The organism is Clostridium sp. E02, assembly GCF_003833015.1.
GTDB lineage: Bacteria > Bacillota > Clostridia > Lachnospirales > Lachnospiraceae > Lacrimispora.
Genome location: NZ_RJLQ01000017.1, coordinates 1 through 115,343 on the forward strand (window position 1 = coordinate 1; position 115,343 = coordinate 115,343).

Here is a 115,343-nt window from a genome sequence, read left to right on the forward strand (position 1 = left end):
TTTACAAGCAGGTAACTGTAGTTTTATTAAAGTTACCCAAAAACTAATAGTACCTAGTTAAATCAAGCACCAGAAAACTGGTGCTTATGTTAAAACTTTTTCGGGACATTTTCAAAAACGGTTGACAATAGTTTTAAATTTTACATAAATTTGTTTCTGTGATATACTGTTCCTATTATAGAGACCATTTATCGGAGGAATCAGACAATGGCATTAGATGGAATAGTTATGGCAAATATTACAGCAGAAATGAAACTACGGCTGGAAGGTGGTAAAATAGCAAAAATCGCCCAGCCGGAAAAAGATGAACTGCTGTTTACAATTAAAAATCAGAAAAACACGTGGAGGCTATTAATATCTGCAAGTGCCAGTCTCCCCTTACTTTATTTTACGGAAAACAATAAGCAAAGTCCTTTGACTGCTCCAAATTTTTGTATGCTATTAAGAAAACATATTGGAAATGGAAGGATCACCCGGATCAGCCAGCCCGGTCTGGAGCGTATTATATGTATCGATGTGGAACACCTAGATGAATTAGGAGACAGAAGAACCAAGAAATTAAGAATAGAAATCATGGGAAAACATAGCAATATTATCTTCTGTAATGACGATGATATGATTCTAGACAGTATCAAACATATCTCGGCGCAGATCAGTTCTATCCGGGAGGTATTACCTGGTAGAGCTTATTTTATACCCAATACAGTCGAAAAAAAAGATCCATTGACGATTACGGAAGATGAATTTATAGATATTATCGGAGGAACTGCTTCTCCTATACAGAAAGCACTTTATTTAAAGATGACTGGAATCAGTCCCATTATAGCGCATGAGCTCTGTACGCTCGCGTCCCTTGATGGAGATCATTCTGCCAATGAATTAACTCGGTTGGAACTGGTTCATCTATATGGGATGTTTACTTTGATGATGGAAGATGTGAAAAAGGGGAATTTCACTCCTAATATTATCTTTAAAAACGAGGAACCAGTTGAATTTTCAGCATTGCCTTTAACCTGTTTCCAGGGAGATGGGTATGCCGCAAAGAGTTTTGATTCCATTAGTTCTCTTTTGGAATTTTATTATGCATCCAAAAACGCCATCACCCGAATTCGTCAGAAATCAGTGGATTTGCGCAAAATTGTTCAGATTGCATTGGATCGCAATTATAAAAAATACGACCTTCAAGAAAAACAGCTAAAAGATACAGAAAAAAAAGACAAGTTTAAAATATATGGAGAACTGCTAAATACGTATGGTTATGAATTAACTGGTGGCGAAAAGAAATTAACCTGTTTGAATTATTACACCAATGAAGATATTACAATCCCCCTCAATGATCAGTTATCGGCAAAAGAGAACGCACAGAAATACTTTGATAAATACAACAAATCAAAACGTACGTTTGAAGCTGTGACGGAGCAGCTTAAGGAAACCAAACAGGAAATCGACCATTTAGAATCGGTGAGTTCCTCTCTTGACATCGCACGGTTAGAAGAAGATCTGGTACAAATTAAGGAAGAATTAATGGAATACGGCTATGTAAAACATCGGCGTAGCGGAGATAAAAAGCCTAAAATCACAAGCAAACCGTTTCATTACCTCACGTCCGACGGATTTCATATCTATGTAGGAAAGAACAATTATCAGAATGAAGAACTGACCTTTAAGATGGCAAATGGCAATGACTGGTGGTTTCATGCCAAAGGGATGCCAGGTTCTCATGTCATTGTGAAATCAGAAGGGAAGGATCTATCGGATGCTGCCTATGAAGAAGCCGGTGCACTGGCCGCTTATTATTCCAAAGGCAGGGAAAATGACAAAGTTGAAGTTGATTATATTCAGAGAAAACAGATTAAAAAAGTAGCTGGCGCCGCACCCGGATTTGTTATTTACCATACTAATTTTTCTATGGTAGCGGAACCTAGTAATTCGTTAGAGGAAATCAAGTAGCAATTTACCGATCTATAAAAAAACAGATGCACGTAGGACGAATCCTATCTTCTGCATCTGTTTTTAAACAGTGACATTCCATAAAAAAGTTTAAAGTTCATCATAATTTATAAATGTTTTCCTCTCAGGAATTGTCGTAATCACCTCAATAAAATATTCTTCTGGAATAATCTTTCTGCTTCTACGTTTTGATGTGATGCTTTTGTACGCAGATTCTTCTGATATTTTTTTCTCCAGCATTCGAATTCTATATAATAAACGTTCTTTCAACCGTACTCTCACCTGTATTCCTTTATCAATTTGCGTGTTATTTATGTTCGTTTTTCAATCTGCTTTTTCTAATTACTGCATCTGGGATCTTTCGCTCGTACATAGTAACCGGGATGCTCTTCCCAACTGAATTAAGTGAGACTCTCTCCAATGTTTTTTGCAAACTCTTCACAAATTTTTCTTTCATTGTAGTACTCCTTTCTTTTTTCGAATTCGTATTTTTCTGCTTCATCATAATGCTCTATTTTATTATAGATTCCCCCAATTGTCCCCTCTGTTTAATCCTTGCTTTATAGGAAGTAACAGCACTACTTCTATAATTACTGGATAAACTAGCAGCTCTTTTAAGAAAGGAAACAAAAAAGCAACTACAACAAAAACCGTTAAAATAACAAACGAATATAGCTTCTTCTTAATAATCTCTTGTTGGCTGAAATATTCTATGTTAATGGTCCTTGGCACACAAAATAAAATGACAATTAAAGAGCAAATATAAATATAAGGGATATAAACCATACCAATCGGAACATACTCTCCTGCTAATAAAGATGTCCCCCATATCATAACCATACTGATTCCACAACCAATTCCTGTTTTGGCATGAATGCCACCTGCCTGTAGCCTCAAACTACAAAAAGCAACCAATACAACAAAAGTTTCAAACCCTTTTCCTATTAAAATTCCAATTAATTGGATCATTATGTATTTAAGAAGGTTGTCCAGCAATAACTCTATGCCGTATTGTATGATAGTATTTTCTTCTTGACTTTTGTGATTAATGCGACTCATCCAATTGCATAAAACAAACGAAATTTTAGTAATACTCATTTTTTCACCACCATTATCTTAATATTACCATAACTTTCCATTAAGAAATGTTTTTTTAATTTTCGTAGCAAATTTTATCTTAAGCGTAAAATATGTCTGATTTTTACACAATTTCCTTTACTTTCCAATTGGAACAAGGTAAAATAAAGGCATTGATTAAAGAGGTGATATACATGACATATTTTATCTATTCATTAACAGGAAGTCTCTGTAGCTATTTTTCATGTGTCAATTTACTACCAAACAAACTAATTTTCAAAAAGAAATTTTTAATTTTTCTATATATCTTTACGATCGCTTATTTTTTCAATCCAATTTTAGGGCAAGTCTGTTCTTTTATAATCAGTGGCGGATTATTGCTTTTAATTTTTTGGTTTACTAAATTTGATATTTTTAGTTTGTCTTGTTATTTGTTTGGTTATTTATATTCTATTACTTTTAACTATGTTGGTATGTGGCTTGCTGGTTATCTATTGAATATGAGTATGTCAGAATTACTTTCCCATAGCAACTTAACCATTATATTTTCTATTATCTACTGTATATTTTGCGGCATAACAACAAAATTACTTGGGTGGTTTATTCATGCAAAATTAAATATATCCAGGTACCTGAAAAACCGATACATGTTAAAAGCAATTTTTATTGACCTTTTTTTACTGGTTTTCTTTTTTGTGTTCAATTTTTCCTATGGCGAACGTTTGGGATATAACTATGGAGTCATTGCATTAAACGGGATTATGTTCCTTCTTTTATTTGTGATTACCTCTTATTTGATGTATTCCATTTATCAGATTACAGTGGGAGAACAAGCCTATAAGCATCGCATTATACAGTACGAGAATCTACAGTTATATACAGAACGTCTGGAGCATTCCTATCACACCATGCGCAAGTTTAAACACGATCACATCAATATACTAAGCACTATGTCAGGATTTATGTATGACAATGATATGAAAAGCTTAATGGAGTACTATGGAGAGAAGGTATTACCCCTCAGCCATTCATTTGCAGAGTCAGATACCAAATTGGGGGCATTGTCGAACATCAGAGATACTGCATTAAAGAGCCTGCTATCATCTAAATTTATATACGCTATGGAAATAGGGATTCAACTTGAGATCGAATTAACCGAAAACATCGAAAAGGTTCCTATGGATTCCTTGGATTTATCAAGGATTGTAGGTATCTTTATTGACAATGCCATCGAGGCTTCCCTTGAAACAGAAGAAAAAGATTTAAGGTTTTGTATGTTTTACCGCGAAAATAATTTATATCTAATCATTCGAAACACGTCATTACCCCCTGCGCTTCCCATCTCCCAATTGTGCACCCATGGCATCTCTACAAAAGGTGAAAACCGGGGCGTGGGACTATATAACGTATCTGCTCTATTAGAAAACTACCAGCAGACTGAGTGGAATACTACATACGAACAACCTTACTTCACGCAGGAATTAATTTTAGAAGAAGTTGTCTAAGAGGAGTAAGTATGATACACATTTATCTATGCGAAGACGACGAACAGCAATTATTACACTGGAAAGATATTATTACTAAATACTTGCTCATGAATGCGACCGAAACAAAATTATACTGCGCCATTGCATCACCAAAAGAGCTGCTAACCATTCGAAAGAAATCCGATACCATAGGACTTTATTTTTTGGATATTGATTTAAACGCAGCTATAAATGGAATCGAACTAGCACAGGAAATACGCAAATATGACCCGCGCGGTTATATTGTATTTGTTACCACTCACAGTGAGATGGCCCTTCTAACCTTTCGTTATAAAGTAGAAGCAATGGATTTTATTGTAAAAGGTGATCCAAAGACCTTACCGGAGCAATTCTGTTCTTGCATAAAAAATGCAGAGAACAACTATAGATCCCAATTAGAGTCCAGAAATCATCTTCTGTCTATAAAGATCGATAAGACATCTCTGGTACTGGATCAAAATGATATTGTTGCATTTTCAACTGGAAGTGGCTGTCACAAAGTTATTATCCATACGAAAAATGGCATTCGTCAGATCACTGGCTCATTAAAAGAAATAAAAGCCGGTTTAAATTCAGCGTTCTGCCAATGCAGCCGTTCTGCTATCGTCAATCTAAAACATGTTGTGAAATATTCCAGAAATGAATCTCTTTTGCTTATGGACAACAAAGAAACCTACCCCGTATCCGTCCGGATGGCAGGAAATGTACAGAAAGCCCTAGATAATCTATAATACATTCAAAAAAGACAGATGCGAAAGGTAATCCCCTTTTTCATCTGTCTTTTTATTTCGTACTATGTTACATTACTCTCCATAGGTTCCTTTGGATTTCACAAGCTTTGGACGATAATTTTCTGCAGTAAGTGCAGCCATAATTTTATTTTTATGATCTGTCCCAAACGCCTCTAGAGTAATTCTAAGTTCCACTGCCGAATTCCGGTTAATGGTGATAAACTGGTTGTGCTCCAAACGAATAACATTCCCCTGTTCCTTTGCAAGAAGTGCAGATACTTTCGCAAGCTCACCCGGTTTGTCTGGAAGAAGAATAGACACTGTAAAGATACGGTCTCTCTGAATCAATCCTAATTGAACAATTGAAGACATCGTAATCACATCCATATTCCCGCCACTTAAAATAGATACGATTTTCTTGTTATCCACTTTCATGTGTTTCAATGCGGCAACCGTTAAAAGACCTGAATTTTCTACAACCATTTTGTGATTCTCAACCATATCCAAAAAAGCAACAATTAGTTCAGAATCTTCGATTGTAATGATCTCATCCACATTCTCCTGGATGTAAGAAAACAGTTTATCCCCAGGACATTTAACAGCCGTTCCATCTGCAATGGTATTGACATCAGGAAGAGAAACCACCTTTCCCTGTCGGATAGACTCCTGCATGCAGTTTGCTCCCGCTGGTTCCACACCTATGACTTTAATTTTAGGATTCAGCATCTTCGCAAGTGTTGAGACACCGGTGCAAAGACCGCCTCCTCCAATTGGAACCAGAATGTAATCAATCGTAGGGAGTTCTTTTATAATCTCCATTGCAATGGTGCCCTGACCCGTTGCGATATCTAAGTCATTAAACGGATGAACAAAGGTAAGGCTTCGTTCCTCTGCCAACTGATACGCATAATTACACGCCTCGTCAAATACATCCCCTTTCAGAATTACCTCTGCTCCGTATCCTTTGGTTCGGTTCACCTTTATAAGTGGAGTTGTAGTCGGCATAACAATGGTTGCAGGAATTCCTGCCAGTTTAGCTGCGTATGCAACGCCCTGAGCATGATTTCCAGCAGAAGCAGTAATCAGCCCCTTTGCTTTTTCTTCTTCTGTAAGTGTACTAATCTTATAGTAAGCTCCTCTTACCTTATAGGCACCAGTATACTGCATATTTTCCGGTTTAAAGTATACTTTATTTCCAGTCTGTGTGGAAAAATACTCACTGTACACAAGCTTCGTTTCCAGAGTGACTTTACTTACGACTTCTGAAGCTTCTTCAAACTTATCCAATGTCAACATACTCTATACCTCCGTTTTATCTTCTACGTGAAACAATGCATCTACGAACTCTTTTGCATTGAACTTTTGCAAGTCATCAATTTTTTCTCCAATTCCTATATATTTAACTGGGATTCCTAATTCAGACTGAATTGCTACTGCAATTCCCCCTTTTGCAGTACCGTCAAGCTTTGTCAAAATTATTCCAGTAACGTCTGCTACCTCCATAAACTGCTTTGCCTGAACCAATGCATTCTGCCCCGTGGTTCCATCTAAAACCACCAAAGTTTCCCGATATGCATCTGGATATTCCTTATCAATAATCCGATTAATCTTTTTTAATTCTTCCATTAAATTCTTTTTGTTATGCAAACGTCCTGCCGTATCACAGATCAACAAGTCCGCATTCCTTGATTTAGCCGCAGCGACTGCATCGAATACCACAGCTGCAGGATCGGAACCTTCTTGTTGGGCAATAATATCCACTTTCGCTCGTATGGACCATTCGGTAAGCTGTTCAATTGCTGCTGCACGAAAGGTATCCGCTGCTGCAACAATCACTTTCTTTCCTTCATCCTTCATCTGACCCGCCAATTTTCCCACAGAAGTGGTTTTCCCTACTCCATTCACACCAATTACTAGAAGTACGGACTTACGGTTTTCAAATTCATATGCATTCTCTCCAAGATCCATCTGTTCAATGATGCTATCCATCAAGAGCTGCTTACACTCGGAAGGGTCTTTGATATTCTTTTCTTTGATCTTCTTTCTTAAATCTTCCACAATGGACATGGTTGTTTGAATCCCCAAATCGCCCATAATAAGAATTTCTTCGATTTCTTCATAAAATTCATCGTCGATTGCTGAAAAACCACTGAAAATGGAATCCACTCCTGAGATAATATTGTCTCTCGTCTTTTGCAATCCAGCTACCAGTTTTCCGAAAAATCCTTTTTTTTCTCCCATAGTCAGCCTCCTTTACTTTCTAAATCTTCTTCAATCAGGTTTACAGATACTAACGTTGAAACCCCTTTTTCCTGCATGGTAATCCCATACAGCCGGTCTGCAGTTATCATCGTTCCACGTCTGTGTGTAATTACGATAAACTGCGTATATTTCGTCAGCTTATGCAGGTAATTTGCAAAGCGGTCAACATTGGAATCATCAAGCGCAGCTTCTATCTCATCAAGAAGACAAAATGGAGATGGCTTTAAATTTTGAATGGCAAACAAAAGGGCGATGGCAGTTAACGCTTTTTCTCCACCAGAAAGCTGCATCATATTCTGGAGCTTTTTACCTGGTGGCTGGGAGATAATCTGAATCCCTGCTTCTAATATATCCTCGTCTTCAACAAGTTCCAGCGTCCCTCGTCCACCTCCGAAGAGTTCTTTAAACACCTGATCAAATTCCGCTTTTATTTCTCGGAATTTCTCATCAAACTGACGGCGCATTCCAGTATCTAGTTCTTCAATGATTTTTAAAAGAGTTCCTTCTGCAATCACTAGATCATCATGCTGGGACTTCATAAATTCATACCGCTGTGCTACTTCTTTATAATCCTCAATGGCATTAACATTGACGTTTCCTAACTTATGAATGTCTTCTTTTAAAGAAGCTATCATACGTTTGATGTCAGATAACGACGTCCACTCTTTCTTTCTAAGGGTTTCTGCCGTTGAAAAGGTTAATTCGTATTCGTTCCACATATAATTAACATGAGATTCCATTCGTTCATCTAATTTCTCATTTTGGCTTTGTAACCGAAACAACTCTTTATCAAGCAAACCGATTCGTCCAGTTCGTTCTTCTCTTTTTTGCAAAAGGTCTTTCTGCTGTTTGGTTTTCTCTTCTTTCTTAAATATCTTTTCTTGAAAAGACTGTTCCAGGGTAAGGACTTTTTCTTTTAATTCTTCCATTCGTTTTTTAACTTCTTGAATTTCATTCTGTTTGCCTTCTATCACCTGTTCCGAACTTTCAGTTCCATTCGATAGCCCAGATAATTCATCCTCTAGCTTTTTTATATCATCATTCACACGTTTTATGTTTTCTAACTCAAAATCATCCTTTTGTTTTAAAGTAGATGTAGCCAGCTGGATTTCTGAGTAATCGTTTAAAGACTTCTCTCTCTCACTCCTTGCCTGTAAAAGAATTTGATCCCATTCATCCAAATCTCCATTGGTAGCCAGACTTCGTTTCTCTAATTCTTCCGTAGAAACAATCAATTCTCTTCTGCTTACGTCTATCTCTTTGATCTGCAGTTCGAGCTGGGTGTTTTCTCGTTCGAGGTCTTCGTAAGATTCTATGATCTCCGCCTTTTTGTCCTCTATACGATGTAAATTTAGGTTTACCGTATTCTGTCTTAAATATAACTGCTGTTTTTCCTTTCGGTTCCGTTCTAGTTCTTCCTTGCTTTCTACAAGAAGACCCTCATTCAAGACCAGTTCTGTTCTGATTTGTTCCATTTCCTTTCGTACTCTGGTGCAGATATCTTCTAGTTCCTCTATTTCCCGCTTTCGTCCCAGAAGATTGCTGGTATTCTTAAATGCACCACCTGTCATGGACCCACCAGCACTTAAGAGTTCCCCTTCTAAAGTGACAATTCGTAAAGAATATTTGTATTTTTTTGCTAAAAATATAGCATGGTCTATGGTATCCACTACGACCACTCTTCCAAGGAGATAATTGATCAATCCTTCGTATTTCCCATCCGTCTCAACCAACGTATTTGCCAAACCGAGAACTCCCGGTTCATCCAATGCTTTATCCTGATGAAATTGGTTCTTACTTCCAATACTGGTAAGAGGAAGAAAGGTTGCACGTCCATAGCGGTTTTTCTTTAGATAATCGATTAGGCCCTTGGCTGTTTCCTCAGAATCTGTAACAATATTCTGTATGCTTCCACCAAGCGCTGTTTCAATGGCAATTTCATACTTTTTAGGAACTGTGATTAAATCCGCAACAACACCATGTATGCCACGTATCCTTCCCTTTGCTTCCATAACCCTGCGAATGCTGCCCCCATATCCCTCATATCGCTCCACAATGTTATGTAGAGACTCTAGCTTAGTGGAACTGGTGTGATACTCTTGATGTTTGTCATTTAATGTAATATTAAGCTGTTTGACTCCCTTTTCCAGTTCCTCCGTCCTGCTTTCGCTGGTCGCCTGTGACTCATCCCTTTTGGCTAGATCTCTTTCAATTTCATCTGATTCTCGTCTTAAGACAGTAATCTGTTCTTCTTGCTCGGACTCGTCACTTTTAAATTTTAACAATTTCTGACATACTTCAGAACGACGTACAGCCACCTGCTCAAGCATGGTCTCATAACGCTGCTGTTTGGCTTTCAGTGATGCTTTCTCATTTAGAAAATCAATAATTGTACCTTTTCCTTCTTCTATCTGCTGTTCTAAAAGGTGTATTTTTTCATCTTCTGCTGAAAGTACTTCCTCTGCTTTCTTTCGCCGTGCCATAGCTGCAGCTACAGAATCCGCAATTGCAGATCGCTCTTTCTCATAGTCCTTTGCTTGCTCTTTTTTCCGATCTATTTCAGAATGAATGGTCTGCACACGACCACTAATATGCTCTGCGTTCATCTGTTCGGCACGAATCTGCTCATTCAGTACGTTGATACGCCCTTCCAGATTTCCAGACTCCATATCATATCGATTCTTTTCATTCCGTTCTTCATTAATGGCTTCATCCAACTGAGTTAAATATGTATCCAGCGTCTCATACTGCGCTCTGATGGTTTCCGATGACTTTTTTGCATCTTCCAGATCTTTTTCAACGATGGTTTCTTTCTCTTTAAGTTCCTTCATTTGAATCCGAAGATTTTCTGATTCCATTAAAAACTGATTCACATCGTATTGTTTTAATTCTTCTTTTAATCGAAGGTATTCCCTGGCCGATTCCGATTGCCTGGCAAGAGGCTCCACTTGCTTTTCAAGCTCCGTCAAAATATCATTAACACGAACCAGATTTTGCTTCTCCCCTTCCAGCTTCTTTAGTGCAATCGCTTTTCTCCTTTTAAACTTTACAATTCCTGCCGCTTCATCAAATAATTCTCTTCGTTCCTCTGGTTTTCCACTTAAGATCTTATCGATCTGCCCCTGACCTATGATGGAATACCCTTCCTTACCAATCCCTGTATCGTAAAACAACTCATGAATATCCTTTAACCGGCAGGCACTTCCATTGATTCTGTACTCACTTTCCCCAGAACGGTACACTCTTCGGGAAACGGTCACCTGATCATATTCAATCGCTAGATGATGATCTGAGTTATCTAGTGTAATTGCCACATAGGCAAATCCCTGTGGCTTTCGTAATTCTGTTCCGGAAAAAATAACATCCTGCATACTGGAACTACGAAGTTGTTTCACCTTCTGTTCCCCAAGAACCCAGCGTACTGCATCTGCAACATTGCTTTTACCGCTGCCATTTGGTCCAACAATGCCGGTGATTCCATTGTGAAAGTCAAATAATATCTTATTAGCAAACGATTTAAAACCCTGTATCTCAATACTTTTCAAATACATATTTCACGCTGACAACCCTTAAATGGACTGCCCTTTCTTTTCCATATTTTTCAGCTTTAAAATTCCATGATATGCAGCAACCTGCTCCGCCGCCTTTTTTGTTCTTCCAGTCCCAGTGCCGATCACTTCACGACCAACCTTTACTTCTGTTTCAAACACCTTATTATGATCCGGACCTTCTTCCCTTATTAGTTCGTAGCTTAGCAGCTCGTCTGTTTTACTCTGAACAACCTCCTGCAAGATAGTCTTGCTATCATAAAAGAGCTGCTTGTGTTCCAGATCATTCATAATAAAATGCAGGATGAACTCTTTTGCATTAGCAAAACCACCGTCCAGATAAATAGCTCCTATTAGCGCTTCCATGGCATCCGATACAATGGAAGCCCTGCCTCTGCCTCCCGTTGCTTCCTCTCCTTTCCCTAAAAGCAAATAAGATCCAAGTTTTAAATCTTCGGCGCAATAAGCAAGTGTGGGTTCGCAGACAATACTTGCACGGATCTTTGTCAAATCTCCTTCTGGTTTGTCCGTATACTTATGATATAGACAGTCACTGGAAACAACTTCCAGTACAGCATCTCCTAAAAACTCCAGTCTTTCATTGCATTCTAATTTATTCAAACGATGTTCATTGGCATAGGAGCTATGTGTCATGGCCTGAACTAGTAAATGCCTGTCCGTAAACTGATAGCCAATCCTCTCTTCCAATTCTTTTACATTTTTACTCATCATTGATCCTCTTTTCATATTATGAAAGAAGGTGCCGCGACCAGACTTTTCCGTCTATAGCAGCACCCACATCTATTAATTTAAAGCATTCTTGATCTGTTCTACTGCATCACTGACACTGACAATATTTTCTGCCACTTCCGTGGGAATTTCAATATCAAATTCCTCTTCAATTCCCATAACAATCTGGAATACATCAAGTGAATCCGCTCCCAAATCATCCACAAATGTAGCGTTCATGTTGATCTCATCTGCCTCAATATTCAATACCTCTGCAATAATTTTCTGTAACTTTTCAAATTCCATTTCTTTTCCTTCCTCTCTCCTATTGTTGTTTCGCTTCACCAATTTTAAGACTCTCTCTTATCTTATCATTAATTCCCTGTTCATTGAAAGTTACGCATTGAAGAATTGCATTTTTCACTTCAATGGCCTTTGAATTTCCATGTGTCTTTACCACAAGTCCATTCAGTCCAAGGAGTGGTGCTCCTCCGTACTGAGAAGAATCAAATGATTTCAGCGTTTCCTTCAAAGCAGGTTTTACAAGGAGCGCTCCGATTTTACTCCGTAAACTTCCCATCATACCGCTTTTCACCTTATTAATTAAGGTTGCTCCCACACCTTCAAACAGTTTCAAAATCACATTGCCAACAAATGCTTCACATACAATCACATCTGCACCGCCATGGGGGATTTCCCTGGCTTCAATGCTCCCAGTAAAATTAATATCCTTGCATTCCTTTAACAGTGGAAAGGTTTCCTTAACCAGTGCATTTCCCTTCTCTTCCTCTGCTCCGATGTTAACAATCGCAACTCTCGGATTCTTGATCCCCGCAACATGTTCCATGTAAAGAGATCCCATTCGGGCAAACTGAACCAGGTGAGATGGTCTTGCGTCCACGTTGGCACCACAGTCAATTAATAGGGAGGCTCCCTTTTCTGTGGGAATAAGCGGAGCCAAGGGCGGTCTTTCCACCCCTTTGATGCGGCCAACGATTACCTGACCACCTACCAGAATTGCTCCAGAACTACCCGCGGATACAAATGCATCTGCTTCTTTGTGCTTCACCAGATTCATACCAACTACAATTGACGAATCTTTTTTCTTTCTTATTGCATTCACTGGTGACTCTTCTGTCTCGATTACCTCTGTGGCATTGACTATCTGTATCTGTTCTTTCTTGTATTCATGTTTTGAAAGTTCTTCAGATACAATAGATTCCTTCCCTACTAAGAGAACCTGAATCTCTTTGTTCGCATTCACTGCCGCTACGGCACCTGCAACCATTTGAATTGGTGCATAATCACCGCCCATGGCATCTACAGCTACTTTTATCATTGCGCTCCCCTTTCAAGTACTTCTTAAGATAATCTATTACATAATATACTAAATATTATTCTAGAAATCAACAATAAAATGAGAAAATTATAACGAGGAGCCTGCCGACCTGTAAGTCCTGTTTTTTTCTACTTTTTTCATCACAAAAACATAAGATATTCCAGTAAACAAAGCAGCACTTAACCATGCCAATGGATCACAGGCACAGGCAATTGGATAACTAAATAAACGTATAGCAAGAATAGCCGTAAACATTCTAGCGGCCAGTTCCACCACACCTCCCATCATAGGTAGGAACCCATATCCACAGCCTTGCATTGCATTACGGAAAATAAAGATAGTACCAAGTGGAATGTAAAAGGCTGCGCACATATAACTATATATCTTTGCCCAAGATAAAATTTCAGTTATATCTACATCTTTAGAGAAAAACAGTCTTAGTGCATACGGCAGCAACAGATACACGACAGTCGTGCATACAACTGCGTACACAATCTCTGTTAATATGGCAACACGCACGCCTCTTCGGATTCTGCCAATATCACCTTTTCCATAATTCTGGCCTACGTATGTTGCCATCGTCTGCCCCATCGCAATCATCCCCTGAATTACCATGCTCTGGAACTTATTGGCTGCCGTGTAGGAAGCTACGGCGATAGAACCGAACAAATTCACCGCAGACTGCATGATAATAGTCCCTGACGCTGTAATCGCAAATTGAAGCGCCATCGGTATTCCAATTGAAAGCTGAATTCTAGACTCATAACGATGTAGTTTCCAGTGCGATTTTAAAGGAGTTAAAACGGGTACTTTTTTCGTTATATATAGAATACAGAGAATGGCAGAAATTCCCTGGGAAACATTCGTTGCCCAAGCGGCACCTGCCACCCCAAGTTGAAAAACAATAATGAAAATCAAATCTAAAACAACGTTAAAACTAGCGGAAAAGACAAGAAACATAAGAGGAATCCTGCTGTTTCCAACCGAACGCAAATAGGATGAAAATAAGTTGTAAAATACGTTTGCTGCAATCCCCATACAGATAATTGATATATAAGTATACGCATCGGTCGTAATATTCGCCGGAGTATTCATCAATTTTAAGAGTGGACGCATAAAAGTCAGGCTGACTGTGGTCATAATCAACACGACAAACAAAGACAATAAGATTCCATTCGCTACAGACCTCTTTGTTCCTTCTTCATCTCTCGCCCCAAACCGCTGACTGGTAAGTACAGTAAACCCTGTACTCATCCCTTGCGAAAAACCGATTACCAGAAACATAATCGTCCCAGTAGAACCTACTGCTGCCAAAGCATCTGAACCCACAAATCGGCCTACAATAATAGTATCTACCATATTATATAGCTGTTGAAATATATTACCGATAAGAAGCGGAAGTGTGAATTTCAAAATAATTGGAAGTGGATTTCCCCTTGTCATATCGGTCTCCATAGTCATTCTCCTTTTGTAATCAAAATATTCTGTCTGACCATTTATTGTCTACATAAACGTTATTTTATCATGTTCCTATTCTATTGTCACGGTTCTTTTGAAAAAAAATTCAATAAAATACGGAATCGAAAAAGCAGGCAGAGAATCCACTAATATTCTCTGCCTGTCTACTATTTAGAAACAATTAGTTTTTATAAAACATCGCCTAATTTATTTGCCCAACCATTCATTCACCTGGTCTTCATGGTTGTTCATCCATTCTTTTGCAGATGCAAGAGGATCATCCCCATCTTCAATCGCACCCATTAAATCAGCCAGTACTTCATCTGAAAACTTGTAATTTTTAATGAATTTTGCAACTTCTGGCTGATCTTTTTCAAACCCTTTTCTGCTGTAGGCATGAATGCTTTCCGCATCCCCGTAAATCCCTTTCGGATCTTCCAGAACCTTTAAATCCCAGCGGGCAAACATCCAGTGAGGAGTCCAGCCAGTAACTACGATTGGTTCTTTCTTATCAATTGCTTTCTTTAAAGATGCAGTCATTGCAGGACCACTCCCATTTACCAGTTCATAATCTAGTCCATACTGTTCAATTGCTTTTTCAGTTGCATTCATAATCCCTGCACCTGAATCAATTCCGATGATCTTGCCAGCAAACATATCCTTGTTCTCGTTTAATTCTTCAATACTATTAATATCTACGTAAGAAGGTACAACAAGACCAATCCGTGCATTCGCATTCTCAACACCTAAATCAACAATATCATCCCCATATTTCTCTAAATACTCTCCGTGGGTAACTGGAAGCCAGGTATCTAGAAAAAGATCGGTGTTCCCACTTGCCAGCGAAGTAAACACAGGCGCTACATCGGCAAGAACAAGATCTACTTTATAGCCCATCTTCTCTTCCAAAATTGCTGCAGCCAGATTGCTCATCGCAATCCCCTCCGCCCAATTTACATAACCGATCGTTACTTCTTTCGAATCCGCCTTCTTATTCCCTCCAGAAGCACATCCAGTCACAAGACTTGTTGCCAATCCAATTGATAAAATTAATGATAAAATTTTCTTCATATAATGATCCTTTCTATTATCTATCTATATTTATTTATTTGCTACCAGTTTTAGTTTTTTTTGATCTTCCAACGCTTTGAGTCACTCGATCTAATATCATGGCAAGGATTACAACAGCCAATCCACCTTCAAAGCCTTCTCCGATTTTCATCTGAGAAATCCCCTTCAAGACAACATCTCCTAGTCCGCCGGAACCGATCATAGCAGAGATTACTACCATTGACAAAGACAGCATGATTGTCTGATTTAATCCAGCAAGAATCGTAGGCATAGCCAGGGGAATCTGCACTTTAAATAGCATCTGCTGTGGTGTCGCCCCAAATGACCGAGACGCTTCCACCACGTCTGCAGGTACCTGTCTGATCCCTAAACTAGTTAATCGCACAATCGGAGGCATAGCGAATATAATCGTTGCAAAAGCTCCCGGAACCGGTCCTAAATCAAAAAAGTACACCGCTGGAATCAAGTAGACAAATGCGGGCATGGTCTGCATGAAATCCAAAATTGGTCTCATGACTTTATTCAACCGATCACTTCTTGACATCCAAATTCCAAGGGGAATTCCGATTAACAAAGCAATTAATGTTGCTGTGGTCACCAACGCAAATGTCTTCATGGTCAATTCCCATAATTCAATACTTTTTATAACAAGACAACCAACGATTGAAAAGATTGCTGTTTTTCTGCCGGCTGTAAAATATGCAAGAACCCCTATTAAGATTAACATGATCACAAAAGGAATTCCGATATAAACAAATTGAAATCCATTAATGACTGCTTCAATCGCAGTCTTAATTCCCCCAAAAAATCCAGAGAGATTATTGGTTAACCAGTCAACCCCTTTTTCTACATATAAACCAATCGGTAATCTAATCATTTTGATCCTCCTCTCCCATGATTCCTGCAAGAACAGAAACCTTGAAGATAATACCCATTATCTTTTTTTCTTCATCCACCACAACAAGTGGATATTTGGAATTCATGAATAAAGGGATTAAGTCTTCGATTAAATCATCTGGAGAGACTTGGCATATATCCTTGTCTATAATTTCATCTAGATCATCTTTATTGGAATTGATTAAACCCAATGTATCCTCTATCTTTACAATTCCTTTTATTTTTCGCTGTTTATCCACGACAAATACACTTGATATATTGGAATCTCTCATCTTACGGATTGCAACACGGGCCCCGTCTTTGGAAGTTACAAGTGTATCTGTTGGTTTCATGATAGAACGTGCGGTTACTACTTTTACACGGTTTACTCCCTGTACAAACTCTCTTACATAATCATTGGCAGGATGCTTTAAGATATCTTCCGGTGTTCCAATCTGTACAATGACGCCATCTTTCATAATTGCAATCCTGTCTCCGATTTTTAAAGCTTCATCCAGATCATGCGTAATAAATATGATGGTTTTCTGCATTTTCGTTTGCAATGCCAATAATTCGTCCTGCATTTCCTTTCGAATCAAAGGATCCAATGCACTGAACGCTTCGTCCATAAGTAATATATCAGGATTGGTGGCCAAAGCTCTGGCCAGACCAACACGTTGCTGCATACCACCGCTCAGTTCTGCAGGCATGGATTGTTCATATCCCTTAAGTCCGACAAGATCCAACGCTTCTAATGCTTTTTTATTCCGTTCTTCTAACGACTCTCCTTGTATCTCAAGACCAAAAGCTACGTTTTCTTCAATGGTACGATGAGGCAGCAATGCGAAATTCTGAAAAACCATACCTATTTTTTTACGTCTTACTTCTCTTAAATTAGCTTTATCACATTCCATTATGTTCTGATCATCAATATATACGGAACCACTGGTGGGTTCTATCAGTCTGTTTAAGCATCTGATTAATGTGGACTTACCGCTTCCAGAAAGACCCATGACCACAAAAATCTCCCCTTCTTCTACCGCAAAGCTGGCATTATTTACACCAATTCCATGGTCAGTTTCTTTCAATATTTCTTTTTTAGACTGCCCTTTTTTCAGACGTTCTAATACTTTATGGGGTGATGACCCAAAAATTTTATAAAGATTTTTAACCTCTAATTTGGTCATATTTCTTTCATAATATAGCAAATACATTACGAAAATCTTTTTGCTATATCATTCTCCTTTCTTTGTTACTCTACTAAGTAAGTGTTGCCACAATCATATTCCTATATCCGCAGTAATTATTATACATTCAATGTTTGCATAAATTTAACGTCCCATTCCTAAAATTAAAAAATAAGGGAAATTTGGATTTGTAAAAGAATTTTAGACGATTGATCTCAAGCCGACTCAATCATTATAAGTTTAGTTATGTAAACGATTGTGAGAAAGCAACTTTATTAGAATTTGAAGTTGTCACTTTTAAAAATATAACATATGAATTCTTATATGTCAAGAAACTTCATGGTTTTTGTGGGTATTTATGGAATTTTATTAAGAATTCAAACGAAATGATAAGTGTAAAAACAATAAAATCCATTGCCATTCTGCGATGCTAAATGGCAATGGATTTTACCTTTTATTGTGTAACAATCCCTAATAAAGGGAGATCAACCTTTCACGGCTCCAGCCGTAAGACCATCTACAATTTGGTTGCTGAATATACTGTAGACAACAATCGTAGGTGCAATGGCAATGATAATAGCTGCAAACATCTGTACATAATTTGTTGAATATGGACCCACAAAGAATGTTAGAGTGACAGGTAATGTTTTCTTCCTGGCATCTGATATAAAAACCATAGCCAAAAGCAGTTCATTCCAGTTCCCAACAAAAGTCATAATTCCAGCTACATACATGCCCACTTTTGCAAGGGGAAGCGCTATCCTTCCAAAACAGCCATAGATCGAACATCCATCAATACAAGCTGCCTCAAACATTTCATTTGGCATACTCCGAAAAAAGCCAACCATAAGAAAAACTGTCATAGGAAGCGAAAACGTTATGTATGGTATGATCAACCCCAACAGGTGATTGGTTAACTGCCAGTCGGAAAAGCGAACAAACAAAGGGATTAACACACAGTGAACTGGAACCATCATACCGATAAGAAAATAATTCATAAGGATACGAAGGATCTTCCATCTCATTCTCGCAATGGCAAATGCAGCCATTGCACCGATAATCAAACTAATGATAAGTGCGCTTCCACATACGATTACCGAATTTAAAGTTGCAATTCCCAAATCACCTTTTGTCCACGCAAAAATATAATTACCCAACTGCAAGATCTTTGGAAGCGAAAACGGAGAAGTCATTACTTCCCGATTCGTCTTAAAAGACACGCTGAGCATCCACAGAAGGGGGAAAAGATAAATAACCGCCAGTAATACGAGCAGAACATAAATCAACGCCTCCACGACGGTCATGGATTTTCTTTGTTTTTTTACTATAGTTTTCATCCATTCACCTCCTAAGCTTCATATGTTTCAGTTTTTAACACCTTGCTGATCAGCAGTGTTACAACCAAACATAGTAGAAGCAGTACGATAGAAATTGCACTTGCATACCCATACTTATAATATTTAAATCCTTGCGTATAAAGATGAGAAGCCAATACTTCTGTCGCATGATTGGGTCCGCCCTGTGTCATGTTATAGATCAAATCAAAAAACTTTAAGGAACCAATACAATTGAGTGATAAAGTAGTTACCAGCATTGGACGGATTAAGGGCATAGTTATAAAACGGAATGCCTGCGTTTTAGATGCTCCGTCTATGTAGGATGCCTCGTAGACATCCTTCGATATTCCTGATATCTGCGCCATATATAACATCATATTTTGTCCTACATATTGCCAAAGAGCCACAAATCCGATTACCCACATTGGGAGTGGAATAAAACCTTTGGTGGAAAACAACCAGTTAGGTCCTTGTATTCCCATAAGGCTAAGTGGTTGATTGATTCCTATCTTGGGATTAAAAAGAAATGCCCATAACAACCCTAACGCTGCGGATGAAAGTACACAGGGTAAATAATAAATATTTTTAAAAAGATTTCTCCCTTTTTTTACATTCGTCAACATTACTGCCAGAAACAATCCGATTATTTGTTGTGTAACCGCAGAAAAAACCATAAAAAATATAGAATTCTTCAAAGCAATTTTCATCGTTGTATCGCTTGTAAATAAGTTTATGTAATTTTTAAATCCAACAAATTCTGGTTTCGTTAATCCTGTGTAATCACATAAGGAATAGTAGATAACCTGGATAATTGGAACAAATAAAATCAGTGTAAACAAAAGGAATGCCGGCGCAACAAATATAATTGCAGCTTTTTTATCTTCCAAGAGCTTATTCATAATGTCATCCTTTCCTCGCTATAAGGAAGGTATACGGTTGAATAAACCACCGTATACCTTCTCATTCTATCAATTATTTATTCCAGACATTCTTCTCGAAGTAATCTTGCACTTTCTGTAGTGCCTCCTCCGGAGTTGCATTCCCAAGGAAGATATCAACCATCGCATCATCGAAGGTATCTCCTGCTTCTACACTGGCCAGTGACTCGTTATAAAAGCCTAACGTTCCTGTCACATTCTTTAATATATCCCCAATGTATGCAAACTGTTTTGGCGCCTTATCATAATCAATCTCCACATTAGTTACCGGGATCTTGCCAGCAACTTCGGCCGTATATTTCTGAGAAGTTTCATCGGTAAACATCTTCATCAATGCGATGCATGCATCTTTGTTTTTTGTATTTGCACTCATAACAAGATTATCTGTTTTTACGATCATACGGTTGGGATCAGAACCTCCCTCGATCTTTGGAAACTGGAAAACACCACATTTGTCTTCAAATTCAGGATTGTTGCCATTGATCTGTGCAATCGCCCAGGAACCTTGTACAAGCATAGCCGCATCTCCATTGTAGAAATTAGCGGTTGCCTGATCATTGGAATCTCCAGCCGCAGAATCCTGGAAATACTTAGAAAGTTCTTGCAGCTTAGTCCCAGCATCAAGAAAACTTTTACTTGTCCAGTCCAGCGTTCCCGCATTTACTTGAGCCAGATTATCCGGACCACCTTCACGGTCACAAAGATAACCGGCAACCATAGATAAACACCATGCCGTTCCAGCTGAACATGAAATTGGTGTATAGCCTGCTTCCTTTATTTTTTTACAAGCTTCTATTAAATCTTCATAGGTCTTAGGAACTTCAACTCCCGCTTCTTTAAAGATATCTGTATTGTAAAAAACACAGGCAGATGCAAAGTTAGTCGGTACTGCCATAATCTTTCCATCGTATGTAATCCGTTCAAAAATACCGTCTGTGAAGCCATTGTACCATTCCGTCTCATCCTTTTTTAACATGTCTGTTAAATCGGCTGCTACACCAGCATCTACATATTGGGTTAGATTAGGACCAGGATTACAGATAAATACATCCGGTGTGTTACCTGATGCAACCAATGCATTTAACTTTGTATCGTATTCCTCCAAATTGGTCGTAACCACATTGCAATAATACTTTCCCTTATACGTTTCATTATAACGATCGATTACGTCTTTATATCCTTTGCTGATCAAATCTTCTGTTGCTTCGAGATTATCCCAGAACATCCAAGTAATCTGTTCCTCATCCCCAGTTGCTTTTACCTCAGCTGAGTTACCTTCTTCCTGACTTTTGTCAGATTTGTCTGTTGACCCCGTATCCGTAGATACACTACAGCCTGCTAATGACCCCACAACAAGACTGGCTGCTAAAAACCCAGAAAACATTTTTTTAAACATACCTATCCTCCTTAACAAACAATTACTTATTTGGTACTTATTTGATAGTTTCATCATAACAGCATCTTACAAAGTTTTCTTTATAATTATTGCCTCCATATTACTAATTATTGCTAATCTTTATATTTACACTCTTGAAAATTTTATATGTTATATCTATATTTTTTAAAATTAAATTATTATTTTTGTACTTATTTATATAAATTACCTTTTCGCTTTTACTTTCTATGAATTAACCTTGCAATTTATACCTCTATCTTTTATAATATTTATGAATCATTAGAGCAATTATTACTTATCAACTTGCAAGGAGTGAATCCGATGATCGAAAATCTGAGAGGTATTCATGAAACCGTCAATTACAAAGAGTATTCAAATATCAGATTATATGATAACACAGAAGCAGAGAACTATCCTGCACATTGGCATACTCCGCTGGAGATCATTATGCCCTTATCGAATGCATACTCAATCGTATGCAATACTCATAGATACGAATTAAGACCTGGTGATATTATGTTGATTTGCCCTGGAGTAATTCATGCTCTGGAAGCCCCCAAGTTTGGCCGTCGTATTATATTTCAGGCAGAGCTTCCTATGTTCCACGAGATCCGAGAGTTGGAATCCATTCTTACCTTATTAAATCCAACTTTTATTATCACTCCCGAATCATTTCCAGTGATCCACGAGCAGTTTAATCATAGCATGCTAGATATTTTGAAAGAATACAATAAGGATTTGCCACTGACAGAAACTATGATTTATTCCAAGCTATTAGAAATATTTGCTTTGATCGGCCGCAATCATACGGAACGTGCCAGCTCCATGGATTCAACCAATATAAATCAAAAAAAATATGCAGAAAAATTTATTTATATATGCAATTACATCAGCAGCCATTGCACAGAAGAACTGACCCTAGAAGAAGTTGCATCACTGGTTGGCTTCAGTAAATACCACTTTGCCCGACTTTTTAAGCAATTCGCCAACATTTCTTTTTATAAATACGTAAACAAAAAACGGATAGCCACTGCCGAAACGCTTTTAATTAACCATCAGCTTTCGATTACTGAGGTTGCCATGCGTTCCGGATTTTCTAGCCCATCCGCTTTTATTCGTATGTTTAAGATCATGAAATCCTGCACTCCAACAGAATTTCGTAAAATGTACATAGACAGCTAAACCATACCCATTATTCTTCCGGGCAAACCACCTCAAAAGGCTTTGCCGGAAGACCTGCTTCATTAAACAAATTCACTTCACAGTATCCTTCTTTTGCATATCGGATCGTAATTGGTTCCTTTGTAATCCCATCTAACCAAATAGATACTTTTGTATCGACCTCAAAAGTTTTGATTCTCTTTGGTTCTCCATTCTGCACAAACGTTAAACTTTTAATCTCATTCCCTTTTAGATACATACGGTTGCCTGCATGGGTAAAATACAGCGTAATATGATCTTTTTCCCGCTCTACCTTTGAAAATTCTGGCGATTCACAAAGAATATCTTCTCCATATATCATGCCTCTTGCCAGAAGAGCCAATCTTTCTCCTACTTCAATCTTTTGTTTCGGGTGAATGTCTTCATACATACCCAAATCCATGATTGAAACCATACCAGTCATAGGAACTTTTTTAGATACCACTTCCTGACTCTCTCTAACCGCTGGATAATCTGTCCCAAAAATATTCAGCCACTTTCCAAATGGTGCCAGCTGTACGAATAAAAACGGAAGTTCATCCTTCCATAGATCTCGCCAACACTGGATCAGAGCAGAAAATGTCTTATGGTATATATCTCCATGACCAGAGTCCGATTCGCCCTGGTACCACAATACTCCCTTAACCGGGAATGGCGCAATCGTCTTTAACATATGTTCATATAAGCCAGAAGGCCGATAATGATGATAAGGTCCAAGCGGCAGGGCTGGATCACCTGAAGTTTTTTCCATCCATCGCTCTTGATCTCGTTCGCTCATCCCATACATTAAAGCTCTGGTCGCAATCTGATGTTCATAGGAATCTTCAAATGCCCAAGCCTCCAAACTTTTGTTTTTTAATTCCACTGGATCTAGTGCGGAAACAGATTCCTGATACTCTTTCTCAAATACATTAAGAGGCTCTTGTTCCAGATAGGAGGGTGCCATCCATGCACATGCGGGAGTTCCACCCCAATTACAGCCAATGACCCCTACAGGGACAGATAGAACTGGTTGCAGGCACCTTGCGAAGGCATAGCCCGGTGCTGAAAACGTATCCCACTGGAAATCGTGTTCCATAAACCAGGTTCCTGAGTCTTCTAAATCCCTTACCTGACCATTGTAAGCAATTCTTTTTACATTAAACATATGAATATTCTCGTTACGATCCCATTGCTTTATCTCGTTAAAGTGAGAATCATATCGAAGAAAATATTCCATGTTGGATTGTCCTGCTGCGATAAAGATATCGCCAATGCTGATATCTTTAATGATTATTTCAGGTTCTTTCTCTTCTTCCAAGTAGATGGTAAGGACATTATGGATGGAGGCTTTCTGAGAAGGCAATTCCAAATAAAATTCTAAATCTTTCCCTCTTGTACTTATCTTCTCCCCGCAGAAACATACAGTCACTTGTTCCCCATCGTTTGTTTTTCCCCATATTTTGATTGGCTTCTCTCTTTGAAACATCATCCCATCTTGAAAAATTTCAGGCAATTCAATCCGTGCCATATAGATCCCTCCATTCACTCATGTTATTGGATCCATTATATCACAGATAATTTTTTGTAAAAACATAATAGTTGCTATGTCGTTTCTAATAATGGGAATTTTAAGTTATTTCTTTCTATTACAAATGTTGATCTGCATAATCCATATAACAATTCCAATCATACTCATCCATGTCATGACTCCCTGTTTTTAAATGATGTCCAATCTGCCCACTATGAAGAGGCTGCTCCGGCAACGGCTGGTCAGTCCTTCCTACCCCCGTCAAGCCGAAAAGTTCATATACAGGACTCGCCATTACACAAGATTCAAACTGACCTTCCGGGTCAGCCCAGTTATCAAAAGTTTTTGCAGATGTATATAAAAGTCTTGGTGCAATTAACCCAAGCAACATATGTTGATCAAACGGAAGCATCTCTTCCTTTTCCTTATATTTTTGATAATTTTCGCAGAACCAATAAGGGAAACGTTCGGTGATGTCTTTAATTGTTTCTCCTGATTTTCCTCTAGATAACGCATCTCCACTATTTCCAGCACAGCTGCTTACCGCCATTGCAAAACGTTCATCTTGTGCCGCACACCATAATGCCGTTTTTCCTCCTCTGGAATGGCCAACCACCGCCACTCTTTTTTCATCAATCATTGGATCTTTTTCAAAATAATCCATTACCCGGCTAGCTGCCCAAGCCCAAACGGTAATCGCCCCCCATGCATCCTTAGGTCTATTTTCAACATATTCTGGAAACAGCCTAGAAAACCCAGTAGTAAATCCTTCTTGATAATCTGGTGATATTTCCTGAGTACGAAAGGCAGCGCAAGCATACCCCCTGGAAATCAACGTCTCCACCGGATAAAAAGGGCTCAGGAAATGGCGGGCAGGATCGCTGTCCTTGATTCCCCTGTTGCAAACGGTTACAAAAGCTTTAACTGGCTTCTGTGCATTCGCCGGAATAAATACAACAAAACTAAAATGAAAGCTTCTTCCACGCCTTACCGCTTCAATCTCAACTGTTTTTCGAACAGTACGACCTTCCATTATATTTTTAGACACCCTGGAATCAGCCACTCTGATCCGTATTTCTACCTCATCCATATCCGGAAGACGTCCGTATTCTTCCTTTTGAAACAATTCTAATATTTCTGGTCTTCGTTTATTCAACCAAGATTTACTATCCGTTATCATCGTTCCATCCATACAGGTAAGAATAGACGGTATCTTTCTTTTGCTTTTAGAAATCATTGCAAAGTCCCCTCCTGTTTTATTTCCTATTAGATTTAATTTCACTTGGCGCATAACCAAATTGTTTTTTAAACACTTGAAAAAAATAGGCATAATCACGATACCCTAACATATGAGCAACCTCATTCACTCTATTTTGAGGGTTTTTAAGCAATGTTCTGGCATTATCCATTTTTACCATAGTTACATAATTGCTAAAACCCACTTTTGTTTCTTTTTTAAAACATTTACTAAAATAGGAGTTAGAAACCAGCAGTTCCTTACAAATCTTGTTCAGCGATATATGACGGTGAATATTTTTGTCAACATAATCAACCGCTTTGGAAATGGTACTAGAATAATATGATTTTTCCAAACGAATAGAATTGATCGTTCTCAACAAATCGTCCAATTCTTCCTTCTTGACAGAAGTCTCACTTTGGCATATACTTGACACTGTTTTACGCAAAGTTTCCTCTAACTCTTCTGTCATAATAGGCTTTAAAAGAAAGTCACTCACTCCATAGCGTATTGCTCTCTGAGCATAGGAAAAATCACTGAATCCAGATATAACTATAAATCTGGTAACTTGATTCTGCTGCCTTATTTTTTCAATAATGTCTAGGCCGTTAAATCCAGGCATCTGAATATCAATCATTACAATATCCGGTTTCTCTTTTTGGATTAATTTCAAACCATTCAACCCGTCATAGGCTACTCCCGCAACCTTGCATCCACACAACGCCCAATCCGTAGACTGTGTAATTGCTGTAACAGCTATTTTATTATCATCTACAATTATAACTGAATGCATCGCAATCCTCCCTTTCTTTACATTCGATCAAGCGGTAGCAGGAGTTTAACCTGTGTATATTTCTGAAATTCGGACTGAATCAACAAACCATATTCTTTTCCATACATTAATTGAATTCTATCCAATACATTTTTTACACCGATCCTCTTTTTTGCCTTTTTATTCTCCATTATTACAGACAATTGCTCTGGCAAAATCCCTTCTCCATCATCCCATACGCAAAGAATCAATTTTCCTCCATCTCTATATACTGATATTTTTATGGTACATCGGTCCATTTTAGGTTCCATCCCATGTACAAGAGAATTTTCAACAATGGGTTGTAAAATACAACTTGGCACCATAACATTCAATAATGTGTCGTCTACGTCCCATTGTACACAGAGCCTATCCGGATAGATGTTTTTACAAAGTTCCAAATAATTTTTTGCGTATTCAAGTTCTTTGCTTACTTCACAACAAGAATTTGTCCGCTCGATACTTCCTCTAAAAAATTTAGACAGCAAACAGATAAGTCTGCTTACTTGTCTATCCTCATTGATCTGCGCAATCCCATTAATTGATTGAAGGATATTATAAAGAAAGTGAGGATTTATCTGGGCCTGAAGCTCATGGTAGCGAAATTCCAAAAGTTTGTACTCGTTCTGCTGCTGAAGTTCCTTCGCCTCTACTACCTGTTGCATTAACGTCTTTATGCGACTAGCCATTTCTTGAATATGCACATCCAGAACATACAGTTCATCTCCTTTAGCAAACAGAGCCGGTTCCATCTCAAACTCGCCTCTTGACACCCTGTTAATATTTCCGAACATGATATTCAGATTTTTGGCCATATTACCAAACATGAACCAAAGGAATAAAATAACAGAGAGGAAAAGCAAAATTCCAACAGCCAAGATTAAATATAAAAAATCCAAATATCGTTTGTTCTTGTTCTCTAGATTTATTTGATGAACAATTTTCAATCTTCCATTTTCAATTCCATAAACACCATGAAGATAATTCTCATCATCATTTTCGATTAATCCGGTGCTCCCCTCCCCATAGGTATGGAACAGCACATTGTTATTTTGATCATAAAGAGTAAAGTCTCCAACTTTAGTGCTGTCAATATGATTAAAAACAGCTTTTAAGGGGGTGTTTTTCACTTCTGCTACTATACCCCCACAAAATCTCATGGTATCTTCATCAAAAAGTAAACGCAGAAGTAGAATACCTTCCTCGTTTTTACTTTTTGCCCACACCGTATTTCCTTTTGGATTGGATAGGTTGTCCCAATTATCATGATAAAGCATATCTATATCCTCAATAGGAGGCATACTTTCTTGGGAACGGGAACCACGGCAGGCGAAATATATGTCCTCCCTATCGTCTATAACCGCAATCCAGTTTATATTGTAATTAACGCTGATCATTTCTTCCAAATGTTTCCGAATCTTGATTCTCAAATACGGCATGGCTGAAAGGGTTGTGTCTTCCACATTTCCGATTAAAGATCCAAACCGTTGATTTGTTGCCGTTAAAGGGAGGGTATTATCTCCTAATTCTTTTAATGAGATTTCCACATTCCTACAAATCTGTTCTGTTAATGTATCGGATTGATCACTAATTTCTGTTCGAAACCAATTACTGCTAACCTTGTAAATACAAACCAAAGCTATCAAAAACGAAAGTCCCAAGAATGCAGTAACCGCAATCATCTTAAAATATAAAGTATTTCTAAAATGAATCCGATTTTCCATATCTGCCCCACTCCCTTTTTGTCTTTTTCCAACTATATCAACTGAACTATGGAATGTCAATTACGAAAGCCATTCAAAATCAACCTTTCACTGCTCCTGACGTAATTCCCCCAATAATATACTTTTGTAAAACAAAATACATAACCAAAATAGGAATAATTGATAAAATAAACAGAGCAAAAGCCAATCCCAGTTCAATGCTATTTTCACCAAAGAAAAAGTACTGTGTCAAAGGAACATTACGGACCTGTTTCTGCTGAAGCAAAGTAAGGGACATTTGAAAATCATTCCACACATTTAATGCATTCAGTACAACTGATGTTAATACAATAGGCTTCATTAAAGGAAAAACTATTCGAAAGAACACCGAATACAAACCCGCTCCGTCAATAGCCGCCGCTTCCTCCAGTTCTTTTGGAATGCTTTTTACAAACCCAGAAACCAAAAGCACAGTAAAAGCAATCTGAAATCCAATTTTAGCAAGCACAAAACCATGAAGCGTATTCAGCAAACCCCAACGGCTCATATCAATATACAAAGGGGTCATAATCGATTGAAATGGAATAATCATGGCTCCTATAAAAATATAATACACACAATTATAGAAACGATTGTTTTTTCTTGCAATGATATATGCTGCCATTGTACAGATTAAAGTAATAATAAATACTGCAAATATCGTTGTTATAAAACTATTTTTTAAGGCAAGTCCAAAATTCGATGTTTCTATCGCACGACTAAAGTTATCCCAATGAATTTTTTTTGGTAAAGAAAGTCGATCCGTAACCATCTCCGGTTTTGATTTTACCGAGTAAACCACTGCAATATAAAATGGGCTGATGACAAATAATGTAACGGCTATCTTAACAAACAACAGTAGTCTTTTCCAAAACACTTGCTTCATTATAGTTCAACCTCCTTAGATCTTAAACTTTTTGACACCACTGTACTAATTACAAAGATGGAAAGGGTGAATACGACAGCGATTGCTTGTCCATACCCAGCTTTAAAATAGGTAAATAAATTATTGTAAATCAACATCGCCACGGTTTCCGAGGCTCTTCCTGGGCCTCCTCCAGTTGCAGCCATTGGGTAGTCAAAAACCTTCATTCCCCATGCAAGTACAAGGGTGAAATTTGCAGTAATAGCTGGTGCAATCATCGGCATAGTTATATCCTTAAACTTTTGCCACGGAGTCGCCCCCTCCAAATTTGCAGCCTCATAATAGTCTTTTGATACTCCCTGAATTGCCGCAATATATACAACCATACAATACCCACCATCTCTCCAGACAGATATCACCGCAAGACCAACCATAACCCATACGGTGTTCCCCAAAGGACTCGGCACACCAAATATATTATAAAACACATCACTGTAAATATATCTCCAGATATACGAAGATAACACAAGGCTCAAACAGTAAGGGATAAACAAAAAGGTTCGCAGAATATGATTTAGTTTTGATTTTCGGGATATCATCAAAGCAAATGAAAGCCCCATAAAATTCGAAAAAAACATAGTCAATCCGGTAAAGATCAGGGTGTTCTTAATTGCATTTTGAACATTTGGATCTTTAAAAATACGCAGGTAATTTTTAACACCTACAAAACTTTTATGAGGGCTCATCCCATCCCATTTCGTAAATGATATTGGAAATCCCTGTAGGAACGGATATACCACAAAGATTGTAAACACTATCAGGGCTGGCAATATAAATGTAAATTCTTGCAACCTCTTTTTTTGTTTCCGATTCATGAAACCCTCCATTTCTTTCCTCGATGACAAACAATTTATACATTTAGACAAAAGTCAGGGTCACATATAGCACAAGCTACTGCCACCCTGACCCTTCTCTTTTTCGTTTAATTTCAGATTTTATTGTCGGATCGCTGCGATTTCATAATCAATATCTTCTAACAACTTAGTTACGTCTCTTTTTTCCTCATCCAATGTAACAAACTCCTGTAGTTTGGTACGAAATGCAGTTGAATATTCAGATGTATAATCTGGTACCAGACTTTTCGATACTATTTTATCCTCATCGATATATGATTTAATTTCTTTAATAAAGGCAGCTGCATCCTCTGTAGAGACATTAACATTACTCGTCATCAGCTTTGCAGTATTCATCCAAGTTTTCGAACTTTCCTCTTCTGCTAAGAAATTCAACAAATTCATTACTTCTTCTTTATGTACCGTCTGGGAGGATACAACAAACACATCATCGATTCCGACCCAAAGCTTATTATCTTCCGGTTTATCTGACCAGGGAGTCGGAAACATCCCAAACTCTCCTTCAGGATTTGCAGCCATTACATCTCCCATCAACCAACCACCATTCATGTACATCGGCCTCTGACCTGCTGCAAAATTTTGGATTCCCTGTGTTTGATCTACAGCTGTATCCCCTGGATCCTTATATGATGCAAATCTAGAAAACATATTCATTGCATTTATCACAGTTTCATTCCCCGACAGTTCTTTATTGCCTTCTTGGGAATTCTTCCAAATTTCAGCATTTCCAGTTTGTGCCGCCATACTAGTGAAATACGAATCCATTTCGTGGAATACTCCGTGAATAAAATTGTATGGGTGGATCATCGGATATACCCCTTTTTCCATAAATGTATCACATACTTGGAAAAATTCATCTTTTGTAACAGGAACTTTTACTCCAGCCTCTTCAAACATTTTCTTATTATAAAAACATGCTTTCACCTGGGCATCCATAGGAAATCCATATACCCCACCATTGATTGAACATTCATCCTTTAACATAGGTAATACATTGTCTAGACACGGCTCCCCAGATAAATCCATAAAGTAATCACCGTCTACAAATTCTTTCATAGTCTGGGGTTTCCCAAACATGATGTCGGGAGCTTGCCCTGCCGCAATATAGTTTTTGTAGGTAGCTATGTAAGAAGATGAAGCTACCACTTCCACATCAACAGAAATATTCGGATTTTTTTGTTCAAAGGCAGTTAAGATTTGGTCCAGTGCATCCCGTTTTGTTTGTTCCCCCATATAGTGAACCAAACGAATCGTTACTTTTTCCCCAGTCCCTGTTCCAGTTCCCTCACCTGCTGCTTTTGAAGACTCTTCGTTTCCTTCAGTTTTTTCCTCCACTCCAGATTTCGTTTCTTTATCCGTTTTGGTTCCAGAAGAGCAGCCCACTGCAGATATTGCCAGCAATCCAGCCAACAACAGAGACGAAGTACTTTTTAAATACTTTTTCATCATAATACATCCTCCTTTAAGTATGAAACATGAATTAACTACACAACAATATTTTATCAGACTAAAGTACAGGGTACTATATGGATTTGTAGCTCTATTATTATATATTTTGTCATTTATGGGTGATTAAGGATAGATTTAGTGTATATACTACTAATTTAAGTTTGAAAAAAGGAAAGAAAAGCGAAAAAGAGATTCAAAAAAAGCTGTGACTCAAATGAATGAGTAACAGCTTTTTAATGAGCATATCTCTGGTGATTCTTAAAAATTAAGCTTCAACGCTGATGATTTCTTTCTTGTTGTAAGAACCACAAGCCTTGCAAACTCTGTGTGGCATCATGAGTTCGCCGCACTTACTGCATTTAACTAAGTTAGGAACACTCATCTTCCAATTTGCTCTACGTTTGTCTCTTCTTGCTTTAGAAGATTTATTCTTTGGACAGATAGACATGGTTACACCTCCTTAAACTGTTTAAAAATATCCTGGATGACTGCCATTCTAGGGTCAGTTGACCTAACATCGCAGTCACAAGTCTCATGATTGAGATTTGTTCCACATCTATTACAAATCCCCTTACAGTCTTCACTGCAGAGAACCTTCATAGGTAGGTTCAGTATTAGTTCATCACAAACCAACTGGTCTACATCCAGATTATAACCAATAACATATGGTTGTTCTAAAAGATCTTCTTCACTCCCGTTATCTGTTCTATTAAGATCAATAGTACGGATAATTTCAAACTCCAAATCTACACGCACCGGGTCCAGACAACGATCACATGGAATGATTAGAGCAAGCTTTACTTCCCCTTCCACTTCTAGTTTTTTATCGCCTAGATTCATAATCCGTAACTTGACAGGTTTCGAATCTGTCACTTCACAGTCACTATACGGCCCATGATAAATCTTCATTTCAATATCGGGTGTATAAGTTTTCTCTTTCCCCTCAAGGTTAAACAACTCGGTTAAATTAATAAGCATATTAGTCCTCTAATACGCACCTATGTTATTATACATAGGCGTGCACTATTTGTCAACAAAATATTTCCAGATTATTAGATACAAAAACTATATTACACCAAAGGTTTTGAATTTATACCAGAGCCTTTGTCTCTCTTGCAATTGCGAGTTCTTCATTTGTTGGAATTACACAAACTTTCACTTTTGATCCAGGGGTAGAAATCACGATCCGTTTCCCTCTTTGACCATTGGCTTCCTCATCAATTTCTACACCAAGATAGTTTAAATAGCTGCAAATCTCAGCTCTGATTGCTTTGTCATTTTCTCCTACACCTGCAGTAAATGCGATGGCCTCCACCCCATTCATTGCGGTTGTATATGCACCGATGTATTTTGCCACCCGGTAAACATATGCTTTGATCGCAATATCAGCCAAATGGTTTCCTTCACCTTGTGCTTTTTGAACATCACGGAAGTCGCTGGAAATGCCTCCAGACATTCCAAGAATACCGGATTTCTTATTCAAGATATCCAATACCTCATTCACGGTTTTGCCTTCTTTGTTGCAGATAAACTGTACAACAGCTGGATCAATATCACCACTTCTGGTCCCCATGATCAGACCCTCTAGTGGTGTAAGTCCCATGCTCGTATCTACGCATTTTCCACCAATGGAAGCAGAGATGCTGGCACCATTTCCTAAATGACATACAATCACTTTGCCTTTTTCTTTATCAAGGTCGCAGAATTCAAGCGCTTCTTTGGAAACATAGCTGTGGCTTGTCCCATGAAAACCGTAACGACGGATGCTGTATTTTTCATAATATTCCTGTGGAATTGCATAAAGAGATGCTTTTTCTGGCATGCCCATACCAAATGCAGTATCAAACACTGCTACATTCGGAACTCCTGGCATTGCTTCTTCACAAGCCTCAATTCCCATTAAATTAGCTGGATTATGAAGTGGTCCTAAATCGAAGCAATCACGGATTACTTTTTTAACATCTTCTGTTATAACAATAGAATCGCTGTAAATAGTACCGGCATGGAGAACCCGATGACCCACTGCAGAAATTTCACTGGTATCCTTGATTACTCCATGGTTTGGATCAACCAAAGCGTCCATAACTAATTTAATTGCTACCGTATGGTTCGGCATATCATGTTCTAGTTCAAATTCACCATTTCCCTTATGAACTAATTTGGAACCGTTGATACCAATTCTTTCGCATAAACCTTTTGCTAAAACTCCCTCATTCTCCATATCAATCAGCTGATATTTTAAGGAAGAACTTCCACAGTTGATAACTAATATATTCATATAGATATAAATCTCCTTTATTATTTTACAATTTCGCCGTACTGTTCTCTTCCACAACCTGCTGCATTGGATTCATCTGTATCAATATGCATGGCAAGAGCATAGGAATCACTCACGCGAATCACTACATCTCCAAAAACAAGGTTTCTACCATTGTTGCCAACTTTCACTGAAACGATATCACCATTTTTCACACCCAGCTTTGCTGCATCTGCAGAAGTTGCATGAATATGACGTTTTGCTGCAATGACACCTTCTGTAATCTCAATTTCGCCTTCTGGACCAACCAGTTTGCAAGGACCACTTCCAGCAATATCTCCTGATTCTCTTACTGGAGCCGCAATGCCGATCGAGCGTGCATCTGTCAAAGAGATTTCAACCTGTGTTGATTTTCTTACAGGCCCTAAAATCGAAACTCCTTTAAATTCTCCCTTTGCACCAACAACTGCAACTCTTTCCTCACAGGCAAACTGGCCTGGTTGGGATAATTCTTTCTTCTTCGTTAATTCATATCCCTTGCCAAATAATACCTCAAGATGTTCCTGAGTTAAATGTACGTGACGGGCTGATGTTTCAACAATAAAATTCATACTTATCTATTCTCCTGTTCTCATTCATCAATATATATTTTTGATACTCACTCTATTCTATGAGCATTCCCTAAAATTTTCAAGTCTTGTTACAAAATTATTTGCATTTTTTGCGGAACAATAGCATAATAGAGTAAAAAACATCAAAAAAGGACTATTTTATGATAAAAGATAAAAAAATCAATATAGTTGGTATCATTGCAGAATACAATCCCTTTCATAATGGACATGCCTATCACATCCAAAAAGCAAAGGAACTTGCTAATGCAGATTACTGCGTCATAGTCATGAGCGGAGATTTTGTTCAGCGAGGCGCACCCGCTATCTATGACAAATACACCCGGGCAGAAATGGCACTCGCCTCAGGGGCAGATCTTGTACTTGAAATTCCTTCTATCTTCGCAACCTGCAGCGCTGAGGATTTTGCCGCCTGTTCCGTATCCCTATTAACCAGACTAGGGGTGGTTGATTCCCTGTGTTTTGGCAGTGAATGCGGAGATGTGGAAAAACTTTCCTCTATTGCTTCTATTTTAGCCACAGAACCGTCTGTTTATTCAGAAAACTTAAAGCAGGAGTTAAGGAAAGGATTAACCTTTCCCGAAGCTAGAATTCAGGCACTTATTTCTAGCGGTGCTATAACAAAAGAGGAAGCTTTTATCCTATCCTCCCCCAATAACATTCTTGGAATCGAATATATTAAAGCATTGATTCGACAAAACAGCATGATAAAGCCTGTGACTTTAAACCGCAAAGGAAGCGATTACCACGAAACCAATTTAACGATTGATCGTTACAGTTCTGCTACGGGGATCCGTGAATTTTTAAAAGAATCCGCACAAAACCTTAATGATAACTCCTCAATACTTGCTCATGTGCCGGATATCGTAAAACCTATTATGGAAAAAAGTATGCCACTATTTACGGATGATTTTGGAGTTCTCTTAAACACAGCTCTTCTTCGTCTTTGCCACGAGGAAGTCCCCTATATAAAATATGCAGATGTCTCCGAAGAACTTTCCAGAAGAATGATGAAACAGCTTCCAGACTATGTTCCAATGGATGATAAAATCAATCAATTAAAAACTAGACAATACACCTATACCCGCATTAGCCGTGCCCTGATCCATATCCTATTGGGGATCACCAAAATCCAGATCGAAGAAGGCCGAAAGGCCGGATATGCTCCTTACGGAAGAATCTTAGGTTTTCGCAAAAATTCCGTTCCTCTTTTGAATGCGATCAAAAAAAGAGGGAGCATCCCTCTCATTGCCAAAACGGCTGGTGCAGAAAAAAATATTTCCAATGTTGCTGCTTCCATGCTCCGCCAAGATTTTTATTCCTCCCATATCTATCAAACGGTCTATCAGGATAAATATAAGTTAAAAACAAAAAATGAATTCACCCGATCCGTCGTCATCTTATGACGGCGGATCAATGAATTCCTGAATCTGATCTTTGTATAAAAGAAATCTAGATTTTGGTACTACAATACCTTGTTTCCACATATGAAGTAATTCCTCAAACCGAACAAATCTAGCATCCACCACTTCCTCTGCCTGAAGTGTTAGGTCCATTAAGAAAACATCCTGGAAGGTAATATAAGTATCAACAAACCGTTCCTTTTGACGTATTTTGTGAATTAATTTTAATTCTTCTTGTTTCGCTGAAATCCCTGTTTCTTCGAATAATTCCCTGATTGCTCCTTCTAGACTCGACTCTCCTGCAAGAACGGAACCTCCCGTGCATTCCCACATGAGGCCATAAGGTTTATCTGGATGACGTCTGGTTAAAAGAATCTCATTGTTTCCATTAACCGTCCATACGTCCGCAATCAGATGATATTCTCCGTCTTTTAAAGGAACTCCCCTGACATGCGTCCCCCCCATTGGTACTCGGTTTTCATCATAAACATCCCAAAGTTCCATTATCGTTCCTCCTACTGAAACACAATGAATTCAATGATTAGAAGTTCATTCCATTATATCCCCAATGTTCTACTTCTTCGTATTTCACATAAATTTTGTCCTGTGCGACTCCAATCACGTCTTTAAAAATCCTGCAAATCTCCGCAGTGAGGCGATCATAATCCCTTTTTGATGCATTTCCATGAATTTTCACTTCCACAAACGCAATTTTCGTCTGATTCTTTCCTTTAAAATAAAGAGAATAGTTATCGTCAAATCCAACCATCAGCCAGCTTTCTGATTTTCCCGGGATTAAGCTGATTGCCTGCCCTAGCTTTGCTTTTAACGTCTCCTTATCTTCTTCCGTTAAAGGGGTATTTATTTTTGCATTGATAAACGGCATAATACTTCCTCCTTAAATTCTAAAGTCCACCCACTTGATCTGATTGTTTCCCGTAAAATAGTCCATAAAGAGTCAAATCTCCGTGTAAAAACGCAAGAATCTCGTCTATTTGTTTTCGATTTTCTTTTGGACGATCTTGTTTGACTGCCCGAATCAAAAGATTTTTCGGAGTATGTTCCATATCAATAAATTCCAGAACCTGTGTCCGATACCCTTGATTTTCTAGAATTTCGGCTCTAAGTCCATCCGTGTACAAAGCAGCCATCCGTTCCTTAATAAGACCATATTGAAACATAGGATTCATAAGGTCACTCTCTAATTGCTTATTCAATTCATGTTGACAGCAGGGGACAGATAAGATCACCGAAGCGCCCCAGCGGACTGCTTTATAAAGCGCATAGTCGGTCGCTGTGTCACAGGCATGGAGTGTCACCACCATATCAACCCGATCAACCCCCTCATAAGAAGCAATATCGCCGTGATAAAAGCTCAATTTATCATATCCGTATTTTTTACTCAACCAGTTGCAGTCGTCAATCACCGTTTGTTTTAAATCCAATCCAACGATGCGAATGGGATAGCCTTTCTGTACGTGAAGATAATCGTACATAGCAAACGTCAGATAGGATTTTCCACAGCCAAAATCCAAGATTACATTTTCTTTGTCTTTATTCAGTTTAGGCAGAATATCTTCAATAAATTCCAAAAATCGGTTGATCTGACGAAATTTATCGTATCGAGATTTTATGATTTTACCTTCCGGGGTCATAACGCCTAAATCAATCAGATAAGGAATTGGATTTCCTTCTTTTAGAATGTAACTTTTTTGCCTATTATGTTCTTTTACCATGGGAAATACTATTTTATCCTGTTTCAAACGCTTTACTTTGATTCCAGGAACTCCTTTTTTACTCACTAAAATCCTTACCTGCCCCAGATTTGATTCCAGTTCCAGCTGACTAAAGGTACCATCTAATAACTCGGTTAGGTAATTCAGGCATTCTTTTGTGGAAAGATTTTTATGATGAACTTGAGATTCTACTTGTTCCTCTGCCTGGAAGACCAATTCTGATTTTAAAAGAATCGGCCTTACTTTCACCTTCGAAATCCCTTGTTTTGACACTGGGTTACTAACAATCACCCGAATTAAATGTTCATTCAAAAATTCCGTCAAAATTTCTTTCTGTTTTTCTTTCTCCTTATGTTCCATTGAATCAAACGATTCCTTTCTGTTTGCCTGTATGACTTTATGAAAAACTTAATTCTTAAAACTATGAATCGGTGCTGGTATTCTTCCGCCTCGATTTACAAAGGCTTCACAGGAATATTGATTGACCGGCATAACGGGTGCATACCCCAATAGACCACCGAATTCCACCATATCTCCCACCTTTTTGCCAATTACTGGTATAATACGAACGGCAGTTGTCTTCTGGTTTATCATGCCGATGGCAGATTCATCTGCAATAATACCTGATAACGTAGCCGCTGAAGTATCTCCCGGAATTGCGATCATATCAAGGCCTACGGAGCATACGCAAGTCATCGCTTCTAACTTCTCCAGATTCAGAGCACCAAGGGCAACCGCATCGATCATTCCCTGATCTTCACTGACTGGAATAAACGCTCCGCTTAATCCACCTACGTAGGAAGATGCCATAACGCCTCCCTTTTTCACCTGATCGTTCAAAAGAGCCAGAGCAGCTGTCGTTCCAGGTGCACCCACTCGTTCTAGTCCAATCTCTTCTAAAATTTCAGCAACGCTATCCCCTACTGCAGGAGTGGGAGCCAGAGATAAATCAATAATACCAAATGGGACATTCAATCTTTTTGATGCCTCTTGGGCAACCAATTGACCAACGCGTGTAATCTTAAATGCTGTTTTTTTAATGGTCTCACAAAGGACTCCAAAATCCTTGCCCCTGGCAGTTTCGATTGCTGTTTTTACAACTCCAGGGCCACTAACTCCAACATTTATAATCGCATCAGCTTCCGTAACGCCGTGGAACGCACCTGCCATAAATGGATTATCATCAGGAGCATTGCAAAAGACCACTAACTTAGCACACCCAAGAGAATCATTGTCTTTGGTTGCCTCTGCCGTCTTAATAACCACTTCTCCCATAAGTTTCACCGCATCCATATTGATTCCAGTTTTTGTGGAGCCCACATTGACAGAACTGCAAACCCGATCGGTGCAGGCAAGTGCCTTTGGAATCGAACGAATCATATATTCCTCTGCCGCTGTCATTCCCTTACTAACCAGAGCCGAATAGCCCCCAATAAAATTGACCCCAACCTCTTTCGCTGCTCGGTCTAGTGTCTTTGCAATGGTTACAAAATCCTCCGAAGATTGACAAGCCGCTCCCCCTATAAGAGCAATTGGTGTAACCGAGATTCTTTTATTCACAATCGGAATTCCAAAGTCTCTCTCTATCTCTTTTCCTACTCTCACCAGATCCTTTGCTACCGTTGTAATCTTTTGATAGATCTTTTCATTCACTGCATTCAAATCACTGTCACAGCAGTCAAGTAGACTGATTCCCATGGTTATGGTACGTACATCTAGCAGTTCCTGTTCAATCATCTTATTGGTTTCATTCACTTCAAACATATTCAACATATCGGGAACCCATCCTTTTCTTTCGCTTGCTGTTATTGTTAGATACGGTGCATACTAGTAAAAATCTCTTCCCGTTGGCATTTAACTTTTACGCCAATTTTATCACCGATCTGCTCTAATTCATCTGCCATTTCTCCAAAAGGTTTGTTCGTCTCTTCCATATCTACTATCATCATCATATTAAAAAATCCCTGTACAATGGTCTGAGAAATATCCAATATGTTTACCTTATTCTCTGCCAGATACGTACAGATTTTTGCAATAATTCCTACAGTGTCTTTCCCAACTACGGTTATAATTGTTTTGTTCATCATGCGTCTCCTCTTTTATATGGTAATAATCTCCGACATCTGATCTCTCTTTGCAACGGCTATGTAAAAGTCAGATGCCTTAAATGGATGATCTCCCTCTGCTATTTCCAGTTTTACAGTTTCATAAGCAAGTTCTTCGTAATTGTTTTCCTTACTTAAATGTCCTAATAAAATCTTCTTTAAATTTTCATGAAGAATACAACAGAGCAGACGCCCCGCATTCTCGTTGGATAAGTGCCCGTGATCGCCCAAAATCCTACGTTTAAGATAATATGGGTATGGGCCTGCTTGAAGCATATTCACATCATGGTTAGACTCTAAAAGCAATGCATCAAGCCCTGTTAAATGTTCAATAATATACGAATCGTAGTGTCCTAGATCCGTTGCAACAGCAACAGCCTTGTGTTCATGTTGAATCCGGTAGGCCACGGGATTTGCTGCATCGTGATCAATGGAAAAAGGATTGATGTCCAGATCTCCTACACGAAAATCAACATCCGGACGGATCGCATGATAAAGTTCCTTGGGGTATTCTCCGAGATATTTCTGTTTTGAAACTTCTTCCAATGTTTCTCTGGTACCGTATATGGGAACCCCATGTTTTCTAGCCAATATACCAAGTCCCTTGGTGTGGTCAGAATGTTCATGCGTGATTACCACACCAGTCAATTCGCTTCCTTTGATTCCTATCTCATTTAATCCCTGTTCGATCCGTTTGTTACTGATCCCAGCATCCACTAGAATGTGTGTAGAGTCCGACCCTATATAGATACAATTTCCGCTGCTTCCGCTTGCAATGCTAACCATTCTCATATCTTTTCCTGTCCCTTACTTTTCAATATTTCCATCAACTGCTCCTTTAATTCTTCGAAAGAGCCGTTATTTTCAATGACACGGTCACATCCAGCTATAAATTCTGCTTCCGATGCCTGGCTCTCGATCATGCGTTCCGATCGTTCCCTGGTATAACCTCTGCTTTTTGCAAGACGTTTGATCCGGTTCTCTCTGGAAGCATGCAAATACCAGATCTCATTATAGGTATCATCACGATTATTGTTCATAATTGCAAATTCTACCACAATAAGCCTCGCTTGTGAAGCTAAAATTTTCTGTTTGATTCGTTCCCAAACCATAGGATGTATGATATTATCTACAATTTCTCTTGTGTTGTGATCCTTGAAGATTTTTTCTCCAAGAATTTTTCGGTCTATGGTTCCATCTGAGTGTAATATTTCCACACCCAGAGCCTTTGTTACGTAAAGATATCCCGGTTTTCCCGGTTCCATTAAATCATGGGCAACCTGGTCTGCCTGAATGACTTCCGCTCCATATTCATTTATCAAGAAGGTGAGAACCAGGCTTTTTCCTGCTCCTACGCCTCCAGTTATTCCGATTACTCTCATTTTAACCAGCCCTTTATTTTGCATCAAACCAGGAGTCTCCCACCTTTGCCTCTACTTCCAATGGCACATGGAGATCGACAGCATGCTTCATTTCATGAACCAAAAGCGCTTTCACCGTTTCCAGTTCTTCCCGGTACGTTTCAATTAGTAATTCATCATGAACCTGTAAAACGATTCGAGATTTTAATCCTTGTCTCTTAAGTTCCTGATCCACATGAATCATCGCAATCTTAATAATGTCTGCTGCAGTTCCTTGTATGGGTGAATTCATTGCAACTCTTTCTCCAAAGGAACGTTGCATAAAATCAGAAGATTTTAGTTCAGGTACCAGGCGGCGTCTCCCAAACATACTGATTGCATACCCCTGTTCCTTCGCATCTGCCACTAGTTTGTCCAGAAAAGTTTTCACTCCTGGGTACGTTTCGAAATACTTCTCGATGTACTCGGAGGCCTCTTTTCTTGTAATACTCAATCCTTCACTTAAACCAAATGAGCTGATTCCATAGACAATCCCAAAATTAACGGCTTTCGCATTCCTTCTCTGTAAGGAAGTCACTTCCTTTAGCGGAACATGAAATACTTCTGATGCAGTAATTGCATGAATATCTTCTGCCTGCTTATACGCAGCAATCAGACGGGGATCTCCAGACATATGTGCCAAAACCCGGAGTTCAATCTGCGAATAATCTGCATCCACAAAGACACAGCCCTCTCTTGGCACAAAAACTTTTCGAATCTCCCTGCCTAGTTCCATACGAATAGGAATGTTCTGCAGGTTGGGTTCCGTACTGCTGATCCTTCCCGTAGCTGTAATCATCTGATTAAAAGTACCATGAATCCGCTCATCTGGTCCAATATAGGCTGCCAGACCATCTGCGTAAGTTGAGTTTAATTTTGTCAACTGTCTATAATCTAATATCAAACGGATCACAGGATAATCCGGAGCTATCTTTTCAAGCACGTCTGCTGCTGTGGAATAACCTGTTTTGGTTTTTCTTCCTCCCGGAATTTTCATATGACCAAACAAAATTTCACCCAGTTGTTTGGGAGAGTTGATATTAAACGTTTCGCCCGTTTCTTCGTAGATCTTCTCTTCCAGCGTTGCAATCCCCTCTTTTAGACGATCCCCGTATTCCTTTAAGCGTTCCCGTTCCACCTGTATTCCAGCTTCTTCCATATCAAACAAACAATAAACCAAAGGCATTTCAATTTCAATAAAAAGGGATTCCATATCTGCCAGTTTTAGTTCTTCTCTCAATATGTTTCCACATCCATAAGCCACATAAGCCATGTAACAGATGCAAAAAGCCGCTGTCTCTTTCTCCTCTTTTAATCCCAGATCTAGGGAATACTTTCCAAGTAAATCAAATTTCGATGGTAAGGATTCTTTTAGATACTGATCGGCTAAATCCGTATATTCATAAGAACTCTTCTGTGGATCCAGAAGATACGCAGCGATTGATGCATCGAATATGGTCTTACTTTGACTTAAATTCATATATGGAAGCTGACTCTTTAAGTCCAGAACCGTTACACTTCCTGCTCTTTGTATCAGTTCTTCTGTTTTCTCCTTTAAATATTGTGGTGTCAAAGATCCCTGACTTAAAAAACAAAAACATCCACCCGCTTCCATGCACAACGAAAGTGCAGTGATTGTTTTATCCTCGCCAGAAACCTGCAGTCCCAGATCTTTCCCTGCTTGAAACGTTTCAAAAACAGTGTCTGCTTCCGTTCGATCTTTCACTATATGGAACCCTTTTTCTATGTGTTCCTCTTCTTCCTCTCCTGGAAATTGCCCCGGTTCAAACTCCATATTTACGATCTGATCAATCTTAGACTCTCTGGCAGATTTTATATAGTCTAGAGAGATCTCACAGCCTGTATTTGGTGTCATAACTTCCAATGCTTTTAATATCTGCTCTTTCAAACATGCAAGGATATCTCTCACTCTAAAAGATATCACTTCCTCCAGATGATCATATAAATTATCGATAGTTTCGTACTGTTTCACCAGCTGACAGGCTGTTTTTTGTCCAATTCCCTCCGCCTGTTCTAAGGAAAATACATAGTTTAATTGTGAGGGCTCAAGATCAAAACATTCTTTAACGGTTTCAGGTTTATAGCTTTTCCGTTCTTTTTTCTCCTCTCCTAGTTCTGGAATTTGAACCATTACGTCTGTTTCTACAATCTGTAACAGTCTTTTATCTCCAGTTAAGAGAACAACCTCCCCACCTTCCTCTTTGCACCGCTTGGCCAGTGATGCCATAAGATCCAGAGAATTGACATTTTCTTTCGATAGCACTGGAATATCTAAGGAAACAAATAGTTCCTTTAATTGTTCTGACCTTTTTAAAACGGTTTCCGTTCGATTCTGATCATTTTCTAAACCTGGAAATACAGCTGCAAGATAATCTGGCTGTACCTCTTCCAAAAGACCTGACACCAAATGGCGAACCCCTTTTACCGTATTGGTTGGAAGTAAAAACATAGCCTCCTTTCCAATGCTGTAACCATCTATTAATACAATTTTTTTCTTGTTCATCTATTCTCCTATCCAAGTAATCCCATCTGCATCCAGATTCTGCACTGCAAAAGGATTGTAATCATCAAAGACATAATACACAAAGTAGACACTGCATATTTGACTGTTTTGATTAGTCTAATTGCCTGCAGTCTTTGCCTGGACTGTTCCACTGTAGCTTCTAATGCCCCTTTGATGTTATAGTTACCTGCCTCAGAATCCAGCTGCAGGATACCTGCCTCAACCGTAAAATATATCTCAAGTTCTTCTCTACAATTTGGGCAGGATTCCATATGTTTTAAAAATCCCTCTAATTCTTCATCCCCTAATTCATTCTTTATATATGGCATAACCAGACGCTCCGCTTCCTTACATGTCACGATCCAGACACCTCCTTATCCATATCTTTTTTCTATCATACAATATATTTAACCTATTTTCAATTTAATAATCGTCCTGAACTAGTTCTTCTGTAAAATTCTATTACTCAAAGAAAGGACAACCAAAAGGAACTTCCAGTGGATGCTTTGGAATGAAAAATTTTAATTCAGAAAACGCTTGCCAAATGGAAAAAATTGTGTTAGAATTATGAGCGTTGCAAGAAAAGCCGGCATGTCGGAATGGCAGACGAGACGGACTCAAAATCCGTTGATGGTAACATCGTGTGGGTTCAAGTCCCACTGCCGGCACGAAAAGTAAGAACGACTTAAAGCCGTCCTCTGATACAGTACATAATGTATCAAAGGGCGGTTTTTCGCATCCAGTCATGTGACAGACTAAACTATATTTGATTCTTTCTTTTTCATGAAAGTTCATGCCTCCACAGCTTTACGATCTCCTTGCTTTTTTCTAAGATCAGCAGAAAGGCCGAAGCACACACACCTAAACTCAATAAAGGTCCAATGGGATAAACCAAAAACGTATTTAATAGAAAACTCAAAGTAAAGCAGCACAGATTTATTGCAATTAGAAGGATCCTTGATTTTTTCCGGTAATACAGAAATTCTTTTTCATCCAGCCTTTTATTTTCATTGTCTACAGGGCTGTATCGAATTATAATCCCATCAGCCAGTGCCAGTGCCATGAAACACACAAACAATTGATCAAATACCCTTGAAATCAAAAGAATAATAAATATGTAAGTACAGGAAAATACATAGCATCCGATCTTTGTCCTCGCATGATAGCCTCCTGCATTTCTTCGTAGGGGAATCAGTACACAACCAATTATAAGCAATTCAGGAATCATTCCCAACATGGCTGCAATACAAAAATAAGAAACACAGTGGATTCCTTTTAAAACTAGACAATTAAGTCCAAATTCATAAATCTCTCTCTCTTCTTTTATAATCATATGATTGCGAAGCAGCAATTCTATGATATAACTTCTCCATCTCGTCATTTACCCATCACCTTTATTTATAGCTTATTTACACTTCCATTACTTTTAAATCTGGCGAAATCGTTAATTTTGCCTCCGTTGCGTTTTGAACCTCTTCAACGGTGACGTTAGGTGCTATTTCTTTTAAGATAAGCCCTTTCCCCGGGCAAACGTCTATAACTGCCATATCTGTAACAATTGTTTTGACGACATGAATAGCCGTCAGGGGAAGTTTGCATTTTTTCAGTATTTTAGGTGCTCCATTTTTATTCACATGTTCCATAGCCAGAATCACTTTCTTAGCTCCAACCACCAAATCCATGGCACCGCCCATTCCAGGCACTTTTTTCCCTGGAATCATCCAGTTTGCCACATTTCCTTCTTCATCCACTTCAAGAGCGCCTAAGACAGTAACATCTACATGCCCACCCCGAATGATACAAAAGGAGAACGAACTATCAAAAAAACTAGCACCTTTTCTGGTACTTACATAATTGCCTCCCGCATCAATGCAATCAAGGCTTTCCTCCCCAGATTTTGGTTCTGGACCAACACCTAATATTCCATTTTCCGCTTGGAGCATAATATCTACCCCTTCTGGGATGTAATTTGCAACCATGGTAGGCATTCCTACTCCAAGATTTACTACATTTCCATCTTTTAATTCCTTTGCGATCCTTTTTACAATAAATTCTCTATTGTTCATTTTCCCGTCCCACCTTTACAATCGCATTGACAAAGATACCAGGTACATTCACATGATTGGGATCTATTTCGCCAGTCTCTACAAGCTCATTCACCTCTGCAATCACGTAATCTGCTGCGGTTGCCATTACAATATTGAAATTACGTGCAGATCCATTGATAACAAGATTTCCTAATTCATCTGCTTTATTTGCCTTTATTAGTGCTACATTTGCTTTTAATGGCAGTTCCAGCAAATAGTCTTTCTCATTTATCTTGACTTTTTCCTTCCCCTCTTCGACAATTGTTCCGATCCCTACTGGAGTTAAAACACCGCCGAGACCAGAACCGCCTGCCCGAATTTTTTCAGCCAACGTTCCCTGTGGGAAAAGTTTTATATCTGCTTCCTTGGTCATGAGAAGTCTTCCGGTCTCTGGATTGGACCCTATGTAAGATGCAAAAACCCGTTTTACCCTTCCACTTTTTACCAATTCATAGATCGACAACTCCTTTGTCCCCGTATCATTTGATATTATGGTTAGATCTTTGGCTGTATTGGAATGAAGCAGAGCAGAAATCAGTGTTTCCGGATGCCCTCCTGCCAAAAAGCCACCAACCATTACGCCGTCTCCATCTTTGATCTTCCCTACCGCATCTGCGGCATTCATTAATTTGCTTTTCATGTCGAAAGCCTCCTCCGTACTAATTTAAATAGTCATGCAATACCCTTGCATATGGTAATGTCAAATCAGCAATAAAGTGTTTTCCAGCCATACAAGTTTTAACTGGTAAGTCTGCTACCGGAGCATTGACATGAGGGGTCAGACTTAATCTGGCCGGTCCTGACCAGGAACCTTTCACTTTAATATCCTCCAGGTTGTAGGCTACAAGCTGAGCAATCTTAGGTTTCCCGTCCACATCCGGAATTATTTTTAAATTAACCTGAGTTTTGGCTATGGTGCGGGCTATGGATTTTTCATCAAATCTATTATATTTAAATGGCATGGTTCCCATGGATACAAGAATATTATTATAATATAATGTACCAGTTAATGTTTCCGTGTCCTCGACTTTAAGACTGGGTTTCCCCCATTTCTTTGGAAATCCCCAAATCTCTCGTCCACCAAGAATGGCGGGTCCATTGTCTAAGTACATCTGTGCCGTGAAATTGCAGGGTTCCCCTTCAAACATACAAGGAATTACAATACCACTTTCTTCATAACAGCCTAAACCGGAGGAATCTGGCATTTTAATATATTCATACAAAACCGTATTGCTTCCATCTGGTTTTAATGGTTCCGGGACTGCTCTTTGAATGGCAGCCGGATCCGATTCATAGGTAATGGTAAAGAACTCCCGGTTGATAAACCGGCATGGCGGACGGCCATAGCTTGGACTAGAAGCAGGCATACAATATAACGAAAGAATCTCTTCTTGATTCATACAGAATCTCCTTTCTTTTGCTTTCAGGAATTAAACCAATGCATTCTCAACCAACATGGCAATTCCCATTCCGCCTCCAATGCAAAGGGAAGCTACTCCGTAACGCTTGTTTGTTCTCACCATCTCATGAATCAGTGTTACTAGAATTCTAGCTCCACTTGCACCCACTGGATGCCCAAGTGCTATGGCACCTCCATTGACATTTAATTTATTCGAATCAATTCCTAGCTCCTTGCTTACAGCCAGTGCCTGGGAAGCAAACGCTTCATTTATTTCAAAGAGATCAATATCACTCAGAGAGAGATCCATTTTTTTTAGAAGTGTAGAAACTGCCTTTAACGGTCCCATCCCCATATAGGCGGGATCAACTCCAACTAGTGAGTAGCCTTTTATGTAAGCACACGGTTTTAATTCATATTCTTTGCACTTATGTTCCGTAACAACCAACATAGCAGCGGCACCATCACTAATGGGTGAGGCATTTCCTGCAGTCACTGTACCATCGGGCTTAAATACAGTTTTTAATTTGGATAATTTTTCTATCGTGGAATCAGATCTAACGTGTTCATCCTCTGAAAAAATGATTTCTTCTTTTTTCTTTTTTACTGTTACAGGGACAATCTGGCTTTCAAACACTTTTTTATTAATTGCTTCTGCCGCCCTTCGATTGCTTTCGTATGCAAGTTCATCCTGATCACGTCTGGAAATATTATATTTCTCTGCAACATTTTCTGCTGTGATTCCCATGTGGTAATGATTCAATGAGCAGGTAAGCCCATCCATAACCAGACTGTCTACTAGTTCTCCATTTCCCAAGCGGTATCCGTTTCTTGCTTTTTTAAGAAGATAGGGAGCACTTGACATGTTTTCCATTCCTCCGGCCAAAACAACTTCTCTCTGTTCTGCCAAAAGGGACTCATAAGCCAAAGCAACTGTGTGCAATCCAGAACCACAGACTGTGTTAATGGTGGAAGCAGGTACCTCCTGTGGTAACCCTGCTTTTAAAGCTGCCTGTCTGGCTGAATTCTGACCTGAACCTGCCTGAAGAACATTCCCTAGATATACCGCATCGATTTTTGTACGTTCCAAATTACTTTGCTCCATGCAAGCTTTTATGACTGTTGATGCCATATCCGCAGCACTTATAGATGATAATGTCCCATTAAAGGAACCAAGTGCAGTCCTTAAAGGACTTACCAAAGCTATCTTTTTCATGAAATTCACTCCTCTCATTTAAACCATGAGTCCATCGTCAAAGTAAGTGTTCGCGTTTATTTAATTTCATAACATCTTCTGGTAGTTTTGGCTGATAGCCAATGAAGAAACAAGAGGAATTGGCCTCTTTAACTGCTGAATCTCTGATTACTTTTGAAGCTAATTTGAGCGAAAACTGTTTGATTTCTTTTTTCATTATTGATCATCCTTTCTTATTGTTTATGTATCTATTTATTGTTTACAGATGCATCTTCTCACCTTGTTATTTATTTTACAATGTTTTATTTATATCTTACAGTTTTTCTGTATAACTGACAGAAAAAAGGGCTCCTGTGTATTACTGATTGAATATAATTTTGCAACTGAATTTCTTACTCTCCTCTTCCAAAACCATACTACCATTGTATTTTTTGATTACATTTTCTACGTTTAATAACCCAATTCCATGATTTTTTCTTTTTTCAGAAATTGGTTTGCCATGGTTCCATTTTTTTATCGGTAACGTACTGTTTATTAGATTAACAACAATAATTTCATTGTATTGATCCAATTTAAATACAATGGATCGGTCATCTGGAACCTGATCACAAGCTTCTATTGCATTATCCAATAAATTACCAAATATGGTAGTCACCTCGATTGGCTCCATAAAGCTAAGATTAACGGTACCAATCTCCAAATCAAATTTAATACCATGTAATTTAGCAATCCTTTTTTTATCATTTAACAATACATTTAAAATCGGATTGTTGGTATAATCTTCCAGTGCCAGAGGGAGGAGCATCTGACTAATTTTCTGCGTATAACCAATGGCAAGATCATCTTCCCTTGCCTCATACATATTCTTAATCATATTTAGATGTTTGTTTACGTCATGGAGGATCTTTATGGATTCGTTGTATTTTTCTTCCTGACCCTCATAATATTCGTATTGAAGCAACGATTGCTGTTCCAAAAGTCTTAATTTTATCTTTAACTGATTGTATTTTTCTGCAAATCTTGCAATGTATAAAAAATACAGATCCGCAAGCAACATAAATGCCATGTTAATAAGCAAAAGAATGTATTCTGTCGGGGTACTGATTTTAGAAAGAACAGACATAATTACAGTTAAATTTACAATACTAAACAAAATAATTATAATTTCGATTCCTAATTGTATTTTTGTAATAAATTCATCCCTCCAAAGCTTCGAGATAATCAAATAATAAAAAAACAATACAACTAGTTTAGAAAATGTGATTTCAATGCTCATTGCTACAATATTCTTAATGTGATAAATCTGTAATTTTTCCAGTAAAATTCCCAGAATCATGACCCCAACGGTTTCGCATAAGGTCAATATTAAAATTAATACAGGTATTTCAAAAAAACGATAAAGAGTTTTTGTATTCCCATTGTTATAAAAGAATAGATTAATTACAGTAAACAATACAACCCAGCTTATTACATTAATCACTGGATAATTTAATAAATTGATGCTCACAATAACCAAATAAGCCACGAGCCGGATCAGTATATAAGGCAACCGGTTATAATAGATTCTCTCCCCTTTTTCTTCAATAAATTGAAACAATATAAGGCTGTTAATCAAACAAGAAATCATGATTCCCAAGATAAAAATAAACGTATCTCCCATCTTTTTATATACTCCTTTGTATAAATGTATTTAATTTTTTCCTAAATTCCGCTGATTTTTTCTGTGAAACCGGCAGTTTTTCGTTGTTATTTAAATAAACTTCGTATCCCTTGATTTTTTTAATATGTATTAAATTAACCAAAAAATTTTGATGACAAACTTCAAAATTGTATGGCTGCATCTTAGTTGAAACGTATTTCATCTTATCTACAAAGAAATATTCTTCATTTCTTAATTTGATTTTAATCTTTCTGTTTATATACTCAAAATAATAGATATCATTGATTTCAAAACTTTTTATTTTGTAATCCAATCTTCCATCTCTCGTAATCTCTATAATTTCAAATTTTATTATTTCCATATTCTCATGTTCTTCCTTGACGTATCTGATGATTTCATCTAGTTGTTGTTCTGCTTTACTTTTCCGAACTGGTTTTTCTAAATAGGCAAACGCATGTACATTATTCATAGCCTGCAAGGCATATTGTTGATAGCTGGTGGTATAAATAATCTTAATGTTACGATTCCATTCATGTAGCTTTTTTCCTGCCTGAATTCCATTCATCCCTTCCATAGCGATATCAAGAAAAATCGCATCTAAATTTCCATGAAATTGCAACAATATTTCACCTGACTGGAATTGGAAAATTTCATATGTAATTCGTTTTTTTTCCATATAATTTTTAATTATTGTTTCTATTTTTTTAGAATCTTTTTTATTGTTATCGCAAATAGCAAGATTTAGCATATTATTCCCCCGATTTTATGTTCCATTCTTTTTGCTTAGTTTCATACGAATATATCAATTTTTTATCAAATATTTATTTGATAATAGATTCTTTCCTGAAAAATACAATAATCTTAAGGTATATTATTAAAAAATATGGTATACTGATACAGACTTTACGAAAGAGAGAAAGGAGTGATTAAAACGAAATACAAACAGAATTTACTTACAGTTATGATCGGTGTTGGCCTTTTGCTTAGTGGTTGTGGCAATCACAATTATGTGGAGACCAAGAAAGCGCAAAGCCCAGCATCAGTTCCTATGGAAACGATGTCAAAGGAATCAAGTAATACGAAACCAGTAACCATTACAACAGAGAAAGAACAGGGAAAAGAAAGTCAAACAAGCACAGACAATGCAGATGAACAACCCGCTGCAAAGAGGGCATCTTCCATACTGAGAACCTATAAAGAGGGAAATGTCACCATTCAATACCCTGAAATTTCTAACACCGATTATCCGGACATAGAAGAACGCATCAACGAACAGTTAAGAACAAATGCCCTTTATATAATGAACGCCTATGAGGTTGACCCGGATAAAGACAATTTATCCATTAATTGTGATGTGATCTCCATAGACAGGAACCGAATTACTGCGGTGTATCAAGGTCTCTATTATGCAAAAGAAGCCGCGTATCCCAACAACATTTATTTTACGAACTCAGTCGACTTTTCCTCTGTTAAAAACTTAAGACTCAATGATTATGTGGATCCAAAGGTAGTTGTGGAAGCTATTTTGTCTGGGGATTATCAGTTTCTTTCTGCCACACCTGAAATTGAAGAAGCTTTAAAGTCTTACTTGCAGGAAACAAACAAAGAAACTCTTACCCGTATTCTTCAAAAAGCCGATTTCACGAATGCTTCTACTTCCGACTCAGATCTCTCTCTTTTTCCGGAATCCTTTAGTTATGAGGACAAAGGAAGCATTATTGTGTCGATCTCTGTCCCTCATGCTTTAGGGGATTTTGCAGTGATTTCATATTCTCCGGAGACAAAATAACAAAAATAGTTGCCATTTATCCCTTTCTCTGATAAAATAGGACGGAAAATAAAAAGAAACGGGGTAGAAGAATGAGTAACAACGCAAAATTGACAACCCGAGACTATCTGCTCAGCATCCAGCACCTGTTTGCCATGTTCGGCGCAACGGTACTGGTCCCCTTACTGACAGGTCTCAATCCATCCCTGGCATTATTATCTGCTGGTGTTGGCACATTAATATTCCACTGCTGTACTAAATTTAAGGTTCCTGTATTTCTTGGATCATCCTTTGCTTTCCTGGCGGCGATTGCTTCTATTACCCGGCCGGAAGGTACCGTGATCCCTGAAAACGTATCTTTAGTACAGGGTGGAATTATTTTTGCCGGTCTGATCTATCTGCTTTTTGCTCTGATTGCTTTCTTCATCGGCGCAGACAAAATCAAAAAGATCTTTCCTCCCGTGGTTACGGGTCCTGTAATTGTAGTGATTGGTATCAATCTTGCAAGCACTGCCATCAATGATGCCACCGGAAATTTAAGCCTGGCAGATGGATTAACCAACGAGATTGCACTGAATTTAGCAATTGCAATATTTACTTTATTTGTCGTAATTCTCTGCTCCATCTTTGCCCATGGTTTTTTCAAACTAGTTCCGATTTTAATTGGGATTGCCGCAGGATACCTACTGTGCATTATTTTAGGTACTGCTGGCTTATTTACGATGGATTATTCTGCCATCACATCCGCTGCATGGATTAATATTCCATTTGTAACAACAGACCTAAATGGCGTACCTTTTATGTCTGTTCCGACGTTCCGTTTGGGAGCTATTTTATCCATTGCCCCCATTGCCTGCGTTACTTTTATGGAACACATTGGGGATGTCACCACCAACGGAACCGTAGTAGGAAAAGATTTTTTAAAAGATCCGGGTCTCCACCGTACTTTGATGGGCGATGGACTTGCAACCTTATTTGCAGGATTTTTAGGAGCCCCAGCAAATACTACCTATTCTGAGAATACGGGAGTTCTTGCAACAACGAAGAATTATAATCCAAGATTGCTTCGACTAACTGCAGTTTTTGCTATCCTGCTTGGATTTTTGGGAAAAGTAGGGGCGGTTCTCCAAACCATTCCAGGCCCAGTAAAAGGGGGCGTGGAGATTATGCTTTTTGGTATGATTGCAGCAGTTGGAATCCGTTCTCTTGCCGAATCCAATCTGGATTTTACCCACAGCAGAAACTTAACGATCGTCGGTCTTATTCTGGTATTTGGACTGGGATTTGCCCAACTTGGAGGATTGAATTTAACCATTGGCTCAATAACTTTAAACATTTCAGGGCTTTTCATCGCAGTTGTAATTGGGGTCTTTATGAACCTGATCCTGCCTGAGACTTCTGATACCGTTAGAGAATAAAGAAAGGAATAATACAATTATGGATTTTTCATCAAACAATATAACAGTTTTTACCCACCCACTAATTCAGCACAAAATATCAATTTTAAGAGATCAGAACACAGGAACCAATGAGTTCCGCGCTTTGATTGAAGAAATCGCTATGTTAATGGGGTTTGAAGCGTTAAGAGATCTCCCATTACAAGATGTGGAGGTAAAAACCCCGATTGAAACTTGTATGACGCCTATGATTGCTGGGAAAAAAATGGCAATTGTACCAATTCTTAGAGCAGGTCTTGGAATGGTAAACGGGATTCTGGCACTTGTACCCTCTGCAAAAGTAGGTCATATCGGTTTATACAGAGATGAAAAAACACATGAACCACATGAATACTATTGTAAGCTGCCAAACCCTATTGATCAGAGAACGATTGTCGTTACAGATCCTATGATAGCAACCGGCGGTTCTGCTGTTGCTGCTGTGGATTTTATTAAGCAATACGGCGGCAAACACATCAAGCTCATGGCTATCATCGCAGCTCCAGAAGGCTTAAAGAAGCTACATGAAGCGCATCCAGACATTCAAATCTATGTTGGACATCTAGATCGTGGATTAAATGAAAACGCTTATATCTGCCCAGGTCTAGGAGACGCCGGCGATCGTATCTTTGGTACGAAATAAAAAAAGCCCTGCATACGAAAGATTCACTTCCGTATGCAGGGCTTTTTCCTACCCAATTCCTTTATAAAGAATACTAAGTATAAATACCATAGCTGCCAGAAATACATAAATATATTTTGCGAAAAACAGAAACAAAGATCCCAATGGTTTCTCTCTTCCTTTGCGCAACTCTTCCATAATTTTACCGTCTTTTAATACCCAGTAAATCATAATGGAACACAGAACCGCACCAAAGGGAACCACGTAAACGGTAATCAAGTCCATCCAAACACCTAAATTCGGCTCATATTCAATAAAGCTTCCGATGAGAAAGACCACCGCACCAACGATAAGTATAGCCTTTTTACGGGAAAGATGAAAATGAGTCTGAATGGCTTCAGAACAAACCTCAAACATATTAACCAGTGAAGTGACTCCTGCAAATAAAACAGAAAGGAAAAACAACATTGCCACAAGTCTTCCAGCCGGTATCTTTGCAAATACTTTAGGAAGCGTTATAAACATAAGAGGCGGCCCACTAGCTGGATCCATGTGAAAAGCAAAGACAGCGGGTATAATCGCAAACCCAGCTAGCAATGCGGCAAAGGTATCAAGAAGTGCCGTAGTCATAGCAACTTTTGGTATGTCCTCTTTCTCATCTAGATAACTCCCATAAATAACCATTCCTGAGCCCGTGATCGACAAGGAAAAAAACGCCTGTCCCATTGCCATCACCCAAGTCTCAGGTTTTAATAAAAATCCCCATCTGGGAATGAGTAAATATTCATATCCTGCAAATGCGCCTTCTAAAAAAAACACACGAACCGCAATCATAATGAACAGAACAAAAAAAGCCGGCATCATAATTCGATTGACCTTTTCTATCCCTTTTAATACGCCTCCGGTCAACACGAGCATTGTAATCAGTACTACAATTAGATGCCAGACAATACTTCCAAATGGTCCCGTTGCCTGTGAAAAGTATTCTGCTGTGTCACTTTGAAACATAATTCCAGTTATGGAACCGCTTAGATATCTAAGAATCCAGCCGACAATAACCGCATATCCTATGGCTATACCAACGGAACCCAAAAGAGGGATAACTCCTAAATAAGAGCCTCCTTTTTTCCCACGGCTTTTCATTGCATAATCATAAGATCCGACTGGCCCTGTACCAGTCAGTCGCCCAAAGGCAAATTCACCTGAGAGCCCAACCATTCCAAATAAAAACACAAATCCAAAATACAGCACCAAAAAAGCAGCGCCACCGTATTGACCCAGCCGGTAAGGAAACATCCAGATGTTTCCCATTCCGACTGCTGACCCCACGGAAGCCAAAATAAAACCTAGTCTAGAACCAAACTTGCCATTACCTGCGTTGGTCTTTGTCTTATCGTTCATGTTTTAATATCCTTAAGCTTCAGTAATATTCTTTTCAATTACTTCGCCCTGATTCTTATAGATCGAATTGGCATCTACACAGGTTCTAACGCATGAAAGGGGATAAATATTCGATTTTGGTCCAATTACAGTACCTGGATTTAATACAGCTCCACATCCAATTTCTGCATAGTCTCCAATAATTGCTCCAAATTTTTTCAACTCTGTATCAATATTACCATCTTCTGCATGTACGGAAACTGTGGATTTGTCTGTCTTTACGTTGGATGCAATGGATGATGCCCCCATATGAGACTTATATCCCAAAATAGAATCTCCTACATAATTAAAATGGGGAACCTGAACCCCATCAAAAAGAATGGAATTCTTAATCTCAGAAGAGTTCCCAATAACAGCACCTTCTCCAATAATTACATTACCTCTTAAAAAAGCACAATGGCGGATCTGCGCACCCTTGCCAATAATTACATTCTCTCCAAGACAAGCTGTGGGCGGAAGGTTAATGGACTTATGAATCCACACTGCTTTCCCAACATGTACATATTCACCTTTTGGCAAACGTTCTCCAAGGGATACGATAAATTCACTGATTTTAGGCAAAATCTCCCATGGGTATGTGGTCTGTTCAAATAATAATTTAGCAATCGTATGGTTTGTGTCAAATAAGTCCTGGTTTTTCATATCTTCTTTTTTCATGTTAAATCTCCTATTTTTGTTTTTTATAATTAGCTGCCACAGCGTCAAAAGCACTACGAAGGTCATAGTGATTATTAAGCCTCAACACCCAAGCGGTGCGTCCGGCAACAAAATTCTCTAATTTTTGCATATACTCTTCTGAGGTTATAGATCCTTCCGCTACATAGGTTAATCCTTTTTCCCAACTTGCTGTCAGTTCAGGGTTTAAAAGCTGCTTAATGGAAGTATTCACAACGTCATATATCATCTCTCCCAATATCGCAGGCATAATCACCTGTGTCTTTGTATTAAGGGATAAATACTTAATATGAAACAGTTTTTTTAATATTTCAGCCCTGGTTGCACTGGTACCAATTCCGCTTCCTTTTATCTGAGCACGTAGTTCTTCATCCTCAATCAGCTGTCCAGCATTCTCCATGGCAAGAATCATGGAACCGGAAGTATAACGTTTGGGAGGAGACGTTTCCCCTTCCTTGATAATTAGTTTCTTCAAAGGGATCTGCATCCCTTTTTTTAATGAACTGAGCATAGCAAGAAATGCCGGCTGGTCGGTCTGATTCTGAGATGTCTCAGAATGATTCTCATCGGATTCATCTCTTTGCCCGGATTCTCCACTGCTATTATCTGATTTTTTTCTTCCACCGTTAACATCTGCCACCTTTAGATACCCAGCATCTTTCATTACCCGATAGTTCGCATAGAAGTGTTCTTTCTCAGCTTCCAGTTCCAACGCATATTTTTGATAAATAGCCGGAGGGAAAAAGATACTTAAGAATCTCCTTACAATCACTTCATAGATCTTGGCACCAATCGGAGACAAAGTACGAACAGAAGATAACCCCTGACCGGTTGGGATAATGGCATAATGGTCCGTAATCTGCTTATCATTGACATATCTGGTTTTCTGGATATTCTTATATGACCCCATCTCCAACGCTTCATTGACAGCTGATTTTAACGGTTCAAATCCCTTTAACCCGTTTAAATTTTTATGAATTTCTTTGGAAACGGCAGTAGACAAAACTCTGGCATCCGTTCTTGGATAGGTAACCATCTTCTTTTCATAAAGCCCCTGAACCACCTTTAAGGTCTCATCAGGACTAATCTTAAACATCTTAGAGCAGTCATTTTGAAGTTCAGCTAGATTATAAAGCAATGGTGGATTCTTGGTCTCTTTCTTCTTTTCCATCGATACAATAGTTGCTTCCATCGGTTCCATCTTAGAAAGATTCTCAATCAATTCCTGAGCATATTTTTTTTCTTTAAATCCGTTTTCTTTATATAGAAACGGAGATTGAAAATATCTAGAACTAGGCGCGCTCTTCCATTCTGCATCAAAATCCAGTTCTTCTCTGGCAAACGTTCCAACTACCCGGTAAAATGGTGTCTTAACAAAGTCCCTTATCTCTCGTTCTCTGCGAACCACCATCCCCATAACACAAGTCATAACACGTCCAACTGATATGACTGTGTTTTTCCCTGTTCTTAAATAATTAGAAATATTTTGTCCATACCTTAGTGTGAGCAATCGGGAAAAATTAATTCCCATTAAATAGTCTTCTTTTGCTCTTAGGTATGCAGAAGCGGAAAGATTATCATATTCGGATTCATCTTTTGCCTCCCGGATCCCTCTTAGTATTTCTTCCTCTGTCTGAGAATCAATCCAAACTCTTTTTTGTTCTTTCCCTTTTACATCTGCCATCTGGGCAACCAGACGGTATATATATTCTCCCTCCCGCCCAGAGTCAGTGCAGACATAAATGATATTCACGTCAGAGCGATTTAGCAGACTTTTTACAATCTCAAATTGTTTTGCCGCATTGGGAATTACTTCATACATAAATTCCTTTGGAAGAAACGGCAAAGTGGAGAGGCTCCATCGTTTGAATTTTGGATCATAACGTTCCGGATAACTCATAGTAACCAGATGTCCTACACACCAAGTTATAATAACCTGTTCTGATTCTATGTATCCATTGCTGCGTTTTGTCCCAAGTTTCAACGCATTCGCAAATTCCTGAGCCACACTTGGTTTTTCTGTAATGTATAACGATTTAGACATATAACTCCCTACTGCTTTGTGATAGTAACCGATTTATTATACCATTAATGCCTTTGAATAGCAATTATTTATAATGACTCGCCAAAAGACACCAATTAATTCATTATATCATTGATAATTTTGAATATCAATGTTACAAGGAAAAACAATTTACTTACAAAATCATTACAACGTGGAAAGATTTAATTTGAAGGATCTGTTTTTGACCTATTCTTTCTTTTATACTCCGTTAATAATACCGATAAAAACATCAAGATACAGCCAGCAGCAATTTTTAATGTTACCACTTCTCCCAGAATCAAAACAGAAAATATAAGGCCAAACACTGCCTCAAACGACAGGATAATGGAAGAAGTATTGGGGCTTAGATTTTTTTGTCCCACATTCTGTAATAGATAAGAGATCATTGTGCTAAAAATCCCTAGATATAAAAGACCAATTAAAGTAGATCCTGTGATCACAGTAACATCTAATTTCCCTTCTAGTACCGGTGCCACTATCCAGCTAAGAATTGAAGCTACCGCCATCTGTATGACTGTTAATTTAACCGGATCATGATCCACGGTATACCGATCAATAAATACAATGTGACATGCAAAAAAAGCACCACAAATCAAGGTCAGAAAATCTCCTATGTTCACAGATAAATCCCTCTCAAGGGAAAGCAGCGCAAGTCCGGCAACTGCAATAACAGCTGCTTTTATTTGACTGTTACTTGGTTTCTTCTTATTTAATATCCAATGGAGATAGGGAACAAGAATTACATACAGTGTGGTTATAAACGCATTTTTACTTGCAGTTGTATAGGCAAGTCCATATGTTTGAAAAAAATAACTAATAAATAGAAAGAACCCTAAAATACTACCGCAAATCAAGTCAGATTTTCCTATTGTTTTCACATGTTTTGAAAAAGCCAGAATTAATCCAGCCGTTGCTATGGTAAAACGCAATGCCAATAAATAAGTCGGAGGTATAATAGCAACTGAATTTTTCATTACAGCAAAGGCACTGCCCCATATTGCGGCAGTCGTAATCAGGGCAATTACAGATAAAATCTTAATCCTGCTTTCATTCTCTGTTTTCATACGTATTTTTATAAGTCCTTTCATAAAAGTACAGGGGCGCATCTGCGTCCCTGTATCCATTCCGCTATTTTTTATTACTCGTATTTAAAGTGAAAATTTATAAATTGTTGTTGTTTGGTATTCGTCTCCAGCCTTTAATAACGGAGAGGGGAACTTTGGTTCATTCACTGCGTTGGGATAATATTGGGTTTCAAAACAATAGCAAGTACGTCTATCATATATGGCCCCCTCTTTACCAACCATACCCTTTGGAAGGAAATTGGCTGTATAGAACTGCATTCCTGGTAAATCCGTATAAACTTCCATACGGATTCCAGTCTCATCCGATTCTGCTGCCGCACACAAGGAAACATCTCCAGACTGATTGTTTAATACCCAGTTATGATCATAACCTTTTCCATAAATCAATGCTTCGTATTCTTTGTCTATATCCTGATCTATGGGTTTCATCACAGTAAAATCCATAGGAGTTCCCTTCACTGGAGTATACTCGCCAGTTGGAATGGAATGCTCATCCGCTCTGGTATAATTGTCTGCATCCAGCCAGACTCGTTGATTCATGGCACATCCAGAACCTTGTCCAGACAGATTAAAATAGCTATGATTCGTGAAATTGGCTACTGTATCCTGATCACACACCATGTGATAGGAAATATTAATACTATTATCAGGGGTCAGAGTATAGGTAATGGTGATGTTTGCATTTCCGGGAAATCCCTGATCTCCATCTGGTGAGAAGAGTGAAAAGATCACACTGGTTCCCAGTTCTTCCTCCTCCGCTTGGCTGTCCCATAAGCGATCATGATAGAGATCCGTTCCGCTATGTAAATTGTTGTTCCCATCATTGGCCGCGAGTTTATACTCTTTTCCAGCCAAATTAAATCTTGCATCCGCAATCCGGTTAGCATTTCTTCCGATGGGCGCGCCAAAATGTGGTGGATTTAAAAGATAGTCAGAAACAGAGTCATACCCTAATACAACATCCACTTCCTTTTCACTCTTGTCTGGCACTTTCATCGTTACCCAAACTGCACCTAAATTTGAGAACGTAGCAGATACTCCATTTTCGTTTACCAGTGTATACAGATACACCTCTCTGCCATCGGGCATATTCCCCCATAGTTCTTTTTTGTAAGCCATGTTATTTCCTCCAATATCCCTATTTTATAAAAATCCATAGTTCTTAATCCCTGGATTTAATATACCCCTGAGCGGTCAAAAGTTCAGCACAAAGCACAGCGCCACCGGCTGCCCCGCGAACTGTATTATGCGAGAGTCCTACGAATTTATAATCATAAACGGTATCTTCTCTTAATCGGCCAACGGAAACACCCATACCATGCTCAAAATCCACATCCAAAGCCACCTGAGGACGGTTATCTTCTTCTAAGTACTGTATAAACTGTTCTGGAGCACTTGGCAGTTTAAGTTCCTGCGGTAACCCTTTAAAGTGAACCAAACGCTCAATTAGTTGTTCTTTGGTTGGCTTTTTCCGAAACTTCACAAAAACGGCTGCTGTATGACCATTTAATACTGGTACCCGGATGCACTGACAGGTGATTAACGGTTCGCTGGCTTTTATGATCTCCCCATTCTCTATCGTCCCCAACAGGCGAAGAGGCTCTTGTTCACTCTTTTCTTCTTCTCCTCCAATATATGGGATGATATTACCGTCCATCTCAGGCCAATCCTGAAAGGTTTTCCCTGCTCCGGAAATTGCCTGATACGTGGTAACAACGACTTCATATGGTTCAAATTCCTTCCACGCAAATAGAACTGGAGCATAGCTTTGAATGGAACAGTTTGGTTTGACTGCAATAAACCCACTCTGAGTTCCCAAACGTGTTCTCTGATCTTTAATGATCTGAAAATGCTCAGGATTAATCTCAGGAACCACCATAGGTACATCCTTTGTCCAGCGGTGGGCACTATTATTTGAGACAACGGGTATCTCCGCCTTGGCATAAGCTTCTTCGATTTCACGTATTTCATCTTTCGTCATATCTACGGCACTGAATACAAAATCAACACTGGAAGCTACTTTTTCCACCTCATTGACATTCATAACGATCAGATCTTTTACTGCTTCGGGCATGGGAGTCGTCATCTTCCAGCGATTTCCCACTGCTTCTTTGTATGTTTTTCCTGCAGAACGGGGGCTGGCTGCCACTGTTACAACTTTATACCAAGGATGCATCTCTAACAGGGAAATAAATCTCTGCCCCACCATACCGGTTGCTCCTAATACGCCAACTCGTAACTTTTTTTCCATCGCTATCTCCTCATTTCTATTATTTTATAATACTATCCTATGTGGAATTCTTAATTATCCTATAACAAAGTCAAAGAAAAATCAATATTTATTCGCGTGAAAAATACATTTGTCCGTGTGTTGCGTACTTTTTTTGAGAATGTATGTCGCAGCAAAGATCTAGAGACGAACTTTACTTCCTTTGCCATCTCGCTTATTTATTTTCAACCGGTTTAAATGTACTTCTTTTTCTTTATATCGAATAACCGGATCTGTCCCTAATAGATAAACAGCTTCAAGTTCTTCTCCCTGGGACAATTTTATTCCTCTAACTCCTCTTGCATTCTTTTTCATTACAGTTATTTCATCGGTCGGAAAACGCAAAAACACTCCCGTGGATGTTTGAAGTACGATGTCAGACTGCCCGTCAAACGGCTGAATGTCAATCAAGCAATCCTCTTCTTGAAGTTTTGTGGCAGACACCAAACGATTATTGGTCTCAAATTCGTCTCCTGAAACCAGCTTTACAAGCGCCTGCTTGGTTGCAAACAGGAATTGATGACCTTTTAATCCTTGCGCATAGGATAAGTAAATTATCTCTTCTTTTGTTCCATCGAATTTGCACAAATTCTCTACAGGAGTTCCTTTATCTCTTAGTTTTCCACCTGGAATATCTAGTATCTTAATCTGATGAAGATTTCCAGCATTGGTGAAAATACATATTTTGTCGGTATTTAAACAGTTTACCACATATGGATTCTCCGTTTCAATGGTTTCCTTATTTCTTTCATACGTGTTTTTATCTAGAATCTTACAATAACCAAACCGATCCATAACAAAACTAACCTCAGCGATTGCAACTGCATTTTCATCATAAACCGCTTCTTTTCCATCTTCGATCAGAGTCCTTCTAGGTGTTCCGTATTCCTTTTTGATCTCATCTAAATCCTGTTTAATAACCACGTTCATATTTTTTCTACCAGACAAAATCGTTTCATATTTTTTGATCTTCGCCACTGTTTCTTTATATTCTTTCTCCAACTGAAGAATTTCCAACCCAATTAATTTATAAAGACGCATCTCAAGAATTGCACTTGCCTGTTTTTCTGTAAAACACAGCTTCTTGGCATCCGCTTCCAAACCTTGGACGCGAAAGTTAATATTAGTAATATCACCTGTCATCAAACATGCTTTGGCATCTTTTAAGTTTTTAGATCCTCGCAATACAGCAATAATCAAATCAATGATGTCACAGGCTTTGATCAAACCTTCTTTGATTTCTTTCTTTTCTAATTCTTTTTCCAAAAGTGTTTGATATTTTTTAGTTGCGTTTTTGTATTGAAAATCTAGGTAATATTTTAGGATACTTTTTAAATCAAGGGTCTCAGGTCTGCCGTTCGATATGGCTAGCATATTTACCCCATAGGTATCCTCTAATCTTGTTTTCTTATAAAGAATGTTACGGATTTTTTCTACATCTGCATCTTTTTTTAGTTCCAGTACAATCCGAATTCCGTCTTTGTTTGACTGGTTTGAGATATCAACAACATCAGAAAGTTTTTTACTTTCTACCAGTTCGGCTACATCGATTAAGAATTTATTGATCCCAGTTCCGATCATCGTATAGGGAATCTCAGTGATGACTAATTTATCTTTATCTGTTTTACGCTTGCCAAGTTCCACTTCCAGTTTGCCTCGAAGTTTAATCTTGCCGGTACCAGACTCATAGATTGCCTGCAAATCGCTTTTATTGGCTATGATCCCTCCTGTAGGAAAATCTGGGCCTGGCAAATACTCCATCAATTCAGCCACTGATTGGTCTGGGTTCTCAATATAAGACTGAACTGCATCGATTACCTCACTTAAGTTATGAGCCGGAATGCTGGTACTCATGCCTACTGCAATCCCCTCCGCTCCATTGATTAATAGATTGGGAACTCTGACAGGCAGAACCTCTGGCTCCTCCTCCGTCTCATCGTAATTGGGTACAAAATCTACAGTCTTATCTAAATCTTTTAGATAAACTTCTTCTGCAAATTTCTCAAGTCTTGCTTCTGTATATCGCATAGCAGCCGCTCCATCACCTTCGATGGAACCAAAATTACCATGACCATTTACTAAGGGCATTCCTTTTTTAAACAACTGAGACATGACAACTAGCGTCTCATATATGGAACTGTCTCCATGGGGATGATATTTACCCATAGTATCTCCAACGATACGAGCTGATTTCCGGTGAGGTTTATCATGGTTTAATCTAAGTTCACTCATATCGTACAGAACTCTCCGCTGTACTGGTTTTAATCCATCTCTTGCATCTGGGATCGCTCTGGCTGTGATGACACTCATGGAATAGTTCATGTAGCTTTTCTGCATCTCCTCAGAATATTCTGTTTTAATGATTTTTTCTGCCATATTCCTTCTCCTTATGCATCTATCTCAGCTTCGTCCGCGTGTTCGTATATAAACTTTCGTCTAGGGGATACTTCGCTTCCCATAAGCATTTCCGTGATTTCTGATGCCATTCTGGCATCTTCAATCTCTACCTGCTTTAAAACACGACGCTCTGGATCTAAAGTCGTTTCCCATAACTGTTCCGCATCCATCTCACCCAGACCTTTGTATCGTTGTAGTGTAAAATCTCCTTTGTGGGTTGTACGATAACGATCCAGATCTTTTTCATCATAAAGATATTTTCCTTCTCCTCTTTTGGGAATCACTTTAAAAAGGGGAGGCATCGCGATGTACACATGCCCGTTATAAATCAAATCTGACATAAAACGGTAAAGAAACGTTAAAAGGAGGGTGTCGATATGGCTTCCATCCACATCGGCATCCGTCATAAGAATGATTTTATGATAACGCAGTTTTGTAATATCAAAATCGTTGCCATAGCCCTCCGAAAAACCACAGCCAAAGGTATTGATCATTGTCTTAATCTCTGCATTTGCCAGCACCTTATCCATAGAAGCCTTTTCTACATTGAGAATCTTTCCACGAATGGGCAAAATAGCCTGATACTTTCTATTTCTTGCCGTCTTTGCAGAACCACCTGCGGAATCCCCTTCTACGATAAAGATTTCACACTTCTCTGAATCTCGACTTTCACAGTTAGCCAGTTTGCCGTTGCTGTCAAAGGAAAACTTGGATCTAGAAAGCATATTGGTTTTCGCTTTTTCTTCTGCTTTCCTTATTTTTGCAGACTTTTCCGCACATCCGATTACGGATTTTAAAACTTCCAGATTACGGTCAAAATATAATTGGAGTTCATCCCCAGCTACCGTAAAAACAGCTTTGGTGGCATCTGCACTGGCTAATTTTGTTTTGGTTTGTCCTTCAAAAATAGGATCCGGATGTTTCACCGCAATTACAGCTGTCATTCCACTTCTTGTATCTGCTCCTGTAAAATTAGTGTCTTTGTCTTTTAAAATCCCCAGCTCTCTGGCATAGCTGTTAATCATCTGAGTAAAGCGTGTCTTATACCCCGCCAGATGTGTTCCACCTTCCTGCGTGAAAATATTGTTACAGAACCCTAATATATTCTCTTCAAATGTATCTACAAATTGGAAGGCTGCTTCCACTTCTACTTTATCAATCACACCTTTAAAGTAAATGGGATCATGAACGGCCTCCTTGCCTGTATTGATTTCTTTTACATAAGCGATGATGCCTTGTGGTTCATGATAGAGTATGGTTTCTTCTTCACCTGTCCGTTTATTCGTAAAGTTTATCTTAAGTTCCGGATTTAAGTATGCGGTTTCATGAAGGCGGCTTTTTATCCATTCCGCTTTAAAACGTATCTTCTCAAAGATCTCTGAATCAGGTAGGAAGTTTATCTCGGTTCCAGTCTCTTTTGTCTTTCCTAACGTAGGAAGTAAGCCATCCTTTAAATCCACAACAGGTATGCCTCGCTCGTATTTATCATAATGTATCAAACCATTTTTATAAATTTTAATAATCATATGGGCCGATAGTGCGTTGACAACGGAAGAACCAACACCATGTAGTCCACCACTTGTTTTATAAGCATCGTTGTCAAATTTACCCCCTGCATGAAGGGTAGATAAAACGACTCGTTCTGCAGATACGCCTTTTTTATGCATTTCAACTGGTATTCCACGACCGGTATCTTTAACGGTACAGGAACCATCTGCTTCCAGTGTTACATAGATCTGACTGCAATAACCGGCTAAATGCTCGTCCACCGCATTATCAACGATTTCATAAATCAAATGATTCAATCCTTTCGTCCCAACACTCCCTATATACATGCCTGGACGTTTTCGTACTGCCTCTAGGCCTTCCAATACGGTTATACTATCCGCATTATACTGCGTTTTCGCCATGATATTCCTCCACATCTTGTATTATCGTTTTATATTATACAATGAATAATCCATTTTTGGCAAGTTTCTGGTAATTTTTCCCCTTTTTGTATAAAAAACTATTGTGTTTTTTTACTAACTTTGATATAATACAAAACGTATTGAAAAATACGCAGATATAGTTCATTGGTAGAACATCAGCTTCCCAAGCTGAGGAGGCGGGTCCGATTCCCGTTATCTGCTTCAAAGCTTTTATTTACAAGGAAAAAGAGGACTTCCGGAATGATCTGGATTGTCCTCTTTTTTTGCACTTTATTTTATATAGGAACGATAATGTGACTGTGATTTCTTAATTTCATAGTACTGTTTGGCCCCCAATTCTTTAATCTGATTGTTTCCTTCTAGCCATTGCAGGTATACTTCTTCTTCAAACAATTCCTTTACATTGCTGCATGGGAAACAAGAACATTCCCCACAAAAATCAACATGATGGTCCTCAACACATTCATTTATGTAACAATCCTTAATACTACAATCATTATGGTCTTCCCCACGACAGCCATCACATTGTGCATTGCAATACTGCTTTAGTATTGTACGAAAGCTTTCTAATTGTTGAAGATACGTCTGATCGTCTGTTGAAAAATGTTTCCTATTAAATTCATAAACCCCTTCGGTATCGTGTAGTAGCTCTTTTGAACGTTGACATATGATACCATCTTTATAGGCATTGCATGTGTAGCACAGTAAGGAACAAGGGGCCATGTGTTTCAACAACTCGTCTTTTTTCATTTTTCTTGTCTCCATCCATTTACGTTTTAACCTATTGTATCATTTTGCCAGTATGGAAGTAAATAACAATTCGATTCGTTAAAAGGTCAAAGACATATGCAATCGTCTCCAACCAAATCAATTTCTATAAATTTCATTTTCTTATATTTTTTTCAAGAAAGGGTTGATTTCTGGTTGTTTTTTTGTTATACTGTCAAAGGTTTGGCTGTATTGCTAAATCACAGGATTGCTTCCGTAGCGCAGCTGGTAGCGCAACGCATTCGTAATGCGTAGGTCGGGGGTTCGAATCCCCCCGGGAGCTGACTAAAAACCTCGTGTTTACGAGGTTTTTTATTGTTCAATGACTGAATTCCCACAAGTCGTTTCATTAATGGTAATGTGTCAGCCTGCTCTTTTGTAAAAACACAGACTTTACGATACCCTTCAAGAAATGCTACTTTCGCCTCACTCATCATATCTTCTTCCATTACATCGTCCAGTCCATCAATCGCACGTTGAATATCAAGTGGGAACCAACATCTGATGGCTTCATCAAAATCAATGATACTAAAATCACCGCTTTTTTCATCAAAAAAGACATTGTCTGGTTCAAAATCATAATGAATGATCCCATAATTGTTATCATTAATAGTAAGTTTCCGTAGTCCACTTATAAAATATAGCCCTGCTATAAAAAACGGTCAACTTATCTTTTAAATATAATGCGAGATATCTCATTTATGCGGCATAGTTTAGATACCCCCTGCTCCGACTCGTTACTTGCTTCACACATTTACTTCTATTTTCGATTATTTTAATATTATTTGAAACCTTCTCTTTTCTGTTTCATATACTAACACAAACAAGGTTAGAACAAAGGAGTACTATGAATGTTAGTATAGGGATGAAAGCCCCCGATTTTACTGCAATGACAACCTTTGGACCTATGAAACTGTCTGATTACAAAGGACACTGGGTAATTTTATTTTCCCACCCAGGTGATTTTACTCCTGTTTGCACCACAGAATTTGTTGCCTTTGCACAGGCGAACGATGATTTCGAATCATTAAACACACAACTAATCGGATTAAGCATTGACAGCAACCCATCTCATCTGGCATGGGTTCATCAGATTTATCTCCTTACAGGTGTCGAAATACCTTTTCCAATTATTGCAGACCGCATGGCCGACGTAGCGAAGCTCTACGGTATGATTGCTCCAGATGTCGCCAAGCAAGAAACTGTGCGAAATGTATTTTTCATCGATCCAGATCAAAGAATTCGCGCAATTCTTGTGTATCCATTAACCAACGGAAGGAATATTTGTGAAATAAAACGACTATTGATTGCAATGCAAACAACAGACCAGTGCGGTGTGGTAACTCCTGCCAACTGGGAGCCAGGCTCTCCTGCAATGGTTCCGCCACCAAAAACATATGATCAGATGTTAGAGCGTATTAATGATTCCCAGGCAATGGGTCTTAATTGTGTGGACTGGTTTTGGTGTTATAAAGACAATCCCTGTTCTTAACAATTTCAATTTGAGATATGAAAAAGGCAGGCTTTTTTCATTGACCTGCCTTCCATACTATAACATCGGATACAATGATCCAAATTTAATTTGATTTTTTTACACGATACATTTTTTCATCCGCATTCCTTATTATTTCTTCTGCTGTCATAGGGATTTCATGCATGGTTTCAATTCCATAAGAAATTGAAACTCCGGACTTCACTCCAATCTCGCCGACTGATAGACTCTCAATCTCTTGCTTCATACTCTGCAATAAATGATCCGCATCGTTCCAATGGGTATTATAAAGATAGATAATAAATTCATCTCCACCATATCTAGCTGCCCAAGATCTATTCGCAGAGATATGCTGTTTAATCACCCTCCCCACTGCCTTGATTACTAGATCGCCAGTTTCATGTCCATAAAGATCATTAATCGACTTAAACTCATCCAAATCCAGAAAGCAGATGGATATCGGGATATGAGTCAACGTTGCATCTATTATTTCAATCGGTAATCTTTCGTCAATAAATCTTCGGTTATATAAGGAAGTAAGCGGATCTTTTACAATGACATCATTGAGTTCTTTCACAAAATGAGAAAACAATTCTCCCTCATTATAATTTCCTTCTCCAATATCCATATGATTCGTTGCATTTTTTAACAATTCTAATACAATAGGCTGATCCGTATTTTTTATAGGGAGTGCTGTTACAAGAAGCAATGCATCTGGTCTTCTTTCTAATTTAACAAAACACTCATTTTCCTTATGGCTTCTCATAGATATGCAGTTATCACAAATTGTATTGTTTCCCCAATAATGGTAACAAATTTCGTTCTTATCTGAAAAACTAGACTCCCGATAATCCAACACCTTTTTATGTACTGGGTCAACCAAACGTACCACATCATACATTTTATAAAAAAAGTCCAATTTATCTTTTATATCCTCTAGCGTTATATAATCCATGAATCCCCCATGTCCAATCTTACAGAATCAGTCGTTTAGCCAGTCAATTTGTTGATTTTTTTATCTTAGCATAGATTTTCTTTTATGGATAGTGAAAATTAATCGAATCTTAGAAATTGAGGGATTGTACAAAATAAAAAAACCTCAGGTTTTATCCTGAAGGTTTCTTAATATGACCTATCCGAGAATCGAACTCGGGATTCCGCCGTGAGAGGGCGGTGTCTTAACCGCTTGACCAATAGGCCAGTATAATACAAACTATACAAAATCGAGGCGACAGGATTCGAACTTGCGACCTCTGCGTCCCGAACGCAGCGCTCTACCAAACTGAGCCACGCCTCGATTACGTTAGGTAGTATAATATAAAAACATACGGATGTCAACCTTATTTTCAAAATTATTTAATTATTTTAAAATACTTGAAAAATAATCTTAGATTTCAGTTTGTCTTAAACCAACTACAGTTTTTTTCATATGGTAGCTGATTTAAGAGCCCAAATCAAATAGAGATAATTGATTTAATTCTGGCAATTCTCCAAGAAGTCCCAGATCCCCCATCAAATCACACACCGTTTTACTTACTTTTGTCCTATTCCTAAAATCTTCTCTGGATAAAAATGCCCCATCTTTGCTTGCATCCACGACGGCATCGGCTGCTTTTTCTCCCAATCCGTCAATACTACTTAAAGAGGGCATCAACTTTCCATCAATTATCTGAAAATGTCTTGCTTTTGCCCTATATATGTCAACTGGAGTAAATTCAAATCCTCTTGCGTACATTTCCTGAACGATACGCATATCTCGTAAGGTATCAAGTTCCTTTTTGGATAAAGAATCCATACGTTTTTTATAATCCGCAAGGTAATGTTCCAGTTTGTCTCTCCCTTGACACATCAGTTCATAACTAAATCCATTGGCCCGAATGCTAAAGAAGGAAGCGTAATAAGCCAAAGGATAAAACACTTTGCAATATGCAATTCTCCATGCCATCATTACATAGGCCGCTGCATGAGCCTTAGGAAACATATATTTAATCTTTTTACAGGACCAGATATACCATTCTTCCACTCCATGAGCAACCATCTCTTCTTCCCATTCTTTTTTCAATCCTTTTCCTTTACGCACACTCTCCATAATGGTGAATGACAACCCTTCTTCGATTCCCATGGAAATCAAATAAACCATAATGTCATCTCTCGTACAAATCGCTGACTGAATGTTTGCCTTCCCTTCTTGTATCAGAGTCTGAGCATTTCCCAGCCAAACATCCGTACCATGAGCCAGACCCGCGATCCGGACCAAATCAGAAAAATACTTTGGTTTCGTATCAATTAACATCTGCATAGCAAAATCAGTTCCAAACTCTGGAACTCCAAGTGCGCCTAATTTACAACCTCCAATGTCCTCTGGACTGATTGAAAGCGCCGAAGTACTCTGAAAAAGAGACATAACTTCTTTGCTGTCCAAAGGAATGTCCTTTACCGGATCAAATCCAATCAAATCCTGAAGCATACGTATCATAGTCGGATCGTCGTGTCCCAGTATATCAAGTTTTAGTAGATTGTGATCAATAGAATGATAATCAAAGTGCGTCGTTATCGTCATGGTCGTCATATCATTGGCCGGTCTTTGAACCGGAGTGAAGGAATAGATCTCTTCCCCATGGGGAAGCACGATGATCCCACCTGGATGCTGTCCGGTGGTTCTTCTTACACCTACGCAGCCCTGTACGATCCGATTAATCTCACAATTTCGCTTTCGGATTCCATGTTCTTCATAATAGTTCTTTACATATCCAAATGCAGTTTTATCCGCTAGTGTGCCAATGGTACCTGCACGATAAGTCTGACCTTTCCCAAAAATAACTTCTGTATAATCATGCGCTTTGCTCTGGTATTCTCCTGAAAAGTTTAAGTCAATATCAGGCTCCTTATCTCCTTTAAACCCTAAGAACGTTTCAAAAGGAATATCGAATCCATCTTTTGAAAGAGTGTGACCGCAGTCAGGACATACCTTATCCGGCATGTCGCATCCCGCCATTCCAGAAAACTGTTTCACTTCTTCCGAATCAAAGTCATAATAATGACAGGAAGTACAGTAATAATGAGGACTAAGTGAATTAACTTCTGTTATCCCTGCCATATAAGCAACAAAAGAGGAACCAACGGACCCACGAGAACCCACCAGATATCCATCTTCATTGGATTTCCACACCAGTTTCTGCGCAATGATATACATAACTGCAAACCCATTGGATATGATGGAGTTCAATTCGCGCTCCAGACGCTCTGTAACGATAGTCGGAAGATTCTCTCCATATATGGCACTGGCTTTGTCATAACAGATTTTTCTCAAATCCTCATCAGAGTTCTCAATAATCGGAGGACATTTATCTGGCCTTACTGGAGAGATCCTCTCGCACATATCAGCTATTTTTCTCGTGTTTTTAATCACTACTTCTTCTGCTTTATTAGGTCCTAAATACTCGAATTCCTTTAACATCTCTTCCGTAGTTCTTAAATAAAGGGGAGGCTGTTCGTCGGAATCCTTAAACCCATGTCCTGCCATAATGATTCTTCGGTAAACTTCATCTTCCGGATCTAAAAAATGAACATCACAGGTTGCACAAACTGGTTTCCCAAATTGTTCTCCCAGTTTTACGATCCTCTTATTGATCTCAATGAGATCCTGTTCCGAATTTATTACACTTTTTTCATCTCGCAACATAAAACCATTATTTCCTAGGGGCTGTATTTCCAGATAATCATAGAAATTAACCAGTTTTGCTATCTCCGCCTCTGGAATCCCCCGAAGTAAGGCCTGATACACTTCACCCGCTTCACAGGCAGATCCTATAATCAGCCCCTCCCGGTACTGATCTAAAATGCTTTTTGGGATTCTAGGCCTTCTCGCATAATAATCAATATGGGAATAGGATATCAATCGGTAAAGATTCACTCTTCCTACATCATTAGCAGCTAGAATAATAACGTGATTGGTCGGAAGTTTTTTAATGATATCAGATGTCATGGCGTTAAACCCATTTAGTTCATTCAGGGTATTGATTCCCCGTTCCTTAAGCATACTTACAAATTTCTGAAAGATTTCTGCCGTACAGCCTGCATCATCCACGGCTCTATGATGATTTTTCAGTGAAATATTTAATGCTTTTGCAACTGTATCCAATTTAAAACGGTTTAAGTTTGGAAGTAACACTCTTGCCAAAGCCACCGTATCAATCACCGTAGGATTAAAATCCAATTGAAGCTGTACTGCATTATGTGCTATAAAGCTCACATCAAAGGAAGCATTGTGAGCCACCAGTACAGATCCTTCACAAAACGCTAAAAACCCAGGCAAAATTTGTTCAATCTTAGGATGAGGCAGAACCATGTTATCGTTAATCCCAGTTAGTTTTTCAATCTCAAATGGAATGGGGATATCCGGATTTACAAAAGAACTAAATTTGTCTGTTATTTTCCCATCTTCTATTTTAACAGCTCCGATTTCAATAATTTTGTTTTTAGTAGAACTAAAACCAGTGGTCTCTAAATCAAAGACAACAAAGGAATTTGTAAAATTCTGGTTTTTCGAATTCTTCACAAGTTCCTTTTGGTCATCAACCAAGTAACCTTCTACCCCGTAAATCAGCTTAAAATCGTCTCCCTTTTCCAAAGCATGATTGGCATCCGGAAACGATTGTACACAGCCATGATCTGTAATGGCGATGGCAGGCATCCCCCATTTCTTGGCTCGTTTTACAATATCTTTCACCTCTGAAACACCGTCCATATCACTCATCTTGGTATGACAGTGAAGCTCCACTCGCTTTTCCAGACTATTATCCGATCTTTTTCCTGTGAAATCTTCTGATTTTTTGATTCCTACCACAGATCCAAGCGTCAATTCACCGTCAAATCGATCAATGGTAGTAACTCCTTTGATTCGAATAAAATTGCCAAAAACCACTGCATTTTTAAGATCTGGGAGCTGTTCTTCTTTGGCAAATATTTTAACAGTAATGGTGTCTGTAAAATCAGACACATCAAATATTAAAATAGTTTTCCCACTTCTTAATTCCCGACTGTCTAAGGTTAGTATCTTTCCCCGAATCGCTACTTCACCGATCTCCCCTTCAATCTTTTCGATCTCAATGATTTCGTCATCAAAGTCTCTTCCATAAAGTACCTCTGGATTGTCCGATCTTTTCCCTCCGTAGCTGTTCTTTCTATAATCCTTCCATTCCTTTTTACCAGGTTCCGTTTCCTTCGATCTCCCAGCTCCTTTTTTCCCGCCCATGCGAAGCCCTGGTTCGGAGGAGTTAGCGTTCAAAGCTACAGTGGGATTTGACTGATTTCCTGCAGTTATAGGATCCAAAGCGCCCCCATCTGGCAGAAAAGGTGGCGAAGATTCTAAAGATGCCTGTCCATTACCTGCCAGGCTAGTCTTTTTAACAATTTCCTCTACTTCCCGCTGCATCTGCAGTTCCTTCTTCTTTGCCAGTTTATTTTCTTTCGGTGGGATAAATTCATACCGAACTTCTACCGGAAGGCCGCATCTTTCATGGAATATCTTTTCCAATACTCGTTTTAACTCTCCCGCTTTTTCTCTGGCAACAATTGTATCCTCGACCGTCATCTTTAACAGATCCGGCTCTGGAAATTCATATTCTGCTTTACGGAACATACTGTATTCAATGATACTGTAATGCTTCAGTTCCATCAAAAGACTATCTCGATATGCTTTTAAAAGTTTTTTAGGGGTATACTGTTCTGAAAGGCAGAACCTCTCTATGATTTTTATGGTAACCTGTTTGGATGGGAAAAGTTGATCTTTGATCCCCTTCTCTAGTCCATATATATTCTGTTTATGAATCAACCGGGGGCTATTTAAATAAATACGAATAGAGCTTCTATCTCTGTTAGATGTGACTTTCTCCACATCCACCAGATTTAAAAGCTCTTGCAAATCATCCGTAATATGTAACCCTGGAAATACTTCCAAAAATTTTTTTGCCATTCTATCACCTACTGCATTTTCATAAGTTCTTCCTGTAAGGCTTTTAGAAGTTCACCTTCTGGAACTTTTCGGATCACTTCTCCTTTCTTAATGAGAAGTCCTTCCCCAATCCCACCGGCTATCCCTATGTCTGCTTCTCTCGCTTCTCCTGGTCCATTGACCACACAGCCCATAACTGCAACTTTTATATCTAAGTGGTCAAAAGAAGAAACCATCTCTTCTACTTGGTTCGCCAATGATATCAGATCGATCCTTGTTCTTCCGCAGGTGGGACAGGATATCACTTCCACACCGCCTCTTTTCAAGCCAAGCGTCTTTAATATCGTCTTTGCCGTTTTTACTTCTTCTATCGGATCGCCAGTAAGGGAAACCCGAATGGTATCTCCAATTCCCTTATGAAGAATAATCCCAAGACCAATCGAAGATTTGACCGTTCCAGATGCAAGAGTACCTGCCTCCGTAATTCCTACATGAAGGGGATAATCAATTTGTTTGGCGATCAACTCATGAGCCTTGATACACATAAGTACATCCGATGATTTAATACTAATCACTAGATTGTCGTATCCCAGTTCCTCAATCAGATGTACTTTATTCATCGCACTGATTACAATTCCCTCTGCAGTCACCCCTCCATAAGTCTCAATCAAATCTTTTTCCAATGATCCACTATTAACACCTACCCGGATAGGGATGTTATACTCCTTCGCTTTCTCCACCACAGCCTGAACCCGCTCTCTCGAGCCTATATTTCCTGGATTAATACGAATTTTATCGGCACCAGCTTCTATGGCAGCAATTGCAAGCCGATAATCAAAATGAATATCGGCAATCAAAGGAATAGAGATCTTTTTTTTAATCTTCCTTAAAGCTATCGCTGATTCCTGATCCGGAACAGCCACTCGAATCAAATCGCATCCAGCAGCCGTTAATTCTTTTATTTGCTTAACAGTTTCTGTTACATCTTGTGTTTTTGTATTACACATAGACTGGATAAGAACGGGGTTTCCACCACCAATTATCCGGTCTCCTATCTGTATTTTTTTCGTATGATCTCTATACATAGGTTCCTCCAATTTATACATTCTGTTCCTACGTAAACCGGCTGATATCATTAAATACAACAAAAATCATTAGTGCCATCAAAGCCACCATACTGATCATGTTTACCATTCCTTCTTTTTCTGGATCCATACGTTTTCCTCGAATGGCCTCAATAATCAGGAACAGAAGTCTTCCACCGTCAAGTGCCGGAATTGGGAGTAAATTCATGACTCCTAAGTTTGCACTCAACAATATACACATACTAAGTATATTCGTCAGTGCAGCCACGATACTGACAGAAAGTCCTGCTTTCACAGAGTCATCTATCATAACAACTATTCCCACTGGACCACTTAAATCACTGACACTCGCTTTTCCAGTGAATAACATGCCAAGACTTTTTACCGTAAGGTTTACATCGTATTTCATCTCTAGAAAACCATATTTGACTAAACCACCAGCAGTTTTTATCTTATTATTCTGAGGAGCAATCATGATACCAATTAAGTATTTATCACTCTCCTTGGAATATTCAGGAGTAACGGCTACCGTTTTAATTACTTCTTTTCCCGTTGTTTGATCTACCCTGGAAAATTCCACCTGGCTCATCATGTCATCTGGCTTTAACAATTTATAAAGAACATAGTCCCCATACATGGAAACACTCTCTCCATTAATCTTTCGTAGTTTATCGCCAATTTGTAACCCTGCCGCTGCTGCAGGAGAATGATCCGAAACTTCTTTTATATAAGTCGTATTATAACCACTCATTCCTACTAGAATCATTGCCAATAAAAATGCAAGAATAAAATTAAACAAAGGACCTGCCACAATCACAGACATACGTGCCGTAATGGATTTATTTTGAAATGCCCGATCATCTGGGTTCTCTTCATCTTCTCCCAACATCATACAAGATCCACCAATCGGCAATAGTTTAATGGAATAAGTGGTTTCTCCTTTTTTAAAATGAAGAAGTCTCGGTCCCATACCAACGGAAAATTCCATAACTGCGATTCCGTTCTTCTTAGCAAATAAAAAATGACCCAATTCATGTATTAATACAATTAACCCAAAAACAAGTATTGCTACGATCACACTAGACAATTTACCACCTGCTTTCTATATATTCATAAGCTGCCGCTTCTGCTTCGAGTATCTCCGTCACACTGGGGTTTTCTTTCACAGTATGCCCGTTCATGGCTCCTTCTATCATCTCTGGAATCGAAAGATATGGGATTTCACGATTTAAAAATTTGGAAACTGCCCGTTCATTGGCTGCATTGAATACCGTAGGCATGGTTCCGCCGGTTTTTCCAGCCTGATACGCCAAGGACAAACCTGGGAAATGAACAAAATTTGGTTTTTCAAACGTAATCGTTCCCAGTTTCCAGAAATCCAAACGTTCCCCTGGAAGGAAACGCCGCTCTGGATAATAGAGCGCATACTGAATCGGGAGTTTCATATCGGGAGTTCCAAGCTGTGCCATAACTGCCCCATCTTCAAATTCTACCATGGAATGAATGATGCTTTTGGGTTGGATCACCACGCGGATCTGATCTATCTCTACACCAAACAACCACTTTGCTTCCATAACTTCCAACCCTTTGTTCACCATGGTAGAGGAATCAATGGTGATTTTCCTTCCCATAGACCAGTTGGGATGTTTTAGCGCATCTTCTACCTGAACATTTTTTAATTCCTCTTTTGTTCTTCCACGAAAAGGTCCACCCGATGCCGTTAAAAGAATGGAATGAATGGCTCTTTTCTCTTCCCCATTCAAGCACTGGAATATAGCACTGTGTTCACTATCTACCGGATAAATAGTAACACCTTTTTCCTTTGCAAGGGGCATAATGAGGTGACCTGCTGTGACTAAAGTTTCTTTATTGGCAAGTGCGATGTCTTTCCCCGCTTCCATGGCTGCAATGGTGGGCTGGATTCCTATCATTCCAACGATTGCTGTTACTACAATCTCTGCTGATATTTCTGTTGCCGTTTCAATTAACCCACTCATTCCGGACACAATCTTTACCGGTAGATCACGCACGGATTTTTTTAATTCTTGTGCTTTTTCTTCTTGCCATACACAGGCTATCTTTGGTTTGAAGGTTCGAATCTGCTGTTCCAGAAGCTTTATATTGCTGCCTGCAGCCAAAGCAGTAACTATTATATCTTTCTGGTTTTCCACCACCTCTAGGGTCTGCGTTCCAATCGATCCTGTTGATCCCAGAATAGCTATTTTCTTCATCTTATGCTACCTGCTCCTTTTCTTTTCCTTAATTCCTGTTTCATATTGTATTAACGTAAAAATACTGCCGCAAAATAAATGACCGGAGCGGTAAACAACATACTATCAAATCGGTCAAGAATTCCCCCATGACCTGGAATTAATGCTCCATAATCTTTTACCTTATGATTTCTTTTAATGGCCGAAGCTGCCAGATCTCCAATGGGTGAAATAACAGCAGCAAGTGCACAGGCCAGGGTACATGTAATTTGGGGATTCGCCACACCTGTCATAAAGGAACCAAATACAGTCGCATACAAAAACCCCAGAATAGAAGCTCCAATCACGCCTCCTACCGCTCCCTCAATAGATTTATGGGGACTAAGAACTGGTGCCAGTTTATGTCTGCCAAATAAATTCCCTACACAATAGGCACAAGTGTCACATCCCCAGGAGCTTATAAAAACAAGCCAGACCAAAAATCTTCCATCCTCAATGGAACGGACCTGATAGAGATAGGACAGCATTACAGCTACATAAAAAAAGCCAAAAAATACGACCGTTACTTCTTCCGTCTTATATTTAGGAAATGCAAATACATAAAAACTCATTAAAACCATCACAAAAGCAATGGACATAATCATAACGTATTGTTCCTTATGATACCACAGCAATCCGTAATAAACAATTACTGTTAAATACCCCATAACTCCCAGAGGATCATTTTGCAACTTCATCACACGGTAAAGTTCAAACAAACCTACCATGGATATGAATACAGTCGTGGCAAAAAGCAAAACTCCTCCACTTCCCACTGTAAAAAGTGCGATTAAAATAAGAATAATTCCGCTTATCAGCCTGGTTGTAAACATCACGCTTCCTCCCTCCGAATTACTTTACTCCCCCGAATCTTCGATCTCTGCTATTATACGCTGCAATTGCTTTTTTCATTTCATTTAAATTAAAATCAGGCCAATAACAATCCGCTACATAAAGTTCTGTATAAGCCAGCTGCCAAAGCAGATAATTAGAAAGTCTAAGTTCTCCGCTGGTACGGATCAAAAGATCTGGATCTGGAATTGTGTTGGTATCAAGATAAGAAGCAAACAAATCTTCAGACATGTCTTCCCATTGGATCTTTCCTAACGTCGTATCTCTCATAATCTTTTTCGTTGCACGGACGATTTCATCACGCCCCCCGTAATTAATCGCAATCACAAAGGTGAGTCCGGTATTGCCTTTTGTCTCTTCCACTAATTTATTGATGCCTTCTATGATATCACGGTCAAACCGTTCCTTGTCACCGATCATTTTCACTCTAACATTGTTCGACTTTGCAACTTTTAATAATCTTACCATATAGTAACGAAACAGCTTCATCAAAGCACCTATCTCATCTTTGGAACGTTTCCAGTTCTCTGTGGAAAATCCGTAAACAGTAAGATATTTAACTCCTAATCTAGCTGCATCTTCTACTGTTTTTTCAACAGCAATACAGCCCTCTTTGTGTCCTATACTTCTTGGTAACCCTCTTTTTTTAGCCCATCTTCCATTGCCATCTAATATAATGGCAATGTGGTTTGGGATTACTATGTTCTCTGGCGTTTTTTCCATTCTATGCTTCTCCTTTAAATAACACAAAACAGGACAGGCAATTCGCCTGCCCCCCTGTTTTATCATTTATACAGTAAGAAGATCCTTTGACTTTTCTTCTATAGCTTTATCAATCTGAGCGATCATCTTGTCCGTTAACTTCTGAACTTTAGCCTCTGCATCTGCCTGCTCGTCCTCAGAAATCTCATCTGATTTTAACTGCTTCTTAAAAGAGTCATTGGCATCTCGACGTATGTTGCGGATTGCAATCTTTGCTGCTTCTCCCTTTTTCTTTACATCTTTTACCAGTTCTTTTCTCCGTTCTTCCGTTAATTCTGGAAAAACCAGACGAATTATACTTCCGTCATTGGTCGGATTAATTCCAAGATCCGATACAAGGATTGCCTTTTCGATTTCTTTTAATAGATTCTTCTCCCATGGCTGTATAACAATCATACGAGCTTCCGGAATGGATACATTCCCAACCTGCTGAATTGGGGTCGGTGTTCCATAATAATCTACCTTGATTTTATCTAATACATGAGGATTGGCACGTCCCGCACGTATGGTCATGTAATCATTTTCCAATGCTTTTAACGTCTTATTCATCTTGTCTTCGTATACCTGTAAACTATCCTGCATATCTTCCTCCTGTTTTTACGCGGTTACTATCGTACCGTTTATTTTACCCTGCATTGCATTGGCAATGCCGTTTTCTTCATTTAAACTAAATACTGCCAAAGGCATCTGATTCTCCATGCATAAAATAGAGGCAGTTAAATCAATGACTCCTAGCTGCTTCTCAATCACATCTTGTATGGAAATCTCCTCATACTTAACCGCATCTGGATTCAATTTAGGATCACTGTCATACACTCCGTCAATTGCTTTTGCAAGTAAAATACAGTCTGCTTCCATCTCAATGGCACGTAGCGCAATCCCGGTATCCGTTGAAAAATAAGGATGTCCGGTTCCGCCAGCAAAAAACACAATTTTCCCTTCTCCTAAACAAAGATTTGCTTTATCCTTGGAGAAAAGTTCTGTCATGTTACCACATGAAAATGGTGTCATGATACTGGTATCCATCCCCGCGTTACGAAATATCTCGGAAACATAAACACAATTCATAATGGTGGCAAGCATACCGATTTGATCCGCTTTTGTCCGATCTATGGCATCGCTTGTCCTACCTCGCCAGAAATTACCTCCGCCAATGACGATTCCAACCTGGACCCCTTCATCAACAGATATTTTAACCTGCCGTGCAACCTCTTTTACAGTAGCTTCATCATAACCCGTCTTATTGGAACCGGCTAGAGCCTCACCGCTGAGTTTTAACAATACACGTCTTGGATTCATCACATCAACTCTCCTGTACTTTTGTTTGTCTTAAACGATTATAACATACTTTCAAATGGTTGGAAAGAGGAAGTTTGTCTGTATTGGGAAAGGACATACATCAAAAAACACCTGAAGATATCTCCAGGTGTTTTTTAAGAATATGGTATTATTGATCCATAGTAGCATACTGGAAGAACCAGAATCCGTATGGAGAATGCCAGGTTCCTTTTAATTTCGGATCCTGTAACCAGAATTCATTGTAATATGCAACCGGTGCAATGGCTGCATCGTTAAGAATCATAGTTTCTGCCTGATGCAGTTTTTCATAGTGATCTTTTACATCAGCAGTTGAATTTGCTTCATCTAATAATTTGTCAAGATCAGGATTTTTATACTTCGCGCTGTTGTTTCCACTATCGGATAACATCAGATTCAGCATATTGGATGGATCATCATAATCATATACCCAGCCATCGCGAGCCATCTGATAATCGCCAGCACGACGGGTTGGTGTAAAGGTAGACCATTCCAAAATCTTAATGTCTACGTTAATACCAAGCGCCTCTTTCCAGCAGCTCTGTAAATACTCGGCTACTGGTTTATGATAACTTGCATCGTTAAGCATATATTCAACAGCTGGAAAACCTTTTCCATCCGGATAACCTGCTTTTGCAAGTAATTCTTTTGCTTTTGCTACATCTTTTTCATGATCACCCAGATTAAAGAAATCTCCACCATTAATCTCTCTGGTGGTATCTTCAAAGGACGATCCTTCTTCTGCATCCGAGATACCAGGACCAACAAAATTGGTTGCAGGAGAAAAGGTTCCCTGCATAACGGTATTGGCTACATAATCACGGTCAATGGCAAGGCTAAGAGCCATACGCACATCTGGATTATTAAATGGTTCTTTTTGATTCTGGAAATCTAAATAATAGGTTCCCATAAGAGGTTCTATATGGAATGCCTCATTGCCCTTTAATCCAGGAACTTCCTCTGTAGGAACATCCTTAATCAAGGATACTTCTCCGGTCTGGTAAGCACTGTAAGAAGCATTGGAATCTTCCATTAATACAAACTTAAGCGTGTTTATCGTAACCGCATCTGCATTCCAGTAATTCTCATTTTTTGCAAATGTCATATGAGACCCTGGTACCCATTCAATCATCTTTAACGGTCCATTGGAAACATATGTTTCAGGCTTTAACGTCCATTGGTCTCCGTTTGCTTCAACGGTCGCCTTCTGTACTGGAACCATAGTTGCATGAGTAACCAGCTTGGAGAAATATACACAAGGAACTGCTAACTCAACCACTAATGTCTGATCATCTGGTGCTGTTATCGCAAGTGCATCTAAATTTCCAGCAGAAGCTTCCTCATATCCTTTTACATATCCCAGCATATCTGCTGCATAAGGAGCTGCTGTTTTAGGATCTGCAAGTCGTTTCCATGAATAGACAAAATCATTGGCTGTCAAAGGAGTACCATCGCTCCATTTTAACCCGTCACGAAGATGGAAGGTATAAGTAAGTCCGTCCTCAGACACATCAAAAGATTCTGCCTGACCAGGAACGATCTTGTTTTCTTTATCAACGATCAGCAACGTCTCAAACGCCTGGACAACCACGTTGGCACCATCAACAGCACTATTTAAACCAGGATCTATGGTCTCCGGATCTGGTCCAATCTGAACCGCAAGATCAAGTCCTGTATTCGTTCCTTCTGCAGGGGCTGCAGTCTCGCCATTCGCTGCAGTTGTACCACTGGCTGTTGTTTCCGTCTTAGTTGATTGATTCCCGCCACAAGCAGTAAGAATCATCCCAGAGGCCATAACTGCAGCCAATACGAGTGATATTTTTTTCATAACTATTCCTCCTATACGATAATTTTCAATTAGCGCAGTAGCACTTTATCCGGCTACTGCGCCAATTCATTCTCATAGCATAACATAAAAGCAATAAAATAGCAACGACATTTTAGTTTACTTTATCCAAATGATGGCAGGCTGCGTAGTGGCCAGTGGAGACTTCTCTCCACTCAGGCTCTTCTGCAGCGCAACGCTCATCTGCATAAGGACAACGGGTACGGAAATGGCAGCCAGACGGCGGATCTACCGGACTTGGCACGTCACCTTCCAGTACAATTCGTTTCGAATTGCGACTGATTTCTGGATCTGCAATGGGAATTGCAGAAATCAAGCTTTTAGTATACGGATGAACGCTGTGGAAGGTCAACTCATAACTATCTGCAAGCTCTACCAACTTTCCTAAGTACATTACCCCAATCCGATCAGAAATATGCTTCACAATAGACAGATCATGAGCAATGAACAAATAAGTTAAGCCTCTTTCCTCCTGAAGCTGTTCAAACATATTGACAACCTGTGCCTGAATGGATACATCTAGAGCGGAAACCGGCTCATCACAGACAATAAACTGTGGATTTACCGCAAGCGCCCGAGCAATTCCCACACGCTGACGCTGTCCACCTGAAAACTCATGAGGATAACGGTTTGCATGTTCTGAATTCAGTCCTACCGTAGATAAAACAGAAATAATTTGTTCCTGACGTTCTTTTCGATTGGAAGCGAGCTTGTGAATATCAATTGCTTCCCCTACAATATCACCAACAGTCATACGAGGGTCCAGGCTGGCATATGGATCCTGAAAAACAATTTGCATCTTCCTGCGGTAAGGCAGCATGTTTACTTTTGTGATGTCTTTTCCGTCAAAAAATATTTTTCCAGATGTTGGCTCATGAAGTCTTAAAAGGGTACGACCCGTGGTTGTTTTTCCACAACCTGACTCACCAACTAATCCTAGAGTTTCTCCCTTTTTAATTCCAAAGGATACGTTGTCAACTGCTTTCACAACTTTTTTTTCAAACAACTTATTTCCGGCTACAGGGAAATACTGTTTTAATTCTTTTATTTCTACAAGGTTTTTATTCTCCATCATGCCTCTCCCTTCTGCGCCTGTTGTTTTTCCATTTCCTGCTTCTGTAACAGCCAGCAAGCACTGTAATGAATGTCAGAAATATCCGTGTAAGGTGGCATCTCACGAAGACAAATCTTCATACACTCCCCGCATCTAGGTGCAAATGGACAGCCTTTTGGAGGATTTAACATATCCACTGGGCTTCCTTCAATCGGAACTAGTTTGCTGTGATCTTTTTCCGTAAGTTTTGGTATGCTTCGAATCAAACCTTTGGTATATTCATGGGAAGGATTATAGAAAATATCATGACTATCTCCATATTCCACTACTTTGCCCGCATACATAACCGCAATCCGGTCACACATATTAGCAACAACCCCCAGATCATGGGTAATCATGATAATTGCCATTCCCATTTTATCCTTCAATTCCATCATCAATTCCAGAATCTGAGCCTGAATGGTTACATCAAGAGCCGTAGTCGGTTCATCCGCAATCAAAAGCTTTGGTTCACACGCCAAAGCAATCGCGATCATAACTCTCTGACGCATACCACCAGACAATTCATGAGGATATTGCTTCAGACGTTTTTCAGGTTCATTGATCCCTACAAGCGTAAGAAGTTCGATCGCTCTTTCCCGTGCTTGACTCTTATTTTTATCTGTATGAAGCCTAATCACTTCGATGATTTGGTTTCCAATGCTGTAAACCGGATTCAAACTTGTCATCGGGTCCTGAAAGATAATAGATATTTCATTTCCACGGATTTTTCTCAACTCTTGTTCCGACATCTTCTCAATCTGATGACCGTTAAACTGCATAGCCCCCCCGATTAAGCGTCCTGGATAGGCAGTAAGTCCCATTAGACTATAAGCGGTAACCGATTTACCAGATCCGGATTCTCCTACAATGCCCAGGACTTCCCCTTCACCAAGATGTAACGATACATCATTTAATGCCTTAACTTCCCCTGCCGGTGTAAAGAAAGAAAGACGTTCATTTTCAATATTAACCAAATATTCACTCATCGACTCTCTCCTCCTTTAATCTTTCAGTTTCGGGTCAAACGCATCCCGGAGTCCATCACCAAGCAGATTGAAACTTAGAATAATTATAGAAATTGTTAATGCCGGCGCAAACAAACGATGGGGATAACTTTGAAGCCCATTTAATGCCGCACTCGCAAGACTCCCCAAGGAAGGCATCGGTGCCGCAACACCAAGTCCAAGGAAACTCAAAAAACTCTCAGTAAAAATTGAAGAAGGAATCTGAAGGGTCGTTGTAACAATTAAAGTACCGATGCAGTTGGTAAGCAAATGCTTTTTAATAATATGACCACTAGAAGCACCCAAAGCTCTCGCTGCAGTTACATATTCCTGTTCTTTTAAAATAAGGATCTGGCTTCTTACAATTCGGGCCATTCCCACCCAGTAAAGCAACGCAAACACTACAAAGATACTGATTAAGTTTACACCAACTATCTGTATCCATTCAAATCCCGGTTTCTGAGACAGCATCTTTAATGGCTGATCAAATGCAACCGACAAAAGTACAATAATGAGAATATCGGGTACTGTATAAATCATATCTACAATGCGCATCATGATCATATCCACCCAGCCTCCAAAGAAACCAGCAATGGAACCATATAGGGAACCAATCAGCAGGATAATACAGGAAGCTACCAAACCAACGGTTAAAGAAACCCGGCTTCCCATCATAACACGGACAGCATAATCACGTCCCAAACTATCTGTTCCCAGAATATGGGGGAATACGTTTTCTCCTGCAGCCATTGCTTCCAGTTCATTATCCGAATACTGCATTGGTGTTAAGTTTTCGCTTCCTCTAATCTGCTGTTCATAACTATATGGATACACCTCGGGTGCAAAAAATGACAGGATGAACACTACTAATATCACGAAAATACTGATCATAGATATTTTATTCTTTTTCAAACGTCTGAATCCATCTTTCCAGAATCCAACGCTTTTACGCATAACTGATAAGCTTTCTTTTTCCGCATCACTAGCCGGGAGAAAGTCTTCCATATTAAGCTGTAATGATAATTTATTCTTTGGCATCCTCTTTCTCCTTTCTCTTACTTCAGATTGATACGTGGGTCAATAAATTTATAAGCAACATCAACCAGTACATTCATGACAACCATCAAAGTAGCAAGGAAAATCGTGGTGCCCATAATCAGCGGATAATCTCGTCCTGTGATGGAACCAATAAATTCAGATCCCAACCCCGGAATGGTGAAAATTTTCTCAACAATGAAGCTTCCCGTCACTGTGTAAGCCAAAAGTGGTCCCAAGTATGTAACCACTGGGAGAACAGCATTACGAAGGGCATGCTTGAAAATGCTAACCATTTGTGATAATCCTTTTGCACGTGCTGTTCTCATGTAATCCTGTCCCATAACGTCTAACATAGAAGAACGCATCAAACGAGCAATGTAAGAGGAAGGATAGAACGCCAGTGCTAAAACCGGCATAATATAGTGTTTCCAGGATGAAAGCCCATAGGTGGGCAATAAACCCAGCTTCAAACTCAGAATATACATAAGAATCGTACATACCACAAAACTAGGAACAGCAATTCCACATGTACTGAATATAATGATAATATTATCAACTATGGTACCTCTCTTAAAGGCCGCTATACTACCTAACGGGATACCAATAAGAACTGCTGACAAAATAGCTAGGCCACCAACTCTAGCTGACACTGGGAATTTTGATTCAATAATCATATTCACGGTACGTCCACGCTGTTTTACACTCAATCCAAGATCTCCTCGCATCAGATCCTTCATGTAAGTTACATATTGTTCACTTAAAGGTTTATCCAATCCATATTTTTCATTTAATGCAGCCTGGGCCTGTGGACTGATGGCTTTCTCTGACATAAAAGGGCCTCCTGGCACCATATTCATGACAAAGAAAGTAACAGAGGCAACTGCAAAGATGGTTATAATCGCCATAGCGACACGTTTTATAATATAATTAGCCACTCTCTTCAACTCCTTTGGTATAGTGATGTCCGTCTAATATGGAAACATATGTCAACGGTAAACGGACATTGATTGAATAGAAAAATCCCATGGATACCCATGGGATTCCCCCCAGAATCCGGTTACAATATTATTGCATTTGTTTTGCAACTTCTTCTGCAAAGTTATCTTCTTTCTTTTCAAGACCTTCGCCAGTCTCAAAACGAACGAACCTCTTAACTTCCACTTTACCGCCTACTTCTTTTGAAACCTGCTCTAAATATTTTCCAACTGTCAAATCGCCATCTTTTACATAACCCTGATCGACCAGGCAGAATTCTTTCAATTCTTTATTCAAACGTCCAACAATCATCTTATCGATAATAGTATCTGGCTTGTCTGGATTCTCATTCTTTGCTTGTACTTTTAAAATTTCTGTTTCATGAGCAATAAATTCCTGTGAGATTTCATCTCTTCTCACATATTTCGGTGCAAGCGCTGCAATCTGCATTGCCACATTCTTCAATGCTTCCTTTACCGTATCATTCACCACTTCTGTGTCAGCTTCAATTAACACACCAATTCTGCCGCCACCATGAATATAATCAACAACAACACCATCTGTCATGATTTTTTCATATCTTCTAATATTCATATTCTCGCCGATTACTGAAATCTGGCTGGATAATGCCTGAGCTACTGTTAATGATGAATCTTTTGCCCAAGTTTCTCCCATAAATTCTTCCATATCCTTCGCTTTTGAAGCAATCGCCTGTACTGCAACATCTGCTACATAATCCTGAAACTGTGTATTCTTTGCAACAAAGTCTGTCTCACTATTTACTTCTACAATCGCACCGGATTTGCCATCTTCTTTTACTAAAGTTGTAACAAGTCCCTCTGCTGCTATTCTACCAGCCTTTTTAGACGCTGCTGCAAGGCCTTTTTCTCTTAAGAATTCAACTGCATTCTTCATATCACCATCTGTTTGTGCAAGAGCTTTCTTACAGTCCATCATGCCTGCGCCAGTCATCTCTCTTAACTCTTTTACCATTCCTGCGGTTACTGCTGCCATTCGTTTTCCCTCCATATCTTTTATTCGTCACAGATAATTCCAAGGCACTTTGCGGGTTTATTACTCACAAAAAATGCTTCGACCCGCTTCACAAAGCAGGTCGAAGCATCCAATCGCCTAAATAATTAAGCCTCTACAGTCTCTTCTGTTTCCTGAGCTGCTTCTGCTTCTTCAGCTACTGCCTCGCCCTGGTTTGCTTCAATTACTGCGTCCGCCATCTTAGATACAATCAATTTAACGGCTCTAATCGCATCATCATTACCTGGGATCACGAAATCAAGTTCTTCAGGATCACAGTTTGTATCGGCGATACCAATCAACGGAATGCCAAGTGTATGAGCTTCCTGAATGCAAATTCTTTCTTTCTTAGGATCAATAACAAAAATTGCATCCGGAATTTTCTTCATGTCTTTAATTCCACCTAAATTTCTTTCTAATTTATCCCACTCTTTTTTAAGAGCAATTACTTCTTTTTTTGGAAGAACATCAAATGTTCCATCTTCAGACATTGTTTCAATCTTCTTTAATCTTGCTATTCTGGACTGAATTGTCTTAAAGTTTGTAAGCATACCACCAAGCCATCTCTCGTTTACAAAGTACATACCGCAACGTTCTGCTTCTGCCTTAATTGCATCCTGAGCCTGTTTCTTTGTTCCTACAAAAAGAATCTTTCCACCTTCTGCTGCAATATCAGATACTGTTTTGTAAGCCTCATCAACTTTTACTACAGATTTCTGTAAGTCGATGATGTAGATACCGTTTCTCTCTGTGTAAATATAAGGAGCCATCTTAGGGTTCCATCTTCTGGTCTGATGACCAAAATGTACGCCAGCTTCTAAGAGCTGCTTCATTGAAATAACACTCATGTTATTACCTCCATTGGTTTTTACTTCCGCCCATTTCTTATACTCCTAAGGAGACCGTTCTCGGCACCAACCTATAGAATCCATGGACGTGTTTTTTGTAAGCCATGCTAGTATAACATATTTATTTATGCGATGCAAGTAATTTCTTAATTATTCATGTCGTTTTTGGTAAGAATTCAACCGTTCTACTCCTTACTCCTTCAGCAAAGCCCCTCATATAATCGGGTAGGAGGTAGATAATTATTTTATCTACCGACCTCCCACACCACCTAGCATACCTTTCGGTACTAGGCGGTTCCTTAGTTTTCATAAACTATTGAATAATAGTCAAGCATGGAGGTATATCCCAGCTTGGCTATTATTTTATTTGAAAAGATTTGGTTCAGCTTTTCTGCTACATGCAAGTTCCTTGGCTCTCCAATGTTCACAGCCTAATGCTTTGAGCATTTTGTACTTCGTCTTGATTTTCTTCCACTGTTTCCAGTAGACTGCCCTTATTCTTCGTCTTGCCCACTTATCTATCTCTTGGAGAAGTGCTTTCATGTCTGCAAGTTTGAAGTAGTTAAAAAGGGACAAGGGGAAAAACGTTAGTTTTTCAGTGCCCTCGGTCTTGGCTGTATCCTTCCCACTACTAGGGCTGATTAGGGACTTTCACCCATTATATACGTACGCCGCAAGGCGCACATCAAAGCAGGCGGGAGTCCAAAAGACCATCCCACCTGCTTGTGATTGTACCTTGATTGTACCTTGATTCTATTCTTAAAGCTCTTTTGCTTCACGGCGTTCTAACATCAGCTTGGAATTACCGGCTTTGATCGTCTTTAATTCATCAAATACCACATCATTTAAGACTTTAATATAGGTACCCTTCATTCCAGAAGATCTAGATTCGATTACTCCAGCACTCTCGAATTTTCTAAGCGCGTTGACAATAACAGAACGAGTAATTCCTACACGATCCGCAATTTTACTTGCTACAAGAATTCCCTCGTTCCCATCTAATTCTTCGAAAATATGAGTAATTGCTTCAAGCTCAGAAAAAGATAAGGTGCTGATTGCTGATTTAACTATCTGAACTTTTCTTGTCTCTTCCGCATTCTCTTCATTTACGGACCGCATCATTTCAAGTCCAACTACAGTCGTACCATACTCGCTTAAAATAATGTCATCGATGTCATACTGGGTATCTGATTTATAAATAAACAAAGTTCCAAGTCTTTCTCCTGCAATGTCAATGGGAGTAATAATCGCTTGATATCTTTTGATATCCCCTCCCGTAAATCCAAGTGTTTCCAGATTTACATTTTCTTTCGTTGATAAAATACTGAGCAGTCTTTCATTCAGCATTGTATCTACATATCCTCCAACCTGATCTGCGATCAATTCCTGAATCTCCTCAATGTCTGGAGTAAGACCTACTCCCAGAACCTTTCCTTTCTTGCTGATAACAAGAATATGGGAATTCAGGATCTCGGTAAGCACTTCACAGATATCATTAAATACAACCTTATGAGAGTTATTATTATGCAATAATTTGTTAATTTTTCTAGTTTTGTCCAACAACTGTACGCTCATATCCGAAAACCTCCTTAATAATTGATGTGAAAATCCGAAAAACGACTTTAATATATAAATATTACCATTATCATATACAAATAACAATAGTTTTTTGAAGATTTTTGATTTTCTTAATAATTATTCTTTCTCTTTTTTGTCTACACTATACCCACACTGTTCATTGGAACAAAGTAATTTGTTCCCCTTTTCAACCATGTATGCCCCACACTTCGGACATTTCTGTGTAGAAGGTTTCTGCCAAGACATAAATTCACATTCCGGATTTGCTTCACACCCATAATAAATTCTGCCCTTTTTTGTCTTTTTAATAACGACTTCCTTGCCACATTTGGGACAAGGAACCCCAATTTTCTCCAGATATGGTTTTGTATTTTTACAATCTGGAAAACCAGGACAGGCCAGGAATTTACCGTGAGGTCCATATTTAATTACTAGGTTACGTCCACAAAGTTCACATATTTCCTCTGTCACTTCATCTGCGATGGTAACAGATTCCAACTCCACCTGTGCTTTGTCTACTGCATCTTTCAAATCAGGATAGAAATTTTTAACAACGGTTTTCCATTGTACCGATCCATCTCCTACTTTATCCAGTAGGTACTCAAGATTTGCAGTAAATGTAACATCTACGATGCTTGGAAAACTCTGTTTCATTATACCGTTTACCACAGTTCCCAACTCTGTTACATAAAGATTTTTATTTTCTTTTGCCACATATCGTCTAGCAATGATAGTTGTAATGGTAGGGGCATACGTACTAGGACGTCCGATTCCCTGTTCTTCCATACCCTTTACCAAGGATGCCTCAGTAAAATGCGCTGGCGGCTGGGTAAAGTGCTGGCTGTTATCTAATTGTTCCAGATTTAATTTACTACCCTTGTCTAGGTTTCCAAGCAAAACATTAGACGCTTCTTTGTCTTCATCTTGTACATATACAGACATAAATCCATCAAATGATAGTTTTGATGCAGATGAGGTAAACAAATATTCACCAACTCCGATTTTAACCGAAATGGTCTGATAAACAGCCGGCTGCATTCTACTGGCCACAAATCGTTTCCAAATCAACTGATACAGACGGAATAGATCCCTTTGCAACGATTCCTTAACCATAACAGGTGACAAAACAATATCAGTTGGACGAATGGCCTCATGGGCATCCTGTATCTTTACATTACTTTTTTTAGCTTGTTCCCCTGTTGCCACATACTGACTACCATACTGTTTATCAATGTATTCCCTAGCTGACGCATCTGCTTCTTCCGCTATTCGAGTGGAATCCGTACGCAGATATGTGATAAGTCCCACAGTCCCGCGGCCTTTAACTTCTACGCCTTCGTATAACTGCTGAGCCAGACGCATCGTCTTCTGGGTAGAAAAATTAAGTACTTTTGATGCTTCCTGCTGAAGCGTACTGGTTGTAAATGGAATAGGGGCTTTCTTTACCCTCTCTCCCTTTTTGACTTCCTCTACCTGATAAGTTTGTTTGTCAAGATTTTGAAGTATCTTATCCAATTCTTCTTTGTTCTTGATGGTGATTCTACCATTTTTATCCCCATAGAATTTAGCTGTAAGTGCTTTTTTACTGCCTTCTTGTTTTAAAACCGCTTCTAAATTCCAATACTCTTCCGGAATAAACGCATTTATTTCTTCTTCACGATCACAAATCAAACGAAGTGCAACTGACTGAACACGTCCTGCACTTAGTCCTCTTTTTACTTTTGCCCAAAGAAGTGGACTGATCATATAACCAACCATACGATCCAAAATTCGTCTTGCCTGCTGAGCATCAACTAAATCCATATCAATGACTCTGGGAGTTTTTAATGAGGTCTTCACTGCATTCTTCGTGATCTCATTAAAACTAATCCGATAAACCTGCTTTTCCTTAAACTCTTCTAGCTTCAAGGCCTTCATAAGATGCCAGGAAATCGCTTCTCCCTCTCGGTCAGGATCCGTTGCAAGATATATCTTATCTGCCTTTTTCACTTGCTTTCTAAGCTTAGCCAGTACATCTCCCTTTCCCCTGATCGTTATATATTTTGGATCAAAATCATTCTCTACGTCAATTCCCATCTGACTTTTGGGAAGGTCTCTTACATGTCCGTTTGAGGCATCCACTTCATAATTCGCCCCAAGAAACTTCTTTATTGTCTTTACTTTTGCGGGTGACTCTACAATTACTAAACAGTTCGCCATACCAAACTCCTTGCCTATAGTTTCTTGCCATAGTATTGATGGGATGTCTGCACAATGCAACCTTTTGATTCTAGCTCAATCAGAGCACACATACATTCGGCTACAGACAAACCACTACAGCTTATAATCTCTTCCAGATTCTTCGGTTGCAAATCTAGGCAACTATACACCATTTTTTCTTTTTTGGCAAGCCTGTTCTCGTTTTTTTCATGAACTCTTAATATTTTACCGCTTTGTAATTGAAAATATTCCAATACATTTTCTGCACTTAATAATATCCCTGCGCCTTCCGAAATAAGCTGATTACAGCCAACACTTAATGGATCTGTGACTCGTCCAGGCAAAGCATAAATTTCTTTTCCTTGGTCCAAACCCAGATTAGCAGTAATTAAGGAACCACTTCTTTCCCTTGCCTCTATTACCAGAACCACATCCGATAGCCCGCTGATAATTCGATTTCTCATGGGAAAGTTTCGTGGTTTTGGGGCTTCCCCCGGCATAAACTCGGTGATAATCCCTCCTTGCTTTGTCATTTGCCTGTATAAATCATAATTTTCTTTGGGATAACAGGTATGTATTCCACAGCCCATTACACCAAATGTTTCTCCACCCGCTTCCAATGCGCCTTTATGTCCGGCCCCATCAATCCCCCATGCAAGGCCACTTATAATATTTACCCCTGCTTCCGATAATTCTCTCCCAAGTCTGGTCGCCAGTTGCCGCCCATAGTTGGTGCAGTTTCTGGCACCAATGATAGCAGCCGCCGGTTTTTCTTCCTGGGGCATTTTTCCCTTTACAAATAATCCCATGGGATAGCCATGAATAGAGAGAAGTCTTTTGGGATAATCATCATCTTGAGACATGATAAACCGGACCCCTCTTTGCTCAAGTTCCCCTAGCTCCTTGCTATAAAAATCCATCTCTTTCTTGCTTATCTCCAATAAAGAAAGCTCTTTTTCATTTAATAATCCGGTCCTCTGAAATTCGTTTCTTCCTATATTATATATCTTTTGATAGCTTCCCATAGTATCATACATTTTCTTAATTCTTACCGCTCCTAAAAAAGGAACATGGCTCAGCCAGTATAAACATTCCCGTTCTTTATGATTGTCCATAAATCTCCCCCCAGTATTTGCCTTCTAAGTTTCTAAGTCCTACGGCTTCTGCCAGATGCTTTTTACGAATCGTCTCTTTCCCTTCTAAATCAGCAATGGTTCTTGAAACTTTAAGGATTTTTTCGTAGCCTCTTACACTAAGACCCTGATTCTTGAATACTTTTCCTAAAAACTCACGTTCCTGTTCCCCCAATTTACAAAAGCACATAAGATCATTCTTTTTCATGGAACTATTAAACTTAATCTCTGAATTCTTGAAACGTTCTTCCTGTATCTGTCTTGCACATTCGACCCGCTTTCTAATGGTTTTAGAATCTTCCCCTTCTGCATTTGACTGAATGTCCTCATAAGAAATCGAACTGGATTCCGCACAAATATCAATCCGGTCCAATAATGGTTTAGAAATTTTACTTAGATACTTTGCAACCTGCTGTTGGGAACAACGGCATCTTGTCCGATCCGGATAAAACCCGCACGGACAAGGGTTCATAGCTATAATATATCTGTGCGGTATAATAGATTGTCATGATTGTTGAGTTTCTACTATATTAATATGAGCAAAGAAATAACCGTCAAATTTCCCAACTTGACGGCTATCTTTGACTTAGATTGGAACAGGCGCTTTCTTATTTCTGGAATATTCTTTGGACCAACTATTTTTTGTACTACTCCATACTTCCTGATCGCCAATTTGGGCTTTGATATCTGCATTTTCCAAAGCCCTTGCCACAATCGGTGCCATAGTATTCGCCATTTTATCATAGTCAATGATACCGGATAATGCGGCATTTAATTCTGCAGATATGCCGGTTTTAAAATCATAGGTGGGTTTATCAAACGATACCGACGCTCTGGTATCTACCATATCAAAAAACTCTCGGTTAACGCTATATGTAGTCCCTACATTAGGAGTTACGACATTTGTAACATCAAATGCCTTTGACACATTATCTACCCACTGCTCAATTAGACTGTTAGATGAATCCATGTTGTCAGAGATTCCGGTATTAAAGCCTGCAACAGTAAAACCACCAAACTCAGCAAATAATTTAGATGGTGAATGAATGTCAAGCAGATCGGTAAACCAATTCTTAATATTTCCCACCCAAGTACTTATTACACCTCTGCTGCTATCTTGCTTGTTCTTGATGCCATCGTTCAATCCTTGAACTATAAAACCACCAAATCCAGCAAATACAGTAGATGGTGAATGAATACCCATAGCAATTTTAAAGGGATCAGTAATACCTACTTTTGCAAAGTTTCTCATTATATCCGGTGTACTGGATTTCTGCAATTCCTCAAACTTATGCTTTAACCCTTCATTGGAATACGCCGCCCAACCGGAACCTAGATTTTGCAATTCCGTGTTTAAGGATTTTCCACCTTCTAAAATTTTGTTTGCTCCATAGATTCCGGAGTTAATAAATTTTGTAGTGTTTTCCTCATTCTGTAATCCACCTGTTACAGCATCTGTAACAGCACTGGCCGTACCATTCGCTTCTGCTTTTCCACCGTCACCAATGGCTTTTACCAGTAGCTTTCCTCCATCATAAGACACTTGGTAACCTTTTGATTCATAATCTGCCTTTACCTTATTCCAAAGTTCATCATTCATGGTACTTACAGCTTCAGGGACCCCGTTTTTACCACCCTGACCAAATTGAACTACTCCCTTTTCTCCAAGATCATACATCTCCTGATCCGTGTTTCCATAGGATTCAATTATAGATTGGTAAAATTCTACGGCCGCTTCCCCAACAACTTGTTTACCGTTGACAAATACTCCGCCAAGACCATCAATAGCCTTTGATGCTTCGATCGTAACTTTGCCGAAATTCATGGAATTAACGGTATCTTCCAGTTCCTTGTATTTTTGTTTATGGCCATCTAAAACATCATTGGCTGTATCATATGCTAAACTTGCATCTTCCACTGCCGTTTTTGCGGTGTTCTGTGCTTCTGTGGCTTTTCCTAATTCCTGTTCATAAAAAGAAATCTGCTGCGCTAATTGATACGATGCTTTTTCATTATCATCTAATACAAATCCTTGCTTTTCAAGGGATTCTCTGTTATTTTCAATCCAAACATTTTCATCTACACCGGAATTCACCAAATTATCCATTGCATCTTGCAAGATCTTCATTTTCTTTTCGTTGCTTTCATACTGTTTTTCAGAAATAGATAATTGAACATTAGCTTCAGCCAGAGTTTCATTATACTGTTCTGTAATTTTTTGATAGGCAATCACATCATAGTACTCTTGCTGCTTTTGAATAACTTTTTTAATTGCTTCTTCTTGAGCCGTATATCTTCCCGTTGTCTTATCAATCATGCCCTGTAATTCCGGAGCTTTATCAATTAACTGTTGAGCATAATTTTTCAACTGCTCCTGTTCTGCCGAAGTGATAGAGGCCTGATCTGCAAGATTAAAGTAGGCCTGTGTGAGTGTATCCAACTTTTCAGAATCTTGTTCCGCACTTTCGATTACTTTTTTACTGTTTACTGCTACATTTGAAAAAGCATCTGCAGCATCATTCAAGTCATCAGTGTTAGAACCTATCTTGTCCTGGAACTCAGAAAATTCATCTGCCATCTTCTTTTTCCAGTTCTGATTCATAGCTATCAAACCGCCGGCAATCGCTGCCAACCCAGCTGCCAGTGCCACGTACGGATTTGCTGCCACCCAACCAACAGCTTTTATAAAGAAATCATCAAGCGCTACATATAATCCAGTTATTCCAAGTTTAATAGCATTAATAGCTGCAACGACAGTTTGATAAGTAATAAACGTTGTCAAAAATCCAGCAATAGCACCTGTCAAGAATACAAGCGTATCCTGAGGAATAGACAAGATTACTGAAGAAAACCCTTTTAATACAAGTGATAACGCACTTACTAATCCAGATAAAACCGGTGTAAGTACTGCAGCCAGTCCTTCAATAAATGAAATAAGACCTTTACCTATACCAATCGTTAAGTGGGACAAAGCTTTATACACATCATCTAAAGCATCAACGAACTGTTCCCACTTTATTTTCTTAGACAAATTTGTCATCACATCAAGCAAACGAGGAAGCCCGTTTCCAATCCCCCAGACAGTAACCGGCTTAAGGAAATCAGCATAGAAATCTAACATGCTAGTAAAAGTGAGAATTGTTAATCTTGACAATTCTTTGTAAAATCCACTAAGACTTGTACGGAGATTCGCCCAGTTAATATCCTTTAACATGGAATTGGTAATGTTCAGAAATCTCGCCAATCCATCTTCTCCCAATGTCCACGTCCCTACTGGAACCAAAAAATTATTATAAAAGTCTTTTAAAGTATCTGTGCTAAACTCACTAAATTCTTTGAATCCTTCATTCCAAAGCCGCATCATTGCTTCTCTGGTAGGCTCAGCAACTTCCCAAATCCTCTGAAAAGCGTTTTCAATCTTGTCTGCCATGCCCTGCGCAGAGTTTTCCATATTGGTAAATGCATTGTCCCAAGCTGCCTGATATTCAGAAAATGCATCTAAGAAAGCTTCATCTAATAAACCGCCCCCTGCTCCTGATCCACTACCACTTCCACCACCAGAAGAACTGTCACTGGAATTTACTACATTCAACTTATCGAATGACTGAAGATTGCTCGCCATCTTTTTGGACTTATCTGCAGCATCACCCATCTTGTCAGCTACCCCGCCAGCAGTATCTTCCAGTCCGTCCATATCTGTAGCTGCGGATCCAATAGATGAACCAAGTGATCCTATTTTAATACCTAATAGCCCACCTATCCACGAAAACAGTCTTTGCATAGCAATCACTAAAGCATTGACATAAGGAAGTACTTTTGCAACTATAGGTAGAAATAGGTTTCCTATAGTTCTCCCGAGGTTTGCAAAATTTGACTGTAAAAGCCTCAACTGGTTTGCCGGTTGCCCCAGTGTGTTTGATAAATCCCCCCATGCATAGCGAGTAGAATCCAGTAAAATTATGCTTCTTAATAATGCCTTATCTTGCTGGTTCAATGCGGATATCTTTGCTTTTATACCTAACTCATTTAATTTTTCCTGCAAATTCACTTCGCGGATATTGACACCGTACTTATCTAATGTCCGGCTCATACCAACCATACCGGAAGCCATATCTTTCCATACATCTTCGAATTCCAGATTTTTAACGGACGCAAGGTCGGCTCCTATCATGGAAAGTGCATCTGATAACTTAAGTGCTGTTTCCGAAGCCACTCCCATGGAAGATGCCATCTGACCAAACGTTGCCTGATAATTCATGAGTTTTTCAGGATCTATTCCCATACTTGGCATACCTGTTGACTCTAAATTTCCATTTTGGTCTGGCTGGAATCCAGACATTCTCCCTGTTAATTCTCTTGCACGTTCGCTAAATGAGTTAGCATATGCCTCCGCAGATTCGTAACCTGATTCCTTCCATTCTCCAACTGCATTATCAGCAACCTGTCCCCATGCTGCATCAAAGTAATTTAATGTCTCTATATAGTCCATGGATGATTTGGTTGCTCTCCAAAGCGCTTTTAGTCCTCGAATCAATAGAAAGTATTTAGCATAGAGCATACCGATCTGAGATACTAATCCCTTTGTCGTCAATCGTGCCTTTGTTGCAGAATAAGAGTATGCATTTAAACTGTTTCGCATGGCCTGACCAGCACTGGAAACCCTAGAGCCATTTAACGCTAATCTTGCCAGAGCGTTTGTCATTTGAATGAGATTGTTACTCACATTCGGCACTGTGGACAATGTAATCATCAAATCCTTTAATGAAATCCCAAGGCCTTTTATATTTGGTATAGCATTACCTGCAGCTTTTCCACCTAATTTAGAAATAGAGCTTACCAATGAATTAAGTCCAGAAGCGTCAAATGTTACAGAATCAAGCCCGTTCATCGTCTGAATGAAACTTTGCAGACTTTCTCTGAGCAAAGGGATGTTTCTAGTAGCTTGCGTAACTGTTTTGCCTCCTAATTTAGAAATAGATGATGCAAGATTTATAATTCCTTGTGAATCATAAGAAATAGTCCCCATACTTCCCAAATTGGCTGCCAGAGTTGACATTACCCTAGAAGCATTACTTACCCCTTGTACATCAACTGCACCCAGTTTATTTAATCCCCTGGTTATTCTGGAAAAATCTGCAATTTTAGTCCGTTCATTAAAGCTTTGAATAGATGAAGAAATTTGATTTATTCCAGAAGCCACCTGACTTGCCCCAGACATTTCAATCCCAGATATTGCAGATTGTAAAGACATCATCTTTTGAATAAATTTATCTATTTTGGCATCAGCACTATTCGTACTGGCATCTATTTGGACTTTTAGATCATCAATAACATCAGCCATGTTTTCACCGCCCTTTATACATATAAAAAAAGGCGAGTGAATTTTCGTCCATCACTCGCCCTTTGATCGTTCATTGTTTGCATCACTATCCATTCCATTAAAAAATGATAAGAACTGATTCAATGCTTTTTCTTCTTCAATTTTTTTCTCTTCATCCGTCAAGGGTATTACCCTTATTGGTTTCTCTAAATATTTACCTTTTCGTTTCCGTTTAATAAATGGCATTGCATTACATACAGTAGCGTCTAATGCCGAAGCTACATATTGCCCCATGAGCCACATTTCATCACTGCGAGTCTGCTGTTTTCTTCGATTGGCTTCTGCAAAAGGTAACAGTTTTCTAGGATTCAAATGCCAAAACAAATCATATGGGACATTCATGACCAGAGCGTCCGGCAAATACTGTTCCCAGATTATTTTGTGGAAGTTGACTTCCTTTTGCGGTCCTGAGGAGTCTTCCCGGATTTGGACTTTGGCTCTACTTCCTGATTCATTTTCTCCACCAGTTTGTCCAATCCGGTCAACTTGAAAAAACCGTCTTCTTCCATGCGTTGTTTAAGGAATTCAAACATCCCATAAAACGAAGCACGATCATCATCTGGATTTTCTTTTATAAACTGTTTAAACAATACTTTGGCATCTTGTTCATCAGCGACTGGATTATTTTCCAATAAGCCGGCATATAGAAATGATGGAACCACGGCTGGTAGATCAGATACCATATCAGAGGTGCCATCTATTAACATTTCCATCATTGCCTTTTTGTCATCTTTGTTATAATTACCATTACGAATCATATAAGATCCAGAAACTACCTTAAACGCTTTATCTACACATTCTTTGTATTCTGCCGCTTCAAAGGAATATTCTATTTTGTAATCTTTTCCGCCAATAGTTAAAATCTTCATATCTTAATACCTCCCATACTCTTTTATTAAGGTTCTTCCGACGATTCCGTTGGTACAATTGGATCGTCCCACCCAATTTCTCCGGTCGGTGTTACAGATACACTGGTATCCCAAGCATTGTCAACATCGGAAGCCGCCCAGCCCATTCTTGCAGGAACGCACGTGAAGAAAAAAGCCTTCTCCAATCTGGGATGATAGAATTCTAACCACATTCGCTTATTAGTTACATTAGCTGTATCATATTCATCACAAATTGTTTCCCACATATCCAGGAATACTTGAGTCATGCCGAAAGTGATTGCAATTGCTCCACCTGGATCTTTTAATCCATCAATGTAACGTTTCCACACTGTATCATTCAGAGAAGTCACATCATAGGTTCCCGTTTCCGGATTAAAGTCTGGAATACTTTTCGGATTAGGAAGGTCAGTAAACGCCGTAGGCTTAGTCCCGGCAGTTGCTTCAATGGCATACCCCACATGGATGCCGGCGGTACTCAAATCTACTGCTGTTGCCATAATTTCAGGTCCTCCTTTTTAAAGAAAAAAGAACCTCGCCATTAGACGAAGCTCAAAGTTAATTTGCTCATATTTTTATATCAAATCGCCCTCACAATAGGTCCTATGAAACCTTGCAATCCAGCGATATGCTTCGGATGTATTTGAACGGTCCACTTCCAACGGTCCGTATTTTAAAATAAATCCCAGTTCTGTCATGATATCTGCCACAAGGAAAATCAACTGCTTTGTCTTGCTGGAAGAACCGGAATCATACATAGTAATTTCAAAGTCAGCAGAAACTGCACATTGCTTATTCTGTAGAGAACTGCTCGTTGTAGGCTGTCCTAGGCTTTTGAAATAAAGGTAGGGGAAAATCGAAGGGGTATCATTCCTGGTAGTGCCGCTCCCTTTGATGTACTTTTTCAGTGTTTCATCATTCACCAAACGAGTATAAATCAATGAAGAAATATCAAGCATTACCGAAACACCTCCTTTGCAATAGCTGCCACCTGTGTCCGTATAGCCACGGAAGCATTATACATTGGCATTGTAGCCCTTGTTCCGTGAGTGTAATGCCACTTCTCATCTTCTCCCCAGTAGTACCAACCATCTTCAAAAGCATGAATTTGTCCGGGGAACGTTCCAATGCCGTATCCCATCTCTCCGGCTTTTGGATTATCGGACGGATTATAGAAAGCACCAGCTCCGAACTCAACGAGAAGCAAGGTATTTATGGTTCCGTGGTCATTGGACTTTGTTTGACCAGTGGCAACTAAAATAGCTTTACAACCTTCGGGCCTTGGAGCCATTTCTATTCGTAGGGTTATTGTCTTTCCCAAAGGTGAATCATTAATGCTTTGCAATGCAACTGTTTGACCAGCTTCTGCCAAGCGCTGGCATAGCAATTCAGTTTTCCTGTGCAAGTCCACTTTGTACTTTTCCAACTGATTTATGATATTCTGGATTCCTTTTGAAGAGAGGTTTCCTCGGATCACTCTTTTAGCCATCAATAACACTTCCTTTAGTCCTGCGTTGAAGAATATAAACATTAGAATTAGGACGGGTATCGTCTACCGAGATAACCTTAAAATCAGCTTTATCTGTATCTATCGTACCATCTGCCTTTTGAACCGGATCTGTAGAATACCATATTAAAGTTCCCTCTACAATTGGCAATTTCTTATTGCAAGTCACCATTTTGGCACTGTAATCAGAAATGCTAATCCCATAAGGTTCGTCCTCTGATGTTCCACCGGATTGTCCGAGATTAATCTTAAACCCCACCGGGTCCGCATACCCAACAGTATAATCACCAGTAAGGAGCGGTTCTCCTGTCACTGGATCATAGATGATATTTCCGTCCAAATCGGTTTCATAAACCGGGATATGCTCTGAATATAGCTGATAATATAACGTTTTCTGATTGCGTCTTAAACCTCTCATCCTTTTTCTCCATAATTATGCTAAATAGAAAAGAGAGGTTTCCCTCTCTTATAAAGATAATCCCATTCTACTTTTAATGTTCTTACCTCACTTCAACGCCTAACTTTTTCAGTTGCTGAATTAAACCTGTTACAAATTTACTGGTATCGTAATCTGTAGATTTTTCACACTTAGCACAAGTGTGATTATACGTCTTATTTTTAAAAAATTCCTTAGTTTTTACTTCAAATTCACAACCACATTCCGAATTTCCGCAAGCCATATTCATTACTGGATTTTGCTTACAAAACACTTCAACATACTTATCCATAGAACCCCTCCTTAGTATTTGTAGCAAATAGGATTATCTTTTATCAATATCTTACTCCTATCCATACAGAATTGAAAGATTCTATGTCAAAATAATTCAGTCTTCTGCCTGCATTCCGACCGCTTATTTCTGATTGGTTCCCAAGACTTCCCTCTCAATTCTATCCTCAACCCTGCGATTCAACCACATAAGAGCCTCTTCGATATGAGTGAGGGCACAAGCGTTCTCTCTGGAAGAGAACGGACCGGCCTGGAAGCTTTTTAATCTGTCACGCACGATTTCAAGCAAATCAGTATCAATAATGCCGTGCTGTGAACCTTCCTCTTTGCGTGGTCCTTTTTGAAGTTCAATCTTCTGTTCCTTTGGTTCCGGAAGTCCAGAATCAGAAACAATCAGATACTCATGATTTGCACCGCCCGGACCTTCACCATCTACCGCAAAGACTCTGTTTAACTTTTCTCTTTTCTGAATCGTTGATAATTCTCTCATTATAATCTCCCTTCAAATCTATCTAAGCACTTTACCGATATATCAATACATCTTGTTATTAGCTCTGTTTTCCACTGCCTCCCAGACATAATAAGCATATCTGCCCACCACCATTATTCTGATATGCACCCTGCGTCCGGCCGGGAGGTTAGCCAGACACGCACCGTCTTAAATCTTTGTTACAAAGTCTTTGCCATAGGTACCACATCAAAATAAAGGTCATCTTCATTCTGATATCCCCGGGAAATCCCATTTTCAGAATGGGAACTCTGACCCTCACTTCCCTGCTTCGCCCAATAATAAACGGCGGCATCAAAGACCACATCTCGATACTTTGAAACCGCCTTTGCTTTTTCTGTGTCAGTATATCCATATGGATAACGCTTGGAGCATACTTTACGAATTGCCCGGTTAATGAGAATGAGCAGAACTGGATTATCCTGTTCGCTCACTTCGTCACCAAGATATGTACTTACGTCAGCTAGAATATCTGTTTCCACTCATCTCACCTCCGATCTTATGCTTTAGCTGTTACAGTAGCATTACCGGCCTTTACAGCCTTGTAACTGGAATCGCATTCCACAACAGTGATAACCTTGCCGGTTGCCGCCGTAATATCTGCACTACCGTCCCATGCTGACCATGTCTGAACATTCTGACCATAGGTTACTGCGGTCGCGGAGTCTCCCACCTTATACTTGTAGGAATTACCGCTTGACTTAGCGGGGGAAGCGGTAACCTTGGTATCACCAGTGGCTGTACCAGCAATAGAATTAACAGTCAAGGTCCCAAGTGTGCCAGAACCAGTTACTACTGTAGCAATTACCATTCCGTATGGGTCCGGCAATACCGGGATAAACATACCAGATGCTTTTGTCCACTTTGCTACAGGATCCTGTGTGGACCACATGGTCACCGTTACAAACATCTTCTCCAATGCTTCCTGGAATGCTGTATATTCAGCTTCTTCCGGTGTCGGTCCCCAAAGACCAATACCTGCACTGCCAGAAATATCCGCAGTATAGAACGTCACCTTATCTTCATCGAAATATCTTTTATTAGCTTTTGAGCCGTCCGACTTGATGTAGGCAAACATTTCATCACAAGAAATAACCTGGAACTTGAATTCTTCCTGTAGCATTCTCTGCAATTCTGCCATGGTCACCAATTTACCTACATTTGTTGCACCGTAAATGGCAATCTGCATAGATTTATTCTTTCGCATACGCTGAACCTGTGTATCAGAAGTCAGCATACGATTGGCAATCTTACCCTGGTCTTTCAGGATTTTTACAGCTCTCTGAATATCAGAGAAGATATCATACTCTGGATCAGACCAATCACCAAAATTGATCTTCTGTTCAGCAGGAATTCCGAAATCAATAGCCATATCAAGGTTATTCTCCTTGATTTTCATTATTCCAGTACTCATTAAATTTCCTTTAGCAATCTTAGTCCTGGTGACAACACTATCAGACAATCGCCCCATATCATCGAATACCCACTTGATTAAGCCGTCATCATCAGGTACACCGTTGGTAATATACATCTGAAGCTGTTCTGACTGATTAATTTTCTCTTTGATGAAAAGTTTTTCAGTCAGCACTTTCTCAAATGTGGGTCGAGTGCCGATATGTGCTTCGGTATCCAAAGCATGTACAAATGCCGGTGTCGGCAGGTTCTGCCCCTGCATTAGCCGGTAATACTCGGCTTTAAAATGCTGGGTTTTAATATCGGGGAAAATGGTATCCAGAACCGTGGGTCTTGCAACCGCAAAGTTCTGGGCGAAATTTAATCTTTCTTCCACACTAATAGCGTCCAATACATTAAATGGCATCTCAGTACCTCCTGATTAAAATTCAACTTCGGGAGCATCAAGGATTACAAACCCTTTTGCTGCCAAAGCTGTTTTAGCTGCCGATGTCAATTCAGTCTTTAATCTATTTACATAGATTCTACCGGCCTTAATTACACTGGCCGGACGTTTTACATCGTCAGTCATGTCGACAGTTTCAAAAACGATACCTGTTGCATTACCATCATTAGACGGGAATGCTGTTCCACCATATATCAGCTTTTTGGTATCTACAGTGGTCGCCATAGTCTGAGTAACCATTTCAGTTTTCTGTACTAATCCTACGGCACTTTCCAAAAAATTAGGGAGTGTTTCTCCCTGAATTACTTTCATGTAAGCCATGTCATATCCTCCTTTAAATTAATGTCCCCGGCTGCGCACCAACGATAGGTGTCGCAGTGGGCTGCGGATTTTTATTCTGGGAATATTGTTTTGCGTATTCAGCTGCAGCACTCTTCTTGCCCGGATCCGTGTTTGCCGGTGGATCTCCTGCGCCCGGATTCGGAGTGTTGTCAAACGTCTCTTTTTGCCACTGAGTCTTATTTGCTTCATCACGCTTAGAAATTCCGGACACAAAAGCTTCAGCACTGGTCTTGGCTGATTCCAAATCCAAAGCAGATAGCGCAGCCATCATTCCAGTAAACTCATCTCCAGACAAATTCGCTTTTGCAAAAATAGTTGAGACTGCTGACTGTGTTAGCTGTTTCTGCAAGTCAGCGGCGTTCTTCTCAGCCGTTTCCCTTGCTTTTTTTTCTTTTTCCAATTCTGAAAGATTCTGTTGTTCAATCCCATCAAGTTTGGTCTGCAAATCTCCGGCCTTTTCAGCTTCCTTTTTCCATTTATCAGCGTCTTCCTGGACCTTTTTCACCTCACCGTTATGCTGATTCAGATAGCCTGTTATCTGCTCATCGGTCGGCTCCGTGACACCTAAAGCAATTAAATTCTTCTTAGCCTGTTCTCTGGTCATAACAATATCCTCCTTCTATCCACGCTTTTGTTAACGCAGGTCGCACCTGCTGGATTTTGCCATTTACGGATGACTCCAAATTTAAATAAAAAAGGGAAAGCTATTTGGCTTCTCCTGTTTTAACTGTACTATTTGATTGATTTTTCAATAATTCAAAAGCTTTTTCCTTTTCAGCCTCAACATCTAATTGCTCTTGCGTTTTATAAACCGTTTCCATATAAGGTTGACTCATTACCCATACTTTTTCAGGATCTCCAAACAGGCCACATGTTATAAGAGCAATTAATGGGTGTATTTTATTTTTTAACAAATAATCCAAAGACTGAGCCTTGACAAGCATATTATCAGTGGAATTACGAGTGATTTTCACATCAAAATCCCTTATAGACAAGGGTACATCATTAGTTGTCTGTTTTAGAATATTGAGAACAATCTGACAGTGTTTCTTCTCAGCCTCAATAATGAATGGCTCATCTAATCTTGCCCTCTGCTCCGCAAAATCCCAACCATTCCGTAGGTACACCGCTTGACCAGTATCACCGCCGGTATTCTGCTGACGATCTGGCATTCCTTCAACCACAAGTACCTGCCGGTATAAATCATCCTTTGATACCTGAGTTTGTTCTTGATTAAGTTCAGCTGTCATAAGTTTTACATCTGACTTATTGGCTTGCCCCGAATCTTTAACCTGAATTGCTCCCAACTGGCTCATCTCTATAAATTCATCTTTCGAAATTTCACAGTTCTTGAAAAGCATAAATGCCTGGACAAACTGTTCAATGCCATTCATTCGGTCTGACTGCATTTTATTTATCTGATCCAAAGCAGTAATGGCAATCTCAATGTCGGATAGGCGATCTGGGTTATTTGGATATTCCGCTATTGGAATCCCTCCAAATCCGTTAAAATCTGTCTTTGTAATTCGGCCATTCTTAATTATGAAGTATTTATCTTCGGAAAAGCAAAGATAATATTGCTCCTCGTTTTCATCTTTTAGCTGCTGTACGGAAAGCATATCCCGACCATCTTCCTGCGAATAGACAATTATTGTATTTAGAGGCGTTGAAATATGAATCCGAAATGGAATAGGACTGTTTTTGCTCGCCTTTAAACTTGCCTTATAAGCAGTGCCTACAGAACTCTGCCATGTACCGAGTTCAATATCCCTTGCCTGCTTATGAGCGTCCCTCATATAATCATTAAAAGTGTCCACGGCTTTATTAATAGCTTCATCTTTTTTGCGGCTCACATATTGAATAGGTTCACCGTAAGTTTGGCCAGCCTTGAACCGGACAATTTCTAAAGCATGATTTTCAACCGTTTTGTTATTTATTTCTGGACGTACCGTTTTTTCCCGGTACAAAATAGGCTGATCTCCCATGTAATAATCATGAAGATAACGAATGAACGGTCTGTTATAATTCAAAACACCGACTGCTTTTCCAACTACTTTTAAGATGTTTTCGGTAGTAATAATTGATGCGCCGGTATATGCTACCTTACGTCCAAATGAGCCCTTGCAAATATCTATGTAGCTAAGTTTATTCATCCACTTTTCACCTTCTTAGATTTAAAAGTCATTCCGCTGGAACACTTTCCTGCCGGGTGAGGAGCATTTCCATCTCTCCAAATTGGCTGTTTTTTACTATGTTCTGATTTTTTAGTTTCCTTTTCCATAATTCCACCCACGAAAAATGCGCCCAGCCGAAGCCAAGCGCACGTTGATATACTTTTCACTGATATCATATTATCATATTATGAATGGGAAATGTGGGAATCTTGAAATAAAGCCAGCAAGAACATTAGTTCTAAAATATCAATTTAGCTGATTTAAACACTTTTGTTCAATCTTGCTGTAAGGGTATAATTACGCAATCCATAAACTTTAATAACAGTCAAACTACCACCGCCACTGTAGCCGCTGGTATTGATCACGTAATAGCCGTGGTAGAGTCGGGCGTTGCTGTCGGAATATTGTCCTGCACTTGCACCGATAAGGTCGATGGTCATTTTTACATAGTTTTAAGTAATATATATACCGGTACTCTTAATATTGCTTTTTACATATTCAAATGATCATTTAAACACTGAATTGCACCTTTTGCCAGTCGCCTTCCCATGCCGTGTCGTACAAAGCAAAACGCCTAATATAAAAATTCAATGAATCCTCTGGGTATATTTTCACGGTAACAAAGTTGTTTGCGTGCTTAAAATACTCCACATAACCACGGTCAATAGACCCAGATGGCTTGTCGGCATATACAATATTGGCATACCCAAAGGCTCCCGTTTAAATACCTTTTTCACTTATCACATACGTTATGTCATCCCGCAGTATAGCATTTTGTCCCGTGCCAGTAAAATCGTGTACCCGTGATGCAAAAGACGTTATGTAAGTCAAATCGCTAGGAGCCTTACTCTTTAAAACTGTTAAGTCTCCACTCACATTCGTTAAATTGATATTTACGCTTTTCTAAATATTTCTTATAGATTTCAGCCGGATAATAATTGCACCTCTCTCCACTTTCCAATTCAACACATAACTTTTCATTTTCTCCAAAAAATATCTTTATTCCAAAATCAGTCACTGATATACATTGCCCATCAAAAGAAAACGGAATGCTTTCATCAAATAATATATATGACATTCCTGTCAAACCATCTGCTATTTCATCTTCGTACTTCACATAATCCACAAAAGTCCTCATCATATCATATTGAGCATTAACAACTTTACTGTATAAATCTTTGGATATCGTATCCATCATTTTAATCACCTTCCTTTTCTACAATAATACTACATTTTTACTTATGTGTATAGTTTTTTTCGAACAAATGTTTGCTTTTTATGTATAAATATGGTATGATACGTTAAAAGAAAGGTTGGGTTAACTATGGATATTACACATCGACAGAATGAAATTTTAAAGTATATCAAAGAAACCATCTTAAAGAATGGCTATCCTCCTTCAGTTCGTGAAATTTGTGAAGCAGTGCATTTAAAATCGCCATCTTCTGTACATTCTCATTTGGAAACGTTGGAAGAAAAGGGTTATATAAGGAGAGATCCTGCGAAACCAAGAACAATTGAAATCATTGAAGATTGTTTTAATCTGACACATAGAGAAGTGGTAAATGTTCCTGTTTTAGGAACTGTAGCTGCTGGTCAACCTCTTTATGCTGAGGAAAATATCGAGAACTACTATCCTATCCCCTCTGATTTACTATCCAGTGCAGAGACCTTTATATTAAAGGTAAAAGGAAACAGTATGATAAACGCAGGGATATTAGAAGACGACCAGATAATTATTGAACAATGCTCTACCGTATCCAATGGGGAGATTGCTGTTGCACTTGTGGAAGATTCCGTTACTGTAAAACGATTTTTCAAAGAAAACAATTATTTCCGTTTACAGCCAGAAAATGATTTCATGGAACCTATTATACTTGACCACGTGGATATTCTTGGAAAAGTAATTGGATTGTTCCGTTTGGGAATTCATTGATAATTAAGTATCACAAAGGAGTTGAAATAATGGTAAAAGAAAAAAGAAAAGATGAGTGTTATATTTTTATTGAATCCGGATTAAATGCTTTAGAAAAAATCGGATGGTATGGGGAAACAAAATTTTTTTGTCCGATATGTGGATATAATAATGCAAATGCGAAAAGAATCAGAACTCCAAATAAATTTCGAAACAAACCTACCTGGCTATATTGCGAGGAATGTGGAATGCTAGTCCACGGGTAAAAGGAGTGATTAGATATGACTGGAGATTGTAGACTTGATCCAGATATAAACCAGTGTCCACATTTAGATTCTAACAATGGCAAATGTTTCATTAAGAATGAATGCTGCGGATTTTATGGAAAATCAAAACCTCAAATCGAATCACAATATATCAGGCAACCACGTAGGTATGAAAAATATTATAAAAAGTAATTTTGTAGAGCGGCACCCTTTCTATTTTACTATATCTGCAGGAGTAATAATTATCATATTTTCATAGATAGCTGCCTCCAATATTTGTCCCTGTTGGAAAATTGTATGCGACATGCACGTATCATTGAGATTAATTGAATTACCATTGAAATGTATTATATTAATTGATCTAAGTGTATTATCATTAATATTCATGTGGCTTCCGCTTCCCTTTCCGCCACTCTACAATACCATCATATCACGATGCACAAATTTTGCATATCGTTTTTTTACAGACTACCTTCTTCGTAATACATGGGTCGGGGGTTCGAGTCCCCCCGAAAGTTGTTAGAAAGGCGGTTAAGTTAAAATTTAATTTGCGCAAAACTATTGACAGTATCTGAAAAAAACACTATCTTTATGATTATGCTTTTTCGTGAGTAGCAGAAGTAGTATTATTTTGAAGAAACTGCATATACTATATTGACCACACTCAATATACAATTATTACAGCTGGGCATTGTCTGTGATAATCAAAATGCCTTAGGTGTGGTCTATTTTTTGTATTTTTCCTTTTACCATTTCAATTTTAATCTTTCTTTTTTCACTCACAGGTGTTTCCTTATGTCCAAAAAAATGATCCAATAGCCTTTGAGCATCTCCATATATCTCTATGTCATCATGACTTAAAAAATAACTTCTAACAATATATCTAACCATAGATTTTTCTAATTTACTACTAAGTTGTCTATCCAATTTAATTGCTTTTCTAGTGAAATCAGATACGTTTAGGGTTTTAACGTTCATCATTAAATTCATTATTTTATAATTAGTGTTTTTATTCCAATCAAAAGAATCTAATGCATCTATTGATTGATCAGAAGAAGCAGTATTGGATACTAATTGATAAATAGTCAAAACAAGAACTGCTGATATCTGTCCAATAAACTTTCGAACGGATTTGATGTCAACTTCTGATATATTTTTCTCCTTTCTCAATTCTGATATTTCTTTATACAAATCTTCAACGAAACTTTCAAAATTCTTATTTATGTCATTTAAAAGTGAAAAAAGAAATTTATTTGGGTAACGATATATTAGTTCTACTAGTATATCTTGTTGACTTACTTTCATATTATGACAAAAAGCAGGTAACGTCTTAGATAAAATTTCTAAGTATTTAATTGAAATTACCACCTGATTTTCTAACTTATTTAAATCTTCCTCCGTATATTCATATTCATTAACTATTTCAATTAGCTCAGATATTTTTACTTGTTCTTCTTGATTAGCAATAGCATCATCACGTTTTTTTTTCTCATCTTTATTCGGTATAGAGTTCTTAATTGGAATATCATTTTCAGTTAAAAACTCCATATTATTTTTATCAAAATCTAATTCTTCAATATCTTTAAAATGCTTTTTCGCACCATCGATTATTGCGTTTATAAATTTGGGATTATTTGTTATTAAAGCAAGGAATAGAACTATATCACTATTTATGTTAAAGCAAAGATGACTTAATAGATAATCTATATTATTATCTATATTTTCATCTTGATTATATTTTTGATTAATTGCCTGTGCCACAAAATAAGCTATTATAGTATGATCTTTGAATCTAAAGCAATTATCTACTTCAATTAATATTTTTGCGTTTGTTACGGCATCTAAAAATAAACGTACATTTACTTTTTGCCTATAATCTTTTTTATAAATTGAAATAATATCATTGATTTCATCAAGATTTATAAATCGTTTTTTATCAAAATGCATAAAGTATGCAATTTCACGCAATATATTTAATACGAGATTTACATCAATATTTTCAGCATTATCAATAATTCGATTTCTTACAGTATTTTCATAAACAACACTAAATATACTTGTTCCAGTCATAAACTGAAACCTATAGTCTCTTATATACTGCTTAATAAAATTAATTATAAAATCCGGTGTTAAATTAAAATACTTAATTTGTGAATTAATAAGATCATTAATTTTATTAGTTTCAATTTTTATATCTTGTAAAGTTTGCCCGCCACTCTCTAATACTTTTTTAATCAATTCTTTTCTCTTATTATACCAAAACGGTTTTATTGAGATTTCCACAGTTCTTTTATCATTAAATGCATCTACTACTTGCTTGTGAATATCAAAGCTAATTTTCTCTTCGCTAAAAATAATTATTTTAGAAAAAAAGTTTTCAAAGTAACTCATTATTTTTTCTAACTGTATTTTATTTAATAATTCGCCTCCGTCAATTAATGCAATTCTATCTTCTATATCTATTTGCAAAAACCTACTATATCCAGAATCCGAACTATCATATTGCTCTTCAAATTCAATTTGTACTAATCGATCAATTTTCTTTAAGTTTAAATCTTCAATATTGAAAAACAATGGATATTTACCACTATTGCAATAGGTAAGGTATATTTTTTTTGCTATTGTGGTTTTACCTGATTTTCTTTCTCCCAAAAACAAAATTCTATCATTTTGTTTAATTATACTTATTAGCTCTGAACTAACATCTATTTCAATGGAATTTATTTCTTCATCATTTCCAACTTGTTTACATGATAATTTAGGAAAGATAAAGTAATTTTCTATTAGTTCTTTATCATCATTATATCTAAAATTTTCAATATAATTTTTTCTATTCTTAATAAATCCGTTTTGAATGATCTTTAACTTTTCATTAATAATTTCACTTGGACAATAAAAATCCTTTTCCCATATATAAGAATATCCTTTTATAGAGTTTAATTCTAAATTTATTATAATTCCCACAAATCCATTTCCGTTTTCAGAAGAACCCAATAAAGCATTTCCTTGGACGCATTGCAATCTACCCAAATTATTAATATCAATATTTTCTCCGACTATTTCATGCTCATGTCCCGTTAATACTAAAGAATACTTAGTTGCAATAATCTTTCTCAATTTATCTTTACAATAGGATGAAAACCATTCCAGGCTGTGATGCATAATTAATATATTAATTTCTAAGTCTGCAGCTTCCTCTAATTGTTTTAAATCATTATCTAATAAACAATGTATACCCATATCCACACTATTTCCGCCTAAAAGCGATAGTGGTGCAGTATTTAACATTACCAATCTAATACTATTAGTTCCTACGTTTATCACTCTTTTCGAAATAATTTTATCATCTGAAAAACATTTATGATAATTTGCATAGGCATAAAATTGGTTCATGCATTCAATATCATGATTAATGATATTCTCTAAGCAATTTATTTTTTGAGCTTCATTTATTTCATCAAACCCTCTTGCTATTTTGTCAAAATCTATATCATGATTTCCTGGGACACAACAGATATGGATATGTTTATTGGGAAATTTTTTCTGTACCAACTTTTTAATTATAGCCCCCAATAAACTGCTCATAATTCTATATTCCTTATTACAGCCTGAGAAAGCTAAATCTCCACTAATTGCAATTAAACATTCATCAGCTGGTCCAATAGAATTTAAACCTTGTACCATTTTATCAACATCAATTTTAAAAGCATCTTCTCTGTTGCGTAAATGAATATCACTTAAATGTAAAATAAGCAGTTTCATAAATTCATCTCCATCTTTAGTGTTTTCATAATACATTTTCTTCATATAATTCACACTTGCAATATATTTGCACTAAGTTATAATTTATAATAACATGTATTGATATTTATTTCTACATGTAGATTCCAAATATCCAGTAAACAATATAAATATTTATAATATGATTTATGGCAACTAACAAGATTTGAACAAAATCGTCAATTATATTTCTTGGCAACATAGGCAATACCGACTTTTGTGAAATATTCACGTGTATATTTTTATTCTGCCATTCCAGGGTATTGCAGTGCCCCATCCTGATCTGGCGTGAGAGTCACCGGCTCTGTGACCATTTTGCCATCAGTGTCCACTGCGTAGATCTTCCCAGAGTTTTCCACGAACTGTGACTGGCACATTGAGCCGTCAGGTCCTAAGTAATACCATGCACCGTTATACTTGTACCAGGTATTCGTTACTCTCATACCGGCACCATCAAACCAGTACCATTTCCCCTGATCCTGCACCCAGTCATTACGGACGCACTCGCCGGTATCACCGTTATAGAACCGCCAGCCGCTGTCCTCTGATTTCCAGCCGGATTTCTTTTCTGTCAGAACGATACTCCAATCAGGTCTACCATACCCCATTATCTTGCTATCCTTCAGACTATAAGACTTCTGACAGACACCTCCACCATTTTCAATCACTCCACTCGCCCCGGAAGTGTTACCCTCAATGGTCTTTACTCGGTTACTCGTAACTTCTGTGACAATACCAGTATGATATGCCCTAGTACCATTATAAAAGAAAATCACGTCCCCAGGCTCCGGAGTCGTGTACCATCTGTCGGCTGCTTTATACAGATTTACCCCGGTTGGACAATAATGGTACAGAGCACCACCTAGCATCTTCTTGGCAGCTTTCACCCCATACATCTGTACAAATGCTTCTGATACAAACATAGCACACCATGGCTGTCCCTGTAAGTTGTATCCAGTATGTATTTTGTAATCTCTGGCAAAGCAGGTATAGTTATTACTTCCGGCATTGGCTGTGAAATCATCAAGATTGGTGTTGCTTGCTTTTTCAAGGTAGCCTGTCCAGGATTTTGCCTTTGTTATTAAATCATTTACTACATTGCTCATGATTTTCCTCCTTTTTTGCGTTTAAGTAACCCGCTACATCATTGAGATTATCAAAACATTGTCCACCATTTGACTTGACCATGCGAGCAACCTGACCTAATGACTTCATTTGCCATTTACTGAATGTCAACTCACCGTCTTTTTTCAATACGCAAAGAACAGTATTTTGAGGACGTTTATTGCTATCATCTACCACTTCTGCAATGCTGTATACGCCCATCATTCGTGGTGTAATCGTGTAAAGGCAATAATCGCATACTTCACGCTGCTTTATTTCCTCCTCCATGCACTCTGGTGTCCAATCCGGAACCACTGGGTTAAAATATTCAATTAACAGCATAGGGATTAAACCTTCTCTCCACTGGCTTTCATTGCAGGTTCCACCTAAAAATACTTTCTTATTGATCTGCATATTATTTCCTCCAATCAAAAAGGCCTCGGAATCCCAAGGCCATAAATTTGTGAATATTACAACCGAAACGGGAATTACCGCATCGGATTTATTCGGCTTTGCCATTCTGCTTAATGATCTGATTTACATATGTACTTAGACCGGCGACAAGTACTCCCTGTGTAATAGCCGTAAACACGGCCATAGCTATTTCCCGCCCTGTCTGACAGCCACTTGTAGCCAGCACATGAATTCCGCAAAGCACAATTCCAGTGGCTCCGTTTACCAAAGGAATATGCTTGTCTTTGATTGTCTGGCTCTGTTTAATTCCATGCCCTAAAAAGTAAAGCACCACTGCCACTACGATAAGTTCCGGTTTTACATAATTCATAATCTGTTCCATAATATCAATCTCCTTTTTCCTCTAAGTCCGCTATGCGGTGATTTGCAACTTTCATCTGTTCTTCTAGTCTAAAAGTACGTTCAATCACAGTGTTATGTTTATCAACTTTCTTTTCTAACTGACCTATACGGTAATTGGTCAGTTTGGAAGAAGCCACTATTCCGGCAAAAGTCCCTATCCCACTTCCTGCTAATCCAATAAGAGCTACCATTATTTCAGTAGGCATTGATAGACAACCTCGTTCTTTCCTAAATTTTACTTGCCAGAATTTCCTTCTTCTGATTATCTGTGATCCAGCCTTTAATTACAGCATTTGCCAGCATGGGGACCGTCAGCTTACCTTTCCCACCATCATATAACCACATTAGCATTTCAAACATTACTGCACCTCCTTTAAGTTATTTAACAACAAAGCACCTAAACTATCTTTTATTGTATCTACCTCTTTTCGGATATCTGCTTTTTTAAGTTCGATGAATACAACGGTCTCTTTTACTTCCTGGTACTCTGTGATTGGATTTTCCTGTTCGTCTTTTTCTCCGGTGTCTATACTCTCCCGGCCGACTGCATAATCTTTAACCTTCCTGCATTCTGTCTGATAAATATAATCTTTTTTGATATCCTCCTGTTCACCTTCTATATTTAGGAGAAGTATTTTTGCTGTATTGGTTTGATTGTCAGTTTCCTCGTCAACTTCTGCAAGGATATGTTTACCCATCAGCGCAATAATGGTCAGGGTATCATCATTCTCCCTAAGACCTCCAGGAACGATGTCATACTCGCTCCCATTTGCTAGTTTGATTTTTTGATATTTCATCATTATAAAACTCCTTTCTGAGTATAAAAATAGCCCCATATAGGGACTGGTTTATTAGTTTATTTGGTTCGGTAAATAGCGATACTGTAATCTTGCTTTCCTCTCTTTATTTCCATATAATGGAATCACAGGTGGCTGAGCACCAAGTACAAAAGAAAGGAGAATTAAAAATGTCTTTAGCCTTAGCTTTTTATAATCATCATGGTATAATTATGTGCGCCGACAAACTAATAACCGCTACGTACAATAGATCAGGAATTAATTATGAGATACATCAATCATCTACCGAAGATAAATTGTTTCTGATTGAAAATCAATATGGGCTATCATATGCTGGTACGGCTTCTATAGACAATGGTCCCATATCCGCAGTAATAGAAAAATATATTAAACTTAATCCCTTAGCTGATGAAGATCCTTTGAATTGGTTGCTTATACTCGCAACTTATTTCAAGAACAAAATGAAGGAAAGCGATAATACTATTTTTACATTATGTGGATACTACCATGGTGAAAGAATCATGATATCCAGCAACACTAAAAATCCTGAGATTAACATTTATTCTGGTACAGCAGGGATTACTTATTCTGGAGAAAACGATTATGTTTCTCACTTAATAAGTTCCGATCTTGTTCATTTTGATTATACTAAATTCACCATGCAAGATTCTATTGATTTTTTACGATTCGTAGTCAGTACAGTTTCTGGATTAATGCGTTTCGGACAATGCCTACAAACAGTAAGCGATGAATGTAACATTTTAGCAATACATCCTAACGAAGCGTACTGGGTGCAGCATTCGATTTTACATTAACTGC

109 protein-coding genes and 5 tRNA genes are annotated in these 115,343 nt (G+C 38.7%); 15 read left to right on the forward strand and 99 right to left on the reverse strand.

What is annotated here, in order from left to right:
- The first annotated feature begins 207 nt into the window (after window positions 1-207).
- Window positions 208-1,950, forward strand: a complete 1,743-nt coding sequence (locus EFT72_RS13385) for an NFACT RNA binding domain-containing protein (protein WP_124067428.1) — start codon at window positions 208-210, stop codon at window positions 1,948-1,950.
- 90 nt (window positions 1,951-2,040) lie between these two features.
- Here EFT72_RS13385 and EFT72_RS13390 read toward each other — a convergent pair whose 3' ends face one another.
- From EFT72_RS13390 to EFT72_RS13400, 3 genes are all read right to left on the reverse strand, one after another.
- On the reverse strand, window positions 2,041-2,220 hold the full coding sequence (locus EFT72_RS13390) for a hypothetical protein (RefSeq protein WP_124067429.1): 180 nt from the start codon (window positions 2,218-2,220) through the stop codon (window positions 2,041-2,043).
- Between the two features lie 37 nt (window positions 2,221-2,257).
- The gene (locus EFT72_RS13395) at window positions 2,258-2,407 is read right to left on the reverse strand and encodes an exodeoxyribonuclease V subunit alpha (RefSeq protein WP_124067430.1); all 150 of its coding nucleotides are present in this window, start codon (window positions 2,405-2,407) and stop codon (window positions 2,258-2,260) included.
- Window positions 2,408-2,469: 62 nt separating this feature from the next.
- Window positions 2,470-3,048, reverse strand: coding sequence for an accessory gene regulator B family protein (locus EFT72_RS13400; protein ID WP_124067431.1), 579 nt, complete (start codon window positions 3,046-3,048; stop codon window positions 2,470-2,472).
- A 626-nt stretch (window positions 3,049-3,674) separates the two neighbouring features.
- Between EFT72_RS13400 and EFT72_RS19315 the strand changes: the two genes are divergently transcribed.
- Both EFT72_RS19315 and EFT72_RS13410 read left to right on the forward strand, forming a co-directional pair.
- Window positions 3,675-4,532 carry an ATP-binding protein gene (locus EFT72_RS19315; protein ID WP_164473161.1) on the forward strand — a complete coding sequence of 286 codons (858 nt, stop codon included), beginning with the start codon at window positions 3,675-3,677 and terminating at the stop codon, window positions 4,530-4,532.
- Window positions 4,533-4,543: 11 nt separating this feature from the next.
- Entirely contained in the window at window positions 4,544-5,284 is a 741-nt protein-coding gene (locus EFT72_RS13410; RefSeq protein WP_124067433.1) for a LytTR family DNA-binding domain-containing protein, read from the forward strand.
- Between the two features lie 72 nt (window positions 5,285-5,356).
- Here EFT72_RS13410 and ilvA read toward each other — a convergent pair whose 3' ends face one another.
- The 13 genes from ilvA to EFT72_RS13475 all read right to left on the reverse strand — a co-directional run bounded on the left by ilvA (window position 5,357) and on the right by EFT72_RS13475 (window position 21,425).
- Complete coding sequence (gene ilvA / locus EFT72_RS13415) at window positions 5,357-6,580, reverse strand: threonine ammonia-lyase (protein ID WP_124067434.1); 1,224 nt, start codon at window positions 6,578-6,580, stop codon at window positions 5,357-5,359.
- A gap of 3 nt (window positions 6,581-6,583) precedes the next feature.
- Entirely contained in the window at window positions 6,584-7,525 is a 942-nt protein-coding gene (gene ftsY / locus EFT72_RS13420) for a signal recognition particle-docking protein FtsY (RefSeq protein WP_124067435.1), read from the reverse strand.
- A gap of 2 nt (window positions 7,526-7,527) precedes the next feature.
- Window positions 7,528-11,097, reverse strand: a complete 3,570-nt coding sequence (gene smc, locus EFT72_RS13425; RefSeq protein WP_124067436.1) for a chromosome segregation protein SMC — start codon at window positions 11,095-11,097, stop codon at window positions 7,528-7,530.
- 18 nt (window positions 11,098-11,115) lie between these two features.
- The gene (rnc, locus tag EFT72_RS13430; RefSeq protein WP_124067535.1) at window positions 11,116-11,823 is read right to left on the reverse strand and encodes a ribonuclease III; all 708 of its coding nucleotides are present in this window, start codon (window positions 11,821-11,823) and stop codon (window positions 11,116-11,118) included.
- A gap of 75 nt (window positions 11,824-11,898) precedes the next feature.
- Window positions 11,899-12,129 carry an acyl carrier protein gene (acpP, locus tag EFT72_RS13435; protein WP_124067437.1) on the reverse strand — a complete coding sequence of 77 codons (231 nt, stop codon included), beginning with the start codon at window positions 12,127-12,129 and terminating at the stop codon, window positions 11,899-11,901.
- A gap of 19 nt (window positions 12,130-12,148) precedes the next feature.
- Entirely contained in the window at window positions 12,149-13,162 is a 1,014-nt protein-coding gene (gene plsX / locus EFT72_RS13440; protein ID WP_124067438.1) for a phosphate acyltransferase PlsX, read from the reverse strand.
- Window positions 13,163-13,249: 87 nt separating this feature from the next.
- Window positions 13,250-14,617: an MATE family efflux transporter gene (locus EFT72_RS13445; protein WP_124067439.1), complete on the reverse strand. Its 1,368-nt coding sequence runs from the start codon at window positions 14,615-14,617 to the stop codon at window positions 13,250-13,252.
- Window positions 14,618-14,827: 210 nt separating this feature from the next.
- Window positions 14,828-15,691, reverse strand: a complete 864-nt coding sequence (locus EFT72_RS13450; RefSeq protein WP_206426656.1) for a glycine betaine ABC transporter substrate-binding protein — start codon at window positions 15,689-15,691, stop codon at window positions 14,828-14,830.
- A gap of 34 nt (window positions 15,692-15,725) precedes the next feature.
- Window positions 15,726-16,568 carry a proline/glycine betaine ABC transporter permease gene (locus EFT72_RS13455; RefSeq protein WP_124067441.1) on the reverse strand — a complete coding sequence of 281 codons (843 nt, stop codon included), beginning with the start codon at window positions 16,566-16,568 and terminating at the stop codon, window positions 15,726-15,728.
- Complete coding sequence (locus EFT72_RS13460; protein WP_124067442.1) at window positions 16,561-17,754, reverse strand: glycine betaine/L-proline ABC transporter ATP-binding protein; 1,194 nt, start codon at window positions 17,752-17,754, stop codon at window positions 16,561-16,563. The genes EFT72_RS13455 and EFT72_RS13460 overlap by 8 nt, the downstream gene beginning before the upstream one ends.
- Window positions 17,755-18,239: 485 nt before the next feature.
- A complete protein-coding gene (locus EFT72_RS13465) occupies window positions 18,240-19,091 on the reverse strand; it encodes a carbohydrate ABC transporter permease (RefSeq protein ID WP_124067443.1) in 852 nt (283 codons plus the stop codon).
- 11 nt (window positions 19,092-19,102) lie between these two features.
- Complete coding sequence (locus tag EFT72_RS13470) at window positions 19,103-19,990, reverse strand: sugar ABC transporter permease (RefSeq protein WP_124067444.1); 888 nt, start codon at window positions 19,988-19,990, stop codon at window positions 19,103-19,105.
- Between the two features lie 73 nt (window positions 19,991-20,063).
- Entirely contained in the window at window positions 20,064-21,425 is a 1,362-nt protein-coding gene (locus EFT72_RS13475; protein WP_243110017.1) for an extracellular solute-binding protein, read from the reverse strand.
- Between the two features lie 321 nt (window positions 21,426-21,746).
- Here EFT72_RS13475 and EFT72_RS13480 point away from each other — a divergent pair, with 321 nt between their 5' ends.
- The gene (locus EFT72_RS13480) at window positions 21,747-22,607 is read left to right on the forward strand and encodes a helix-turn-helix domain-containing protein (RefSeq protein ID WP_124067445.1); all 861 of its coding nucleotides are present in this window, start codon (window positions 21,747-21,749) and stop codon (window positions 22,605-22,607) included.
- Between the two features lie 10 nt (window positions 22,608-22,617).
- On the opposite strand, the gene EFT72_RS13485 is transcribed toward EFT72_RS13480, so the two are convergent.
- The 11 genes from EFT72_RS13485 to EFT72_RS13535 all read right to left on the reverse strand — a co-directional run bounded on the left by EFT72_RS13485 (window position 22,618) and on the right by EFT72_RS13535 (window position 34,021).
- The gene (locus tag EFT72_RS13485) at window positions 22,618-24,135 is read right to left on the reverse strand and encodes a sialate O-acetylesterase (protein ID WP_124067446.1); all 1,518 of its coding nucleotides are present in this window, start codon (window positions 24,133-24,135) and stop codon (window positions 22,618-22,620) included.
- Window positions 24,136-24,253: 118 nt separating this feature from the next.
- The gene (locus EFT72_RS13490; RefSeq protein WP_124067447.1) at window positions 24,254-25,372 is read right to left on the reverse strand and encodes an alpha/beta fold hydrolase; all 1,119 of its coding nucleotides are present in this window, start codon (window positions 25,370-25,372) and stop codon (window positions 24,254-24,256) included.
- 19 nt (window positions 25,373-25,391) lie between these two features.
- A complete protein-coding gene (locus EFT72_RS13495) occupies window positions 25,392-26,165 on the reverse strand; it encodes a response regulator (protein ID WP_124067448.1) in 774 nt (257 codons plus the stop codon).
- Window positions 26,166-26,182: 17 nt separating this feature from the next.
- On the reverse strand, window positions 26,183-27,907 hold the full coding sequence (locus EFT72_RS13500; RefSeq protein WP_124067449.1) for a histidine kinase: 1,725 nt from the start codon (window positions 27,905-27,907) through the stop codon (window positions 26,183-26,185).
- 79 nt (window positions 27,908-27,986) lie between these two features.
- Window positions 27,987-28,811: a carbohydrate ABC transporter permease gene (locus tag EFT72_RS13505; protein ID WP_124067450.1), complete on the reverse strand. Its 825-nt coding sequence runs from the start codon at window positions 28,809-28,811 to the stop codon at window positions 27,987-27,989.
- Window positions 28,811-29,665, reverse strand: coding sequence for a sugar ABC transporter permease (locus EFT72_RS13510; protein WP_124067451.1), 855 nt, complete (start codon window positions 29,663-29,665; stop codon window positions 28,811-28,813). Before EFT72_RS13510 ends, EFT72_RS13505 begins: the two co-directional genes overlap by 1 nt.
- 120 nt (window positions 29,666-29,785) lie before the next feature.
- Window positions 29,786-31,153, reverse strand: a complete 1,368-nt coding sequence (locus EFT72_RS13515) for an extracellular solute-binding protein (RefSeq protein ID WP_243110018.1) — start codon at window positions 31,151-31,153, stop codon at window positions 29,786-29,788.
- A gap of 265 nt (window positions 31,154-31,418) precedes the next feature.
- Window positions 31,419-31,601 carry a 50S ribosomal protein L32 gene (gene rpmF, locus EFT72_RS13520; RefSeq protein ID WP_124067452.1) on the reverse strand — a complete coding sequence of 61 codons (183 nt, stop codon included), beginning with the start codon at window positions 31,599-31,601 and terminating at the stop codon, window positions 31,419-31,421.
- Between the two features lie 2 nt (window positions 31,602-31,603).
- Window positions 31,604-32,131 carry a DUF177 domain-containing protein gene (locus EFT72_RS13525; protein ID WP_124067453.1) on the reverse strand — a complete coding sequence of 176 codons (528 nt, stop codon included), beginning with the start codon at window positions 32,129-32,131 and terminating at the stop codon, window positions 31,604-31,606.
- Window positions 32,132-32,243: 112 nt separating this feature from the next.
- Window positions 32,244-33,431, reverse strand: coding sequence for an acetate kinase (locus EFT72_RS13530; protein ID WP_124067454.1), 1,188 nt, complete (start codon window positions 33,429-33,431; stop codon window positions 32,244-32,246).
- A 20-nt stretch (window positions 33,432-33,451) separates the two neighbouring features.
- Window positions 33,452-34,021 (reverse strand): phosphate propanoyltransferase, encoded by a 570-nt coding sequence (locus EFT72_RS13535; RefSeq protein WP_124067455.1) that lies wholly within the window; start codon window positions 34,019-34,021, stop codon window positions 33,452-33,454.
- Between the two features lie 161 nt (window positions 34,022-34,182).
- On the opposite strand from EFT72_RS13535, the gene EFT72_RS13540 reads away from it, so the two are divergent.
- Complete coding sequence (locus EFT72_RS13540) at window positions 34,183-35,445, forward strand: nucleotidyltransferase (protein ID WP_124067456.1); 1,263 nt, start codon at window positions 34,183-34,185, stop codon at window positions 35,443-35,445.
- On the opposite strand, the gene EFT72_RS13545 is transcribed toward EFT72_RS13540, so the two are convergent.
- The 9 genes from EFT72_RS13545 to EFT72_RS13585 are packed head-to-tail and all read right to left on the reverse strand — an operon-like array spanning window position 35,440 to window position 43,566.
- Entirely contained in the window at window positions 35,440-35,946 is a 507-nt protein-coding gene (locus tag EFT72_RS13545) for an NUDIX domain-containing protein (protein WP_124067457.1), read from the reverse strand. The genes EFT72_RS13540 and EFT72_RS13545 overlap by 6 nt on opposite strands.
- Window positions 35,947-35,983: 37 nt before the next feature.
- Complete coding sequence (locus tag EFT72_RS13550; RefSeq protein ID WP_124067458.1) at window positions 35,984-36,328, reverse strand: phenylpyruvate tautomerase MIF-related protein; 345 nt, start codon at window positions 36,326-36,328, stop codon at window positions 35,984-35,986.
- 19 nt (window positions 36,329-36,347) lie between these two features.
- Window positions 36,348-37,538, reverse strand: coding sequence for an SAM-dependent methyltransferase (locus EFT72_RS13555; protein WP_124067459.1), 1,191 nt, complete (start codon window positions 37,536-37,538; stop codon window positions 36,348-36,350).
- 48 nt (window positions 37,539-37,586) lie between these two features.
- Window positions 37,587-38,951 (reverse strand): PFL family protein, encoded by a 1,365-nt coding sequence (locus EFT72_RS13560; RefSeq protein WP_124067460.1) that lies wholly within the window; start codon window positions 38,949-38,951, stop codon window positions 37,587-37,589.
- Between the two features lie 38 nt (window positions 38,952-38,989).
- A complete protein-coding gene (locus tag EFT72_RS13565; RefSeq protein WP_124067538.1) occupies window positions 38,990-39,262 on the reverse strand; it encodes an ACT domain-containing protein in 273 nt (90 codons plus the stop codon).
- Between the two features lie 15 nt (window positions 39,263-39,277).
- Entirely contained in the window at window positions 39,278-40,075 is a 798-nt protein-coding gene (locus EFT72_RS13570; RefSeq protein WP_124067461.1) for an MBL fold metallo-hydrolase, read from the reverse strand.
- Window positions 40,072-40,689 carry a dephospho-CoA kinase gene (gene coaE / locus EFT72_RS13575; protein WP_243110021.1) on the reverse strand — a complete coding sequence of 206 codons (618 nt, stop codon included), beginning with the start codon at window positions 40,687-40,689 and terminating at the stop codon, window positions 40,072-40,074. The genes EFT72_RS13570 and coaE overlap by 4 nt, the downstream gene beginning before the upstream one ends.
- Window positions 40,679-43,207 (reverse strand): DNA polymerase I, encoded by a 2,529-nt coding sequence (gene polA / locus EFT72_RS13580; protein ID WP_124067462.1) that lies wholly within the window; start codon window positions 43,205-43,207, stop codon window positions 40,679-40,681. Before polA ends, coaE begins: the two co-directional genes overlap by 11 nt.
- Before the next feature lie 8 nt (window positions 43,208-43,215).
- Entirely contained in the window at window positions 43,216-43,566 is a 351-nt protein-coding gene (locus EFT72_RS13585) for a zf-HC2 domain-containing protein (RefSeq protein WP_124067463.1), read from the reverse strand.
- A 226-nt stretch (window positions 43,567-43,792) separates the two neighbouring features.
- Here EFT72_RS13585 and EFT72_RS13590 point away from each other — a divergent pair.
- Window positions 43,793-43,875, forward strand: a tRNA-Leu gene (locus tag EFT72_RS13590).
- A gap of 113 nt (window positions 43,876-43,988) precedes the next feature.
- Here the strand turns inward: EFT72_RS13590 and EFT72_RS13595 are convergent.
- From EFT72_RS13595 to EFT72_RS13630, 8 genes are all read right to left on the reverse strand, one after another.
- Window positions 43,989-44,588 (reverse strand): accessory gene regulator B family protein, encoded by a 600-nt coding sequence (locus tag EFT72_RS13595; RefSeq protein ID WP_124067464.1) that lies wholly within the window; start codon window positions 44,586-44,588, stop codon window positions 43,989-43,991.
- Between the two features lie 28 nt (window positions 44,589-44,616).
- Window positions 44,617-45,273 (reverse strand): 3-oxoacid CoA-transferase subunit B, encoded by a 657-nt coding sequence (locus EFT72_RS13600; protein ID WP_124067465.1) that lies wholly within the window; start codon window positions 45,271-45,273, stop codon window positions 44,617-44,619.
- Window positions 45,263-45,934 carry a CoA transferase subunit A gene (locus EFT72_RS13605; protein WP_124067466.1) on the reverse strand — a complete coding sequence of 224 codons (672 nt, stop codon included), beginning with the start codon at window positions 45,932-45,934 and terminating at the stop codon, window positions 45,263-45,265. The genes EFT72_RS13600 and EFT72_RS13605 overlap by 11 nt, the downstream gene beginning before the upstream one ends.
- 19 nt (window positions 45,935-45,953) lie before the next feature.
- Entirely contained in the window at window positions 45,954-46,694 is a 741-nt protein-coding gene (locus EFT72_RS13610; protein WP_124067467.1) for an acetoacetate decarboxylase, read from the reverse strand.
- A gap of 30 nt (window positions 46,695-46,724) precedes the next feature.
- The gene (locus EFT72_RS13615; protein WP_124067468.1) at window positions 46,725-47,909 is read right to left on the reverse strand and encodes an acetyl-CoA C-acetyltransferase; all 1,185 of its coding nucleotides are present in this window, start codon (window positions 47,907-47,909) and stop codon (window positions 46,725-46,727) included.
- A gap of 37 nt (window positions 47,910-47,946) precedes the next feature.
- The gene (locus EFT72_RS13620; protein WP_124067469.1) at window positions 47,947-48,105 is read right to left on the reverse strand and encodes a cyclic lactone autoinducer peptide; all 159 of its coding nucleotides are present in this window, start codon (window positions 48,103-48,105) and stop codon (window positions 47,947-47,949) included.
- A 141-nt stretch (window positions 48,106-48,246) separates the two neighbouring features.
- Complete coding sequence (locus EFT72_RS13625; protein ID WP_124067470.1) at window positions 48,247-49,548, reverse strand: sensor histidine kinase; 1,302 nt, start codon at window positions 49,546-49,548, stop codon at window positions 48,247-48,249.
- A gap of 4 nt (window positions 49,549-49,552) precedes the next feature.
- Window positions 49,553-50,296: a LytTR family DNA-binding domain-containing protein gene (locus EFT72_RS13630; protein ID WP_124067471.1), complete on the reverse strand. Its 744-nt coding sequence runs from the start codon at window positions 50,294-50,296 to the stop codon at window positions 49,553-49,555.
- Window positions 50,297-50,470: 174 nt separating this feature from the next.
- Here EFT72_RS13630 and EFT72_RS13635 point away from each other — a divergent pair, with 174 nt between their 5' ends.
- The 3 genes from EFT72_RS13635 to upp all read left to right on the forward strand — a co-directional run bounded on the left by EFT72_RS13635 (window position 50,471) and on the right by upp (window position 53,395).
- Window positions 50,471-51,337, forward strand: a complete 867-nt coding sequence (locus tag EFT72_RS13635; protein WP_124067472.1) for a hypothetical protein — start codon at window positions 50,471-50,473, stop codon at window positions 51,335-51,337.
- Window positions 51,338-51,408: 71 nt separating this feature from the next.
- Complete coding sequence (locus EFT72_RS13640) at window positions 51,409-52,734, forward strand: uracil-xanthine permease family protein (protein WP_124067473.1); 1,326 nt, start codon at window positions 51,409-51,411, stop codon at window positions 52,732-52,734.
- Between the two features lie 19 nt (window positions 52,735-52,753).
- A complete protein-coding gene (gene upp, locus EFT72_RS13645; protein ID WP_124067474.1) occupies window positions 52,754-53,395 on the forward strand; it encodes a uracil phosphoribosyltransferase in 642 nt (213 codons plus the stop codon).
- 48 nt (window positions 53,396-53,443) lie between these two features.
- On the opposite strand, the gene EFT72_RS13650 is transcribed toward upp, so the two are convergent.
- The 8 genes from EFT72_RS13650 to EFT72_RS13685 form a co-directional block, all read right to left on the reverse strand.
- On the reverse strand, window positions 53,444-54,775 hold the full coding sequence (locus tag EFT72_RS13650) for a sodium-dependent transporter (RefSeq protein ID WP_124067475.1): 1,332 nt from the start codon (window positions 54,773-54,775) through the stop codon (window positions 53,444-53,446).
- Window positions 54,776-54,787: 12 nt separating this feature from the next.
- Window positions 54,788-55,471 (reverse strand): UDP-N-acetylglucosamine pyrophosphorylase, encoded by a 684-nt coding sequence (locus tag EFT72_RS13655; protein ID WP_124067476.1) that lies wholly within the window; start codon window positions 55,469-55,471, stop codon window positions 54,788-54,790.
- 10 nt (window positions 55,472-55,481) lie between these two features.
- Window positions 55,482-57,533: a DNA topoisomerase gene (locus EFT72_RS13660; RefSeq protein WP_124067477.1), complete on the reverse strand. Its 2,052-nt coding sequence runs from the start codon at window positions 57,531-57,533 to the stop codon at window positions 55,482-55,484.
- Between the two features lie 182 nt (window positions 57,534-57,715).
- Window positions 57,716-58,618 (reverse strand): DMT family transporter, encoded by a 903-nt coding sequence (locus EFT72_RS13665; RefSeq protein ID WP_124067478.1) that lies wholly within the window; start codon window positions 58,616-58,618, stop codon window positions 57,716-57,718.
- A gap of 84 nt (window positions 58,619-58,702) precedes the next feature.
- Window positions 58,703-59,758, reverse strand: a complete 1,056-nt coding sequence (locus tag EFT72_RS13670; protein ID WP_124067479.1) for an aldose epimerase family protein — start codon at window positions 59,756-59,758, stop codon at window positions 58,703-58,705.
- Between the two features lie 43 nt (window positions 59,759-59,801).
- Window positions 59,802-60,890 (reverse strand): aspartate-semialdehyde dehydrogenase, encoded by a 1,089-nt coding sequence (gene asd / locus EFT72_RS13675; protein ID WP_124067480.1) that lies wholly within the window; start codon window positions 60,888-60,890, stop codon window positions 59,802-59,804.
- Window positions 60,891-61,049: 159 nt separating this feature from the next.
- The gene (locus EFT72_RS13680; protein WP_124067481.1) at window positions 61,050-63,284 is read right to left on the reverse strand and encodes a DNA topoisomerase (ATP-hydrolyzing); all 2,235 of its coding nucleotides are present in this window, start codon (window positions 63,282-63,284) and stop codon (window positions 61,050-61,052) included.
- Window positions 63,285-63,295: 11 nt separating this feature from the next.
- Entirely contained in the window at window positions 63,296-65,215 is a 1,920-nt protein-coding gene (locus EFT72_RS13685) for a DNA gyrase subunit B (RefSeq protein ID WP_124067482.1), read from the reverse strand.
- Window positions 65,216-65,366: 151 nt separating this feature from the next.
- Here EFT72_RS13685 and EFT72_RS13690 point away from each other — a divergent pair.
- Window positions 65,367-65,437 (forward strand) — tRNA-Gly (locus EFT72_RS13690).
- Between the two features lie 69 nt (window positions 65,438-65,506).
- Here EFT72_RS13690 and EFT72_RS13695 read toward each other — a convergent pair.
- Entirely contained in the window at window positions 65,507-65,986 is a 480-nt protein-coding gene (locus tag EFT72_RS13695) for a DUF3795 domain-containing protein (protein ID WP_164473162.1), read from the reverse strand.
- A 228-nt stretch (window positions 65,987-66,214) separates the two neighbouring features.
- Between EFT72_RS13695 and EFT72_RS13700 the strand changes: the two genes are divergently transcribed.
- Together EFT72_RS13700 and EFT72_RS13705 are read left to right on the forward strand one after the other, a co-directional pair.
- Window positions 66,215-66,287: transfer RNA gene (locus EFT72_RS13700), tRNA-Thr, on the forward strand.
- A gap of 564 nt (window positions 66,288-66,851) precedes the next feature.
- Window positions 66,852-67,496, forward strand: a complete 645-nt coding sequence (locus EFT72_RS13705) for a peroxiredoxin (protein WP_124067484.1) — start codon at window positions 66,852-66,854, stop codon at window positions 67,494-67,496.
- An 85-nt stretch (window positions 67,497-67,581) separates the two neighbouring features.
- On the opposite strand, the gene EFT72_RS13710 is transcribed toward EFT72_RS13705, so the two are convergent.
- From EFT72_RS13710 to EFT72_RS13895, 39 genes are all read right to left on the reverse strand, one after another.
- Window positions 67,582-68,451, reverse strand: a complete 870-nt coding sequence (locus EFT72_RS13710; RefSeq protein ID WP_124067485.1) for a GGDEF domain-containing protein — start codon at window positions 68,449-68,451, stop codon at window positions 67,582-67,584.
- A gap of 173 nt (window positions 68,452-68,624) precedes the next feature.
- A tRNA-Glu gene (locus EFT72_RS13715) sits at window positions 68,625-68,696 on the reverse strand.
- 23 nt (window positions 68,697-68,719) lie between these two features.
- Window positions 68,720-68,793 (reverse strand) — tRNA-Pro (locus EFT72_RS13720).
- A 144-nt stretch (window positions 68,794-68,937) separates the two neighbouring features.
- Window positions 68,938-73,470 carry a PolC-type DNA polymerase III gene (locus tag EFT72_RS13725; RefSeq protein ID WP_124067486.1) on the reverse strand — a complete coding sequence of 1,511 codons (4,533 nt, stop codon included), beginning with the start codon at window positions 73,468-73,470 and terminating at the stop codon, window positions 68,938-68,940.
- An 8-nt stretch (window positions 73,471-73,478) separates the two neighbouring features.
- The gene (gene ispG / locus EFT72_RS13730; RefSeq protein ID WP_124067487.1) at window positions 73,479-74,534 is read right to left on the reverse strand and encodes a flavodoxin-dependent (E)-4-hydroxy-3-methylbut-2-enyl-diphosphate synthase; all 1,056 of its coding nucleotides are present in this window, start codon (window positions 74,532-74,534) and stop codon (window positions 73,479-73,481) included.
- A gap of 28 nt (window positions 74,535-74,562) precedes the next feature.
- Window positions 74,563-75,612, reverse strand: a complete 1,050-nt coding sequence (locus tag EFT72_RS13735) for a site-2 protease family protein (RefSeq protein WP_347561886.1) — start codon at window positions 75,610-75,612, stop codon at window positions 74,563-74,565.
- 10 nt (window positions 75,613-75,622) lie between these two features.
- Window positions 75,623-76,765, reverse strand: a complete 1,143-nt coding sequence (locus EFT72_RS13740; protein ID WP_124067489.1) for a 1-deoxy-D-xylulose-5-phosphate reductoisomerase — start codon at window positions 76,763-76,765, stop codon at window positions 75,623-75,625.
- Window positions 76,766-76,815: 50 nt separating this feature from the next.
- A complete protein-coding gene (locus EFT72_RS13745; protein ID WP_124067490.1) occupies window positions 76,816-77,616 on the reverse strand; it encodes a phosphatidate cytidylyltransferase in 801 nt (266 codons plus the stop codon).
- Between the two features lie 19 nt (window positions 77,617-77,635).
- Window positions 77,636-78,358 carry an isoprenyl transferase gene (locus EFT72_RS13750; RefSeq protein ID WP_124067491.1) on the reverse strand — a complete coding sequence of 241 codons (723 nt, stop codon included), beginning with the start codon at window positions 78,356-78,358 and terminating at the stop codon, window positions 77,636-77,638.
- 66 nt (window positions 78,359-78,424) lie between these two features.
- Entirely contained in the window at window positions 78,425-78,979 is a 555-nt protein-coding gene (gene frr, locus EFT72_RS13755; protein WP_124067492.1) for a ribosome recycling factor, read from the reverse strand.
- Between the two features lie 15 nt (window positions 78,980-78,994).
- Window positions 78,995-79,696 (reverse strand): UMP kinase, encoded by a 702-nt coding sequence (pyrH, locus tag EFT72_RS13760; RefSeq protein WP_124067493.1) that lies wholly within the window; start codon window positions 79,694-79,696, stop codon window positions 78,995-78,997.
- 148 nt (window positions 79,697-79,844) lie between these two features.
- Complete coding sequence (locus EFT72_RS13765; RefSeq protein ID WP_124067494.1) at window positions 79,845-81,542, reverse strand: peptide ABC transporter substrate-binding protein; 1,698 nt, start codon at window positions 81,540-81,542, stop codon at window positions 79,845-79,847.
- 112 nt (window positions 81,543-81,654) lie between these two features.
- Entirely contained in the window at window positions 81,655-82,635 is a 981-nt protein-coding gene (locus EFT72_RS13770; protein WP_124067495.1) for an ABC transporter ATP-binding protein, read from the reverse strand.
- Window positions 82,632-83,642 carry an ABC transporter ATP-binding protein gene (locus EFT72_RS13775; protein WP_124067496.1) on the reverse strand — a complete coding sequence of 337 codons (1,011 nt, stop codon included), beginning with the start codon at window positions 83,640-83,642 and terminating at the stop codon, window positions 82,632-82,634. Before EFT72_RS13775 ends, EFT72_RS13770 begins: the two co-directional genes overlap by 4 nt.
- Window positions 83,643-83,657: 15 nt before the next feature.
- Window positions 83,658-84,698, reverse strand: a complete 1,041-nt coding sequence (locus EFT72_RS13780; RefSeq protein WP_124067497.1) for an ABC transporter permease — start codon at window positions 84,696-84,698, stop codon at window positions 83,658-83,660.
- Window positions 84,699-84,715: 17 nt separating this feature from the next.
- Entirely contained in the window at window positions 84,716-85,633 is a 918-nt protein-coding gene (locus EFT72_RS13785) for an ABC transporter permease (RefSeq protein ID WP_124067498.1), read from the reverse strand.
- Between the two features lie 130 nt (window positions 85,634-85,763).
- Window positions 85,764-86,687 (reverse strand): translation elongation factor Ts, encoded by a 924-nt coding sequence (gene tsf, locus EFT72_RS13790; RefSeq protein ID WP_124067499.1) that lies wholly within the window; start codon window positions 86,685-86,687, stop codon window positions 85,764-85,766.
- A 125-nt stretch (window positions 86,688-86,812) separates the two neighbouring features.
- On the reverse strand, window positions 86,813-87,553 hold the full coding sequence (gene rpsB / locus EFT72_RS13795; protein WP_124067500.1) for a 30S ribosomal protein S2: 741 nt from the start codon (window positions 87,551-87,553) through the stop codon (window positions 86,813-86,815).
- A 363-nt stretch (window positions 87,554-87,916) separates the two neighbouring features.
- Entirely contained in the window at window positions 87,917-88,096 is a 180-nt protein-coding gene (locus EFT72_RS13800) for a hypothetical protein (protein WP_164473163.1), read from the reverse strand.
- A 216-nt stretch (window positions 88,097-88,312) separates the two neighbouring features.
- The gene (gene codY / locus EFT72_RS13805; RefSeq protein WP_124067501.1) at window positions 88,313-89,128 is read right to left on the reverse strand and encodes a GTP-sensing pleiotropic transcriptional regulator CodY; all 816 of its coding nucleotides are present in this window, start codon (window positions 89,126-89,128) and stop codon (window positions 88,313-88,315) included.
- Between the two features lie 120 nt (window positions 89,129-89,248).
- On the reverse strand, window positions 89,249-91,330 hold the full coding sequence (gene topA / locus EFT72_RS13810) for a type I DNA topoisomerase (protein WP_124067502.1): 2,082 nt from the start codon (window positions 91,328-91,330) through the stop codon (window positions 89,249-89,251).
- A gap of 14 nt (window positions 91,331-91,344) precedes the next feature.
- The gene (gene dprA, locus EFT72_RS13815; protein ID WP_124067503.1) at window positions 91,345-92,445 is read right to left on the reverse strand and encodes a DNA-processing protein DprA; all 1,101 of its coding nucleotides are present in this window, start codon (window positions 92,443-92,445) and stop codon (window positions 91,345-91,347) included.
- A complete protein-coding gene (locus tag EFT72_RS13820; RefSeq protein WP_124067504.1) occupies window positions 92,432-92,935 on the reverse strand; it encodes an ATP-binding protein in 504 nt (167 codons plus the stop codon). The genes dprA and EFT72_RS13820 overlap by 14 nt, the downstream gene beginning before the upstream one ends.
- Window positions 92,936-93,049: 114 nt before the next feature.
- Window positions 93,050-97,804, reverse strand: a complete 4,755-nt coding sequence (locus EFT72_RS13825) for a hypothetical protein (protein ID WP_124067505.1) — start codon at window positions 97,802-97,804, stop codon at window positions 93,050-93,052.
- Between the two features lie 51 nt (window positions 97,805-97,855).
- Window positions 97,856-98,185, reverse strand: coding sequence for a hypothetical protein (locus tag EFT72_RS13830; protein WP_243110019.1), 330 nt, complete (start codon window positions 98,183-98,185; stop codon window positions 97,856-97,858).
- 32 nt (window positions 98,186-98,217) lie between these two features.
- Window positions 98,218-98,712 carry a hypothetical protein gene (locus tag EFT72_RS13835; protein ID WP_124067506.1) on the reverse strand — a complete coding sequence of 165 codons (495 nt, stop codon included), beginning with the start codon at window positions 98,710-98,712 and terminating at the stop codon, window positions 98,218-98,220.
- 26 nt (window positions 98,713-98,738) lie between these two features.
- A complete protein-coding gene (locus EFT72_RS13840) occupies window positions 98,739-99,230 on the reverse strand; it encodes a hypothetical protein (protein ID WP_124067507.1) in 492 nt (163 codons plus the stop codon).
- Window positions 99,231-99,305: 75 nt separating this feature from the next.
- Entirely contained in the window at window positions 99,306-99,689 is a 384-nt protein-coding gene (locus tag EFT72_RS13845; protein ID WP_124067508.1) for a hypothetical protein, read from the reverse strand.
- Window positions 99,689-100,219 carry a hypothetical protein gene (locus tag EFT72_RS13850; protein ID WP_124067509.1) on the reverse strand — a complete coding sequence of 177 codons (531 nt, stop codon included), beginning with the start codon at window positions 100,217-100,219 and terminating at the stop codon, window positions 99,689-99,691. Before EFT72_RS13850 ends, EFT72_RS13845 begins: the two co-directional genes overlap by 1 nt.
- The gene (locus tag EFT72_RS13855; RefSeq protein ID WP_124067510.1) at window positions 100,212-100,655 is read right to left on the reverse strand and encodes a hypothetical protein; all 444 of its coding nucleotides are present in this window, start codon (window positions 100,653-100,655) and stop codon (window positions 100,212-100,214) included. The genes EFT72_RS13850 and EFT72_RS13855 overlap by 8 nt, the downstream gene beginning before the upstream one ends.
- Window positions 100,656-100,737: 82 nt before the next feature.
- Entirely contained in the window at window positions 100,738-100,965 is a 228-nt protein-coding gene (locus EFT72_RS13860) for a hypothetical protein (protein WP_124067511.1), read from the reverse strand.
- 123 nt (window positions 100,966-101,088) lie between these two features.
- Window positions 101,089-101,454, reverse strand: coding sequence for an ABC transporter ATPase (locus EFT72_RS13865; RefSeq protein WP_124067512.1), 366 nt, complete (start codon window positions 101,452-101,454; stop codon window positions 101,089-101,091).
- Window positions 101,455-101,633: 179 nt separating this feature from the next.
- Window positions 101,634-101,954 carry a hypothetical protein gene (locus tag EFT72_RS13870; protein ID WP_124067513.1) on the reverse strand — a complete coding sequence of 107 codons (321 nt, stop codon included), beginning with the start codon at window positions 101,952-101,954 and terminating at the stop codon, window positions 101,634-101,636.
- Window positions 101,955-101,971: 17 nt separating this feature from the next.
- Entirely contained in the window at window positions 101,972-103,276 is a 1,305-nt protein-coding gene (locus EFT72_RS13875) for a major capsid protein (RefSeq protein WP_243110020.1), read from the reverse strand.
- Between the two features lie 30 nt (window positions 103,277-103,306).
- Entirely contained in the window at window positions 103,307-103,651 is a 345-nt protein-coding gene (locus EFT72_RS13880; protein ID WP_124067515.1) for a hypothetical protein, read from the reverse strand.
- 13 nt (window positions 103,652-103,664) lie between these two features.
- Entirely contained in the window at window positions 103,665-104,276 is a 612-nt protein-coding gene (locus tag EFT72_RS13885) for a hypothetical protein (protein WP_124067516.1), read from the reverse strand.
- 100 nt (window positions 104,277-104,376) lie between these two features.
- On the reverse strand, window positions 104,377-105,825 hold the full coding sequence (locus tag EFT72_RS13890) for a phage portal protein (protein WP_124067517.1): 1,449 nt from the start codon (window positions 105,823-105,825) through the stop codon (window positions 104,377-104,379).
- Window positions 105,822-105,953: a hypothetical protein gene (locus tag EFT72_RS19810; protein ID WP_279221999.1), complete on the reverse strand. Its 132-nt coding sequence runs from the start codon at window positions 105,951-105,953 to the stop codon at window positions 105,822-105,824. Before EFT72_RS19810 ends, EFT72_RS13890 begins: the two co-directional genes overlap by 4 nt.
- 737 nt (window positions 105,954-106,690) lie before the next feature.
- Window positions 106,691-107,044 carry a hypothetical protein gene (locus EFT72_RS13895; RefSeq protein ID WP_124067518.1) on the reverse strand — a complete coding sequence of 118 codons (354 nt, stop codon included), beginning with the start codon at window positions 107,042-107,044 and terminating at the stop codon, window positions 106,691-106,693.
- 126 nt (window positions 107,045-107,170) lie between these two features.
- Here EFT72_RS13895 and lexA point away from each other — a divergent pair, with 126 nt between their 5' ends.
- Together lexA and EFT72_RS13905 are read left to right on the forward strand one after the other, a co-directional pair.
- Window positions 107,171-107,782, forward strand: coding sequence for a transcriptional repressor LexA (lexA, locus tag EFT72_RS13900; RefSeq protein WP_124067519.1), 612 nt, complete (start codon window positions 107,171-107,173; stop codon window positions 107,780-107,782).
- A gap of 29 nt (window positions 107,783-107,811) precedes the next feature.
- Entirely contained in the window at window positions 107,812-108,027 is a 216-nt protein-coding gene (locus tag EFT72_RS13905; RefSeq protein WP_124067520.1) for a hypothetical protein, read from the forward strand.
- Window positions 108,028-108,741: 714 nt separating this feature from the next.
- Here the strand turns inward: EFT72_RS13905 and EFT72_RS13910 are convergent.
- The 7 genes from EFT72_RS13910 to EFT72_RS13940 all read right to left on the reverse strand — a co-directional run bounded on the left by EFT72_RS13910 (window position 108,742) and on the right by EFT72_RS13940 (window position 114,527).
- Window positions 108,742-111,789, reverse strand: a complete 3,048-nt coding sequence (locus EFT72_RS13910) for a metallophosphoesterase (RefSeq protein WP_164473164.1) — start codon at window positions 111,787-111,789, stop codon at window positions 108,742-108,744.
- Between the two features lie 260 nt (window positions 111,790-112,049).
- Window positions 112,050-112,913 (reverse strand): CHAP domain-containing protein, encoded by an 864-nt coding sequence (locus EFT72_RS13915; RefSeq protein WP_124067522.1) that lies wholly within the window; start codon window positions 112,911-112,913, stop codon window positions 112,050-112,052.
- Complete coding sequence (locus EFT72_RS13920) at window positions 112,894-113,325, reverse strand: nucleoside 2-deoxyribosyltransferase domain-containing protein (protein WP_124067523.1); 432 nt, start codon at window positions 113,323-113,325, stop codon at window positions 112,894-112,896. Before EFT72_RS13920 ends, EFT72_RS13915 begins: the two co-directional genes overlap by 20 nt.
- Window positions 113,326-113,413: 88 nt before the next feature.
- A complete protein-coding gene (locus EFT72_RS13925; protein WP_206426657.1) occupies window positions 113,414-113,707 on the reverse strand; it encodes a phage holin family protein in 294 nt (97 codons plus the stop codon).
- A 4-nt stretch (window positions 113,708-113,711) separates the two neighbouring features.
- Window positions 113,712-113,933, reverse strand: coding sequence for a hypothetical protein (locus EFT72_RS13930; protein WP_124067525.1), 222 nt, complete (start codon window positions 113,931-113,933; stop codon window positions 113,712-113,714).
- A gap of 22 nt (window positions 113,934-113,955) precedes the next feature.
- Entirely contained in the window at window positions 113,956-114,087 is a 132-nt protein-coding gene (locus EFT72_RS13935; protein ID WP_124067526.1) for an XkdX family protein, read from the reverse strand.
- Entirely contained in the window at window positions 114,087-114,527 is a 441-nt protein-coding gene (locus tag EFT72_RS13940) for a hypothetical protein (RefSeq protein ID WP_124067527.1), read from the reverse strand. Before EFT72_RS13940 ends, EFT72_RS13935 begins: the two co-directional genes overlap by 1 nt.
- 128 nt (window positions 114,528-114,655) lie before the next feature.
- Between EFT72_RS13940 and EFT72_RS13945 the strand changes: the two genes are divergently transcribed.
- Complete coding sequence (locus tag EFT72_RS13945) at window positions 114,656-115,339, forward strand: hypothetical protein (protein WP_124067528.1); 684 nt, start codon at window positions 114,656-114,658, stop codon at window positions 115,337-115,339.
- Window positions 115,340-115,343: the final 4 nt, after the last annotated feature.

What these genes read in the sequence shown, in the direction of transcription:
- EFT72_RS13385 (WP_124067428.1), top strand. Translation starts at nt 208, where the DNA reads ATGGCATTAGATGGAATAGTTATGGCAAATATTACAGCAGAAATGAAA.
- EFT72_RS13395 (WP_124067430.1), bottom strand. Translation starts at nt 2,407, where the DNA reads ATGAAAGAAAAATTTGTGAAGAGTTTGCAAAAAACATTGGAGAGAGTC.
- EFT72_RS13400 (WP_124067431.1), bottom strand. Translation starts at nt 3,048, where the DNA reads ATGAGTATTACTAAAATTTCGTTTGTTTTATGCAATTGGATGAGTCGC.
- EFT72_RS19315 (WP_164473161.1), top strand. Translation starts at nt 3,675, where the DNA reads ATGTTAAAAGCAATTTTTATTGACCTTTTTTTACTGGTTTTCTTTTTT.
- EFT72_RS13410 (WP_124067433.1), top strand. Translation starts at nt 4,544, where the DNA reads ATGATACACATTTATCTATGCGAAGACGACGAACAGCAATTATTACAC.
- ilvA (WP_124067434.1), bottom strand. Translation starts at nt 6,580, where the DNA reads ATGTTGACATTGGATAAGTTTGAAGAAGCTTCAGAAGTCGTAAGTAAA.
- ftsY (WP_124067435.1), bottom strand. Translation starts at nt 7,525, where the DNA reads ATGGGAGAAAAAAAAGGATTTTTCGGAAAACTGGTAGCTGGATTGCAA.
- smc (WP_124067436.1), bottom strand. Translation starts at nt 11,097, where the DNA reads ATGTATTTGAAAAGTATTGAGATACAGGGTTTTAAATCGTTTGCTAAT.
- rnc (WP_124067535.1), bottom strand. Translation starts at nt 11,823, where the DNA reads ATGAGTAAAAATGTAAAAGAATTGGAAGAGAGGATTGGCTATCAGTTT.
- acpP (WP_124067437.1), bottom strand. Translation starts at nt 12,129, where the DNA reads ATGGAATTTGAAAAGTTACAGAAAATTATTGCAGAGGTATTGAATATT.
- plsX (WP_124067438.1), bottom strand. Translation starts at nt 13,162, where the DNA reads ATGATAAAAGTAGCTGTAGATGCCATGGGCGGTGATTATGCACCAATT.
- EFT72_RS13445 (WP_124067439.1), bottom strand. Translation starts at nt 14,617, where the DNA reads ATGGAGACCGATATGACAAGGGGAAATCCACTTCCAATTATTTTGAAA.
- EFT72_RS13450 (WP_206426656.1), bottom strand. Translation starts at nt 15,691, where the DNA reads ATGAAGAAAATTTTATCATTAATTTTATCAATTGGATTGGCAACAAGT.
- EFT72_RS13455 (WP_124067441.1), bottom strand. Translation starts at nt 16,568, where the DNA reads ATGATTAGATTACCGATTGGTTTATATGTAGAAAAAGGGGTTGACTGG.
- EFT72_RS13460 (WP_124067442.1), bottom strand. Translation starts at nt 17,754, where the DNA reads ATGACCAAATTAGAGGTTAAAAATCTTTATAAAATTTTTGGGTCATCA.
- EFT72_RS13465 (WP_124067443.1), bottom strand. Translation starts at nt 19,091, where the DNA reads ATGAAAACTATAGTAAAAAAACAAAGAAAATCCATGACCGTCGTGGAG.
- EFT72_RS13470 (WP_124067444.1), bottom strand. Translation starts at nt 19,990, where the DNA reads ATGAATAAGCTCTTGGAAGATAAAAAAGCTGCAATTATATTTGTTGCG.
- EFT72_RS13475 (WP_243110017.1), bottom strand. Translation starts at nt 21,425, where the DNA reads ATGTTTAAAAAAATGTTTTCTGGGTTTTTAGCAGCCAGTCTTGTTGTG.
- EFT72_RS13480 (WP_124067445.1), top strand. Translation starts at nt 21,747, where the DNA reads ATGATCGAAAATCTGAGAGGTATTCATGAAACCGTCAATTACAAAGAG.
- EFT72_RS13485 (WP_124067446.1), bottom strand. Translation starts at nt 24,135, where the DNA reads ATGGCACGGATTGAATTGCCTGAAATTTTTCAAGATGGGATGATGTTT.
- EFT72_RS13490 (WP_124067447.1), bottom strand. Translation starts at nt 25,372, where the DNA reads ATGATTTCTAAAAGCAAAAGAAAGATACCGTCTATTCTTACCTGTATG.
- EFT72_RS13495 (WP_124067448.1), bottom strand. Translation starts at nt 26,165, where the DNA reads ATGCATTCAGTTATAATTGTAGATGATAATAAAATAGCTGTTACAGCA.
- EFT72_RS13500 (WP_124067449.1), bottom strand. Translation starts at nt 27,907, where the DNA reads ATGGAAAATCGGATTCATTTTAGAAATACTTTATATTTTAAGATGATT.
- EFT72_RS13505 (WP_124067450.1), bottom strand. Translation starts at nt 28,811, where the DNA reads ATGAAGCAAGTGTTTTGGAAAAGACTACTGTTGTTTGTTAAGATAGCC.
- EFT72_RS13510 (WP_124067451.1), bottom strand. Translation starts at nt 29,665, where the DNA reads ATGAATCGGAAACAAAAAAAGAGGTTGCAAGAATTTACATTTATATTG.
- EFT72_RS13515 (WP_243110018.1), bottom strand. Translation starts at nt 31,153, where the DNA reads ATGATGAAAAAGTATTTAAAAAGTACTTCGTCTCTGTTGTTGGCTGGA.
- rpmF (WP_124067452.1), bottom strand. Translation starts at nt 31,601, where the DNA reads ATGTCTATCTGTCCAAAGAATAAATCTTCTAAAGCAAGAAGAGACAAA.
- EFT72_RS13525 (WP_124067453.1), bottom strand. Translation starts at nt 32,131, where the DNA reads ATGCTTATTAATTTAACCGAGTTGTTTAACCTTGAGGGGAAAGAGAAA.
- EFT72_RS13530 (WP_124067454.1), bottom strand. Translation starts at nt 33,431, where the DNA reads ATGAATATATTAGTTATCAACTGTGGAAGTTCTTCCTTAAAATATCAG.
- EFT72_RS13535 (WP_124067455.1), bottom strand. Translation starts at nt 34,021, where the DNA reads ATGAATTTTATTGTTGAAACATCAGCCCGTCACGTACATTTAACTCAG.
- EFT72_RS13540 (WP_124067456.1), top strand. Translation starts at nt 34,183, where the DNA reads ATGATAAAAGATAAAAAAATCAATATAGTTGGTATCATTGCAGAATAC.
- EFT72_RS13545 (WP_124067457.1), bottom strand. Translation starts at nt 35,946, where the DNA reads ATGGAACTTTGGGATGTTTATGATGAAAACCGAGTACCAATGGGGGGG.
- EFT72_RS13550 (WP_124067458.1), bottom strand. Translation starts at nt 36,328, where the DNA reads ATGCCGTTTATCAATGCAAAAATAAATACCCCTTTAACGGAAGAAGAT.
- EFT72_RS13555 (WP_124067459.1), bottom strand. Translation starts at nt 37,538, where the DNA reads ATGGAACATAAGGAGAAAGAAAAACAGAAAGAAATTTTGACGGAATTT.
- EFT72_RS13560 (WP_124067460.1), bottom strand. Translation starts at nt 38,951, where the DNA reads ATGTTGAATATGTTTGAAGTGAATGAAACCAATAAGATGATTGAACAG.
- EFT72_RS13565 (WP_124067538.1), bottom strand. Translation starts at nt 39,262, where the DNA reads ATGAACAAAACAATTATAACCGTAGTTGGGAAAGACACTGTAGGAATT.
- EFT72_RS13570 (WP_124067461.1), bottom strand. Translation starts at nt 40,075, where the DNA reads ATGAGAATGGTTAGCATTGCAAGCGGAAGCAGCGGAAATTGTATCTAT.
- coaE (WP_243110021.1), bottom strand. Translation starts at nt 40,689, where the DNA reads ATGCAAAATAAAGGGCTGGTTAAAATGAGAGTAATCGGAATAACTGGA.
- polA (WP_124067462.1), bottom strand. Translation starts at nt 43,207, where the DNA reads ATGAACAAGAAAAAAATTGTATTAATAGATGGTTACAGCATTGGAAAG.
- EFT72_RS13595 (WP_124067464.1), bottom strand. Translation starts at nt 44,588, where the DNA reads ATGACGAGATGGAGAAGTTATATCATAGAATTGCTGCTTCGCAATCAT.
- EFT72_RS13600 (WP_124067465.1), bottom strand. Translation starts at nt 45,273, where the DNA reads ATGAACAATAGAGAATTTATTGTAAAAAGGATCGCAAAGGAATTAAAA.
- EFT72_RS13605 (WP_124067466.1), bottom strand. Translation starts at nt 45,934, where the DNA reads ATGAAAAGCAAATTAATGAATGCCGCAGATGCGGTAGGGAAGATCAAA.
- EFT72_RS13610 (WP_124067467.1), bottom strand. Translation starts at nt 46,694, where the DNA reads ATGAATCAAGAAGAGATTCTTTCGTTATATTGTATGCCTGCTTCTAGT.
- EFT72_RS13615 (WP_124067468.1), bottom strand. Translation starts at nt 47,909, where the DNA reads ATGAAAAAGATAGCTTTGGTAAGTCCTTTAAGGACTGCACTTGGTTCC.
- EFT72_RS13620 (WP_124067469.1), bottom strand. Translation starts at nt 48,105, where the DNA reads ATGAAAAAAGAAATCAAACAGTTTTCGCTCAAATTAGCTTCAAAAGTA.
- EFT72_RS13625 (WP_124067470.1), bottom strand. Translation starts at nt 49,548, where the DNA reads ATGGGAGATACGTTTATTTTTATCTTGGGAATCATGATTTCTTGTTTG.
- EFT72_RS13630 (WP_124067471.1), bottom strand. Translation starts at nt 50,296, where the DNA reads ATGCTAAATCTTGCTATTTGCGATAACAATAAAAAAGATTCTAAAAAA.
- EFT72_RS13640 (WP_124067473.1), top strand. Translation starts at nt 51,409, where the DNA reads ATGAGTAACAACGCAAAATTGACAACCCGAGACTATCTGCTCAGCATC.
- upp (WP_124067474.1), top strand. Translation starts at nt 52,754, where the DNA reads ATGGATTTTTCATCAAACAATATAACAGTTTTTACCCACCCACTAATT.
- EFT72_RS13650 (WP_124067475.1), bottom strand. Translation starts at nt 54,775, where the DNA reads ATGAACGATAAGACAAAGACCAACGCAGGTAATGGCAAGTTTGGTTCT.
- EFT72_RS13655 (WP_124067476.1), bottom strand. Translation starts at nt 55,471, where the DNA reads ATGAAAAAAGAAGATATGAAAAACCAGGACTTATTTGACACAAACCAT.
- EFT72_RS13660 (WP_124067477.1), bottom strand. Translation starts at nt 57,533, where the DNA reads ATGTCTAAATCGTTATACATTACAGAAAAACCAAGTGTGGCTCAGGAA.
- EFT72_RS13665 (WP_124067478.1), bottom strand. Translation starts at nt 58,618, where the DNA reads ATGAAAACAGAGAATGAAAGCAGGATTAAGATTTTATCTGTAATTGCC.
- EFT72_RS13670 (WP_124067479.1), bottom strand. Translation starts at nt 59,758, where the DNA reads ATGGCTTACAAAAAAGAACTATGGGGGAATATGCCCGATGGCAGAGAG.
- asd (WP_124067480.1), bottom strand. Translation starts at nt 60,890, where the DNA reads ATGGAAAAAAAGTTACGAGTTGGCGTATTAGGAGCAACCGGTATGGTG.
- EFT72_RS13680 (WP_124067481.1), bottom strand. Translation starts at nt 63,284, where the DNA reads ATGGCAGAAAAAATCATTAAAACAGAATATTCTGAGGAGATGCAGAAA.
- EFT72_RS13685 (WP_124067482.1), bottom strand. Translation starts at nt 65,215, where the DNA reads ATGGCGAAAACGCAGTATAATGCGGATAGTATAACCGTATTGGAAGGC.
- EFT72_RS13695 (WP_164473162.1), bottom strand. Translation starts at nt 65,986, where the DNA reads ATGAAAAAAGACGAGTTGTTGAAACACATGGCCCCTTGTTCCTTACTG.
- EFT72_RS13705 (WP_124067484.1), top strand. Translation starts at nt 66,852, where the DNA reads ATGAATGTTAGTATAGGGATGAAAGCCCCCGATTTTACTGCAATGACA.
- EFT72_RS13710 (WP_124067485.1), bottom strand. Translation starts at nt 68,451, where the DNA reads ATGGATTATATAACGCTAGAGGATATAAAAGATAAATTGGACTTTTTT.
- EFT72_RS13725 (WP_124067486.1), bottom strand. Translation starts at nt 73,470, where the DNA reads ATGGCAAAAAAATTTTTGGAAGTATTTCCAGGGTTACATATTACGGAT.
- ispG (WP_124067487.1), bottom strand. Translation starts at nt 74,534, where the DNA reads ATGTATAGAGATCATACGAAAAAAATACAGATAGGAGACCGGATAATT.
- EFT72_RS13740 (WP_124067489.1), bottom strand. Translation starts at nt 76,765, where the DNA reads ATGAAGAAAATAGCTATTCTGGGATCAACAGGATCGATTGGAACGCAG.
- EFT72_RS13745 (WP_124067490.1), bottom strand. Translation starts at nt 77,616, where the DNA reads ATGTTTACAACCAGGCTGATAAGCGGAATTATTCTTATTTTAATCGCA.
- EFT72_RS13750 (WP_124067491.1), bottom strand. Translation starts at nt 78,358, where the DNA reads ATGGAAAAAACGCCAGAGAACATAGTAATCCCAAACCACATTGCCATT.
- frr (WP_124067492.1), bottom strand. Translation starts at nt 78,979, where the DNA reads ATGCAGGATAGTTTACAGGTATACGAAGACAAGATGAATAAGACGTTA.
- pyrH (WP_124067493.1), bottom strand. Translation starts at nt 79,696, where the DNA reads ATGAATCCAAGACGTGTATTGTTAAAACTCAGCGGTGAGGCTCTAGCC.
- EFT72_RS13765 (WP_124067494.1), bottom strand. Translation starts at nt 81,542, where the DNA reads ATGAAAAAAATATCACTCGTATTGGCTGCAGTTATGGCCTCTGGGATG.
- EFT72_RS13770 (WP_124067495.1), bottom strand. Translation starts at nt 82,635, where the DNA reads ATGATGGAGAATAAAAACCTTGTAGAAATAAAAGAATTAAAACAGTAT.
- EFT72_RS13775 (WP_124067496.1), bottom strand. Translation starts at nt 83,642, where the DNA reads ATGAGTGAATATTTGGTTAATATTGAAAATGAACGTCTTTCTTTCTTT.
- EFT72_RS13780 (WP_124067497.1), bottom strand. Translation starts at nt 84,698, where the DNA reads ATGCCAAAGAATAAATTATCATTACAGCTTAATATGGAAGACTTTCTC.
- tsf (WP_124067499.1), bottom strand. Translation starts at nt 86,687, where the DNA reads ATGGCAGCAGTAACCGCAGGAATGGTAAAAGAGTTAAGAGAGATGACT.
- rpsB (WP_124067500.1), bottom strand. Translation starts at nt 87,553, where the DNA reads ATGAGTGTTATTTCAATGAAGCAGCTCTTAGAAGCTGGCGTACATTTT.
- EFT72_RS13800 (WP_164473163.1), bottom strand. Translation starts at nt 88,096, where the DNA reads ATGAAAGCACTTCTCCAAGAGATAGATAAGTGGGCAAGACGAAGAATA.
- codY (WP_124067501.1), bottom strand. Translation starts at nt 89,128, where the DNA reads ATGAGCGTACAGTTGTTGGACAAAACTAGAAAAATTAACAAATTATTG.
- topA (WP_124067502.1), bottom strand. Translation starts at nt 91,330, where the DNA reads ATGGCGAACTGTTTAGTAATTGTAGAGTCACCCGCAAAAGTAAAGACA.
- dprA (WP_124067503.1), bottom strand. Translation starts at nt 92,445, where the DNA reads ATGGACAATCATAAAGAACGGGAATGTTTATACTGGCTGAGCCATGTT.
- EFT72_RS13820 (WP_124067504.1), bottom strand. Translation starts at nt 92,935, where the DNA reads ATGAACCCTTGTCCGTGCGGGTTTTATCCGGATCGGACAAGATGCCGT.
- EFT72_RS13825 (WP_124067505.1), bottom strand. Translation starts at nt 97,804, where the DNA reads ATGGCTGATGTTATTGATGATCTAAAAGTCCAAATAGATGCCAGTACG.
- EFT72_RS13830 (WP_243110019.1), bottom strand. Translation starts at nt 98,185, where the DNA reads ATGAATGTCCCATATGATTTGTTTTGGCATTTGAATCCTAGAAAACTG.
- EFT72_RS13835 (WP_124067506.1), bottom strand. Translation starts at nt 98,712, where the DNA reads ATGAAGATTTTAACTATTGGCGGAAAAGATTACAAAATAGAATATTCC.
- EFT72_RS13840 (WP_124067507.1), bottom strand. Translation starts at nt 99,230, where the DNA reads ATGGCAACAGCAGTAGATTTGAGTACCGCCGGCATCCATGTGGGGTAT.
- EFT72_RS13845 (WP_124067508.1), bottom strand. Translation starts at nt 99,689, where the DNA reads ATGCTTGATATTTCTTCATTGATTTATACTCGTTTGGTGAATGATGAA.
- EFT72_RS13850 (WP_124067509.1), bottom strand. Translation starts at nt 100,219, where the DNA reads ATGGCTAAAAGAGTGATCCGAGGAAACCTCTCTTCAAAAGGAATCCAG.
- EFT72_RS13855 (WP_124067510.1), bottom strand. Translation starts at nt 100,655, where the DNA reads ATGAGAGGTTTAAGACGCAATCAGAAAACGTTATATTATCAGCTATAT.
- EFT72_RS13860 (WP_124067511.1), bottom strand. Translation starts at nt 100,965, where the DNA reads ATGGATAAGTATGTTGAAGTGTTTTGTAAGCAAAATCCAGTAATGAAT.
- EFT72_RS13865 (WP_124067512.1), bottom strand. Translation starts at nt 101,454, where the DNA reads ATGAGAGAATTATCAACGATTCAGAAAAGAGAAAAGTTAAACAGAGTC.
- EFT72_RS13880 (WP_124067515.1), bottom strand. Translation starts at nt 103,651, where the DNA reads ATGGCTTACATGAAAGTAATTCAGGGAGAAACACTCCCTAATTTTTTG.
- EFT72_RS13885 (WP_124067516.1), bottom strand. Translation starts at nt 104,276, where the DNA reads ATGACCAGAGAACAGGCTAAGAAGAATTTAATTGCTTTAGGTGTCACG.
- EFT72_RS13890 (WP_124067517.1), bottom strand. Translation starts at nt 105,825, where the DNA reads ATGAATAAACTTAGCTACATAGATATTTGCAAGGGCTCATTTGGACGT.
- EFT72_RS19810 (WP_279221999.1), bottom strand. Translation starts at nt 105,953, where the DNA reads ATGGAAAAGGAAACTAAAAAATCAGAACATAGTAAAAAACAGCCAATT.
- EFT72_RS13895 (WP_124067518.1), bottom strand. Translation starts at nt 107,044, where the DNA reads ATGATGGATACGATATCCAAAGATTTATACAGTAAAGTTGTTAATGCT.
- lexA (WP_124067519.1), top strand. Translation starts at nt 107,171, where the DNA reads ATGGATATTACACATCGACAGAATGAAATTTTAAAGTATATCAAAGAA.
- EFT72_RS13905 (WP_124067520.1), top strand. Translation starts at nt 107,812, where the DNA reads ATGGTAAAAGAAAAAAGAAAAGATGAGTGTTATATTTTTATTGAATCC.
- EFT72_RS13910 (WP_164473164.1), bottom strand. Translation starts at nt 111,789, where the DNA reads ATGAAACTGCTTATTTTACATTTAAGTGATATTCATTTACGCAACAGA.
- EFT72_RS13915 (WP_124067522.1), bottom strand. Translation starts at nt 112,913, where the DNA reads ATGAGCAATGTAGTAAATGATTTAATAACAAAGGCAAAATCCTGGACA.
- EFT72_RS13920 (WP_124067523.1), bottom strand. Translation starts at nt 113,325, where the DNA reads ATGCAGATCAATAAGAAAGTATTTTTAGGTGGAACCTGCAATGAAAGC.
- EFT72_RS13925 (WP_206426657.1), bottom strand. Translation starts at nt 113,707, where the DNA reads ATGGAACAGATTATGAATTATGTAAAACCGGAACTTATCGTAGTGGCA.
- EFT72_RS13930 (WP_124067525.1), bottom strand. Translation starts at nt 113,933, where the DNA reads ATGCCTACTGAAATAATGGTAGCTCTTATTGGATTAGCAGGAAGTGGG.
- EFT72_RS13935 (WP_124067526.1), bottom strand. Translation starts at nt 114,087, where the DNA reads ATGTTTGAAATGCTAATGTGGTTATATGATGGTGGGAAAGGTAAGCTG.
- EFT72_RS13940 (WP_124067527.1), bottom strand. Translation starts at nt 114,527, where the DNA reads ATGATGAAATATCAAAAAATCAAACTAGCAAATGGGAGCGAGTATGAC.